112 protein-coding genes, 1 tRNA gene and 3 pseudogenes (2 of these 116 cut by a window edge) are annotated in these 111,148 nt (G+C 64.4%); 64 read left to right on the top strand and 52 right to left on the bottom strand.

The features are described from left to right. Positions 1–635, top strand: partial view of a nucleobase:cation symporter-2 family protein gene (locus QHG62_RS14715; RefSeq protein WP_281146386.1) — the 3' portion only. It extends 862 nt beyond the left edge of the window; only the last 635 of its 1,497 coding nucleotides appear in the window; the start codon falls outside the window, past its left edge; its stop codon occupies positions 633–635. Between the two features lie 7 nt (positions 636–642). Here QHG62_RS14715 and QHG62_RS14710 read toward each other — a convergent pair whose 3' ends face one another. Beyond that, the gene (locus QHG62_RS14710; protein WP_281146385.1) at positions 643–1,500 is read right to left on the bottom strand and encodes an aldo/keto reductase; all 858 of its coding nucleotides are present in this window, start codon (positions 1,498–1,500) and stop codon (positions 643–645) included. A 296-nt stretch (positions 1,501–1,796) separates the two neighbouring features. Between QHG62_RS14710 and QHG62_RS14705 the strand changes: the two genes are divergently transcribed. Then, entirely contained in the window at positions 1,797–2,282 is a 486-nt protein-coding gene (locus tag QHG62_RS14705) for a DUF305 domain-containing protein (protein WP_281146384.1), read from the top strand. 60 nt (positions 2,283–2,342) lie between these two features. Here the strand turns inward: QHG62_RS14705 and katG are convergent. Then, positions 2,343–4,537: pseudogene (gene katG, locus QHG62_RS14700) on the bottom strand (catalase/peroxidase HPI). Between the two features lie 429 nt (positions 4,538–4,966). Here katG and QHG62_RS14695 point away from each other — a divergent pair. The 4 genes from QHG62_RS14695 to QHG62_RS14680 all read left to right on the top strand — a co-directional run bounded on the left by QHG62_RS14695 (position 4,967) and on the right by QHG62_RS14680 (position 8,717). Continuing rightward, entirely contained in the window at positions 4,967–5,368 is a 402-nt protein-coding gene (locus QHG62_RS14695) for a GreA/GreB family elongation factor (protein ID WP_281146383.1), read from the top strand. Between the two features lie 184 nt (positions 5,369–5,552). Continuing rightward, entirely contained in the window at positions 5,553–6,482 is a 930-nt protein-coding gene (locus tag QHG62_RS14690; protein ID WP_281146382.1) for a universal stress protein, read from the top strand. Positions 6,483–6,563: 81 nt separating this feature from the next. Next, positions 6,564–8,180, top strand: a complete 1,617-nt coding sequence (locus QHG62_RS14685) for a diguanylate cyclase (RefSeq protein WP_281146381.1) — start codon at positions 6,564–6,566, stop codon at positions 8,178–8,180. Between the two features lie 171 nt (positions 8,181–8,351). Beyond that, positions 8,352–8,717, top strand: coding sequence for a hypothetical protein (locus QHG62_RS14680; RefSeq protein ID WP_281146380.1), 366 nt, complete (start codon positions 8,352–8,354; stop codon positions 8,715–8,717). Between the two features lie 70 nt (positions 8,718–8,787). On the opposite strand, the pseudogene QHG62_RS14675 reads toward QHG62_RS14680, so the two are convergent. From QHG62_RS14675 to QHG62_RS14665, 3 genes and pseudogenes are all read right to left on the bottom strand, one after another. Beyond that, a pseudogene (locus tag QHG62_RS14675) lies at positions 8,788–9,427 on the bottom strand (HD domain-containing protein). A 33-nt stretch (positions 9,428–9,460) separates the two neighbouring features. Continuing rightward, the gene (locus tag QHG62_RS14670; protein ID WP_281146379.1) at positions 9,461–10,186 is read right to left on the bottom strand and encodes a nitroreductase; all 726 of its coding nucleotides are present in this window, start codon (positions 10,184–10,186) and stop codon (positions 9,461–9,463) included. Between the two features lie 3 nt (positions 10,187–10,189). Next, a complete protein-coding gene (locus QHG62_RS14665) occupies positions 10,190–10,738 on the bottom strand; it encodes a DUF4863 family protein (RefSeq protein ID WP_281146378.1) in 549 nt (182 codons plus the stop codon). Positions 10,739–10,849: 111 nt separating this feature from the next. On the opposite strand from QHG62_RS14665, the gene QHG62_RS14660 reads away from it, so the two are divergent. The 3 genes from QHG62_RS14660 (at position 10,850) to QHG62_RS14650 (ending at position 12,878) form a co-directional block, all read left to right on the top strand. After that, on the top strand, positions 10,850–11,830 hold the full coding sequence (locus QHG62_RS14660) for a LysR substrate-binding domain-containing protein (protein WP_281146377.1): 981 nt from the start codon (positions 10,850–10,852) through the stop codon (positions 11,828–11,830). Positions 11,831–11,970: 140 nt separating this feature from the next. After that, positions 11,971–12,426 (top strand): cupin domain-containing protein, encoded by a 456-nt coding sequence (locus QHG62_RS14655; RefSeq protein WP_432445529.1) that lies wholly within the window; start codon positions 11,971–11,973, stop codon positions 12,424–12,426. After that, the gene (locus QHG62_RS14650; protein WP_281146376.1) at positions 12,423–12,878 is read left to right on the top strand and encodes a carboxymuconolactone decarboxylase family protein; all 456 of its coding nucleotides are present in this window, start codon (positions 12,423–12,425) and stop codon (positions 12,876–12,878) included. Before QHG62_RS14655 ends, QHG62_RS14650 begins: the two co-directional genes overlap by 4 nt. A 239-nt stretch (positions 12,879–13,117) precedes the next feature. On the opposite strand, the gene QHG62_RS14645 is transcribed toward QHG62_RS14650, so the two are convergent. Further along, on the bottom strand, positions 13,118–17,821 hold the full coding sequence (locus QHG62_RS14645) for an autotransporter outer membrane beta-barrel domain-containing protein (RefSeq protein WP_281146375.1): 4,704 nt from the start codon (positions 17,819–17,821) through the stop codon (positions 13,118–13,120). Positions 17,822–18,195: 374 nt separating this feature from the next. Continuing rightward, positions 18,196–18,948 carry a helix-turn-helix domain-containing protein gene (locus tag QHG62_RS14640; RefSeq protein WP_281146374.1) on the bottom strand — a complete coding sequence of 251 codons (753 nt, stop codon included), beginning with the start codon at positions 18,946–18,948 and terminating at the stop codon, positions 18,196–18,198. 361 nt (positions 18,949–19,309) lie between these two features. On the opposite strand from QHG62_RS14640, the gene QHG62_RS14635 reads away from it, so the two are divergent. Then, the gene (locus tag QHG62_RS14635) at positions 19,310–20,200 is read left to right on the top strand and encodes a LysR family transcriptional regulator (RefSeq protein WP_281146373.1); all 891 of its coding nucleotides are present in this window, start codon (positions 19,310–19,312) and stop codon (positions 20,198–20,200) included. An 832-nt stretch (positions 20,201–21,032) separates the two neighbouring features. On the opposite strand, the gene QHG62_RS14630 is transcribed toward QHG62_RS14635, so the two are convergent. The 6 genes from QHG62_RS14630 to QHG62_RS14605 all read right to left on the bottom strand — a co-directional run bounded on the left by QHG62_RS14630 (position 21,033) and on the right by QHG62_RS14605 (position 24,284). After that, entirely contained in the window at positions 21,033–21,299 is a 267-nt protein-coding gene (locus tag QHG62_RS14630; protein WP_281146372.1) for a hypothetical protein, read from the bottom strand. A 217-nt stretch (positions 21,300–21,516) separates the two neighbouring features. After that, positions 21,517–21,834, bottom strand: a complete 318-nt coding sequence (locus QHG62_RS14625) for a hypothetical protein (RefSeq protein WP_281146371.1) — start codon at positions 21,832–21,834, stop codon at positions 21,517–21,519. 129 nt (positions 21,835–21,963) lie between these two features. Continuing rightward, positions 21,964–22,395 carry a hypothetical protein gene (locus tag QHG62_RS14620; RefSeq protein WP_281146370.1) on the bottom strand — a complete coding sequence of 144 codons (432 nt, stop codon included), beginning with the start codon at positions 22,393–22,395 and terminating at the stop codon, positions 21,964–21,966. 221 nt (positions 22,396–22,616) lie between these two features. Next, positions 22,617–22,892, bottom strand: coding sequence for a hypothetical protein (locus QHG62_RS14615; RefSeq protein ID WP_281146369.1), 276 nt, complete (start codon positions 22,890–22,892; stop codon positions 22,617–22,619). A gap of 110 nt (positions 22,893–23,002) precedes the next feature. Next, positions 23,003–23,353, bottom strand: coding sequence for a VOC family protein (locus QHG62_RS14610; RefSeq protein WP_281146368.1), 351 nt, complete (start codon positions 23,351–23,353; stop codon positions 23,003–23,005). Beyond that, complete coding sequence (locus QHG62_RS14605) at positions 23,343–24,284, bottom strand: LysR substrate-binding domain-containing protein (RefSeq protein WP_432445615.1); 942 nt, start codon at positions 24,282–24,284, stop codon at positions 23,343–23,345. Before QHG62_RS14605 ends, QHG62_RS14610 begins: the two co-directional genes overlap by 11 nt. Positions 24,285–24,387: 103 nt before the next feature. Here QHG62_RS14605 and QHG62_RS14600 point away from each other — a divergent pair, with 103 nt between their 5' ends. Together QHG62_RS14600 and QHG62_RS14595 are read left to right on the top strand one after the other, a co-directional pair. Continuing rightward, the gene (locus tag QHG62_RS14600) at positions 24,388–25,554 is read left to right on the top strand and encodes a mandelate racemase/muconate lactonizing enzyme family protein (RefSeq protein ID WP_281146366.1); all 1,167 of its coding nucleotides are present in this window, start codon (positions 24,388–24,390) and stop codon (positions 25,552–25,554) included. A gap of 29 nt (positions 25,555–25,583) precedes the next feature. Beyond that, positions 25,584–26,561: a tripartite tricarboxylate transporter substrate-binding protein gene (locus tag QHG62_RS14595; RefSeq protein WP_281146365.1), complete on the top strand. Its 978-nt coding sequence runs from the start codon at positions 25,584–25,586 to the stop codon at positions 26,559–26,561. Positions 26,562–26,590: 29 nt separating this feature from the next. Here QHG62_RS14595 and QHG62_RS14590 read toward each other — a convergent pair whose 3' ends face one another. Then, complete coding sequence (locus QHG62_RS14590; RefSeq protein ID WP_281146364.1) at positions 26,591–28,096, bottom strand: FAD-dependent monooxygenase; 1,506 nt, start codon at positions 28,094–28,096, stop codon at positions 26,591–26,593. Positions 28,097–28,165: 69 nt separating this feature from the next. After that, positions 28,166–29,293, bottom strand: coding sequence for a sensor histidine kinase (locus tag QHG62_RS14585; RefSeq protein ID WP_281146363.1), 1,128 nt, complete (start codon positions 29,291–29,293; stop codon positions 28,166–28,168). Between the two features lie 221 nt (positions 29,294–29,514). Here QHG62_RS14585 and QHG62_RS14580 point away from each other — a divergent pair, with 221 nt between their 5' ends. From QHG62_RS14580 to QHG62_RS14560, 5 genes are all read left to right on the top strand, one after another. Beyond that, a complete protein-coding gene (locus QHG62_RS14580; RefSeq protein WP_281146362.1) occupies positions 29,515–30,849 on the top strand; it encodes a C4-dicarboxylate transporter DctA in 1,335 nt (444 codons plus the stop codon). Positions 30,850–30,854: 5 nt separating this feature from the next. Beyond that, positions 30,855–31,562 (top strand): GntR family transcriptional regulator, encoded by a 708-nt coding sequence (locus tag QHG62_RS14575; RefSeq protein ID WP_281146361.1) that lies wholly within the window; start codon positions 30,855–30,857, stop codon positions 31,560–31,562. A 62-nt stretch (positions 31,563–31,624) separates the two neighbouring features. After that, complete coding sequence (locus tag QHG62_RS14570; RefSeq protein WP_281146360.1) at positions 31,625–32,722, top strand: AI-2E family transporter; 1,098 nt, start codon at positions 31,625–31,627, stop codon at positions 32,720–32,722. A 125-nt stretch (positions 32,723–32,847) separates the two neighbouring features. Further along, a complete protein-coding gene (locus QHG62_RS14565; protein WP_281146359.1) occupies positions 32,848–33,285 on the top strand; it encodes a DUF2141 domain-containing protein in 438 nt (145 codons plus the stop codon). A 7-nt stretch (positions 33,286–33,292) separates the two neighbouring features. Continuing rightward, the gene (locus QHG62_RS14560; RefSeq protein WP_281146358.1) at positions 33,293–34,792 is read left to right on the top strand and encodes a carotenoid oxygenase family protein; all 1,500 of its coding nucleotides are present in this window, start codon (positions 33,293–33,295) and stop codon (positions 34,790–34,792) included. A gap of 31 nt (positions 34,793–34,823) precedes the next feature. Here QHG62_RS14560 and QHG62_RS14555 read toward each other — a convergent pair whose 3' ends face one another. Next, a complete protein-coding gene (locus QHG62_RS14555; RefSeq protein WP_281146357.1) occupies positions 34,824–35,726 on the bottom strand; it encodes a LysR family transcriptional regulator in 903 nt (300 codons plus the stop codon). A gap of 110 nt (positions 35,727–35,836) precedes the next feature. Between QHG62_RS14555 and gcl the strand changes: the two genes are divergently transcribed. The 3 genes from gcl to QHG62_RS14540 are packed head-to-tail and all read left to right on the top strand — an operon-like array spanning position 35,837 to position 39,375. After that, positions 35,837–37,630 (top strand): glyoxylate carboligase, encoded by a 1,794-nt coding sequence (gcl, locus tag QHG62_RS14550; RefSeq protein WP_281146356.1) that lies wholly within the window; start codon positions 35,837–35,839, stop codon positions 37,628–37,630. A 17-nt stretch (positions 37,631–37,647) separates the two neighbouring features. Continuing rightward, positions 37,648–38,433, top strand: a complete 786-nt coding sequence (hyi, locus tag QHG62_RS14545) for a hydroxypyruvate isomerase (protein WP_281146355.1) — start codon at positions 37,648–37,650, stop codon at positions 38,431–38,433. Between the two features lie 33 nt (positions 38,434–38,466). Beyond that, on the top strand, positions 38,467–39,375 hold the full coding sequence (locus QHG62_RS14540) for a 2-hydroxy-3-oxopropionate reductase (RefSeq protein WP_281146354.1): 909 nt from the start codon (positions 38,467–38,469) through the stop codon (positions 39,373–39,375). A 9-nt stretch (positions 39,376–39,384) separates the two neighbouring features. On the opposite strand, the gene QHG62_RS14535 is transcribed toward QHG62_RS14540, so the two are convergent. Next, positions 39,385–40,725: an NAD(P)/FAD-dependent oxidoreductase gene (locus tag QHG62_RS14535; RefSeq protein ID WP_281146353.1), complete on the bottom strand. Its 1,341-nt coding sequence runs from the start codon at positions 40,723–40,725 to the stop codon at positions 39,385–39,387. A gap of 243 nt (positions 40,726–40,968) precedes the next feature. Between QHG62_RS14535 and QHG62_RS14530 the strand changes: the two genes are divergently transcribed. From QHG62_RS14530 to QHG62_RS14490, 9 genes are all read left to right on the top strand, one after another. After that, positions 40,969–43,272, top strand: a complete 2,304-nt coding sequence (locus QHG62_RS14530; RefSeq protein WP_281146352.1) for an NADP-dependent malic enzyme — start codon at positions 40,969–40,971, stop codon at positions 43,270–43,272. 232 nt (positions 43,273–43,504) lie between these two features. Next, entirely contained in the window at positions 43,505–44,419 is a 915-nt protein-coding gene (locus QHG62_RS14525; protein ID WP_281146351.1) for a dihydrodipicolinate synthase family protein, read from the top strand. Between the two features lie 36 nt (positions 44,420–44,455). Next, complete coding sequence (locus QHG62_RS14520; protein ID WP_281146350.1) at positions 44,456–45,070, top strand: TRAP transporter small permease; 615 nt, start codon at positions 44,456–44,458, stop codon at positions 45,068–45,070. A 1-nt stretch (position 45,071) separates the two neighbouring features. Then, positions 45,072–46,337: a TRAP transporter large permease gene (locus QHG62_RS14515; RefSeq protein ID WP_281146349.1), complete on the top strand. Its 1,266-nt coding sequence runs from the start codon at positions 45,072–45,074 to the stop codon at positions 46,335–46,337. Between the two features lie 45 nt (positions 46,338–46,382). Beyond that, the gene (locus QHG62_RS14510) at positions 46,383–47,384 is read left to right on the top strand and encodes a TRAP transporter substrate-binding protein (RefSeq protein WP_281146348.1); all 1,002 of its coding nucleotides are present in this window, start codon (positions 46,383–46,385) and stop codon (positions 47,382–47,384) included. Positions 47,385–47,618: 234 nt separating this feature from the next. Next, positions 47,619–48,653, top strand: a complete 1,035-nt coding sequence (locus QHG62_RS14505) for an ABC transporter substrate-binding protein (RefSeq protein WP_281146347.1) — start codon at positions 47,619–47,621, stop codon at positions 48,651–48,653. After that, a complete protein-coding gene (locus tag QHG62_RS14500; RefSeq protein WP_281146346.1) occupies positions 48,653–49,510 on the top strand; it encodes an ABC transporter ATP-binding protein in 858 nt (285 codons plus the stop codon). Before QHG62_RS14505 ends, QHG62_RS14500 begins: the two co-directional genes overlap by 1 nt. 9 nt (positions 49,511–49,519) lie before the next feature. Continuing rightward, on the top strand, positions 49,520–50,290 hold the full coding sequence (locus QHG62_RS14495) for an ABC transporter permease (protein ID WP_258501850.1): 771 nt from the start codon (positions 49,520–49,522) through the stop codon (positions 50,288–50,290). A gap of 10 nt (positions 50,291–50,300) precedes the next feature. Next, positions 50,301–50,777: a nucleoside deaminase gene (locus tag QHG62_RS14490; RefSeq protein WP_281146345.1), complete on the top strand. Its 477-nt coding sequence runs from the start codon at positions 50,301–50,303 to the stop codon at positions 50,775–50,777. Between the two features lie 5 nt (positions 50,778–50,782). Here QHG62_RS14490 and QHG62_RS14485 read toward each other — a convergent pair whose 3' ends face one another. The 3 genes from QHG62_RS14485 to QHG62_RS14475 all read right to left on the bottom strand — a co-directional run bounded on the left by QHG62_RS14485 (position 50,783) and on the right by QHG62_RS14475 (position 52,923). After that, positions 50,783–51,007 (bottom strand): oxidoreductase-like domain-containing protein, encoded by a 225-nt coding sequence (locus QHG62_RS14485; protein ID WP_281146344.1) that lies wholly within the window; start codon positions 51,005–51,007, stop codon positions 50,783–50,785. A gap of 43 nt (positions 51,008–51,050) precedes the next feature. Continuing rightward, positions 51,051–51,947: a lipid A hydroxylase LpxO gene (lpxO, locus tag QHG62_RS14480; protein ID WP_157615143.1), complete on the bottom strand. Its 897-nt coding sequence runs from the start codon at positions 51,945–51,947 to the stop codon at positions 51,051–51,053. A gap of 103 nt (positions 51,948–52,050) precedes the next feature. Beyond that, the gene (locus QHG62_RS14475) at positions 52,051–52,923 is read right to left on the bottom strand and encodes an NAD(P)-dependent oxidoreductase (RefSeq protein ID WP_281146343.1); all 873 of its coding nucleotides are present in this window, start codon (positions 52,921–52,923) and stop codon (positions 52,051–52,053) included. A gap of 126 nt (positions 52,924–53,049) precedes the next feature. Here QHG62_RS14475 and QHG62_RS14470 point away from each other — a divergent pair, with 126 nt between their 5' ends. Next, positions 53,050–53,382 (top strand): winged helix-turn-helix transcriptional regulator, encoded by a 333-nt coding sequence (locus QHG62_RS14470; protein WP_281146342.1) that lies wholly within the window; start codon positions 53,050–53,052, stop codon positions 53,380–53,382. 31 nt (positions 53,383–53,413) lie between these two features. Here the strand turns inward: QHG62_RS14470 and QHG62_RS14465 are convergent, their stop codons facing one another. Continuing rightward, positions 53,414–53,812: an OsmC family protein gene (locus tag QHG62_RS14465; RefSeq protein WP_281146341.1), complete on the bottom strand. Its 399-nt coding sequence runs from the start codon at positions 53,810–53,812 to the stop codon at positions 53,414–53,416. A 70-nt stretch (positions 53,813–53,882) separates the two neighbouring features. Then, positions 53,883–54,350 carry a winged helix-turn-helix transcriptional regulator gene (locus tag QHG62_RS14460; RefSeq protein ID WP_055803119.1) on the bottom strand — a complete coding sequence of 156 codons (468 nt, stop codon included), beginning with the start codon at positions 54,348–54,350 and terminating at the stop codon, positions 53,883–53,885. Between the two features lie 128 nt (positions 54,351–54,478). On the opposite strand from QHG62_RS14460, the gene QHG62_RS14455 reads away from it, so the two are divergent. Beyond that, the gene (locus QHG62_RS14455; protein ID WP_281146340.1) at positions 54,479–55,780 is read left to right on the top strand and encodes a D-amino acid dehydrogenase; all 1,302 of its coding nucleotides are present in this window, start codon (positions 54,479–54,481) and stop codon (positions 55,778–55,780) included. A gap of 337 nt (positions 55,781–56,117) precedes the next feature. Here the strand turns inward: QHG62_RS14455 and QHG62_RS14450 are convergent, their stop codons facing one another. Next, positions 56,118–57,200, bottom strand: coding sequence for an aromatic ring-hydroxylating oxygenase subunit alpha (locus tag QHG62_RS14450; protein ID WP_281146339.1), 1,083 nt, complete (start codon positions 57,198–57,200; stop codon positions 56,118–56,120). A 403-nt stretch (positions 57,201–57,603) separates the two neighbouring features. On the opposite strand from QHG62_RS14450, the gene QHG62_RS14445 reads away from it, so the two are divergent. Genes QHG62_RS14445 through QHG62_RS14435 form a run of 3 tightly spaced genes read left to right on the top strand, consistent with a single transcriptional unit; the run spans position 57,604 to position 60,026 of the window. Next, positions 57,604–58,629 carry an ABC transporter substrate-binding protein gene (locus QHG62_RS14445; protein ID WP_281146338.1) on the top strand — a complete coding sequence of 342 codons (1,026 nt, stop codon included), beginning with the start codon at positions 57,604–57,606 and terminating at the stop codon, positions 58,627–58,629. 20 nt (positions 58,630–58,649) lie between these two features. After that, on the top strand, positions 58,650–59,171 hold the full coding sequence (locus tag QHG62_RS14440; RefSeq protein ID WP_281151650.1) for a nucleoside deaminase: 522 nt from the start codon (positions 58,650–58,652) through the stop codon (positions 59,169–59,171). A 24-nt stretch (positions 59,172–59,195) separates the two neighbouring features. Next, positions 59,196–60,026, top strand: coding sequence for an urease accessory protein UreD (locus QHG62_RS14435; RefSeq protein ID WP_281146337.1), 831 nt, complete (start codon positions 59,196–59,198; stop codon positions 60,024–60,026). 4 nt (positions 60,027–60,030) lie between these two features. On the opposite strand, the gene QHG62_RS14430 is transcribed toward QHG62_RS14435, so the two are convergent. From QHG62_RS14430 to QHG62_RS14395, 8 genes are all read right to left on the bottom strand, one after another. After that, on the bottom strand, positions 60,031–60,864 hold the full coding sequence (locus QHG62_RS14430) for an alpha/beta hydrolase (protein WP_281146336.1): 834 nt from the start codon (positions 60,862–60,864) through the stop codon (positions 60,031–60,033). Between the two features lie 36 nt (positions 60,865–60,900). Next, positions 60,901–61,248, bottom strand: a complete 348-nt coding sequence (locus tag QHG62_RS14425) for a DUF1161 domain-containing protein (RefSeq protein WP_281146335.1) — start codon at positions 61,246–61,248, stop codon at positions 60,901–60,903. A 153-nt stretch (positions 61,249–61,401) separates the two neighbouring features. After that, complete coding sequence (locus tag QHG62_RS14420; protein WP_281151648.1) at positions 61,402–61,821, bottom strand: sel1 repeat family protein; 420 nt, start codon at positions 61,819–61,821, stop codon at positions 61,402–61,404. Between the two features lie 118 nt (positions 61,822–61,939). Further along, complete coding sequence (locus tag QHG62_RS14415) at positions 61,940–63,205, bottom strand: glutamate carboxypeptidase (RefSeq protein ID WP_432445528.1); 1,266 nt, start codon at positions 63,203–63,205, stop codon at positions 61,940–61,942. Between the two features lie 127 nt (positions 63,206–63,332). Then, positions 63,333–63,539: a YbdD/YjiX family protein gene (locus QHG62_RS14410; RefSeq protein ID WP_281146334.1), complete on the bottom strand. Its 207-nt coding sequence runs from the start codon at positions 63,537–63,539 to the stop codon at positions 63,333–63,335. Between the two features lie 8 nt (positions 63,540–63,547). Continuing rightward, positions 63,548–65,614, bottom strand: a complete 2,067-nt coding sequence (locus tag QHG62_RS14405) for a carbon starvation CstA family protein (RefSeq protein WP_157615153.1) — start codon at positions 65,612–65,614, stop codon at positions 63,548–63,550. 122 nt (positions 65,615–65,736) lie between these two features. Continuing rightward, positions 65,737–66,261 carry a C40 family peptidase gene (locus tag QHG62_RS14400; protein WP_432445614.1) on the bottom strand — a complete coding sequence of 175 codons (525 nt, stop codon included), beginning with the start codon at positions 66,259–66,261 and terminating at the stop codon, positions 65,737–65,739. A 100-nt stretch (positions 66,262–66,361) separates the two neighbouring features. Beyond that, positions 66,362–66,730, bottom strand: a complete 369-nt coding sequence (locus QHG62_RS14395) for a DsrE family protein (protein ID WP_281146333.1) — start codon at positions 66,728–66,730, stop codon at positions 66,362–66,364. Positions 66,731–66,785: 55 nt separating this feature from the next. Between QHG62_RS14395 and QHG62_RS14390 the strand changes: the two genes are divergently transcribed. From QHG62_RS14390 to QHG62_RS27720, 7 genes are all read left to right on the top strand, one after another. Continuing rightward, a complete protein-coding gene (locus QHG62_RS14390) occupies positions 66,786–67,802 on the top strand; it encodes an AraC family transcriptional regulator (RefSeq protein WP_281146332.1) in 1,017 nt (338 codons plus the stop codon). A 45-nt stretch (positions 67,803–67,847) separates the two neighbouring features. After that, positions 67,848–68,867, top strand: a complete 1,020-nt coding sequence (locus QHG62_RS14385; RefSeq protein WP_281146331.1) for an AraC family transcriptional regulator — start codon at positions 67,848–67,850, stop codon at positions 68,865–68,867. A gap of 162 nt (positions 68,868–69,029) precedes the next feature. Beyond that, positions 69,030–69,770 carry a nitroreductase gene (locus QHG62_RS14380; protein WP_281146330.1) on the top strand — a complete coding sequence of 247 codons (741 nt, stop codon included), beginning with the start codon at positions 69,030–69,032 and terminating at the stop codon, positions 69,768–69,770. Continuing rightward, positions 69,767–71,422 carry an AMP-binding protein gene (locus QHG62_RS14375; protein WP_281146329.1) on the top strand — a complete coding sequence of 552 codons (1,656 nt, stop codon included), beginning with the start codon at positions 69,767–69,769 and terminating at the stop codon, positions 71,420–71,422. Before QHG62_RS14380 ends, QHG62_RS14375 begins: the two co-directional genes overlap by 4 nt. Beyond that, complete coding sequence (locus QHG62_RS14370; protein ID WP_281146328.1) at positions 71,415–71,792, top strand: MaoC family dehydratase; 378 nt, start codon at positions 71,415–71,417, stop codon at positions 71,790–71,792. The genes QHG62_RS14375 and QHG62_RS14370 overlap by 8 nt, the downstream gene beginning before the upstream one ends. A 358-nt stretch (positions 71,793–72,150) precedes the next feature. Then, the gene (locus tag QHG62_RS27725; RefSeq protein ID WP_348638664.1) at positions 72,151–72,765 is read left to right on the top strand and encodes a cache domain-containing protein; all 615 of its coding nucleotides are present in this window, start codon (positions 72,151–72,153) and stop codon (positions 72,763–72,765) included. Further along, on the top strand, positions 72,762–73,667 hold the full coding sequence (locus QHG62_RS27720) for a GGDEF domain-containing protein (RefSeq protein WP_348638663.1): 906 nt from the start codon (positions 72,762–72,764) through the stop codon (positions 73,665–73,667). Before QHG62_RS27725 ends, QHG62_RS27720 begins: the two co-directional genes overlap by 4 nt. A 24-nt stretch (positions 73,668–73,691) precedes the next feature. On the opposite strand, the gene map is transcribed toward QHG62_RS27720, so the two are convergent. Further along, entirely contained in the window at positions 73,692–74,438 is a 747-nt protein-coding gene (map, locus tag QHG62_RS14360; RefSeq protein ID WP_281146327.1) for a type I methionyl aminopeptidase, read from the bottom strand. A gap of 152 nt (positions 74,439–74,590) precedes the next feature. Here map and QHG62_RS14355 point away from each other — a divergent pair, with 152 nt between their 5' ends. From QHG62_RS14355 to QHG62_RS14345, 3 genes are read left to right on the top strand one after another with little or no spacing between them, the layout of a single operon-like run. Further along, positions 74,591–75,085, top strand: a complete 495-nt coding sequence (locus tag QHG62_RS14355; protein ID WP_281146326.1) for a helix-turn-helix domain-containing protein — start codon at positions 74,591–74,593, stop codon at positions 75,083–75,085. Then, a complete protein-coding gene (locus QHG62_RS14350) occupies positions 75,082–75,489 on the top strand; it encodes a VOC family protein (protein WP_281146325.1) in 408 nt (135 codons plus the stop codon). The genes QHG62_RS14355 and QHG62_RS14350 overlap by 4 nt, the downstream gene beginning before the upstream one ends. Positions 75,490–75,506: 17 nt before the next feature. Next, positions 75,507–75,881, top strand: a complete 375-nt coding sequence (locus QHG62_RS14345) for an iron chaperone (protein ID WP_281146324.1) — start codon at positions 75,507–75,509, stop codon at positions 75,879–75,881. Between the two features lie 23 nt (positions 75,882–75,904). On the opposite strand, the gene QHG62_RS14340 is transcribed toward QHG62_RS14345, so the two are convergent. Beyond that, the gene (locus QHG62_RS14340) at positions 75,905–76,327 is read right to left on the bottom strand and encodes a DUF1801 domain-containing protein (protein ID WP_281146323.1); all 423 of its coding nucleotides are present in this window, start codon (positions 76,325–76,327) and stop codon (positions 75,905–75,907) included. A 109-nt stretch (positions 76,328–76,436) separates the two neighbouring features. On the opposite strand from QHG62_RS14340, the gene QHG62_RS14335 reads away from it, so the two are divergent. The 4 genes from QHG62_RS14335 to QHG62_RS14320 all read left to right on the top strand — a co-directional run bounded on the left by QHG62_RS14335 (position 76,437) and on the right by QHG62_RS14320 (position 80,775). Continuing rightward, positions 76,437–76,997 (top strand): hypothetical protein, encoded by a 561-nt coding sequence (locus tag QHG62_RS14335; protein ID WP_281146322.1) that lies wholly within the window; start codon positions 76,437–76,439, stop codon positions 76,995–76,997. Then, a complete protein-coding gene (locus QHG62_RS14330) occupies positions 76,994–78,184 on the top strand; it encodes a PrsW family intramembrane metalloprotease (RefSeq protein ID WP_281146321.1) in 1,191 nt (396 codons plus the stop codon). Before QHG62_RS14335 ends, QHG62_RS14330 begins: the two co-directional genes overlap by 4 nt. Before the next feature lie 15 nt (positions 78,185–78,199). Then, positions 78,200–78,997, top strand: a complete 798-nt coding sequence (locus QHG62_RS14325) for an extensin-like domain-containing protein (protein WP_281146320.1) — start codon at positions 78,200–78,202, stop codon at positions 78,995–78,997. A 209-nt stretch (positions 78,998–79,206) separates the two neighbouring features. After that, positions 79,207–80,775, top strand: coding sequence for a serine hydrolase domain-containing protein (locus tag QHG62_RS14320; RefSeq protein WP_281146319.1), 1,569 nt, complete (start codon positions 79,207–79,209; stop codon positions 80,773–80,775). Positions 80,776–80,792: 17 nt separating this feature from the next. Here the strand turns inward: QHG62_RS14320 and QHG62_RS14315 are convergent, their stop codons facing one another. Further along, complete coding sequence (locus QHG62_RS14315; RefSeq protein ID WP_281146318.1) at positions 80,793–81,578, bottom strand: SDR family NAD(P)-dependent oxidoreductase; 786 nt, start codon at positions 81,576–81,578, stop codon at positions 80,793–80,795. Between the two features lie 87 nt (positions 81,579–81,665). Beyond that, positions 81,666–82,268 (bottom strand): DUF938 domain-containing protein, encoded by a 603-nt coding sequence (locus QHG62_RS14310; RefSeq protein ID WP_281146317.1) that lies wholly within the window; start codon positions 82,266–82,268, stop codon positions 81,666–81,668. A 142-nt stretch (positions 82,269–82,410) separates the two neighbouring features. Between QHG62_RS14310 and QHG62_RS14305 the strand changes: the two genes are divergently transcribed. The 4 genes and pseudogenes from QHG62_RS14305 to QHG62_RS14290 all read left to right on the top strand — a co-directional run. Continuing rightward, positions 82,411–82,809, top strand: coding sequence for a VOC family protein (locus QHG62_RS14305; RefSeq protein ID WP_281146316.1), 399 nt, complete (start codon positions 82,411–82,413; stop codon positions 82,807–82,809). A gap of 36 nt (positions 82,810–82,845) precedes the next feature. Then, positions 82,846–83,649 (top strand): helix-turn-helix transcriptional regulator, encoded by an 804-nt coding sequence (locus tag QHG62_RS14300; RefSeq protein WP_281146315.1) that lies wholly within the window; start codon positions 82,846–82,848, stop codon positions 83,647–83,649. A 127-nt stretch (positions 83,650–83,776) separates the two neighbouring features. Continuing rightward, entirely contained in the window at positions 83,777–84,172 is a 396-nt protein-coding gene (locus QHG62_RS14295; protein ID WP_281146314.1) for a hypothetical protein, read from the top strand. A gap of 21 nt (positions 84,173–84,193) precedes the next feature. Continuing rightward, positions 84,194–84,310: pseudogene (locus tag QHG62_RS14290) on the top strand (VOC family protein); the annotation flags it as partial. A gap of 15 nt (positions 84,311–84,325) precedes the next feature. On the opposite strand, the gene QHG62_RS14285 reads toward QHG62_RS14290, so the two are convergent. Together QHG62_RS14285 and QHG62_RS14280 are read right to left on the bottom strand one after the other, a co-directional pair. After that, positions 84,326–84,973 carry a response regulator gene (locus QHG62_RS14285; RefSeq protein WP_409050536.1) on the bottom strand — a complete coding sequence of 216 codons (648 nt, stop codon included), beginning with the start codon at positions 84,971–84,973 and terminating at the stop codon, positions 84,326–84,328. An 8-nt stretch (positions 84,974–84,981) separates the two neighbouring features. Continuing rightward, a complete protein-coding gene (locus tag QHG62_RS14280) occupies positions 84,982–86,346 on the bottom strand; it encodes a cache domain-containing protein (protein ID WP_281146313.1) in 1,365 nt (454 codons plus the stop codon). Positions 86,347–86,424: 78 nt separating this feature from the next. Here QHG62_RS14280 and QHG62_RS14275 point away from each other — a divergent pair, with 78 nt between their 5' ends. After that, positions 86,425–86,847 (top strand): hypothetical protein, encoded by a 423-nt coding sequence (locus tag QHG62_RS14275; protein ID WP_281146312.1) that lies wholly within the window; start codon positions 86,425–86,427, stop codon positions 86,845–86,847. Here the strand turns inward: QHG62_RS14275 and QHG62_RS14270 are convergent, their stop codons facing one another. The 8 genes from QHG62_RS14270 to urtA all read right to left on the bottom strand — a co-directional run bounded on the left by QHG62_RS14270 (position 86,848) and on the right by urtA (position 96,182). Continuing rightward, positions 86,848–87,786: a VTT domain-containing protein gene (locus QHG62_RS14270; protein WP_281146311.1), complete on the bottom strand. Its 939-nt coding sequence runs from the start codon at positions 87,784–87,786 to the stop codon at positions 86,848–86,850. Positions 87,787–87,826: 40 nt separating this feature from the next. Next, on the bottom strand, positions 87,827–88,837 hold the full coding sequence (locus QHG62_RS14265) for an aldo/keto reductase (protein WP_281146310.1): 1,011 nt from the start codon (positions 88,835–88,837) through the stop codon (positions 87,827–87,829). Between the two features lie 90 nt (positions 88,838–88,927). Next, entirely contained in the window at positions 88,928–90,187 is a 1,260-nt protein-coding gene (locus QHG62_RS14260; protein WP_281146309.1) for an MFS transporter, read from the bottom strand. Positions 90,188–90,322: 135 nt separating this feature from the next. Continuing rightward, positions 90,323–91,015, bottom strand: coding sequence for an urea ABC transporter ATP-binding subunit UrtE (gene urtE / locus QHG62_RS14255; RefSeq protein WP_281146308.1), 693 nt, complete (start codon positions 91,013–91,015; stop codon positions 90,323–90,325). A gap of 12 nt (positions 91,016–91,027) precedes the next feature. After that, a complete protein-coding gene (gene urtD / locus QHG62_RS14250) occupies positions 91,028–91,906 on the bottom strand; it encodes an urea ABC transporter ATP-binding protein UrtD (RefSeq protein WP_281146307.1) in 879 nt (292 codons plus the stop codon). Positions 91,907–91,961: 55 nt separating this feature from the next. Further along, positions 91,962–93,185, bottom strand: a complete 1,224-nt coding sequence (gene urtC / locus QHG62_RS14245; protein ID WP_281146306.1) for an urea ABC transporter permease subunit UrtC — start codon at positions 93,183–93,185, stop codon at positions 91,962–91,964. Then, positions 93,182–94,729, bottom strand: a complete 1,548-nt coding sequence (gene urtB / locus QHG62_RS14240; protein WP_281151640.1) for an urea ABC transporter permease subunit UrtB — start codon at positions 94,727–94,729, stop codon at positions 93,182–93,184. The genes urtC and urtB overlap by 4 nt, the downstream gene beginning before the upstream one ends. Positions 94,730–94,913: 184 nt before the next feature. Then, positions 94,914–96,182, bottom strand: a complete 1,269-nt coding sequence (urtA, locus tag QHG62_RS14235; protein WP_281146305.1) for an urea ABC transporter substrate-binding protein — start codon at positions 96,180–96,182, stop codon at positions 94,914–94,916. A gap of 52 nt (positions 96,183–96,234) precedes the next feature. Here urtA and QHG62_RS14230 point away from each other — a divergent pair, with 52 nt between their 5' ends. Together QHG62_RS14230 and QHG62_RS14225 are read left to right on the top strand one after the other, a co-directional pair. Further along, positions 96,235–96,987 carry a nucleotidyltransferase domain-containing protein gene (locus QHG62_RS14230; RefSeq protein ID WP_281146304.1) on the top strand — a complete coding sequence of 251 codons (753 nt, stop codon included), beginning with the start codon at positions 96,235–96,237 and terminating at the stop codon, positions 96,985–96,987. After that, entirely contained in the window at positions 96,971–97,399 is a 429-nt protein-coding gene (locus QHG62_RS14225; protein ID WP_281146303.1) for a hypothetical protein, read from the top strand. The genes QHG62_RS14230 and QHG62_RS14225 overlap by 17 nt, the downstream gene beginning before the upstream one ends. Here the strand turns inward: QHG62_RS14225 and QHG62_RS14220 are convergent. Together QHG62_RS14220 and ppk2 are read right to left on the bottom strand one after the other, a co-directional pair. Then, positions 97,396–98,463: an extracellular catalytic domain type 1 short-chain-length polyhydroxyalkanoate depolymerase gene (locus QHG62_RS14220; protein WP_281146302.1), complete on the bottom strand. Its 1,068-nt coding sequence runs from the start codon at positions 98,461–98,463 to the stop codon at positions 97,396–97,398. The genes QHG62_RS14225 and QHG62_RS14220 overlap by 4 nt on opposite strands. A 70-nt stretch (positions 98,464–98,533) precedes the next feature. Next, the gene (ppk2, locus tag QHG62_RS14215) at positions 98,534–99,451 is read right to left on the bottom strand and encodes a polyphosphate kinase 2 (protein ID WP_432445613.1); all 918 of its coding nucleotides are present in this window, start codon (positions 99,449–99,451) and stop codon (positions 98,534–98,536) included. A 156-nt stretch (positions 99,452–99,607) separates the two neighbouring features. Between ppk2 and QHG62_RS14210 the strand changes: the two genes are divergently transcribed. The 7 genes from QHG62_RS14210 (at position 99,608) to QHG62_RS14180 (ending at position 105,956) form a co-directional block, all read left to right on the top strand. Further along, positions 99,608–100,642: a transporter gene (locus tag QHG62_RS14210; RefSeq protein WP_281146300.1), complete on the top strand. Its 1,035-nt coding sequence runs from the start codon at positions 99,608–99,610 to the stop codon at positions 100,640–100,642. A 97-nt stretch (positions 100,643–100,739) separates the two neighbouring features. Then, positions 100,740–101,597, top strand: a complete 858-nt coding sequence (locus tag QHG62_RS14205) for a 3',5'-nucleoside bisphosphate phosphatase (protein ID WP_281146299.1) — start codon at positions 100,740–100,742, stop codon at positions 101,595–101,597. Then, positions 101,594–102,571 (top strand): DMT family transporter, encoded by a 978-nt coding sequence (locus tag QHG62_RS14200; RefSeq protein ID WP_281146298.1) that lies wholly within the window; start codon positions 101,594–101,596, stop codon positions 102,569–102,571. The genes QHG62_RS14205 and QHG62_RS14200 overlap by 4 nt, the downstream gene beginning before the upstream one ends. A gap of 12 nt (positions 102,572–102,583) precedes the next feature. Then, positions 102,584–103,219, top strand: a complete 636-nt coding sequence (locus tag QHG62_RS14195) for an L-threonylcarbamoyladenylate synthase (protein ID WP_281146297.1) — start codon at positions 102,584–102,586, stop codon at positions 103,217–103,219. 43 nt (positions 103,220–103,262) lie between these two features. Then, the gene (locus QHG62_RS14190) at positions 103,263–103,934 is read left to right on the top strand and encodes a site-2 protease family protein (protein ID WP_281146296.1); all 672 of its coding nucleotides are present in this window, start codon (positions 103,263–103,265) and stop codon (positions 103,932–103,934) included. A gap of 16 nt (positions 103,935–103,950) precedes the next feature. Beyond that, entirely contained in the window at positions 103,951–105,282 is a 1,332-nt protein-coding gene (locus tag QHG62_RS14185; protein WP_281146295.1) for a tryptophan--tRNA ligase, read from the top strand. A gap of 71 nt (positions 105,283–105,353) precedes the next feature. Next, a complete protein-coding gene (locus QHG62_RS14180; RefSeq protein ID WP_258501945.1) occupies positions 105,354–105,956 on the top strand; it encodes a response regulator transcription factor in 603 nt (200 codons plus the stop codon). Between the two features lie 272 nt (positions 105,957–106,228). Here QHG62_RS14180 and shkS read toward each other — a convergent pair whose 3' ends face one another. Beyond that, a complete protein-coding gene (gene shkS / locus QHG62_RS14175; RefSeq protein ID WP_432445612.1) occupies positions 106,229–107,647 on the bottom strand; it encodes a surface-behavior sensor histidine kinase ShkS in 1,419 nt (472 codons plus the stop codon). Between the two features lie 186 nt (positions 107,648–107,833). On the opposite strand from shkS, the gene QHG62_RS14170 reads away from it, so the two are divergent. Next, positions 107,834–108,118 carry a helix-turn-helix domain-containing protein gene (locus QHG62_RS14170; RefSeq protein ID WP_281146293.1) on the top strand — a complete coding sequence of 95 codons (285 nt, stop codon included), beginning with the start codon at positions 107,834–107,836 and terminating at the stop codon, positions 108,116–108,118. A 20-nt stretch (positions 108,119–108,138) separates the two neighbouring features. Here QHG62_RS14170 and QHG62_RS14165 read toward each other — a convergent pair whose 3' ends face one another. The 3 genes from QHG62_RS14165 to serS form a co-directional block, all read right to left on the bottom strand. Next, positions 108,139–108,672, bottom strand: coding sequence for a hypothetical protein (locus QHG62_RS14165; protein ID WP_281146292.1), 534 nt, complete (start codon positions 108,670–108,672; stop codon positions 108,139–108,141). A gap of 67 nt (positions 108,673–108,739) precedes the next feature. Further along, positions 108,740–108,829 (bottom strand) — tRNA-Ser (locus tag QHG62_RS14160). Between the two features lie 59 nt (positions 108,830–108,888). After that, entirely contained in the window at positions 108,889–110,220 is a 1,332-nt protein-coding gene (gene serS / locus QHG62_RS14155) for a serine--tRNA ligase (protein ID WP_281151458.1), read from the bottom strand. 57 nt (positions 110,221–110,277) lie between these two features. On the opposite strand from serS, the gene QHG62_RS14150 reads away from it, so the two are divergent. Further along, positions 110,278–110,679 (top strand): VOC family protein, encoded by a 402-nt coding sequence (locus tag QHG62_RS14150; protein WP_281151456.1) that lies wholly within the window; start codon positions 110,278–110,280, stop codon positions 110,677–110,679. Between the two features lie 15 nt (positions 110,680–110,694). Here the strand turns inward: QHG62_RS14150 and QHG62_RS14145 are convergent, their stop codons facing one another. Beyond that, positions 110,695–111,148: the final stretch of a threonine/serine dehydratase gene (locus tag QHG62_RS14145; RefSeq protein ID WP_281151454.1), read on the bottom strand. The gene runs 509 nt beyond the window's last position; the window shows 454 of its 963 coding nt (coding positions 510–963); its start codon lies beyond the right edge, outside the window — the gene reads right to left on this strand; the stop codon is at positions 110,695–110,697.

The raw sequence follows: 111,148 nt of genomic DNA, 5'->3' as shown, positions 1-111,148 counted from the left end.
TCGACCCGATCCTGATCCTCACGATGACGCTCATCATGATCGTGGTGATGATCGAGTCGACCGGCATGTTTCTCGCGCTTGGCGAAATGACCGACCGCAAGATCTCGCAGAAGGACCTTGCCAAGGGCCTGCGCACTGACGGCCTGGGCACGCTCATCGGCGGCATTTTCAACACCTTTCCGTACACCAGCTTTTCGCAGAACGTGGGGCTGGTGGCCGTCACGGGCATCAAGAGCCGCTATGTCTGCGTGGCGGGCGGCGTGATCCTGGTGGTGCTCGGGCTGCTGCAGAAGATGGCGGCGCTGATCGAGTCGCTGCCCACGGTGGTGCTTGGCGGCGCGGGGCTGGTGATGTTCGGCATGGTGGCCGCCACCGGCATCCGCATTCTTTCGGGCGTGGATTTCAAGGGCAACCGGCACAACGCGATGATCGTCGCCGTGTCGATCGGCATCGGGATGATTCCGCTCATTGCACCCAACTTCAAGCAGTGGATGCCGCATGCGATCCACTCGCTCGTCGAATCGGGCATTCTGCTGGCGTCGATGAGTGCTGTGCTGCTGAACCTGTTCCTCAATGGCGCCAGGCACGACGAGCAGGCGGTGATTGCCGCGGCCAAGCAGGCCGAAGCGCACTAGCCGTCGTTCAGATCATTGCGAGAGGCGCCTTGCGCCGGGGCGGCGGGTGGAGGCTGTCAAGCTCGGCGAGCGTTGCCGCGTCGAGTTCGAGGTTGGCGGCAGCAAGGTTCTCCTGCAGATGGGCGCTGCGCACCGCCTTCGGAATCGCAACCACGCCGGGCCTCGCGATCACGGCTGCAAGGGCGAGCTGCGCAGCGGTCACGCCAAGGCGCGCGGCCAGCGCTCCCAGCGCCTTGTCGGAAGCCAGCGCGCCCTGGTCGATCGGGCTGTAGGCCATCAGCGGCATGCCGCGTTCGCGCAGCCAGGGCAACAGGCTGAACTCAGGGCCGCGTTCACCCAGCGAAAGGTAGACCTGGTTGGCCGCGCAGCCAGGGCCTGGGCCCACGGCCTGCGCGAGTTCCTCCATATCCTCCGTGTCGAAATTGCTCACGCCCCAGTGGCCGATGCGCCCCTTGGCGACCAGCGCCTGCATCGCATCGGCCGTTTCGCGCAATGAATGGCTGCCGCGCCAGTGCAGCAGGTAGAGGTCGATCGTGTCGAGCCCCAGGCGCTTCAGGCTGCGTTCGCAGGCCTCCGGCGTGCCGCGGCGGCTTGCGTTGTGCGGGTAGACCTTGCTGACGATGAAGAGTTCGTCGCGCCGCACGTCGCCGGCGCGCAGCGCCTCTGCCAGGGCCTGGCCAAGCACCGTTTCGGCTCCGCCCTCCCCGTACATCTCGGCGGTGTCGATCAGCCGGTAGCCCATGGTGATGGCGTCGCGCACCGCGGCCACTTCCGCCGCGCGGCGGTTCGCCGCCTCGCCCATGCGCCAGGTGCCGAGGCCGAGCACCGGAATGTCGCGGGCATTGGAGAGAGGGAGTGTTCGCATGGCCAAATCGTAGCGGGTCGCATGCCCAAGGCAAGACTGTCGGTGTCGGGCCAATTCCTACACGGCTTCAGCATCCCGCTGACAGAAGCCGCGACGCCAACGGCGCAGTCTGGTTTCGGACGTGGTGAGTTCCTCTGGGTCCGGACAGTGCTTTTTGTGAAATTTGAGCAAGCACGATGTACCCGCAGCCAGACATGCCGGCGGACAAGCCAATGAGCCGCGCTCGTGGGCCAAAGCGCATGACATGAAAAGCACACCACGCCCTTCGCCCGTTCCGCCATCACAAGGAGAACCCAATGGGCCACCAAGACCCTGCCTCCCGGCACGGGGGCACGCACCACTACATGATGTTCGCGCTGAACATGCTGCTCAGCCTCGTCGTCATGTACTTCGTCATGTTTTCGATGATCGACGGGTGGGGCGACTTTCGCAACAACCTCAACATGTTCTACATGGCGCTCACCATGGTTGCGCCCATGGGCATCATCATGCTTGCGACGATGCGCGGGATGTACCGCAACAAGGCGATCAATGGCGTGCTGTATGCCGCGCTTGCCATCCTCTTCGTCGCCGCGCTTGCCGGCACCCGTGAGCAGGGCGTGATCGGGGACAAGCAGTTCGTCGCCTCCATGGTGCCCCACCACTCCGGCGCCATCCTCATGTGCCGCGAGGCCAGCCTGAAAGACGCCGAGCTGATCAAATTGTGCGGTCAGATCTCGAGCTCTCAGCGCAGCGAGATCGAGCAGATGAACGCGATCCGGAAAAGACTGGGAGCCACGTAGCCGGGCCGGGGCCACTTTGCACTGAACCGCGCGCGGCAATTGCAGCCGCGCGCGATCGGATCACTTGAGGTCGAAGCGATCGAGGTTCATCACCTTGGCCCATGCGGCCACGAAGTCTTTCACGAAGAGCTTCTGCGAGTCGCTCGCGCCATAGGCTTCGGCAAGCGCACGCAACTGCGAGTTGGAACCGAAGACGAGATCGACCACGGTCCCGGTCCACTTGAGCTCTCCTGTCTTCCGGTCGCGGCCTTCGAGCAAGCCCTTGGCCGTCGCAGACTTCTTCCACCCGGTGTTCATGTCGAGCAGGTTCACGAAGAAGTCGTTGCAGAGGGTCTCCGGACGCTGGGTGAAGACTCCGTTCCGCGACTGCCCGAAATTCGCGCCCAGCGCGCGAAGGCCGCCGACCAGAACCGTCATCTCGGGAGCGCTCAAGGTCAGCAACTGCGCCTTGTCGAGCAGCAGCACAGCGGCCGTTGCCTCGAGGCCCTTGCGCAGGTAGTTGCGGAACCCGTCGGCCTTCGGCTCCAGGGCTTCGAAAGAGGCGACGTCGGTCTGCTCTTGCGAAGCGTCCATGCGGCCCGGCGAGAAAGGCACCGCCACATCCTGGCCGGCCTTTTTGGCGGCAGCCTCGACCGCCGCGTTGCCCGCCAGCACGATCAGGTCGGCAAGTGAAATCTTCTTGCCGCCGGACTGTGCGCCGTTGAAATCCTTTTGAATGCCTTCGAGCGTTGCGAGCACCTTTGCCAATTGGGCGGGCTGGTTGGCCTCCCAGTCCTTTTGGGGAGCGAGGCGAATGCGCGCGCCGTTGGCGCCACCGCGCTTGTCGCTGCCGCGGAAGGTCGAGGCCGATGCCCAGGCGGTACCCACGAGTTCGCCAATGCCCAGGCCCGAGGCGAGCACCTTGGCCTTCAGCGCCGCAATGTCCTCGTCGTCGATCAGCGGATGGTTCACGGCGGGAATCGGGTCTTGCCAGATCAATTCTTCCTTCGGCACCAGCGGGCCGAGGTATCGCGGACGCGGCCCCATGTCGCGGTGGGTCAGCTTGAACCAGGCACGGGCGAACGCATCGGCGAACTCCTGCGGATTGGCCATGTAGCGGCGCGAGATCTTCTCGTAGGCCGGGTCCATGCGCATGGCCATGTCCGCGGTGGACATCATGGGGGCATGGCGCTTGCGGGGTCGTGCGCGTCAGGCACTGTGCCCGCACCGGCGTCGCCCTTCGGCTTCCACTGATGGGCACCGGCAGGGCTCTTGGTGAGTTCCCACTCGTAGCCGAACAGCGTCTCGAAGTAGCTGTTGTCCCATTTGGTGGGCGTGGGAGTCCAGGCGCCTTCCAGTCCGCTGGTGATCGCATGCACACCCACGCCGCTTTCGTAGGTGCTCTTCCAGCCGAGGCCCAGGTCTTCGATATCGGCACCTTCGGGTTCCACGCCCACGTGGCTTGCGACGCCTGCGCCGTGGGTCTTGCCGAAGGTGTGGCCGCCGGCGGTCAGCGCCACGGTTTCTTCGTCGTTCATGGCCATGCGCGCAAAGGTCTCGCGAATGTCGCGGGCCGAGCCGAGCGGATCGGGGTTGCCGTTGGGCCCTTCGGGGTTCACATAGATCAGGCCCATCTGCACGGCAGCGAGCGGGTTGGCGAGATCGCGATCGCCGCTGTAGCGCTCGTCTGCGAGCCACTTGCCTTCCGGCCCCCAGTAGATGTCTTCTTCCGGCTCCCAGATGTCGGCGCGGCCACCGGCAAAGCCGAATGTCTTGAAGCCCATGGATTCCAGCGCCACGTTGCCTGTCAAGACCAGCAGGTCGGCCCAGGAAAGCTTGCGGCCGTATTTCTGCTTGATGGGCCACAGCAGCCGCCGCGCCTTATCGAGATTGCCGTTGTCCGGCCAGCTGTTGAGCGGCGCAAAACGCTGCGCGCCAGTGCCTGCGCCGCCGCGGCCGTCGCCGATGCGGTAGGTGCCCGCGGCATGCCAGGCCATGCGGATGAACAAAGGGCCGTAGTGGCCGTAGTCGGCCGGCCACCAATCCTGCGAATCGGTCATCAGGGCGTGGAGGTCCTGGATCACCGCGTCGAGGTCGAGGCTCTTGAACTCTTCCGCGTAGTCGAACGCCTCGTCCATAGGACTGGACTTGGCAGTGTGCTGGTGCAGGAGCTTCAGGTCCAGCTGGTTGGGCCACCAGCCTGTATTTGCAGGAGCACCCGAAAAACTGTGTGTGCGCGCATGGCCCGGAAACGGGCATTTGTTTTCTTCGGACAAGGGGTTCTCCTTGGTTGTTGATCTGGCTTGGGCAGTCTAGGTTTGTATTTCTCTTCCACCAATTCAATTGATCGTATTTCATGAATAGCGTTCAGCTATGAACCATGCTTTCTTCTCATGAACGCCGTTGGGGTTCAATCTGGCAAGAACCCCGGGGGCATTGCTTGCCCGGCCATAGCAAGCCCAATAGACTGGGAACCATGCCGATCGCGTATTTCGTCTCGACCCATGCTCGCACTGCCGCGCCGCGCGCTGCAGCGGAGCTTGCGCGCGCGGGCTCGAAGGCGGGCCGCAGGAACCTGCCCGCACATCTCTAGGCCCGGCGGTCCGCTTTCTTCCTCTTCAGCGCAACCATTCACCGCCGGGCACAAGCCCCGCGCGTTCGCGGCCATCGTCCTTCGGACGAGTCCGCAAGAATGGAGTGCGTCAATGCATGCAACGATCCACGGCGAGCGCACGCTCACCGATCTCGACTTCGCCCGCCTGAGCAAGCTGCCGGAGCACCAACTGCCGCCCGCCCTTGCGGAGCTTCTTGACTGCGCCGAGGTGACCAGCTCGAGGGCCGTGCCCGGGAACGTCGTAACGATGAACTCGCGGCTCGAAACCGTCGATCTGCTGACCCGCCGGCGGCAGACGCTGACAGTCTGCTACCCCGCAGACGCGGAACCGGCAGTGGGCCTCATCTCCGTGCTGTCACCGGTCGGAAACAGCCTGCTCGGCCTGAAGGTGGGCGATACGGCCAGGTGGCTGGCTCCGAATGGAGAGGCGTGCGCGGCCGAAATCGCGGCAATTCTCTTCCAGCCAGAAGCGACCGGCGACTACGCCACGTAGGCGCCCTGCGCCCTGCGCCCTGCGCCCTGCGCCCTGCGCCCTGCGCCCTGCGCACTCGCGCCCAGCGAGCAGCGAGCAGCGAGCCAGCTTCTTCACTCATTCACCCGCGGCTCACCGCGCCCGATGCCTCGTTGCCCGGCATGGGCGGGAACGCGCCTGTCTTTTCAGAAAAGGTAGCCTTGCCATGACCCCCAAATCCATTCTTGCCATCACAGACCTGACCGCGCGCACCGCCTCGGCGCTCTCGCGCGCTGCCCGACTGGCTGCCGAGCACAACGCCGCGCTGAAGCTGGTCCACGCGGCGTGGTCCGGCGAAGGGCCGCGCGCCGAGGCGGCGTGCCATCTCGCGCACCAGGCCTTGCAGCTCGAACAGCGCCATGGCCTGCGCGTTCGCACGGCGAGCCGGCCGATGAACACGTTGCAGGATCTTGCCGACGAAGCGCAGGGCGCAGACCTCCTTGTCATGAGTGCCGTGAATGAAGAACGCAGCCTGCGGTCGTTTTTCTGCGGCAGCGCGGCGGAGCGCCTCATGCGAATAGCCGGGCGTCCTGTCCTTGTCGTGCGCCAGCCAGCCGACGCGCCCTACCAGCGCCTGCTGATTGCGGTCGACTTTTCGCAAGCCTCTCGCATGCTGGTAGAGCACGCATTCGCACTCCACCCATCCGCACAAGTCGAACTGTTTCACGCCATCAGCACCGTCAACGAAAGAAAGCTGCGCGGCGCGGACGTTCCGGAGCACGTTGTCGAGGCGTATCGGCATGAGTGCAGGCGGCACGCACAAGATCAGATGCTGGGCTTCGCCGACTCTACCGAGGCCCGCCGAAACCGCGTGTCATGGGCGCTCGGCCGCGGCGATGCGGGCCGCCAGGCTGTGGTCCAGCAGCAGCACAGCGGCGCAGAGCTGCTTGTCGTGGGCAAGCATCGAGCCTCTGCGCTTTCCGACTTCGTCTTTGGAAGCGTTGCAAAGCGCGTCCTGCGCATGGCCACCGGCGATGTCATGGTCGTGCCTCATGATGCCGCGCCGGCCACCAGGGCTGCCGATATCCGACAGCCCGGCAGCGTCGAACCCATGACGCGGCGCGTGCGCGCAGGTGCCCAGACGCCCGTGTCATGATCGGATTCGCGCGTGCGTATCAGCGGCGCGCATGTCGGCGTCTCGCCTGACGCTCGATGTTTTTGTAGAGTCAGGCCTTCGATGCAAAAAGCTTCCTCGCCCCTGCCGTCCCAAACCGACCCGGACACTTCCACTGGCGAGTGGCCGGCGAAAGACGCGAACTCTTTCTCCCGGAAAACGGACACGCAAAGCAGCCGCGTCATTTTCGGTACTACTTTGTTTGTAGTGTTCGTATGCGTGGCATTGCTCGCGATGAACGCATGGCTGGTCGTTCGCGCGCGCACGGCAGAAAACGAGCAGATCGCGCGGGCCAATACCAACCTGGCTCGCGCGGTCAGCCAGCAGATCGAAAGCACGGTCGCCCTTGCCGAACACATCATCTCGGGCATCGTCTTCGAACTCGAGCGCGGGGACATCACGCCCGAAACCCTGCAACGCCTTCAACCGGTTCTCGTGAACCACGCCGCCGAAGTCCAGGCCATCAAGGGACTCTTCATCTACGACGAACAAGGCCGCTGGCTGGTGCATTCCGAAGCATCCCCGGCCGGAACCAAAAACAACTCGGACCGCGAGTATTTCATTCACCATCGAAACAACCCGAGCGCACGAACGCTGATCAGCGGGCCCATCGTGAGCCGCTCTTCAGGCGAATGGGTGATCCCGGTATCCCGAAGGATCAACGACCCGGAGGGAAACTTTGCCGGTGTCGTGCTCGTCACGCTCAGCGTCAAGCACCTGCTGTCCATCCTGGACCGCTTCCAGATCGGGGAGCAAGGAGCGATTGCGCTGTTCAATGCGAATCAGCTCCTTGTTCGCAGGCCCTTCCGGGAAGCCGACATGAGCAGGCGCAATGCCGGCTCTGCGCTGCAGCAGCAATTCCAGGCCTCGCGCTCGGGCACCATCGAAGGAAGATCGACGATCGACGGCGTGACCCGGATCATCAGCTTCGAGCACCTGCTGGACTATCCGCTCTTCGTTACGGTGGCCGTCGGCAAGAGCGAGGCCTTGCAGGAATGGAAATCCGCATCGATCTACCAGACAAGCTGGGTGGTCCTCTTGTGCTTGATCGTTGCAGTGTCAGGACGCTACCTAATCCGATCGATGCGCAGACGACTGGTGGCAGAGCTGAATCTGCGAAGCGCCCGCGATGCCCTGACCGAGGCCAATGAACGCCTGGAGCATCTCGCCCAGGAAGACGGGCTCACGGGCTTGGCCAACCGCCGCTACTTCGATGCCCGCCTGGCCATCAACTTTCAACAGGCACTGGAAAGCCAGACGCCGTTGGCGGTCGTCATGGTCGACGTCGACGAGTTCAAGAAGTACAACGACCTGTACGGCCACCTGGGGGGCGACGATTGCTTGCAGCGGATCGCCCAGGCACTGCGCACAGCGGTGTTGCGCTCCACCGATCTTGTCGCGCGCTACGGGGGCGAGGAAATGGTTCTGCTATTGCCCGGAACAGATGCCGACGGCGCGCTCGAGGTTGCGCAGCGGGCAAGGCTGGCCGTGGTCGATCTGCAGATTCCTCACGCGGCGGCGGTGCTGGGCACGGTGTCCATCAGCCTCGGGGCAGCGGCCTGGGTCCCGCAGCCGGGAAGCACGCCCTTCGAGCTTTTGAAAGCCGCGGACGAAGCGCTTTACCGGGCCAAGCAAGGGGGGCGCAATACAGTCCGGGTACACGCAGCTGCCCTGGAATAGCCCTATGGCGCCCTGATGATCCCGCGCCGAAGCATCGCGCTGTCCTATTGCTGAGTCGCTCGCGTGCGAGTGGGCCTCGTCCGACGCACAAATGCGCAAGCCTCGCGCCCACGCTGAAGCCCCGAAGGTGAACGTCGAGCCGGTTACCGCTCGCAGGAGCAGGAGAACACCATGGGCAGCTACTTCGGGAAAATCAGTTTTGCAGACAAGCGGGGCGGGCCCGATCAGGCCCAAGAAGCCCGACCGAAAACCGCGCAAAGCCCCTGCCAGGAAACGGCGCTGAGCCATGTTCGGCGGATCGCCATCTATGTCGACGAACCGCACCCGGGGCACTTCTTCTGGGTGCTCGCGGAAGAATGCGACGACGCGAGCTACTGGAGAGAACTGGAGTCCGCCGAGTTGTCTCATGCAACATGGCTCGACGCGCTGCATGCGGGCGTGAGAGCGCTGGAAGGCTACGCCTTGGACGATCGCATCGGCCCTCGCGCGCCAGGGCCCGCAACAACGCCCGTCTGGCCAGAGTCGCCGCCCGCATGAGTCGCATCAAGCGTACGGCAAAGTTCCTCAAACCAATGAGGACGGCGAGACGCATCGCAGACCCGCAGGGTCACCCATGCCACTTCGACGCATGAATGACGGCGCACATGTCGACCCGGTGGAAGTGCGGATCCTTGCAAGCGATGAAGTCGTCGTTGAAGGTGCCCACGGTGCTGTCGGGGCGGTGCTTCATGCCTTGGTAGAAGGCCTCGATGATCCCGCTCTTGAAGTCGGATTCCCGCGGAAACGCGGCGAGCACGGCTTGGCGCTCCGCATCGGTGAACTGGTCGTAGCTGCGGCCGGCAACGTCCATGCCGGCGCCCGCTTGCACCAGCGCGATCTCCGGCCGCATGAACTGCGGAATGCCGGGCGTCGTGTGGAGTGCCACAGCATTCCAGGCCGTCTCTATGCTGCTTTCCGGAATGCCGTGGCTCCGCAAAAAATCTCGCGCTGCGTTCGCGCCATCGACCTCGAAGCGCAGCTGGCTGCCGCCGTAACGCGAGGTGAGCCCGATGTCGTGGAACATGGACGCCGCGTAGAGAAGCTCGGGGTCGAACTTCAACCCGGCGGCCCGCCAGCGCACCCCAGCAATAGACGCGAAGGGAGTGGTGATAGAGCAAATCGCTTTCGGTGTCGCGAATCAGCTGCGTCAGCTCGCGGGCGAGTTGGCTGTCCGGAATGCGGATTCCGGAGACTTCTTGAGGTGTCATGGTGATTTCTTTCAGTTGATGGAACGATGGGTGTCACCGCCCGGCGTGCTCTTCCGGAAAGCCGACGAGCCGCGCGAAGTCGCGGACGCGCTCGCGTGGCATGGCAACCTGGTTGACCGGCGCATGCGGGTTGCCATATCCCATCGACATGCCGAAGGCTGTCACTTCGCAAGGCTCCAACTGCAGCTGCGTTGCGATCACCTCATGAAAGGGTGCAAAGGAGACCTGCGGACAGGTGTCGATGCCCCGGGCCTTCGCCGCGATCATCACGTTCTGGGCGAACAGGCCAAGGTCGATCCAGCTGTGCGACTTCAGCCTGCGGTCGATGGTGAACAGGAGACCCACCGGCGCACCGAAGAACGACAGGTTCCGCTCGGACTGGCGCAAGCGCGCGGCGGCGTCGGTTCGATCGATGCCAAGGGATTCGTAGTAGCGCGCTCCAAAGTCCTGCAGCCTCGCGCGGAACACATCGGGCAGCGGATCGGGAAAGTGTGCCGGCGCCGGAACGCTACCGGCCCGTGAAGCCGCGAGCAGCGCATCGGCGAGAGCCTCCTTCACCGTGCCGGTGACGACGTACACGCGCCAGGGCTGGATGTTCGCGCCGCTCGGTGCTGCGGCAGCGTCCTGAAGGACGTCCTCCACCAGCTTGCGGTCGAGTGGCCGCGGCTTGAACGCGCGAACTGCGTGCCGCGAGCGCATGACGGCCGAGACGCACCGGGCAATGGCCGCCTGGCCCGAATCACGTAGCGAGTTGTCCATTGCCTACTCCTGCGGTGCAGAGTGATAGGAGATCCGCCCCGAAGGAAGGAAGAACAGCGCAATGACCGCCCCTCCCCTGGCTTCCGGGTAGTGTTTGCTGCCGGGTGCAGGCGCGGTCCAGCCGCCGTAGCACCACCCAGCAGGGCCGCAAAGGGCCGCACCGGGAGTGACAGGCACGACCATATTGAACTCGCCGTATGGATGCCCGTGGTATTGGCCGCGGAAGCGGCTGTCGGGGTGGCCCTGGTGGTTGCCGGTGCTGTCCATGTACACCGCGGTGATGCTGAAGTGCAAGGTGCGTTCGGACGGTTCGGCGATGCGGCTGCGGCGGTAGCTGGGGCCATCGACCTCCACGTTTGCCGCCCACTCTTCTTCCACGCCCGATTTCACAAGCCGGCAGAGGGCCTGATAGAGATCGCTTTCTGGTCCGTACTTCTCGTTCAGCCAGCGTTCCACCGCCGGGCCGGCGGTCATGTCCTTCACTTCTTCGAGAAAAGGAATGCAACGCTCGATGAGCGCTTCGCTTGCGCAGAGGGGTGTCGCGGTGGTCATCTTCGGTGCTCCAGCGGTTACTTGCGAGCAATCATGGGCGATGAGCGAACTGAAGGGAACTGCTGGTTTTGCAAGCTCATAATGCACGCCATTCATTGCGGAAGAACGAGCATGAGCATTGGCCGAATGGACTTGAACCTGCTGAAGGTGTTCGACGCCGTCTACGACGAGCGCAACCTGGTCCTTGCGGGCAAACGGCTCAACCTCACCCAATCTGCGGTGAGCCACGCCCTCGGCAGGCTGCGCGAACTGGTCGGCGACGAGCTGTTCATGCGAACGGGCAAGGGAATGGTTCCAACGGGCCGGGCCGCGGCCATGGCCCCGGCTCTGCGCGATGCCCTGCGCCGCATCGAGACAACCCTGGGTGTCGAACCTTTCGCTCCGGCGGAGTCGACCCGCCGCTTCGTCATTGCCGCAAACGACCATCTGACCTCGGTGATCATTGCACCGCTCTCGCGCGAGCTTCAGCAGATCGCCCCGCGCGTGGAGCTCGTGATCCGGCCTTCCACACGGCTCGACCTTGCAGAGCAGATCGACCTGGGGCGGATCGATCTTGCCATCGGCATCTTTGCGCAAGTGCCCGAACGGTTGAACTCGCGCACGCTCATGTCCCAAGGCGAGGCCATTCTGATGCGGCGCGGCCACCCTGCGTCGCGCCGCAAGCTCACGCTGCGCGACATGGCAAAGTACCCGCTGGTGACCGTCTCCGTCGGCGGCCAGGAGGAAGGAGCCGTGGGCGGATTCATCCTGGAGCGCGGCCTCGCGCGCCAGTCCGAAATGTTCGACCGGCAGGCGCTCGAAGAGGCATTGCGGGCTGAAGATGAGGCGCCACATGCACGCATCACCGTGCCGCATTCCCTGGCGATACCCGAACTCCTTCGTGACACCGACATGCTGTCCATCGTTCCCGCGTCGCTTGCCGTGGCGCTCGTGAAAGACCGCGACCTGCTGCGCCGGCAGCCGCCTTATCAAGCCGGCACGTCCACCATTCGCGCCGTCTGGCACCGCCGCGACGAGCACGACGCCGCGCATGTGTGGTTGCTCGACATGGTCGCAAAGACCGCCCATGCCGCCGAGGAATCGCTCGGCTAGCAACACGCGGGCGCCGAAGTGCACGACGTGCATTTCGTGGTTGAAAAGACATCAGTTCTCTTTGGGCCATGGGGCGCCCATCATTGGCTGGCAAAGCCATCGATATGGCGCACTTCACCGTTTCACCAAGGAGAACCCACATGAAAAACAAACCACGGCTCGCTGCGGGCCTGATTGCCGCAGCCATGGCCGGCCTCTTCGGCGCCGCCGCGGCGGCGCACGAAAAGACCGAGACAGTCACTCCGGCGCTCCAGCAGGAGATTCCAAATATTCCCGGCAAGTCGCTGACCGCCGTCGTCGTCGACTATGCGCCGGGGGCCGCCTCGCCGGCGCACATGCATGCGAAGTCCGCATTCATCTACGCCTATGTGGTCTCGGGCTCCATCGAGTCGCAGGTAAACGACGGGCCGAAGCAGCTACTGCACGCCGGCCAGAGTTTCTACGAGCCGCCCGGCGCGCGGCACACCGTGAGCCGCAATGCCAGCAAGACGAAGCCCGCCAAGCTGCTGGCGGTCTTTGTGACGGACACCGGCGACTCTCCGCTGACCACGCCCGCAGCCCAATCCGATTCCGGATCCATGGAGAAGAAGCAATGAGCCAACGTCTCGACTACAACCAGCTTGCCCCCGCCGGCGTCAAGGCGCTCGGAGCCGTCTATGGCTACGTCGCCCAGAGCGGCCTTTCACCCGTCCTTGTCGATCTTGTGTACCTGCGCGTCTCGCAGATCAATAACTGCGCGTATTGCCTCGACATGCACACGCGGGACCTTTTGAAGAAGAGCGTGCCCGTGGAGAAGCTTGCGCTGGTGCAGGCCTGGCGCGAAGCCGGCGACCTGTTCGACGCTCGTGAGCAGGCTAGCCTGGCCTGGGCGGAGTCGGTGACGCGCGTTGCCGACACAGGCGTGCCCGATTCGGACTTCCAAGCCGCAGGGGAGGTCTTCGACGAGCGTGAACTGGTGGACCTCACCATCGCGATCGGCGTGATGAACACCTACAACCGGCTGGCGATCAGCTTTCGAAACACTCCTCAGGCCGTGCGGCCTAAGTAGGCCCGGGCGCGTCTGCGCTCTGGATGGACCGCCGCGAGTACGGTTTTCTTCGCGCTTCTTGCAGCGCTCTGGTGCGTGCGGAGCTCAAGTATGAGGAGCATCGCGTGAATGACGGCATTGGGCCCAAAGCGGCGGTACAGATTTCGCGGAAGCAGCCCTTCGTTGGAACCTACTTCTCTGCTATGCGCCCCAAACCGCCTGGTGTCTTCGGCCACGCGAATGTCCTTGGCGCGACGGGCTCACCACTTCATGCGCAGCCCCAGTGAGCCTTGAACCGTGCGCTTCACCTTCGCGTCGCCGCCGGAAGCCCAGAGCTTGCCCACTTCGCCGTAGACGCTGGTCGTCTGGCTCAGCGCCAGCGTGAGGCCGCCGGCCAGTTCGCTGGAGGTGGCGCCGGTGCGGCCCGTGATGTCGGTTGCGCCGGCGGGTCCGATGAAGCGGGCCACGTCGGTACCGCTGCTCGCCTTGTAGAGGTTGAAGCGGCCGTACGGCTGCAGCGTGCCGAGGCCCGTGGCGATCTCGCCCTTCAGCCGCACGCCAACGCGCGCAATCCAGCCGTCGTCGCTGTCCTGCCGCACATTCGCGCCGGAGATCGCGACGTTGTCCAGGCTGAGGCGCTGGTGAATCAGCTGCACTTGCGGCTCGATCTTCCAGCCGCTCGCGCCCAGCGCAAAGGCCTGGCCCACTTCGATGGACGCCATCAGGCTGTCGCCCTTGCCCCCGCTGCGCAGCGTCGACAGGGGTTCGACGGTGTAGCGGTGCCGCCCGGCCTGCAGCACGGCATCGGCGTAGAAGCCCGAATCGGCGGTCCAGGTGCCGTAGGCGCCCAGGTACTGGCTGCGCAGGTCGTTGGCGCCGACGGCCAGGTCGGCGATGCCGCTCGCGAAGCCGTTGACGCGGATGCGGCCGTCGAGCTGGCCGACGTACACGCCGGCGCGCCAGTTCGATGTGGCGAACAGGTCGGTGCCGGCTTGGAAGCCCTTGACGTTGCCCTTGCTGTGCGGGTTGACGGTGCCTTGCTGGTGGATGTCGATGTCGGCGGCGATCACGCGGCCCCAGGCCCGGCGGTCGCTCCCGCTGGACGCGACCCCGGAGGCTTTGACGTCGTCGTCGCCGATGCGCTGGTGCAGGTTGCCGATCATCGCCAGGTCCATCTGGCGCAGCTGGCTGGGCAGCGCGGACAGCAGCGGGACTTCGGCGCGGTAGGTGGGAACGGGCAACAGTGCGGGTATTGGCGCTGTGGTGGGCGGCGCCAGCGGCGACGCCGGAGCGGTCGAACGCAGGTACCAGTTCTCGCCAGCGCCCTGGGCATCGGCCGCATAAAGGCGGTATTCGTAGGCGCCCGCGTCCACGTGTCCACCCAACAGGCTGAAGGCACTCTTGCTCGTTTGCGCGGTGGTCGTGCCACCGTTGATCCCGCTGATCACCTCGATGCCGTTGCCGGAAGTGAGCGCGCCAAGCCCGCTCAGGTTGGTGAACTGGATTGCGGTGCTGCCGCTGGCGTTTGCCGCAGGCCCATCGAGCACGAGCCGGTCGCTCACGCTGGTGCGGCCGACAATGCCCGTGCCCATTCTCAGGATGCCGGCGTTGCCGACATAGGCGCCGCGGACTGCAAGGGCGCTGCCCGCGGTCGCACCTGCCAGGTTGACCGTGCCGTTGTTGGCGAGCGCCGCCACGCTTTGATCGAACCCGTTGATATCCAGCGTTGCGCCCGGCGCGACCGTATAGGCCGAAGCCGCGCTGAAGGTGTTGGCCGCGCCCGCGCGCAGCGTGCCGGCGGCCACGGTAGTCGCCCCGGTATAGCTGTTGGCGCCTGTGAGCGTCAGCGTGTTGGGGCCCATCTGCGTGACCGCCCCGGTGCCCGAGATGACGTTGCCGAAGGTGAAGTTGTCCGAGCGATTGAACGCCAGCGTGCCGTTGTTGGTCACGTCTCCCACCACAGAGCCTGTCGTGCCGCCGTTGCCCAGCTGCAAGGTACCGGCGCTGATCGTGGTGCCGCCGGTGTAGCTGTTGGTCCCGGTCAGCACCAGCGTGCCCAGGTCCGACTTGTCGATACCGCCGGTACCGGCGAGTTCGGAAGCAATCGTGGCCACGTAGCCCGCGCTCGGTGCGGTGCCGTCACCCACGCGAAGAAGGTTGCTGCCCGCAGCCAGCGTGATCGGCTGGCCTTGCACCACATAGCCGGAAGCGGCGAACTGCATGCCCCCGGAAACGACGGCGCCTGCGCTGTTGTCGACCGTGACGGTGCCGGGCGCGCCCGCGAAGATTGCGAAGGTGCCGTCCGCGTAGGGTGCGTTGATGGTGCCGGTGAGCTCCGTCCAGTTGGCATTGCCCGCCGAGGCCTGCCAGATTCCGCTGCCGCCGTTGACGGTGCCGTTGTTGAGCGGCCCTGCCCCGCCATCCCAGAAGTTGAGCGTGAGGCCGGCCGTGTTGATCAGGTTCACCTGCCCGGCAACCGAGGTCTGCACAAAATTGACGCTGCCCGCCGGCATGGTGCCGAGCGCAAGGCCGTTGTCGGTCAGCGTGCCGCCGTAGCTGATCACCCGGTACAGGCCGGGTCCGTAGGCTCCGCCTGCAGAAACGGTGGCATTGAGCGTGCCGTCCAGCGTGAGGTTGCCGACCACCACCGTCAGGTCGTTGAGCGGACCGCCGGCGACGCCGGCCTGCCCGAACTCGTAGTTGAGCACCGATGCACTCGCGAGCGACAGGTCGCCGTTGATGGTCAGCGTGCCGGGGGAGTTGCCCGGCGCAAGGACGCCGTCATTGATTGCGACACTGCCGCCGACGGTGCCGGTGCCGCCGAGCGTGCCGCCACCGGTCACGCTCATCGTACTGCCCGCGTTGCCCAGGGTGCCGTTGACCCACAAGGTGCCGTTGCTGACAGTCGTGCCGCCGGAGAACGTGCTGCTGTTGCCGCTGAGCGTGGTGACACCGCTGCCGATCTGCGAGATCGTTCCGGCGCCGGAGATGGCACCGCCAAGTGCCAGCGCCCCTGAGCGGTTGAGCACAAGCGCGCTGTTGTTCGTGATGTCGCCCGCGATGGAACCGGTGCCCCCGCCATCGCCAACCTGCAAGGTGCCCGCCGCGATGGTGGTGGCGCCGGTGTAGGTGTTGTCGGCAGTCAGCGTCAGCGTGTCCGCGCCGAGCTTGGTGAGCGTGCCCGTGCCGGAAATGGCGCCGCCGAAAGTAACCGCGTCCGAGCGGTTGAAGACTAGGGCGCCGTTGTTGGTGACGTTGCCAAGGATCGAGCCAGTGGTGCCGCCGCTGCCGATGTGCAGCATGCCGGCTGTGATCGTCGTTCCTCCCGTGTAGGTGTTGTCGCCGGTGAGTGCCCAGGTTCCTGCCGTATTGACCGCAAGTGTGCCGACGCCCGAAATCACGCCGGAGACGGTGTTGGGCGCCCCGCTGAAGCTGCCTCCGAGCGTCGCCGTGTTGCCGGAGATCGCCACGGGCCCCGTGAGGTTCAGCGCCCCGCTGCCGTCGTTGCGAACCGTGCCGCTGTTGATGGTCCAACCGCGGTTGGTGCTGGCGCCCGTGCCGGTATAACTCAATGCGCCGCCGGCAGATATGCCGATGGAGACGGCGTTGTTGGTTGCGAGGCCGCTACCCAATGAATTGGCGATCCCCCTGTTTGCGAGCACAGGGGCGACGACGGTCACACCGGAAATACTGGCAACGCTCCGCCAGGTGTTGTTGCCCCCGAGCGTGATGGTGCGTCCGGTAGACCCAGAAAAGCTTACTGCTCGTGTGACGGAATCGCTGATCACGCCGAGCAATGCAAGGTCACCGCCCACCGCGTCGAAATTGGTAAGGCCGAGGATGTCACCCCCCAAGGAGATGTTGCCGGTCAAAGTCAAGGTGCCGCTGCCCGAATGGCGAAGCCGAGTCCCCAAGCTGGAAGCCGGGTTTTGAAATGTGAAGTTGCGATTGGAACTGCCACCCGTGCCGGTATACGCGAGAGTCGCGGTGCCACTCGTAGGCGCGACGAGAACGGTGCCGTTGCCGACGGTGGTCGGTGCACCCAGGGCACTGGCCACGCCCAGATCGGCGATGGACGTGAACGAAAGGGTGCCGCTGCCTGCTGGCAGGTACTGCGTCTGCCCGGTGTAGTCGTTGGCGTTGTTGCTCAAGGTCATCGACGCGGCGATTGCCGTGAGCCCGCCCGCACCGGTGTAGCGCGCAGCGCCCAAGCGCGAGCCGTTCACGGTGACATTGCCGCTGGCAAGCGTGACCACCCGGCTGGCCGGCAGCACGGTGCCGGTGTTGGCAACAAGCTGCGTGCCGCCCGCCATCACGATGCCGTTGCTTGCGGCGCCAAGCGCGGCATCCCCATTGACGCTGAGGATGCCGGCATTGACGGTGATGCCGCCGCTGAAGGTGTTGGCGCCGCTGAGTGTCAACGTGCCCGCACCTGCCTTGATCACACCTGCCGTGCCCGCGATGGCAGAGCTGATGGTCGCCGTCACATTCAAGCCGGTAGTGAGGGTCGGCGTTCCCGCAAGGGTGAGCGTCGAACCGGCAAGCGTGTAACCGGTGACGTTGAAGTTCAGGTTGCCCGCAGTGACCGGTACGCCAAGCGACACCGTGCCCGCAGTTCCGGCGAAGACAGCGCTGTCGACATTGCTGTTGTTCCAGGCGGATGCGGTGCCGCCAGTGCCTGTCGCGTTGGTGTTCCAGAACGCATTGGTCGTGTCCCATGTTCCGGCTCCGCCCAAGCCGGCTGCGGTTCCGGTGGTGTCCCAGTAGAGCGTGGCCGCCGAAGCCGGAACGCCCCACGCAAGCGTCAACGCGAGGGCAAGCGCCGTGCGCCGCAACGAGCTGCCACCGCGCCCGCACCCATCACCCTCCCGAGACGCGGCGCTGCAATGCGCGCACGCGGTCTCAGGAACAGCGACCCAGGACGAGAGCGCTGTATTCCAGACGCTGAAATACGACTTGTTCATGGTGGTGGTCTCCTCGATGCATTGTTTTAAGAAGAAGAACAAGCAGGCCTGCGTCGTCGATCAGGCGTGCGGGGCGGGGAACGACAACTTTCACGTCAGCGACTCCGCGTCGGGCTCGATCGAGCGGGTTGCTTGCCTGCGGGTGGTGGTGTGGCCAAGGCGTGTGCGGCAACAGATTTGCCGCGCCTTTGAAGGGAGGAGATACGCAGTCGACGAAGTGCATCGTGTGGGCGACCAATTCCAGCTGAATCGGATCGTCGTCGAGGACGGCGACGCGTGTGCCCGTTTCTATCCCCTTCATATGCTCCAATCAATAAGCAAGAAGTTCTCGCTCATTTGCAGGGGCGCGAACGAAGGTTCGCACTGGACAGACCTCACTCATCCGGTCCACCACCGTGCGGAACCGGAAGGCTTTTTTTCTCAGGGCGAATCGCCTCGGCGATGCCGCCGCGCTCGCAACCTGCCCGGCCAAAAAAACCGAGTGGTCTCTGGTCATCCAGGGACCATGGCTCGTCGCTCAGTTGGTAGCCCTGGCCCCAGATGGCCTGGAGCCTGAAGCGCAGCCCAAGCTTTGTGCGCAAGCCCGATACGCAGACGTCCAGCGCACGCGAGAGAGAGCCGTTCTCTTGCTTGCGTCCCCACGCGTTCGACAGAGCGCCGTTCTCTACCTTTCGTCCCCACACATTCGCAAAGAGCCATTCGCGCGTCAGAACCCGGTCGACATTGCGGAAGAAGGCAACTGCCAAGTCGAGCTCGCGGGGCCGCAGCCTGATGGGTGTGCCGGCAAACTCTGCCTTGTCCTGGTCCAGCAGCACACGGTAGCCCCGCCATTCGAGCACCCGCGCGGGGATGGGCTCTTTGCGGCGCACCAGGGCAGCCTCCAGCAAGCGGTAGGTGTCTTCGAACGATGACGGCGCGTGCGCCACGGTCGAAGACTCGTCCCCGTACAAGGCCGACATCATCCGGAACTGCCGCTTGGAGGCGCCGAGGACGAGCGGCACCTGCTGCCCCAGAATCTCGCGTACATGCGCGACGAGCGGCTGAAACACCGCAGGGTCGTGCGGACACGCGAGCAGCAGCAAGCGGAAGCTGCCGACCTCATTGGCGCGCGCCTGAAGTTCGTTCACGTGGGTGAAGACCACAGGCACATGGCCCAGCCTGCAGATGGCCCGCCTCGCGAGCTCTCGGGTTCGAAGTGAAGGATCTAGAACAGCAATTTGCAAAGGGGCTCTCGCGAGTCGATCGCTTCCCGCAGGGGAAGCGGGCGGGGCACGCAGTGCTGGCAACGGCGCAATTCGTGGCCAGCACGATGTTCGCGACGAGGTTCACCGGGGTTGTCTCTCCGTGTTGTTATGGCGCCGGTGTATGGAACGCCGGCGGGTTTTTCCGGCGCGATTGTTCTGATGAGCGCCAATTAAGTCCAATGCATACTGCACCCAAGATCAATGCAGTGGATGCAATTGGCCTCGAGGGGCCGCAAGGAGCCCCATGGACCTCAAGCGCTGGAGTCATATCGTTGCCGTGGCCGATCGGCGCAGCTTCATTCGGGCTGCCGAGCAGGTGCACCTGAGCCAGCCCGCCCTCACCCGCAGCATCCAGGCGGCGGAAGCCGAGCTGGGCCTGCAGCTGTTCGATCGCGGAACGAACGAAGTGGTGACTACACCGGCCGGTGAATTCGTCGTTGCACGCGCCCGGCAGCTCGTCTTCAACAGTCGCTGCCTGGAGCGCGACGTGGAGCTCTACCGCAGCCGCAGCCTGGGCGATATGGCTTTCGGCATCGGCCCTTTTCCGGCGGCGACCCTTCTGTCGCAGCTGCTGACGGAGATGCGATGCGAGTTTCCGGGCATCAACCTGCGCGTGGAGATCAGCAATTGGCAACTGCTGCTGAAGCGCCTGCTCGAAGAGGACATCGAGTTCTTCGTTGCCGACACCAGGAACCTGCCGCCCGACCCCAACCTGCACATCCGTGCCGTGCGCCGCGAACCGGGAGGTTTCTACGTGCGCTCAGGCCACCCCTTGGCGGCGCACAAGTCCGTCACGATGCCGCAGCTGTGGCCGCACGGCGTTCTTTCGGTGCGGCTGCCACCTGGTGTGCGCGCCGTGGTCTCTCAACTGCTTGGCCTTGCGTCGCCGGCCGAGCTTTCGCTTGCGCTCGAATGCGACGACGTCGGCTTGCTGAAAAAAGTGGCGCTCGCCTGCGACTCGGTGCTGGCCGCCCCGCATGCCGCGGTCAAGGAAGAGGTCGCGGCCGGCGAGCTTCATCCGCTGGAAGTCAGCGGCCTGCCAGTGCAGGCATCGGAAATGGGCGTTGTCACATTGCGGGGCCGAACACCTTCGCCGATGGCCGAGCTCATCATCAGCAGGCTGCCGGCGCGATGATGACGCCGCCAGCAGAGCTTGCGAGCTATAAATCGGCAAGGTTGGGCAAAGGTTGTTTTTCGACGCTGCTTGACCTCATCCATTAAAGAACGTCTCGGCGTTTGCGGAATTCTCCTACGCTCAAGGCCGCTCGACGAGCCATGATCGGGCCGTTAAGTTGCTCGAATCACCATGGCAAAACGTGAATCGCAGTTTGCTGAATCTCTGCAAATATGGAGGGAGTCGGAACGGCTCGCGCGCCAGGCGGAGGCCTGCGTGAACAGGAGACTCGTCGCCTACTTTCGCGGCGAGTCGTCGGCGCCCAGCCCGGACGAACAAGCATTGGCGAAACACGCCCGGGATGTGGCCAAGCGCCACTTCGTGAACGTACTCAGGAGGTCGGGTCCCTCGCAGAGGCGAGCCTTTCGTTGATCACCAGTGTTGGCTGGATGTTGCCTCAATCGGGCGCCGTCATTTGGCCTGCCACCCATGTCAGGCATTGCGCCCTCAGTTCCGCAATCCCCACCTCTCGCGACGTTGCAGGCTTGGCCAGCACTAGCTTGCAGCGATGGGTGCGGCCTCGGGAAATGTCTACGGTGCCGGAAAAGCTGCTGCCATCTTCCGCCGGCAGAACAAACAAGTCGAACGTCCACTCTCCGTGATGAAAACGCTCCGAAGGCGCCATAGCGTTGCTCCAGTACTTTCAAATCGGCTAATGCAGGGGAGATAGATCGTACTATTTGCGGCCATCGGCGCGATCAGCGCTCCATCAGCCCGCGCTTCGATTTCTCGCGTCCGTGAGCGCCACCACACTGTCTCGATCAACCCACATATCGGCAGAAATTCACGCACGTTAGAGTTTTCCACATATGTGTCTAGTTGCTCCCAAAAGCATCGGGTTGGCGTCCGTGTACACGTCGCCGGCTGGAGCAAGTTCCAACACTTTGGCGTTGATCGCCGCTCGTTGGACCAAGTAAGCATGAGCGAGATCCTTGTCGCCGGGTCCCGCTCCGAAGCGAGCTTCAAGCGTGGCCCGCGCAATGGTCACCGGTACCGATGTTTCGCCACCAATTCGCTTGACCCGCACGAACAGCGTGATGCCCCTGTCTTCCAGATTCACGAAGTCGCAAACGTCGACGCGCTCTTCTCGCCATTCGACTCGAATTCAACGCGGCAGTAAACCGGGCTGTCTCGACCGCCCGTGGCCTCTACAACCTTTTCTGAAGGCGGGATGGCGTGAGCTGGCGAGACCGACGCGCTTTTTTTGAAGGGCCACATATAGGGGTTCGAATCAGTTGAGCGATGGGAGACACGGGCCGGTTGTGGCCAGGTCCGGCCTAGCGACGACCGATCTTCTTTGATTGATTGGTTTCCTTTTTTCGCACGGTAAGCACCTTACCTTGGGAATCGATCATGAACTGAACACCATGAGGCTGGGCTTGCTGGTCGAGCTTCTCGGCTCGAGCATCTGCCTCGGCCATCGTCTCGAACAGCTGAATCGATGCTCCATCAAAGAGCCTACTGTCTGCCAACCATTCTCCGGATTCCAGCCGGTACTCCATGGAGCCCATGCCATAGAACCTAGCGATACCCCAACTCTTCCCCATGCCGAGTCTTCCTAGAGATGCCGTTTGTGCGCCCAGATTCTGGAACATGGGCGAGCGTCTGGTTTGGGCCGGATTCCGCCGCATGCGGACCGGCTGTGGCGGGCCCAAACCAATCTTCATTGTTGCCCCACCGTCGTTGGGGCCCCGCCGCCCGCTCTTAAAGTTGGGTCCAGGGCGTCAAAAAATGCCTGCCTCTCCTCTTTCGAAGGCTGCTTTCCACTGACGGTAGCCTGTGAGCTCAGCCTCAGAAACCGGCGCACTGCCTACAAGAATTTGTCCGGCTGCCGCCCCGGGCGACCGATTGGGAACATGCCCGAGCTTAATCGTCCAGCGCCCCGCCTTCGCAGCCTGGCGGGCTTCATCAAGTGACTTGAACTCCGCTTCACCGAGCGCGCAGCTCACGATCAACAAGTAGTCATCTTCCGTCGCGACGAAGGGCTTGCCCTGGATGCTGATTGCGGTGCCTTTCTTGAAATCGAAGCGGTCCACTTTGAGGATTTTATTGACTGCAAACTTGCCGTCGCTTCGATTGCTCGCTAGCACATCGCCCTCCTTGAAGGCGAATTGCTTGTATTCGGGCGGAAAGAAGCTGCCTGCGTAGGTGGCCATGTGAATGAAAAAAAGAAGGAAGGCAGCGAGACGGGACATAGGTGCCCATTGTTCATGAGAGGTCAGTTTGTGCGCACGCACTTCAAGGCGGGCGCTCAATCGACCATCAGAGGTTGTCGTATGCGCGCTGCGAAGGTCGGCTTCGGAGCGAACTGGACCAAGTCAGCGAACGTCGGGTTCTGGCCGTATTCAGCATTTCCATTGTGTGCGGGCCTCACCCGCTACGCAGCGAGTAGGCGCTGGAAGACAGGCAGCAGTTCCCGATAGCGCTCAAGGTAGTCGCCGTTGTCTCCATGTCGCGAGGCTCGGGCGGCGAGGAAGAGCTCATTGCGAACATCAACCAACGAAGACCGCCGGCGCTCACGGGCCGCGGCGAGCGCCGCTTCGCTCGACCCGAAGTGCTCATACCCGTTGAACGTCATTGCGAACGCGAACACCGCCTGTCGGTCCGTCGGGTCTGGGAGCGCCGAAAGCGCCAAAGGAGCGGTTGGGTTCATGTTCTCTAAGCGTGCGATGCCAATGGCTGCTTCTGGGCGAATTCTGCCTTGCGGCTGGGTGACTGCTTATGGCCGATTCCCGTCGTAGAAGCCATGCCTCCCGCCGATTCTCATACATGCGCGAGGATATTGACCAGCCTCCCGAATGGGTCGCGAACGAAGAAACGGCGGACTCCCCAAGGTTCGTCGACAGGTCCGTACTCGATCGAGAACCCGGCCGCTTTCATGCCCTCGAGTGCAGCATTCAGATCATCCACTTCAATCGACAGGTCCGGCACCGGCGTGCCGGAGCCACCTTCTGCGGCAAAGCTTACCTGCACGGTCATCTCGGCCGCAGAGCCAAAGGTCTGGATCCATCCATGGTCCATCAAGAGCTCGAGGCCAAGAACATCCTGGTAGAACGTCCGGGCCAGGCCCGGGTCGAGCACCGCGAAATTGGCGACTATCCGCTTAACTTGCAACTTGCTTCCTTTTGCTTTCGTGGAGGCCGCTCCCCCACTCTATTGCGGCACTCCAGAATTCATTCGCGGCCTTCCCCAAGAGTTCGCTGTCCCGGTAGAGCCTTATTTGCAGCGGAACGTCCCACTCGCCGCTCGCTGCGGCGACAAGGCGCCCTTGGCCAATGTCTTCCTCGACGAGGGTCTGCGGCAGCCAAGCGATGCCCCTGCCGTCCAGTGCCATCGTCCGGAGGACTGAGGCGAGATGTGCCGTGAAGATGGCCTGTGCCGCTTGCGACTCCAGGCGCCGGCTCACTACGGCACGCATGATGCGTCCCAGTCCGGATTCTTCGGTGTACAAGAGCACCGGCACGGCAGCTGCGCCCTTGCGTGAAAGCTGATGCAGCGGCTTGCCGGAGTTGTTGGGCGCCGACACGGCGATCAGCATGTCTTCGCCGATCGGGGCCGACTGGTAGGGGGCGGCATCGAGCGCGCCATGCGCATCAGGATGCGCGTGGCTCAGTACGAACTGCACCTTGCTCTGCAGCATCAGCGATTCGCAACGCTGGAGAACGTCGGACATGAGTTGCACCGGCCCGAGCGTAATGCTGGACTCGAGACTGCGGATCCATCGCGGCAGGAAGGTCATGGAAAGCGCATGCGTGCACGCAATGCGCAAGGTGACCGAACTGGCCTCCGCGATCTTCCTCGCGTCGCCCGGCACGCGGGCCACCCTCGCGATCAATTCCTGCGCCACGCCTGCAAACCACTCACCAACTTCGGTGAGCGTGGCGGGCTGTGTGCTGCGGTCGAACAAGTCGGCGCCGATCCACTCCTCCAGCGCGCGAATGCGGCGGCTGAATGCGGGTTGGGAGCTGTGGCGCTCGTCTGCCGCACGCGAGAAGTTGCCCGTTGCTGCCAACGCCAGGAAGTCGTCAAGCCAGATCAGGTTCATGTCCGGTTCGTCCAGCGCATAGAAGTTGAGAAATTGAACATTGGCCCAAAAAGACGGCACGGCCGACCATTCAGTCTCCCACTCACCCGTTCTGGAGACAACCGTGAAGATCGTCGAAATCCGCGAGAAGACCATCCCCATCAGCTCGCCCATTCGCAACGCCTACATCGACTTTAGCAAGATGACGTTGAGCCTGGTCGCAGTGATCACCGACGTGATCCGCGATGGCAAGCCGGTCGTCGGCTACGGCTTCAACTCCAACGGCCGCTACGGCCAGGGCAAGCTGATGCGCGAGCGGTTCATTCCGCGCATCATGGAAGCGAATCCGGCGTCCCTCGTCGACGACAGCGGCAACAACCTCGATCCGCACAAGATCTGGAACACCATGTTCACCAATGAGAAGCCGGGCGGCCATGGCGAGCGCTCGGTGGCCATCGGCACCATCGACATGGCGGTGTGGGACGCGGTGGCCAAGATCGAAGGCAAGCCGCTGTTTCAATTGCTGGCCGACCGCTACGGCAACGGCAAGCCCAACCGCAAGATCTTCGTCTACGCGGCGGGCGGCTACTACTACCCGGGGCAGGACCATGGAAAGCTGAAGGACGAGATGCGCAGCTACATCGACCGCGGCTACACGGTCGTGAAGAAGAAGATCGGCGGAGCCTCTCTCGACGAAGACCTGCGCCGCATCGACTCGATCATGGAAGTGCTGCAGGACGGCCAGAAGCTCTGCGTCGACGCCAACGGCCGCTTCGACCTGGAAACCGCGATTGCCTATGCCAAGGCCCTGTCGCAGTACGACCTGTTCTGGTACGAGGAGCCGGGCGACCCGCTGGACTTCGAACTGCAAGCGGCCCTCCGCAATTTCTACAAGAACCCGATGGCCACGGGGGAAGACCTTTTCTCGATGCAGGATGCGCGCAACCTGATCCGCTACGGCGGCATGCGCCCGGACCGCGACTGGCTGCAGTTCGACTGCGCGCTCAGCTACGGCCTTGTCGAGTACCTGCGCACGCTGGACATGTTGAAGGAACATGGCTGGTCGGCCAGCCGCTGCATCCCGCACGGCGGGCACCAGATGTCGCTGAACATCGCGGCCGGCCTCGGCCTTGGCGGCAACGAGTCCTACCCCGACCTGTTCCAGCCGTTCGGCGGGTTCCCCGATGGCGTGAAGGTCGAGAACAGCTTCGTGACCCTGCCCGACTTGCCGGGGATCGGCTTTGAGGGCAAGGCCGACCTGTACCGCGAGATGCAAGCGCTTTCAGCCTGAAGCAGGTAACCCACAAAGGAGACAACACCATGAAAAGCATCTGGCGCCATGCCGTGGGGATTGGCCTGCTGGCTTCGGCCACGTTGGCCTCTGCAGACTTTCCGGACAAGCCCGTCACGCTGGTTGTCCCGTTCGCGGCCGGCGGCCCGAGCGACAAGATCGCCCGCGACCTGGCCGAGGCCCTGCGCAAGCCGCTCGGCCAGACCGTGGTCGTCGACAACGCAGCCGGTGCGGGCGGCACCATCGGCTCGGCCAAGGTGGCGCGCGCCGCGCCGGACGGCTACACGCTGCTGGTGCACCACATCGGCATGGCTACCGCGCCCGCGCTGTATCGCAAGCTCCCTTACAAGGTGCCCGATGACTTCGAGATGCTGGGCCTGATCAACGAAGCCCCTTCGGTGGTGATCGGCAAGCCGAGCCTGGAAGCCAACAGCTTCGCGGACTTGCGCAAGTGGGTTGCGGCGAACGGCGGAAAGGTCAACCTGGCCCATGCAGGGCTGGGCTCTGCGTCGCATCTGTGCGGCTTGATGTTCCAGAGCGCGCTCAAGACCACCATGACCGCGGTGCCCTACAAAGGAACCGCGCCGGCCATGACAGACCTCATTGGCGGGCAGGTCGATCTCATGTGCGAGCAGGCCACCAACGCTGTTCCGCAAATCGAGGGCAAGAAGGTCAAGGTCTACGGCATCACGAGCCTCAAGCGCCTGCCGCTGCCATCGCTCAAGGACACTGCCACGCTGTCGGAATCCGGGCTCAAGGACTTCGACGTACAGGTCTGGCACGGCTTGTATGCGCCCAAGGGAACACCGCCCGCGGTGTTGGACAAGTTGAACGCAGCGCTTCGCGCCGCCTTGAAGGATCCGGAGCTCATCAAGCGCGAAGAGGCGCTGGGCCTCACCGTTGTGAATGACGACCGCCTGACCCCGGCCGGCCACAGGAAGTTCGTGGAAGCTGAGAAGATCCGCTGGTCGCAGGTCATCAAGGACGCCGGCGAGTACGCCGATTGAGCGCAAGCATGAAGATCGGGACTCCTGGTTCAATTCTTTGATGACGCGAGACCGCCGAACCAGATGTTCATTGCCTGCCAGAGCCCATCCGGCGTCCCGTCGCACACCCATGCCACATATCCATCGGGCCTGATCAGCACTGCCGATGGCGCGGTCACCAGGCCCAGCGCAGGCAGCTCCCACGGACCGGCACATTCGCCGTGAACCCGCTTGATGCGGTCGGACCAGGGCGTGAGGTCGAATCGGCCCGGCGCGCCGAGATCCAGAAACACGGGCCGCGCATCCCGCAGCAGCGCGAACACACGCGTGGAACCTTCGGGCGTGACCAGGTCAAGGTCAGGCATGCGGCGGCCGACCAGGGGATGCTCGCCGCCCAGGTCGTAGCGAATACCGAGTCCGGACATCTCGGCGGCGATTCGCTTGCGAGGCTCCTCCATGCCGAGCAGCTCCAATACGATCTCGCGCAAGGCATCCGTGCGCTCATCGGTGCGTTGCAATGCGACCTGTGCCATCGTCGTGCGCAACACACGCGCCGCAACCGGGTGCCGCTCGGCGTGATACGTGTCGAGCAGGCTTTCAGGCGATGTTCCTTTCACCACCTGGGCCAACTTCCAGCCCAGATTGACCGCGTCCTGCACGCCCGTGTTGAGGCCTTGTCCGCCGACAGGCGAATGCACATGCGCCGCATCGCCGGCCAGGAGCACCCGGCCCCTGCGATAGGCCTGGGCCTGGCGCGACATGTCGGTGAACCTGGAAATCCAGCTTGGGCTATGAACCCCGTAGTCCGTTCCGCATGCGTCGATGAGTGCTTCGCGGAGATCGCGCAGCGTGGGTTCGGTTGTGGCGCCGGAGGTCTTTTCGGTCACCATGACCCCTATCGGACCTTCCTTGGCAAAGACAATCTTGCCGTCGCGAATTTCATACGCCTCCCTGCCGAAGGCATAGACACCTCGCGCCGTGCGATGCACGCCCAGCGGCGGCTCCTCGGCCATTTCCGCCTCCGCGAGAATGCTGCTGGTCGTGGCGTCCCATCCTTGGAATTCGATGCCGGCGGTTTTGCGGACCAGGCTGCGGCCGCCGTCGCAGCCGACAAGATAGCTTGCCCGCAGCGCCTCGCCATCGGACAGCTCGATGGCGACGCCGCTGCCGTCTTGCGTGAAAGATGCCAATTCACGGCTGCGATAGATCGGCACCGACAACTCCTCGACCCAGCCGGCGAGGATGCGCTCGATATGCTTCTGCCGTAACGCCAGCCCGTAGTTGTGTCGGGTCGGAAAATCGCTGATGTCCAGGCGTGTCACCGCGAATCCGGTGACTTGGGCGACCTGCCCCTCGGCGAGAAACCGGTCCACGATTCCGCGCTGATCGAAAACCTCGAGGGTGCGCGAGCTCAGCCCGCCGGCGCGCGAACCGGCGAGCTCCTGGTTCGGGCGGCGTTCGACGATGGCCACATCCACGCCCGCCAACGCCAACTCGCCGCCCAGCACCAGCCCCGTCGGACCTGCGCCAACAATGACCACTGAATGTTCCTTCATCGGTTGATCAATCTCCTTCCCCTTGCCCACGCCAGGAAGGCCCAAGACTACCGGATGACGAATGCGGTGTTACGCAGCTCGTGGCGCTGCCGCCTCGACTCGCGGCAACTCCAGCTCGAAGGCCGTGCCCGCTGCCGAGCTCGCGCATCGGACCTGGCCGCCATGTGCAGCAACGATCTGCTGCACGATGAAGAGGCCAAGCCCGAGGTTTGTCCGGTTGCCGGAAGCATCGGCCGCAGAACCTCGCTCGAGTGCCTTGAACAACTTGGGAATTTCCGCGGAGGGAATCTCCTGGCCCGTATTCGCGACCTTGAGGAAGACGGCGCCAACGCCACCCGTCAATGTCACCGAAACAGGCCCGTCATCCCCGTAGGTGGCCGCGTTGTTGACCAGATTTCCCAATGCTTCGCGCACGGCTGAAGCGTCGAACAATCCGTCTGTGTCCGCCTCGGCCGAAAAATCGATATGCGCATCCGGAAGCGCAGCGCGCAACAGTTCGATTTCTGCCGCACATTGTTCGCCCAGATTGGTGAGCTCCCGGTGAATCTTCATGCCTCCACCCAGCGCCGACCTGTTGTACTGCAGCAGAGTGTCCAGCAGCGACGCCATTCGCCGGCCACTGCGTATCAGCACGCCCACCTCTGACAACGGCGATTCCTTGGTTTTTCTAGAAATGAGCTCCGCGGTGAGCAGGATCGCATTCAGGGGTCCGCGCAGGTCATGCCCCAGCACACCCAGGAACACGTTCCTGAGCTGATCGGTTTCCTCGGAGAAGAACTCGACGGATTCCGCCACGGCCTGGTCGATTGCTTCGTTGAACCTGATGACGTCGACCACCGAAACCGCAATGGGCTCCTTTTCTGCCCACAACCTGAGCACACCCGCTCTGAGCGCGCGGTACTCGGCGACCAGCTGGGTCATCTGAAGCCCGCTTCTGGCTCTTTGCCGCCCATGCGTTTGAGCAGCCGAATGCTCCAGGCCTGAGAGGGCGGCGCCTTGGCCCAGAGACTTGGCGTGTGCTTCGGTGGAAGACTGGCTGTTCTCCAGGTCGAGCACGATCGCTTCGAGGATCTTGGGGATGTGATCCCTGAGGGTCAGCTCCGATTCATGTGCAAGCGGCGCCAGCGTGCGCGCGTATCGGGCCGCCTCGGCAACGATCGTCTCGCTATGGATGTTGATGAACTCAGCCAGACGCATAGGTGCCTTCGAGAGCAGTGACAAGGAGATGACCGCACATCCGAAGTGTGCACGGTCCGGGTGACGGGCTGTTACGCATCTCGGCGCGTCATCGCTTTATCGCCCCCCCACACAAGTCTCCTGGCCCGGGAATACCCTGCTGCGCGTCCTGAAATTCTTGCCTACATTGCTTGCATACAAGATTTTGTAGATCTTGCATTCAACCAATGGAAGGTTCCTCCATGCCCCGCTTCGTCAAATCCCTCTTCGGCCAGGTCGTCATTGCGCTGGTGCTCGGCGTGCTGGCAGGCCTCTTCGTGCCGGAGTTCGCCGTCAAGCTCAAGCCGCTCGGCGACGGTTTCATCAAGCTGATCAAGATGATCATCCCCGTGTTGGTGTTCTGCGTGGTGGTGCACGGCATTGCGGGCGCGGGCGACCTGAAGCGGGTGGGCCGGGTGGGCGTCAAGGCCCTGATCTACTTCGAGGTGCTGACCACCATTGCGCTGGCCATGGGCCTGGTGCTGGCCTTTGTGTTCCAGCCTGGCGTGGGCATGAACGTGGACCCGGGCAAGCTCGACGCCACCGCCATGAGCGCCTATGCCTCGAACGCCGACAAGCTCACCAGCGGCGGCACGGTCGAGTTCCTGATGAAGCTGATTCCCACCACGGTGGTCAACGCCTTTGCCACCGGCGACGTGCTGCAGGTGCTGCTGTTCGCGGTGCTGTTCGGCTCCGCGCTGTCGCTCCTGGGCGAGCGAGGCAAGCCGGTGGGCGCGGTGGTGGACGCGCTTTCGCTGGTGCTTTTCAAGATCATGGGCATCATCATCAAGCTCGCGCCGCTGGGGGTGCTCGGCGCCATTGCCTTTACGGTGGGCAAATACGGCATCGGCTCGCTCAAGCAGCTCGGCATGCTGGTTGCCCTCTTCTACGGCGCGGTGCTGATCTTCGTGTTCGGAGTGCTGGGGCTGGTCATGCGCATGTCGGGCTTCAGCCTGTGGAAGCTGCTGCGCTACCTGCGCGAAGAACTCGCCATCGTGTTTGCCACCACCTCGTCGGACAGCGTGCTGCCGCAGATCATGGCCAAGCTGCGCCGCATGGGCATTCGCGATTCGACGGTCGGCCTTGTGATTCCCACGGGCTATTCGTTCAACTTGGACGCCTTTTCGATCTACATCACGCTCGCGGCGGTGTTCATTGCGCAGGCCACCAACACGCCGGTCTCGATGGCCGACCTGCTGACCATCCTGGCCATTGCGCTGGTCACCTCGAAGGGCGCGCACGGCGTGCCGGGCTCAGCCATCGTGGTGCTGGCCGCCACGCTGCACGCAATACCGGCCATTCCTGCCATTGGCCTGGTGCTGGTGCTCTCGGTCGACTGGTTCATGGGCATTGCCCGCGCGCTGGGCAACCTCATCGGCAACTGCGTGGCCACGGTGGCCGTCGCGGCCTGGGAAGGCGACATCGACCGCGAACGCGCCCACGCCGTGCTCAACGGCACCTATGCGCCCGACGACGAACCGCTGGCCGAACTCGAGCTGCCCACGGCACCCTTGGGCGCAGGTGCCGGCAGCCACTGACAACAATGGCTGCCGACACCGTCAATCCCACCTCCATTGCCGAGCGGGTGGTCGAAGCCATCCTGGCGCAAAAGCTCGCGCCGGGCGAGCGGCTGGGCGAGCAGGCCCTGGCCGAGAACTTCGCGGTCAGCCGCACCATGGTGCGCGAGGCGCTCATGCAACTGCAGGCACGCGGCTTCGTCGAGGTCCAGTCGCGCCGCGGCTGGTACGTGGTGGAGCCCTCGGCCGAAGAAGCGCGCGACGCTTTTTCGGCGCGGCGCATCGTCGAAGCGGGCATCCTTGCCGATAGCGAAGGCCGGCCGCTGCAAAAAGTCATACGCAAGCTGCGCGACCACATTGCCGACGAGCGGCGCGCCATCGAGGGTGCCGACGCCGCCACGCGCGCCTTTCTGCTGGCGGACTTTCATGTCTGCCTGGCCGAGCAGATGGGCCACCAGCTGCTGGTCGATGTGCTGCGCGACCTGACGGCCCGCACCACGCTCGCGGCCACGCTGTACCAGTCGAAGCATGAAGCCGGGCAGTCTTGCGCCGAACATGACGCGATCGTGGCCGCACTGGAGGCCGGCGACACGGCCACGGCGCGCAAGCTCATGATCGAACACATCGGCAATGTCGAGCGCTCCCTCGAGGTAGACACCGCCGCCGAGCCGGACGCGCCGGCCCGCCTGCGCGCCACGCTGTCGCCGGTGGCGCTGCCGCGCAACAGGCGCTAGCCGACAAGGCATTTCGACCGACACAAACGCACGTTCAGGCTCGGCTACAGTCCGAGTCACATATGAACTCACCCCAACTCCAGCGCGGCGTGTTCCTCGCCCTGCTCGCCGTAGTCACCGTCGCTTTTCTCTGGGTGCTGATGCCGTTCTTCGGCGCGGTGCTGTGGGGGGTGGCGCTGGCCATCCTGTTCACGCCGCTCTACAAGTGGCTGCTCAAGAAAATGCCGGGCAAGCGCAACGCCGCCGCCCTGTCGACCTTGACCATCTGCCTGTTCATCGTGATTCTTCCGCTGGCCATGGTGGGCGTGTCGCTGGTGCAAGAAATCGTGCAGGTCACGCAGAGCATCCGCTCGGGGCAGATCAACTTTGCGGCCTACTTCCAGCAGATTCTCAATGCCATGCCGCAATGGCTGATGAGCATTTTCGACCGCTTCAACCTGGGTGACATGGAAGCCTGGCAGGCCCGCATTTCCGCCGGCGCGGCGCAAGGCAGCCAGCTCATCGCGGGCCAGGCGCTCACCATCGGCCAGAACACCTTCGACTTTCTCATCAGCTTCTTCGTGATGCTGTACCTGCTCTACTTCCTGGTGCGCGACGGCTCGGAGCTGTCCAAGACGATGCGCGAAGCCGTACCGCTTGCCAAGCCGCATACGCACTACCTGCTGAACAAGTTCACCACCGTGATCCGCGCCACCGTCAAGGGCAACGTGGCGGTGGCCATTGCGCAGGGCGCTATCGGCGGGATCGCCTTCTGGCTGCTGAACGTGCAGGGCGCGCTGCTGTGGGCGGTGCTCATGGCGTTTCTGTCGCTGCTGCCCGCGGTGGGCGCGGCGCTCATCTGGGGGCCGGTGGCCATCTACTTTCTTGCCACGGGCCACTTCTGGCAGGGCGGCATCCTGATTTTCGTCGGCGTGTTCGTGATCGGGCTTGTCGACAACATCCTGCGGCCCGTGCTGGTGGGCAAGGACACGCAGATGCCCGACTACATCGTGCTGATGTCGACGATTGGCGGCATGGCGATCTTCGGCATCAACGGCTTCGTGGTCGGCCCCGTGATTGCCGCGCTGTTCATGGCAGCGTGGAGCCTGTTCGTGGAATCGGGCCAATGGGAAAACCCGGCCAGCACCGCCGACGCGAACGCTGACAAGAAGAGAAACTGAACGGCGCGGCCTGCACCCGCCTTCTGCATTTCGCGCCGTCATTGCGCGTTCCGTCGCATGCCGCTGGGCAGCGCACGGCGGCTGCGAGATCGTCGAGACCTCCAACTTTCGAGATGAGGTCTCCGATGAATTTTTCTTCTCTCCTGCACCGGCGCGGCACGCGTGCCCTGTGCGCCGCCGCACTCCTTGCGCCGCTGGGCGCCTTTGCCGCCGATCTGAGCCTGAGCGTGGCCGACGGGCCTGCGGCCGAAGCCACGCTCTACGTTGCGCTGTACGACAGTGCCTCGGCGTTCGCCGGCAGCAAGTCGCTGGCGGCGCAAACGGTGCCCCTGCGCGCCGGCACGGCCCAGCTCCGGTTCATTGGCCTGGCACCCGGCCGGTATGCGCTGCGCGTGTTTGCCGACGAAAACGGCAACGGCAAGCTCGACACCAACCCGGTGGGCATGCCGATCGAACGCTACGGCTTCTCGAACGACGCCAAGGGCAACCGCGGCGCGCCTGATTTCGAGGCCGCCGCGCTCAACGTCGAAGCCGACGTGCAGACCGTCATCCACCTGCGCTGAGGCTCACATGGAACGACGCGAACTCCTGCGCCTGCTGGCCACGGCCGGCGCCCTGCCGCTGCTGCCTGCCCTCGCCCGCGCTGCAGACGGGCCCGACGCCTGGCAGGCCGAATTCGAAGCCGCCGCCGCGCCGTGGAAATCAGGCTTTGCCACGCCGGCCGGCGACCTTCCGCTCACTCGCGCCACGGTGCGCGGGCGCTTTCCCGATGCCGTTACCGGCACGCTGTTTCGCAATGGCCCCGCGGGCCACGACCTGGGCGGCCAGCGCTATCACCACTGGTTCGATGGCGACGGCATGGTGCATCGCTTCGTGATCGACGGTGCCGACGTGCGGCACCAGGGCCGCTATGTAGCCACGCCCAAGCGCCTGGCCGAAACACGGGCCGGCCGCCGCCTGGCGGAAGGCTTCGGCACCATGCCGCCGGGCGCCGAACCGCCGACCTCGCCCGACAGCATCAACGTGGCCAACATCAACGTGCTGCCGATGCAAGGCGAAGTGCTGGCGCTGTGGGAAGGCGGCTCGGCCACGCGGCTCGATGCGCGCACGCTGGAAACGCTGGGCGTCAAGACCTGGCGGCCCGATTTCGCGGGCATGCCCTTCTCGGCGCACCCCAGGGTCGATCCGGACGGCACCGTCTGGAACTTCGGCGTGAGCGCCGCCCAGAGCATGCTGGCGCTCTACGAAATTGCGCCCGACGGTACGCTGCGCCGAGCCACCGCGATGCCCGTGGCCGACCTGCCGATGATTCATGACTTTGCGGTAACCGAACGGCACCTGGTCTTCCTGATGCCGCCGCTGGTGTACGACAGCAAGCGCAAGGATGCCGGCGCAAGCTTTCTGGATGCGCACGTCTGGCGGCCCGAGCTGGAAATGCGCGTGCTGGTGATCGACAAGAAAGACTGGAACCGCCGCCAGCTGCTCACGCTGCCGGCCGGCTTTCTTTTTCATGTGGGCAACGCCTGGGAAGAAGAGACGCCGGGCGGCACGCTGATTCACCTCGACTACGTGCGCTCGGAAAACGCCGGTTCGGTGTTCACGACCAACCGCGAGGTCATGCGCGCGCGCTGGGCAAAGCGGGCCGACCCGCAGCTTACGGTGGCCACGCTCAACCTTCGCACCGGCGTCGCATCGCAAAGCGCGCTTGGGCTCGACGCTGAGTTTCCACGCATCGATCCGCGGCGTGTCGGGCTGCGCCACCGCCAGGTCATTCATGCGACAAACGGCAGGCCCGACCAACCCGGCTTCGGCGCCGTGGCGCGCACCAATGTCGAGACCGGCCGCAGCCAGCGCTTCAGCTACGGAAAGCAGGCCCTTGTCGAAGAGCACATCTTCGTTCCCGATGGCGCCAAGCCAGGCTGGGTGCTTGGCACCGTGCTCGACTTCGGCCAGCAGAAAACGCTGCTCTCGTGCTTTGCGGCCGACAGGCTGGCCGCCGGGCCTGTGGCGCAGGCCACACTGCCCTACACGCTGCCATTGGGCCTGCACGGCGCATTTGTGCCGGCCTGATCGAGAGGATGGCGAAGGTCGTGGGGCGCGGTCAGCCGCCCCACCACCCTTCGGCAAACCGCCCCTGGAGAAAGGCCACGAAGCCCGACACCTTGCCCGGAACCAGCTTGGGCGAGGGAAAGACGGCGTGGATTTCCTGCTCGGGCAACGCATGGTCGCCGAGCACTTCGAGCACCTTGCCCGATGCCAGCGATTCGCTCGCCACGTAGCGCGGCATGAGCGCAATGCCGAGGCCGTCGCGCGCCGCGGCCAGCACGGCCGAAAGGTTGTTGGAACGAAAGCGCCCCGATACGGGCACCGTCACCGCGTCGCCCTTGGGCGTGTGCATGCGCCAGAACTCGTCGCCCACCACGCTGCTGTAGATGAGCGCCACATGCGCGCTCAGGTCTTGCGCGCGCTTGGGAGTGCCGTGCTTCTTCAGGTAGCCCGGCGCCGCCACCATGGCCCACGGGTTGGTGCCCAGGTAGCGCGCGCCCAGCGACGAATCGGCCAGCTTGCCCATGCGGATGGCCACGTCGATGCCTTGCGCAATCAGGTCCACATAGCGGTCCTCGAAGCTCAGGTCGAGTTGCACCTGCGGATGCCGACGCATGTACTCGAGTGCCAACGGCACCACCACTCGCCGTCCGAATGCCACGGAGGTGCCGACGCGCAGGAGACCCTGCGCCTGGTTCTGCCGCAGTTGCACGATGCTTTCGGCCTCCTCGGCCTCTCGCACGATGTTCTTGCACTTTTCGTAATAGAGCGCGCCCGGTTCGGTCAGGCTCACGCCGCGCGTGTTGCGGTTGAGCAGCCGCACCTTCAGCCGCGCCTCGGTGGCCGCGACCTGCTTGGTGACGGTGGGCTGGGTGGTGTGGAACTCGAGCGCCGCCTTCGAGAAGCTGCCGGTCTCGACCACACGCACGAACATTTCCATTGCCAACAATCTGTCCATGGCCGGATCGTATCCACTTATTCCAAAGCGGAATAGGCTTTATGGTCCGCAGCCGTCTTCTTCGAATGGCCCCTGCTTCCTAAAGTGGACGCCACTAAGGAGACAGTCCCATGGCAAAAATGAAAGCGGTCCAGGCCGCCGTGCTGGTGATGGAAAAAGAAGGCGTGACGCAGGCCTTCGGCGTGCCCGGCGCGGCCATCAACCCGATGTATTCGGCGCTGCGCCAGCGTGGCAGCATTTCGCACATCCTCGCGCGCCACGTGGAAGGCGCCTCGCACATGGCCGAGGGCTACACCCGTGCGGTGGCGGGCAACATCGGCGTGTGCATCGGCACCTCGGGGCCCGCGGGTACCGACATGATCACGGGCCTTTATTCGGCCTGGGCCGATTCGATTCCCATCCTCTGCATCACCGGCCAGGCGCCGCGCGCGCGGCTCTACAAGGAGGACTTCCAGGCGGTCGATATCGAGTCGATCTCCAAGCCGGTCACCAAGTGGTCCGTTACCGTGCGCGAGCCGGGCCAGGTGCCGCAGGTGTTCCAGCAGGCCTTTCACCTGATGCGCTCGGGCCGCCCCGGCCCCGTGCTGGTCGACCTGCCCTTCGACGTGCAGATGGCCGAGATCGAGTTCGACATCGACAGCTATGAGCCGCTCACCCCCTACAAGCCTGCTGCCACGCGCGCCCAGATCGAGAAGGCCATCGGCATGCTCCAGGCGGCCGAGCGCCCGCTCATCGTTGCCGGCGGCGGCGTCATCAACGCCGATGCTTCCGACCTGCTCGTGCGCTTTGCCGAAGCCACCGGCGTGCCGGTGATTCCCACGCTGATGGGCTGGGGCGCGATTCCCGACGACCATCCGCTGATGGCCGGCATGTGCGGCCTGCAGACCAGCCACCGCTACGGCAATGCGACCATGCTGGCGAGCGACTTCGTGCTGGGCATTGGCAACCGCTGGGCCAACCGCCACACCGGCTCGGTCGACGTCTACACCAAGGGCCGCACCTTCGTGCACGTGGACATCGAACCCACGCAGATCGGCCGCGTGTTCACGCCCGACTTCGGCATCGTGTCGGACGCCAAGGCCGCGCTCACGCTCTTCGTCGAGGTGGCCGAGGAGATGAAGGCCGCCGGCAAGCTCACCGATCGCCGCGCGTGGGCCAAGTCGTGCATCGAGCGCAAGAAGACCATGCTGCGCAAGACCAACTTCGACGACGTCCCGATGAAGCCGCAGCGCGTGTACCAGTGCATGAACAACAACTTCAGCAACGACACCTGCTACGTGAGCACCATCGGGCTCTCGCAGATTGCGGCCGCGCAGTTCCTGCATGTGTACAACCCGCGCCACTGGATCAACTGCGGCCAGGCCGGCCCGCTGGGCTGGACCATTCCCGCCGCGCTGGGCGTGCGGGCGGCCGACCCTTCGCGCAAGATCGTCGCGCTCTCTGGCGACTACGACTTCCAATTCATGATCGAAGAGCTGGCCGTGGGTGCGCAGTTCAAGCTGCCGTACATCCACATCGTGGTCAACAACTCGTACCTCGGGTTGATACGCCAGGCGCAGCGCGGCTTCGAGATGGACTACTGCGTGCAGCTCGCGTTCGACAACATCAACGCGGGGCCTGATGCGGGCATCGAGAGCAGCTACGGCGTGGACCACCTCAAAGTGGTCGAAGGCCTGGGTTGCAAGGCGATCCGCGTGAACAAGCAGGAAGAGATCGCACCGGCCATCCAGCGCGCCGAGGCGCTGATGGCGGAGTTCAGCGTGCCGGTCGTCATCGAAGTGATGCTCGAGCGCGTGACCAACATTGCAATGGGCACCGAGATCGACAACATCACCGAGTTCGAGCCCCTGGCCGAACACCCGGCCGATGCCCCCACCGCCGTTGCGGCCGAGATGCTGGACTGAGCACGGAGACACGCACCATGCCAAAGTTTGCAGCCAACCTCACGATGCTCTTCACCGAGCTTCCGTTCATGCAGCGCTTCGAGGCCGCCGCCAAGGCGGGCTTCGAGGCGGTGGAATACCTGTTCCCCTACCCCTTCGAAAAGAAGGAGCTCACCGCCGCGCTGCGCGCCAACGGTTTGCAGCAGGTGCTGCACAACCTGCCTGCCGGCGACTGGGACAAGGGCGAGCGCGGCATTGCCTGCCACCCCGACCGCACCGGCGAGTTCCGCGAAGGCATTGCCATGGCCATCGACTACGCCACCGCACTGGGCTGCCCGCAGCTCAACTGCCTGGTCGGCAAGGTGCCGGCCGGCGTGAGCACCGAGGCCGCGCACAAGACCGTGGTCGAGAACCTGCGCCTTGCCGCCGGCGAGCTCGAGGCGGCCGGCCTGCGGCTTTTGATCGAGCCGATCAACACCTTCGACATTCCGGGCTTCTTTCTCACGCGCACCGACCAGGCGCTGGCGCTGATCGACGAAGTGGGTTCTTCCAACCTGCGGGTGCAGTACGACATCTATCACGCGCAGCGCATGGAAGGCGAGCTTGGCAACACACTGTCGAAGAACCTCGCGCGCATCGGCCACATCCAGCTGGCCGACAACCCCGGGCGCGGCGAACCGGGCACGGGCGAAATCAACTACCCGTGGCTCTTCAGGCACATCGATTCGATCGGCTACGACGGCTGGATCGGCTGTGAATACAAGCCGCGCAGCGACACCGTCGACGGCCTCGGATGGCGGCAGGCCCTGACGCAGCAGAAGTGAACCCAGACAACAGCATCCAAGGAAACTGAAGACATGTCGCAATCTCAAAAAATCGGATTCATCGGCCTCGGCATCATGGGCGCGCCCATGGCGGGCCATCTGCTCGACGCGGGCTACCAGCTGTTCGTGAACACCCAGGGCAACACACCCGAGCCCTTCATCTCCAAGGCGACCATCTGCGCCTCGGCGGCCGAAGTGGCGCGCCAGGCGGACGTGATCTTCATCATGGTGCCCGACACGCCCGACGTGGAGAAAGTGCTTTTCGGCGAGCCGGGCACGCTGGGCGTGGCCGAAGGCCTGAAGGACTCGCGCGGCAAGATCGTGGTCGACTGCAGCTCCATCGATCCGATTGCCACCAAGGGCTTTGCCAAGCGCATCATCGCGCTGGGCTGCGGCTACATCGACGCGCCCGTCTCCGGCGGCGAAGTGGGCGCCAAGGCCGCGAGCCTCACCATCATGTGCGGCGGCGACGAAGGCACCTTCGGCCAGGTGCGGCCGCTGCTCGAGAAAATGGGCAAGAACGTCACGCTCGTGGGCAACGTAGGCGACGGCCAGGTCTGCAAGGTGGCCAACCAGATCATCGTGGCGCTCAATATCGCGGCGGTGGGCGAGGCCCTGCTGTTCGCGTCCAAGGCAGGCGCCGATCCGGCCAAGGTGCGCCAGGCGCTGATGGGCGGCTTTGCCAGCTCGCGCATTCTCGAAGTGCATGGCGAACGCATGATCAAGCGCACCTTTGCACCGGGCTTCCGCATCTCGCTGCACCAGAAGGACCTGAACCTGGCGCTGCAGAGCGCACGTGCCCTGGGCGTGGCATTGCCGCAGACCGCGGGCGCGGCGCAGCTGATGAATGCCTGTGCGGCGCTGGGACATGGCCAGCAGGACCACTCGGCACTGGTGCGTGCGCTCGAAGCGCTCGCCCAGCACACCGTCACGCCGGACTGAGCCTGCGGCTCAGGTCTTTGCAGCCTCGAGGGATTCCTTGAGGTTGCGCCGGCGCCATGCCCAGGTCTTCACGGCCTGCGGCAGGATGCCGATGCAAGAGGCGTAGTACGTCACCTTGAAGCCCCAGAAACGCGGGCCGATGGGAGTGTCGCGGAACAGGTCGCCCGCCAATATGGACAACAGCGCCTCCTGCATGCGCCAGATGTTGCGCGGCGCCATGAACAGCCGCCGAATGGCCGGCGACGTGATGCGATAGATGAACCACGAGAACATCTTCGGTCCGCGCTTCATCACCTTCTCGTAGTGGCGGAAGGCTTTTTCGGCCTCCTTCGCCTCGCCCCTGAGCCAGAGGTCGGCCGCCTTGGCTGCCTCGAAGCCGCTGTTCATTGCGAGGTACACGCCCGACGAGAACATCGGGTCGACGAAGGCATACGCATCGCCCACCATCATGAAGCGGTCGCCGCGGCAGAACTTGGAGTCGTAGGCGTAGTTGCCGGTGGCGGTGGCGCCTTCCATCAGCGTGGCGTTCTTCAGGCGCGCGGCCAGCTTGGGCGCAAGCGCGATGGTTTCCATCAGGAAGTCTTCGAGCGACTTGCCCTGGCGGCCCTTGAAGTACGCGGGCGAGGCCACCGCGCCGACGCTCACGGTGCCGTCCTTCAGCGGGATGTACCAGAACCAGCCGTGATCGAACCAGAACAGCGAGATGTTGCCCTCGAAGCGGCCCGGGCGGCGTTCCGCATTGGCAAAGTGTCCGTAGAGCGCCGCGCTCGCATGCTTGCGGTTGCGCTGCTTGGCGTCGAACTGGCTGGACAGCAGCGTGTCGCGGCCGCTGGCATCGATGACGAAGCGCGGGCGCCACTGGGTCTCGGTGCCGTCGTCGGCCTTGACCTTCACCAGCGGGCGGTTGTCGGCCGTGCCTTTGCCCGCGTCCATGTCGACACCTGTAACGCGCTGGCCTTCGAAGGTTCGCGCGCCAAGCTTGCCGGCGTGGCGGAACAGCAGTTCGTCGAACTCGGAGCGGCGCACGTGCACGGCATACGGAAAGCTCTTGTCCATCGCCTCGCCGAAGTCGAAGTGGCTCGAGTGGTCGTGCCACGGCGAGACAAACTCGGCGCCGTGCTTCTTGATGCCGATCGCCTCGACCTCGGTGCGCACGCCCAGCCGGTCGAACAGCGGCATGTTCATGGGGAGCAGCGATTCGCCGATGTGAAAGCGCGGGTGCTGCGCCTTCTCGATCAGCACCACGTCGTGCCCCTTGTCCGCAAGCAGCGCCGCCACGGTGGAGCCCGAAGGCCCGCCGCCGATGACCACGACGTCGGGGTCGGTGGTGGTGAAAGCTCCGGGTGTCATGCGCTGCCCCTCTTCGTTGTCTTTTGTGTGTCTTGATTGACGATGGCCGGCGGCCTTGGCTGCACGGCCTTGCATTGCCTTGTTTAACCTTGGTTGCCCTTGGCCAACACTTTCGGAGTTTAGCGAACCGGCGCTTCGGTTCCGCGCGGGCTATGGGTTCAGGCGTTTTCGGCATTTCCCCTTTGGGAACAAGCCATGCTTTTGCGGTAGCCTCATTCCCCGTCAGAAACAAGGAGACATTTCATGGCTGCACCCCTCTCCCCCGCAGAAGAAGCTCTTCGCGATGCAGCGCGCGAATACCATCGCTCGCCCGTCAAGGGCAAGATTTCCATCACGCCGACCAAGCCGCTCTTGAACCAGCGCGACCTGTCGCTGGCCTATTCGCCCGGCGTGGCCTATCCCTGCCTCGACATCGCGGCCGACCCATCGCTGGCGGCGGACTTCACCGCGCGCGGCAACCTGGTGGGCGTGGTCACCAACGGCACGGCGGTGCTGGGCCTGGGCAACATCGGCCCGCTGGCCGCCAAGCCGGTGATGGAAGGCAAGGGCTGCCTGTTCAAGAAATTTGCCGGCATCGACGTGTTCGACATCGAGCTGGCCGAAACCGACCCCGACAAGCTGGTCGACATCATCGCGGCGCTGGAGCCCACGCTGGGCGGCATCAACCTCGAGGACATCAAGGCGCCCGAGTGCTTCTATATCGAAAAGAAGCTGCGCGAGCGCATGAATATTCCGGTGTTTCACGACGACCAGCACGGCACGGCCATCATCTCGGCCGCGGCGCTGATCAACGGGCTCGAACTGGTCGGCAAGAAGATCGAAGACGTGAAGATCGCCGTCTCGGGCGCCGGCGCGGCCGCCATTGCCTGCCTGGACGTGATGGTGGGCCTGGGCGCCAAGCCCGCCAACATCTACGCCTGCGACTCCAAGGGCCTGATCTACATGGGCCGCGCGGGCGGCTTCGACGACTCCAAGGCCCGCTACGCGCAAAAAGACACCGGCGCCCGCACCCTGGCCGACGTGGTGAAGGACGCCGACGTGTTCCTCGGCTGCTCGGCCCCGGGCGTGATGAGCGCCGAGATGGTCAAGACCATGGGCACGCAGCCGATCATCCTGGCGCTGGCCAACCCGGAGCCCGAGATCCGGCCCGAACTTGCCAAGGCCGTGCGGCCCGACTGCATCATTGCCACCGGCCGTTCGGACTACCCGAACCAAGTCAACAACGTGCTGTGCTTTCCGTACATCTTCCGCGGAGCGCTCGACTGCGGCGCCAGCAAGATCACGGAAGAAATGAAGCTGGCCTGCGTGCGCGAGATTGCCGAACTCACCAAGGCCGACATCAGCGAAGAAGTGGCCACCGCCTATGCGGGACAAGAACTGTCGTTCGGGCCCGACTACATCATTCCCAAGCCCTTCGATTCGCGGCTCATCCTGCGCATTGCACCTGCCGTGGCCAAGGCGGCGCATGCATCGGGCGTGGCCGCGCGGCCCATCGAAGACATGGACGCCTACCGCCAGCACCTGACGCGCTTCGTCTACCAGACCGGCATGTTCATGCGCCCGGTGTTCAGCGCCGCCAAGATTGCCGCCGCCAAGCGCGTGGCCTATGCAGAGGGCGAAGACGAGCGCGTGCTGCGCGCCGCGCAACTGGCGGTAGACGAAGGCCTGGCGCAGCCCATCCTGGTGGGCCGCCCCGCGGTGATCGAGGCGCGCATCAAGAAGGCCGGGCTGCACATCCGCGTGGGCACCGACGTGGAAATTGTCGACCCCGAGGACGACCCGCGCTTTCGCATCTACTGGGAGAGCTTCCACAAGCTCATGGGCCGCCGCGGCGTAACGCCCGAGGCCGCCAAGACCATGGTGCGCCGCTCCAACACCATCATTGCCGCGCTGATGCTGCACCTGGGCGATGCCGACGCCATGATTTGCGGGCTGGTGGGTCGCTTCGACGTGCACCTGGAGCACATCCGCAACCTTATCGGCCTGAAGCGCGGCGCGCCGGGCTTTGCCACGCTCAACGCACTCACGCTCGAGAAGCGCACGGTGTTCATTACCGACACCAACGTGAACGAAGATCCGAGCGCCGAGCTGCTCGCCAGCATTGCAATGATGGCGGCCGAAGAGGTGCGCCGCTTCGGGCTGCCGCCGAAGGTGGCCTTTCTTTCGCACTCGAACTACGGCACCTCGAGCCGCGGCTCGGCGCGCAAGATGCGGCTGGCGCGCGACCTGTTCGCGCAGATGGCGCCCGACATCGAATGCGACGGCGAAATGCACGGCGACTCGGCGCTTTCCGAAGAAGTGCGCCGCATTGCGCTGCCCGAGACCACGCTCACCGGAGAGGCCAACCTGCTGGTGTGCCCCAACCTCGATTCGGCGCACATCCTCTACAACGTGCTGAAGATGACGGGTGCCAACGGCATCACGGTCGGCCCCATCCTGCTGGGCGCCTCGGGCTCGGCGCATGTGCTCACGCCTTCGTCCACCGTTCGGCGCGTGGTCAACATGACGGCACTGGCGGTAGCAAATGCCACTACGGCGCTGAAGTAAGGCGCCGCGCCGCTTTCTTCCGGTCCAACGCCTCGCTGCATGCCGCAGCGGGACGTTTTTCTTTGCGGGCCGGGCGGTGCATGCACCGTTTTCGCCCGCCCATCACTTTTTTCGCTGGCATGCAATCTGCTAATACCCTGAGCAGATATTTTAAATATCTTCTTAATATATTTACAGCAATGCTGGCCAGGCCGGCTCTTCGTCAACCCCACCGAACTTTCGGAATCACTCCATGACCAATCCCCGCTGGCAAGGCATCTTCCCCGCCATCACCACCAAGTTCCACGCCGACGAGCGCATCGACGCGGAGGGCACCGCGCGCCACATCGACTTCCAGATCCGCAACGGCATTCACGGCCTGGTCACCTGCGGCTCGCTGGGGGAGGCAAGCACGCTCACGCTGGAAGAAAAGCTGCAGGTGGCCCAGATCGCGCTGGAGGCGGCCGACGGGCGCATCCCGGTGTTGGCGAATGTGTCGGAAACCAGCACCCGCGAAGCGCTGCGCTATGTGGACGGGGCCAACAAGCTGGGGGTGGCGGGCTTCATGGTGATGCCCTCGGTGATCTACGTGGCCGATGCGCGCGAGGCAATGCTGAATGTGCGCACCATCGCCAATGCGGCGCAAAAGCCGATCATGGTCTACAACAACCCGGTGGCCTACCGGGTGGACCTGAAGCCCGAGCACATGGTGCAGCTGGCGGACTGCGAGTGGATTGCGGCCATCAAGGAGAGCACGGACAACATCCGCCGGGTCACGGACCTGCGCAACACGGTGGGCGATCGCTACCAGCTGTTCCTGGGGGTGGACGACCTCGCCTACGAAGGCCTGGCGCTGGGTTGCGATGGCCTGCTGGCGGGCGTGGGCTGCGCATTCCCGCGCGAGACGGTGGCGCTGTACGACCTGATGAAGGCGGGCAGGTTTGCCGAGGCGCTGAAGCTGTACCAGTGGATGACGCCGATGCTGCACCTGGATGTGTCGACCAAGCTGGTGCAGAACCTGAAGCTGATCGATGCGCTGGTGGGGGTGGGCAGCGAGCACATGCGCCGTCCGCGCCTGCCCCTGGTCGGCGAGGAGCGCGCGGCTGTGGAGGCGATCGTGAAGAAGGCGCTGGCCACACGGCCTGTGCAGTACCAGTCGGTCGCCTGACGCGTCGCGCAACCTTCACCGCAAGGCCACAACACCATGAAAGAACATGCCTTGGAACGCGGGGGCTTCTCCCGCCGGGTGCTCGACGCGTCGGACTTCGTCCTGCGCTGCGAGCGCCGCCTTCTCTCCGGCCTGATGGGCCTGCTCATCGTGCTGGTGCTGTTGAACGTGGTTACGCGCTACGGCGGCGTGCCGCTCTACTGGGTCGACGAGGCCTCTGTGTACTGCGTGGTGTGGCTCACCTTCATCGGCGCTTCCGCAATGACGCGGCTGCGGCTCGACTTTGCGGTGACGCTGCTCACCGACAAGCTCGGCGAAAAAGCAGTGCGCATTGCCAAGGCCGCGGCGTCGGGCGGTGTGCTGCTGCTGGGCCTGGCCCTGCTGGCCATGTGCTGGCTCTACATGGACCCGGTGGGCATCGTGCGCTATGGCTTCGATGCCAAGGAATACGCGGCCGAGTCCTTCAACTTTCTCTATACCGAGCGCACGCAAACACTGAACTGGCCGACCTGGGCCATCCAGCTGATCTTGCCGGTCTTCTCGGCCACCCTCAGCCTGCATGCGCTGTCCAACCTCGTCGAAGACCTTGGCCTGCAACCCCGCCGCACGCACGCCGAGTTCCATGTGACCAACGCCGACGCGGTGAACTGACATGCTGACCTCTGCATTTTTTCTGTTGATCATGCTGGTCGGCGTGCCGATTGGCGCCTGCCTGTGCCTGTCGGGCATCGTGTACATCCTGAACTCGGGCGACACCGTGCTGTTCCAGTCGTTTCCGGTGCAGATGTTCGGCGGTGTGGACAGCTATAGCCTCATTGCGATTCCGCTGTTCATCCTGATCGGCGAAGTCATGAACGGCGGCGGCATCACCAAGCGCCTTGTCGACCTGGCGTTGGCCTTCATCGGCTCGGTGAAAGGTGGGCTGGCCTACGTGAACATCCTCGCCAACATGCTGGTGTCGTCGATCATCGGCTCAGCCACCGCGCAGGTGGCCATCATGAGCCAGATCATGGTGCCCGAGATGGAGAAGCAGGGCTACGACAAGACCTTTGCGGCGGGCATCACGGTGTACGGCGGCATGCTGGGGCCGATCATTCCGCCTTCGGTGATGTTCGTGGTGTACAGCGTGCTCGCACAGGTGGCGGTGGGCGACATGCTCATCGCCGGCATCATTCCCGGCGTGATTCTCACGGCGCTGTTCTTCATCGTGATTGCGTGCATGGGCTTGATCTACAACTACCCGCGCACCGCCAAGCGAACCATCAGGCAGCGGCTGCACACCATGCTCACGGCCTGCCCCACGCTGCTGATTCCAATCGTGATCGTCGGCTCGATTCTTGGCGGTTTTGCCAACCCGACCGAAGCCGCGGCCGTGGGCGCGGTGGCTGCGGTGCTGGTGGGCCGCTACGTCACCAGGGAATTCCGCTTCGCGATGATTCCGCAGATCCTGCTGAAATCTGCGATCTATTCCGCGGTGGTCCTCTTCCTGGTGGCCGCCGCGGCGGTGTTCTCGTGGCTTCTGATCTACGGCAAGGTGCCGCAAGCCACGGCCGCGTGGATCCAGACCGTGGCCAAAGACCCGATTGCGTTCCTGTTGCTGGTGAACCTGATCCTGCTGGTGATCGGCACCGTGATCGACGGCATTCCGGGCTTGATCATGACCGTGCCTATCCTGCTGCCCATTGCCACCGAGATCTACGGCATCGACCCGCGCCACTTCGGCGTGGTGGTGGTGATCAACCTTGTGCTCGGGCTGATGACGCCGCCGGTGGGCCTGAGCTTCTTCGTGGCTTCTGCAGTCACGGGTGCCAAGCCCGGAAAGATGTTCATCGTCACCTTGCCGTTCTTCCTGATCTGCTGCGCGGCGCTGGTGCTGCTGTCGCTCTTTCCAAGCCTGTCGCTCGCCCTGCTCAAGTAGGCCGGGCAGGCGCCCCCTTTTTCTTCACCCAACCCGGAGCCTCGCATGTCTCTCTCCCGCCGCAAGTTCGTCATTCAGGCCGCAGCCGGTAGCGCTGCCGCGTCGTCCGCTCTTTTCAGCACCGTGTCGCGCGCAGCGGCCGCCAAGGAGTTTCGCCTCGGCATCATCACGCCGGCCGGCCACTCGTGGAACCGTGCCGCAGTGAGCTTCGGCGAAGCACTCAAGAAGGCGACCGATGGGCGCCTGAGCGCCACCGTGTTTCACTCGGGCCAGCTGGGCAACGAGTCGGCCATGATGCAGCAGCTGCAGTCCGGCGCATTGGACATGGGCTGGATCCAGGCCGCCGAGCTCGGCTCGCGCGTCTCCAGCGTGGCCGCCATCAACGCGCCCTACCTCGTGCGCTCCACCACCAACGTGGCCTCGCTGGTGCGCACACCTGCCGCGCTCAAGCTGCTCGACGTGCTGCCGCGCGAAACCGGCACCATCGGCCTGGGCTGGGGCATCACCGGCATGCGGGTGGTGTTTTCGACCAAGCCCATCTCCACGCCGACCGACCTCAAGGGCATGAAGCTGCGCATCAACCCGACGCCGGTGTACCGCGACTTCTACCAGCTGCTCGGTGCCGCGCCCACGCCGATTCCCACCCCCGCCGTTTTCGACGCGATGTCGAACGGCCAGGTCGACGGGCTGGAGGCGGACATCGAGTTTTCTTGGAACCAGCGCTTCGACCGGGTCGCGAAGACCATGCTGCCGATGAATGCGCTGTTCATGCCCTTTGCGCCGCTGGTCTCGGGCCGCATCTGGCAGACGCTCGACGCCAAGGACAAAGCGCTCATTACCGACCTGGTGAAGCAGTCGCTCGACGCGCAGATCAGGGACATCGTGACCACCGAACTCGGCCTGATCGACAAGTTCAAGGCGAGCGGCATCGCCATCAAGAGCGACGCCGGCTACAACCCCGCGCCGATCATTGCGGAGTTCGACAAGATCTGGCTGCCGAAGGCGCCGCAGATTGCGGAGTTGCGCAAGATCGGCGCAACGCTCTGAGCCTGCGCGCCGGGCCACCGCGGGGCCACCACCGCGGCGCCGCCCGGCCAGGCCGGCGCCCCAACCTGGTTCGGCAGCGGCGCTCCTTTCGACCAAATCCGCGAGAACTCACAAAGAAGGTGCATTGCCGCCGCCACATTGCACCGCGGCAGTTCACCGGAAGGGTTCGCACCAATCGCGTGCGGGCACCGTTTTTGCTTGAATGCAGAAGCATTCACCTCCAACGGATTTCGCATGAACAAGCGCCAACTGCTCCAGTCCTTCCTCGCCGCCTCGGCCCTCAGCTTCGGCCTTTCGTCGGCCCTTGCCCAGACCACGACGCCGATCAAGTTCCAGCTCGACTGGCGCTTCGAAGGTCCGGCCGCGCTGTTCCTGCACCCTGCCGCCAAGGGCTACTTCAAGGCCGCGGGCCTGGACGTGACCATCGACGCGGGCAATGGCTCGGGCGGTACCGTCACGCGCGTGGCCTCCGGCGCCTACGAAATGGGCTTTGCCGACCTTGCCGCGCTGATGGAATTCCACGCCAACAACCCCGACAGCCCCAACAAGCCGGTCGCGGTGATGATGGTCTACAACAACACGCCGGCATCGGTCATGACGCTCAAGAAGAGCGGCATCACCAAGCCGGCTGACCTGGCCGGCAAGAAGCTCGGCGCACCGGTGTTCGACGCGGGCCGCCGCGCCTTCCCGATCTTTGCCAAGGCCAACAACATCGGCGCCGTCAACTGGACCGCCATGGACCCGACGCTGCGCGAAACCATGCTGATCCGCGGCGACATCGACGCGATTACGGGCTTCACCTTTACCTCGCTGCTCAACCTGGAGGCGCGCGGCGCCAAGGCGGCCGACATCGTCGTGCTGCCCTACCCCGACTACGGCGTGAAGCTGTACGGCAACGTGATCATCGCGTCGCCCAAGCTCATCAAGGAGAACCCTGAAGCGGTGAAGAAATTCCTCTCGGCGTTTGCCAAGGGCGCGAAGGAAGTCATCGCCAACCCGGCTGTGGCCATCGAATCGGTAAAAGCGCGCGACGGCATCATCGACAGCAAGCTCGAAACCCGCCGCCTGCAGCTGGCCATCGACACCGTGATCAACAGCGCCGACGCGCGCAGCGAAGGCTTTGGCGCGGTGAACGCCGGCCGCATGTCGCTGATGGCTTCGCAAGTGTCGGACGCATTCAACACCAAGACGCGCGTGAGCCCAGACGCGGTGTGGACCGCGGCAATGCTGCCGCCCGCAGCCGAACTCAACGGCGTGCTGCGCAAGTGATGGCAGACGCATCGAGCGAGGCCGCAGCTCCCTTCGTCGACTTTCAGGACGTCTGGCTCGCCTACAACGAAGAGCTGCTGCGCGCCAACCACTTCGCGGTCGAGGCCATCGACCTGAAGGTGAAGCGCGGGGAATTCATCGCCATCGTCGGGCCGTCGGGCTGCGGCAAGTCGACGTTCATGAAGCTCACCACGGGGCTGAAGATGCCGTCGATGGGCAAGATCCGCATCGATGGGCAGCCCGTGACCGGGCCGCTCAAGATCTCGGGCATGGCGTTTCAAGCGCCTTCGCTGCTGCCGTGGCGCACCACGGTCGACAACGTGCTGCTGCCGCTCGAAATCGTCGAGCCCTACCGTTCGAGTTTCAAGGCCAAGCGCAAGGAATACGTCGAGCGCGCGCGCAAGCTGCTGCAGAAGGTGGGCCTTGCAGGCTATGAAGACAAGTTTCCGTGGCAGCTTTCGGGCGGCATGCAGCAGCGCGCAAGCATTTGCCGCGCGCTCATCCACGAGCCAAAGATGCTGCTGCTCGACGAGCCCTTCGGCGCGCTCGACGCCTTCACGCGCGAAGAGCTCTGGTGCATTCTTCGCGACCTCTGGACCGAGCAGCAGTTCAACGTCATCCTGGTGACGCACGACCTGCGCGAATCGGTGTTCCTGGCCGACACGGTTTATGTGATGAGCAAGAGCCCGGGCCGCTTCGTGGTCAAGCGCGAGATCGAGTTGCCGCGTCCGCGCGAGCTTGAGCTCACCTACACCAAGGAGTTCACCGACATCGTGCTGGAGCTGCGCGGGCACATCGGCGCCATTCGCAACACGGGCATCAGCGCGGCGCAAACAGCGGCCGCGGTGTCCCACTGAAGGCGCGCCATGAAGAACACCAAGCAAATCGAACGCTGGTCGCCCTGGCTGCTGCTCGTGGCGGTAATCCTGCTGTGGCAGGTGATCTGCGCCGGTTTCGGCGTGTCGGACTTCATTTTTCCGAGCCCGCTGCGCATCTGGAACCAGTTCTGGGAATTCAAGGAAATCATCGCGGGCCATGCATGGCGCACCTTCTGGGTCACGATGGCGGGCTTCGGCCTGGCCATTGTGGTGGGCGTGCTGCTGGGCTTCGTGATCGGCAGCTCGCGCATCGCGTATGCGGCGATCTATCCGCTCATGACGGCCTTCAACGCGCTGCCGAAGGCGGCCTTCGTGCCCATCCTGGTGGTGTGGTTCGGCATCGGCGTCGGCCCGGCCATTCTCACGGCCTTCCTGATCAGCTTCTTCCCGATCATGGTGAACATTGCCACCGGCCTTGCCACCCTGGAGCCCGAGCTGGAAGACGTGCTGCGCGTGCTCGGCGCCAAGCGCTGGGACGTGCTTGTGAAAATTGGCCTGCCGCGCTCCATGCCGTACTTCTTCGGCTCGCTCAAGGTCGCGATCACGCTGGCCTTTGTCGGCACCACAGTGAGCGAAATGACGGCCGCCAACGAAGGCATCGGCTACCTGCTGATTTCCGCCGGCTCGGCCATGCAGATGGGCCTGGCCTTCGCGGGCCTGATGGTGGTGGGCGCAATGGCCATGCTGATGTACGAACTCTTCAGCGTGATCGAGAAGCACACGACCGGCTGGGCGCATCGCGGATCGCAAAACCAGTGAGGCGCGGCTCATGACGCACGACCAGATCATTCGCGCCTTGCGCCGGGCCGATGAGGTGGCCCGCCGCGCCATGGCCATGGGACGGCACCCGTTCGGCGCCGTGCTTATTGCGCCCGACGGCGAAACCGTCCTGGCCGAGCAGGGCAACATCGACACGGTGAACCACGCCGAGGCCACGCTCGCGCGCCATGCCGCGCAAAACTGGCCGGCAGACTACCTGTGGCAATGCACGCTGGTGACAACCTTCGAGCCTTGCGCAATGTGTGCGGGCACCAGCTATTGGGCAAACATTGGCCGCGTTATCTACGGGGCGGAAGAAAGCGCATTGCTCGCGCTCACGGGCGACCACCCCGAAAACCCCACGCTGAGTCTGCCCTGCCGCGAAGTGTTCGCTCGCGGGCAGAAGAAGATCGAAGTGATCGGGCCGGTGCCTGGAGTGGCGGACGAGATGATCGCCACGCACCGCGGCTTCTGGGAAGCGCGTTAGTAGCGCTAGGCCAGCAGCAGCGACGCCTCGTCGCGCCAATACGCGATGGCTGCCAGCCAGCCTTCCCACACGCAGCCATTGCAGCCGCGCCCGCAGCAGGTCGTGGGTTCGGGCGGCGGCACACGCAGGGTGATTCGCTGCGCGGCGGCTTCGAGTTGAACCGCCACGATCAGCGCCTGGGCGCTGGCAAGGTCGACGGGAACAGGCAGGTCTTTGTCTGTGAACGGCATAGGCTGGCCGCGGCGGCCAAGAGCCGCACAGAAGGCTTGCGCCTTACCAGAAGATCCAGAGTGCCAGGCCGCCGAAGATCGACCACTTCACAAGGTAGTACGCCCGCTTGTCCCAGGCCTTGAGCCGCTTGCCGATGACGCGGATCTGGTAGATGTACTTGAACGCGCGGTTGATGCCGCCGGTCTTGTCGCCAACGTCGTTGGGCGAAGCGGCCGCGGCCAGCAGGTTCTTTGCAAACCAGCGGTTCACGGCGCTGGCCCAGCGGTACTTCAGCGGGCGCTCGATGTCGCAGAACAGGATCACGCGGTCCTTGTCGGTCGTGTTCTCGGCGTAGTGGATGTAGGTTTCGTCGAACACCACGGCCTCGCCGTCGCGCCAGTGGTAGCGCTGGCCGTCCACGTCGATGTAGCAGCCCTCGACGCCCGGCGTCCACAAGCCCAGGTGGTAGCGCAGCGATCCCGCGAACGGGTCGCGGTGCCGCACGAGGCGGCTGCCCGGCGGAAGCTCGGCAAACATGGCGGCCTTGATGGTGCCGATGCCTTTGAGCAGCTCGGTGGTGCGCGGGCACAGCACGGCGGCCGAGGGATGCGCATCGTCGTACCACTTGAGGTAGAAGCGCTTCCAGCCGCTCTTGAAGAAGGAGTTGAAGCCCACGTCGTTGAACTGGCTCGAGGCCTTGATGCTGCCGCCGTTGCGCATGGCCAGCGCCTCTTCGCGAATGACTTCCCAGTTCTCTTCGAGCACGCGCATCTCCGGAAACTGCGCGGGCGACAGGTACGGCGTGCTCGGCACCTTCGAGAAGATGTACATGAAGGCGTTCAACGGCGCCAGGAAGGTCGAGTGATCAGACAGCTGCCTGAAAAAACGATGCCGAACCTGGCCGCGGAAGTGAACGTAGAGTGCGCTGAGCGCGAAGATGGCGAGAATGACCCACTTCATTAAAGTGTCCTGTAGAGCGGGTCGTAGTGTAATTCTTCACACTTCTTCCGGCCTGAGCGGCCTTCTATGCCCTTTTTGGCCGTTTTTGGCCCCTCCAGGCCCGTCAGCTGCGCAGCAGCTTGATCAGCGCCGCCAGTTCCTCTCCGCCCAGCCCTGCCGCCTCGGCACGCCTGAACAACCCTGCCGCGAACGCCGGAAATTCGGTGTTGATACCGGCCTGCTGCGCGGTCTGCAGGATTCGCTGGGTCGCTTCCACCGAAATGCGCATGGGGCTTTGCGATATTGCGAAGTCGCCCGACTGGATGACACTGCCTTCGTGCTGCAGGAACCCGGCGAAGGTGGGCATGATGCCCGCCACGATGCGGCCGTATTCCGCCACGTCGAAGCCTTCATGCTCGGCCACGCGCGCGCCGTGCAAAAAGCCGAGCATGGTGCCGTAGATGGTCGACAGGGTGGCCAAGTCCATGGCCGCAGCGGCGCTGGCCTTTTCGCCCAGGTACACGATGCCGCCGCCCAGAACGCCGAGCAACGGCTCGGCCGCGCGAAATACCTGCTGTGCACCTGACATGAGAATGGGCGTATCGGGCTGCCCCATCTGGTCGGGCGCGGCCTGTATGGCGCCTTCGAGGTAGGTCGCGCCCTGGCGGTGCGCCCAGGCCTCGGCATCGCGCGCGTCCTGCGGACTGCCGGTGGTGAGCTGCACCAGCAGGCGGCCGTCCATTGCCGCGGCCACGCCCTCGGCGCCAAGGATCGCGTCGACCGCGCGGTAGTCGTACACGCACATCAGGGTCACCGGGCTTGCGCGCAAGGCTTCGGCGGCACCGCGCGCGAGCACGGCACCCCGGCTCACCAGCGCCGCGGCCTTGTCGGCCGTGCGGTTCCACACCGTGACCTTGTAGCCCTTGTCGAGGTAGAGCCGCGCGATGGTCACGCCCATCGATCCCAGGCCCAGTACGGTAATTTCCTTGTTGCTCATGCCAGTCGTCCGCAAGTTGTGAAGAGGCCTGCATCGTAGGAATCGCACTCTCCAACGGTCAAGTACCTACAATAAAGTGAGGTACTTACCAAAACGTATGTAATGAACCAACAAGGGCAAGAACGGATGAAAGCCAAAAAACCCTACAACTGCGGCATCGGCCCCGCGTTCGAGGTCATCGGCGGCAAGTGGAAGGCCGTGATCCTTTGGGAGCTTCATGCCCAGCCGCGCCGCTTCGGCGAGCTGAAGCGGCTCTTGCCGGACATCAGCGAGAAGATGCTGATCCAGCAGCTGCGCGAACTGGAAGCGGACGGCATCGTGCACCGCGAGGTGTTCCACGAAGTGCCGCCGCGGGTGGAGTATTCGGAGACGAAGCTCGGCGCTTCGCTCAACGCGGCGCTCGGGCCGCTGGCCGATTGGGGCGACCGCTACGCCAGGCGTGCGAGCGCGGCGCGCTGAACTTTGCCGGTGCCCCGAGTGGCCGTGCCGGTCAGGCCCAGCCGGTTTCGATTTCAGTCTTTACTTCGGTCATGAGCCGGTGCACCGGGCACTTGCCCGCGACCCGCAGCAACTCGTCGCGCTGCGCCTCGGTGAGCTCTCCGGTCACGCGCAGGCTCGACTTCAGGCGGTAGATGCCTTTGCGCTCCTCGCTGTCGTCGCGGTCGACAATCACCTCGATGTCTTCCACCGGCATGCCCTTGCGCCGCGCGTAGATCAGCACGGTGAGCGCCTTGCACGCGGCCAGCGAGGCGTCGTACAGGTCGTGCGGCTCCGGCCCCGCATCGCTGCCGCCACCGGCTGGGGAGGCATCGATGGGGATCTCGTGGCTGCGAATCTTGAGAATGTGACGCGTGCCCGTGATGCCGTCGCGCCGGACCGTGATGCTCATGCCGATGTCCTTGGTGGTGAATGTGGGAGTGGCTGTGAATGCCGGGCGCGATGGTAGCCCGTGGCCTTGCTCAGCGGTCGACCGCAAGCATCAGCGTTTCCTTGATTTCTTCCATCACCACGTAGCTGTGCGATTCGGCCGCCACGGGCAGCTTCTTGAGAATGTCGCCCAAGAGGTGCCGGTACTCGCTCATGCCGCTCAGGCGCGCCTTCACCAGGTAGTCGAAGCTGCCCGAAACCAGATGGCACTCGAGCACCTCGGGCATGTGGAGCAGCTCCTTGCGGACCTTGTCGAACACGTCGCCCGACTTGGCGGATAGCTTGATCTCGACGAACACCAGCAGCGTCTTGCCCAGCGCCTCGGGCGACACATGCGCGTGGTAGCCGCTGATGACGCCTTCGCGTTCCATGCGCTTCACGCGCTCGGCACAAGGCGATGCCGACAGGCCGATGCGCTCGGCCAGTTCGGTCATGGAAATGCGGCCCTGGCGCTGCAGCAGGTCGAGGATCTTGCGGTCGATGCGGTCGAGTTCGGGCATTTCACTCCACGCGAGGCATTGGACAAAAGTTTTCAGTGGATTTCACTGAAAACCGCTTGAAAACGATGAAATCCACCGCATTGTGCGCCTTAGATTTCGTGTATTCACCTTCATTCTGGTAAATATCCATGAAAGTCATCGTTCTTGGCGGCGGCGTGATCGGCACCACGACGGCCTACTACCTCGCGCGCTCGGGTGCCGACGTGACGCTGCTCGACCGTCAGGCCGGCCCGGCCGAGGAAACCAGCTTCGGCAACGCCGGGCAGGTGTCGCCGGGCTACTCGACGCCATGGGCCGCGCCGGGCATTCCGCTGAAGGCGATCAAGTGGATGTTCCAGAAGCACGCGCCGCTGTCGATCCGCCCGGACGGCACGCTGTTCCAGCTGCGCTGGATGGCCGCCATGCTGCGCAACTGCTCGCCCGAGCGCTACGCGGTGAACAAGGAACGCATGATGCGCGTGGCCGAATACAGCCGCGGCTGCCTGCAGCAACTGCGCGCCGAAACGGGCCTTCAATACGAACAGCGCACCGGCGGCACGCTGCAGCTGTTCCGCACGCAGGCGCAGCTCGACGCGGTGCAGCGCGACATCGCGGTGCTCGAGGAATGCGGCGTGCCGTATGAACTGCTCGACCGCGATGCGCTCGCTCGCGTGGAGCCGGCGCTGGCCGGCGCGCGCGACCGGCTCGCGGGCGGCCTGCGCCTGCCGAACGATGAAACCGGCGACTGCCACCTGTTCACGCGCGGCCTCGCCGACATCGCGCGCGGACTGGGCGTGGACTTCCGCTTCGGCCAGACCATCGACGGACTGGAGACCGACGGCGGCCGCATCACCGGTGTGCGCACCAAGGCCGGCAAGATTCTTACAGCCGACCGCTATGTGATGGCCTTCGGCAGCTATTCGCGTGCGGCCATCGCATCGCTGGGGCTGGACATCCCGGTGTATCCCGTCAAGGGCTATTCGCTCACCGTGCCGCTCCTCGACGAATCGCTGGCGCCGCAATCGACCGTGCTCGACGAAACCTACAAGGTGGCGGTCACGCGTTTCGACAACCGCATCCGGGTGGGCGGCATGGCCGAGCTCGGCGGCTTCGACCTGCGGCTGAATCCGCATCGCCGCGCCACGCTCGAGAAGGTGGTGAGCGACCTGTTCCCCGGCGGTGACCTGCCGCGCGCCACCTTCTGGACCGGCCTGCGCCCGATGACGCCCGACAGCACACCCATCGTCGGCGCCACGCGCTACCCGAACCTGTTCCTGAACACGGGTCACGGCACGCTGGGGTGGACGATGGCATGCGGCTCGGGCAAGCTGATCTCCGACCTTGTGACGGGTCAGCGGCCGGAGATTCGCACGGACGGGCTGGCGATGGACCGCTACACCCAAGGGACGTCGCACCATCGGCGTCCGAATCCTGCGACTGCTGCGGCCTGAGGCCTGAGGCCTGCGGTTTTGGGCCGCTGTTCGGGGCGCGTGCAGAGGCCACCGGGTACTCCCCTCCGCGAATGTCCCCCGGGGCTACGCCCCTCCTCTTTTATTTCGCTGCGGGGAGCACCCGATGCCCTGTGCACTGGGGCACGCTCGTGGTGTATCGCTGATCAACGACTGCTCCGTATAACGCTCCCGCTGGCGGGGTGCCTTGCGCAGCGAAATAAAGGAGGAGGCCGCAGGCCGGGGGACATTCGCGGAGGAGGCCGCAGGCCGGGGGACATTCGCGGAGAAAGGTACCCCGTCGGCGGGTGCGCCGCCCTGAACAACGGCGCCAAATAACTCACGCAGCCTTCGCAATCGGAATGGTCACAGCGTTCATCCCGCGGTAAACCTCCGCCTCGCCATGCTTCGCAAGCAACTGCATCAGGTGCTTGCGAATCAGCATCCCCGGCCGGTCGGACTCCATTGAATATTCGACACCTCGCCGCCGCGTATCGACCAGCGCATCGGGATCTGTCGATTCGAGGATGTCCTTGTCCTCGCGCGTGATCTCCTCGTCGAAATCGATCAGCATCTGCGCCGCGCAATCGGCCTCCGTGTCGTTGCGGAACAGCCATTGGCACAGCTGCATGCGGCCATCGTCGATAGGCGTGAAGCAGTTGATGATGATGTGGCGCACGCCGCTCGGGTATTCGATGTCGAGCCGGCGCGAGAACGGCAGGAAATAAGCGTTGCGCATGTGACGCGTGGTGATCGGGTCCGTCACACCGCTGATGGCGTGAAACTTGGCGGGGTTCACCGCCTCGATCACAGTTTCCGCATGGAAGCCGTTTTCGTTTTCCACCAGCTCGTACTTGCTCGGCTTCGGGCTTGCGGCCACGCCGAAGGTGGCGCGGTGCACAAAGCTGAAGTGCGAGTTGTCGAATGAGTTTTCCAGCGCGCGCATCGGGCTGGTTTGCCATTCTTCATAGAACTGGAAGATGGTGCGGTAGCCCGGGTCGGTGAACTCCGGAATCGCCGGAATATCCGCAAGCGGTTCTTCCAGTGCCACCCATGCATAGCCGTAGCGCGCAGTGCAGCGGTAGGCGGTCGTCTTGTACTCCGGCGAAATCTTTCGGTCGGGCTCGTACTGCGGAATGCGGATCACCTGGCCGCTGCGGTCGTAGGTCCAGCCGTGGTAACCGCATTGGATGGCCCCCTGCCCGCAGGCCTTGCCTTCGCCGTCGACGCACCAGCCCTTCGAAAGCTTGGCCGTGCGGTGGCAGCAGCGGTCGCGCAGCGCAGCGGGCTGGCCGTCGGCATCGATGAAAAGAACGATGTCTTCGCCCAGCAGCGTGAAGGGCTTGGGGCCATGGGCCAGGTCGGCAAGCGGCATGACGGCATGCCAGAACTTGCGGAAGACGGGTTGTTGGGTGACGAGCATGCGTGAACTCCTTCTGTTGTTGCGCGTGGGTACGAACGAACCTGAAAGAGCAATTTCCTGCCGCGGGGGCTGAACGCTTCTACTCTTTGCGCGTGGGTACGAACGAACCTGAAAGAGCAATTTCCTGCCGCGGGGGCTGAACGCTTCTACTCTGCGCCACTTGCCATGCAAATTGCGCGCCCACATTGTGGCCCGGGCCGACGCAGCCTCCAAGCACCCGACGGCAATGCCCGAGCAAAAGACCGTGGCATGCGGCTTGGCATGGCTCGTGCATGAACTTGCGCAAGAGTAGAAGCGTTCAGCAGCGCACGCACCACGGTTGTGCGCCCGCCCGGAAATTGCTCTTGAAGTGCCTCCTGCCTTGGGCGGGAGGGTTCAAGACCCGAGAATTCCGAGGCCCCACATGCAACGTCGATTCTTTCTTGCGGCCAGTGCCGCTACCCTTGCCGCCCCTGCCGTCTTTGCCCAAGGCGGCGGCAAGCTGACCCCGCTCAAGTTCACGCTCGATTTCCGCATCAACGGGCAGACCGCGCCGTTCTTCCTCGCGCACAGCAAGGGCTACTACAGGGACGAAGGCCTGGACGTGACCATCGACACCGGCGCCGGCTCGGTCGCCTCCATCACGCGCATTGCGAGCGGCGTCTACCAGATGGGCCTGGGCGACATCAGCTCGCTGGTCGAGTTCAATGCGCAGAACCCGGGCACCCCGATGGTGCAGGCCGTGTACCAGTACTACAACCGCGCACCCTTCGTGATCATCGGCCGCAAGGACCGCGGCGTGACCGGCGACTTCAAGAGCCTGGCGGGCAAGAAGGTGGCCGCGGCGGCCGTCGAATCGACCCGCCGCGCGTGGCCGATGGTGGCGCGCAAGCAAGGCATGCGCAGCGATGCATTCCAATGGCAGACCACCGACTTCAGCGCGCGCGACAACGTGATGGTGCGCGGCGACGTCGATGCAGCCACTTACTTCCATGATTCAGCCATCTCGCTCTTCGCACGCATGAAGGCCGAGGAACTGTCGGTGCTCAAGTATTCGGACGCAGGCGTCGACCTGTACGGCAACGCCATTCTGGCAAGCAGCAACCTCATTGCGCAGAACCCCAAGCTGGTTGCGGCTTTTCTGCGCGCCACCAACCGCGCCATCGTCGAGACCTTTGCCAACCCGGCGCCCAGCATTGCGGCCATGCGCCAGCGCGAACCCATCCTCGACGAAAAGATGGAGCTCGAGCGCTGGGGCGTGACGGCGCAATACGTGGGCGCGGCTGACACGCGGAGCCATGGCCTGGGCGACATAAAGAAACTCACGCTCGAGCAGCAGGTCGACGAAGTCGTCGATGTATTCGGCCTCAAGGTCAAGCCCGCGTCCGACGCCATCTTCAACACTTCGATGCTGCCATCGCGGAGCGAACGTACCCTCTCCAAGACATGAGCCAAGACATTACCCAAGGCATGAACATCAGCAACAGCCACACCGTACCCCCTGAAGAAGCCACGCTCGACGAGCGCGACGAACGTTATCTGCGCAAGGCCATCGTCTGGTCGCATGCGGCGCGCAGGCGCGGCAACCGGCCGTTCGGGTCGGTCATCGTCTCGGCCGCCGGCGAGGTGCTGGCCGAGGCCGGCAACAGCAACACCGAGACGGGAGACTGCACCGCGCATGCGGAGGTGAATGCGCTGCGCGCGCTGGCCGGAAAAGGCCTCACGCGCGAAGAGCTTGCGGGCGCCACCATCTATGCATCGGGCGAGCCCTGCGTGATGTGCGCGGGTGCCATCTTCTGGTCGAACATCGGCCGCGTGGTGTTCGGCATCGATGCCGAGCGGCTGCGCGTGTTCCGCGGCGAGCGGCAGGACCAGCGCGATGCGGAGCTGTCGTGCCGCGATGTGTTCCGCGCGTCGCCGCATCCGATCGAATGCATCGGCCCAGCGCTGCTCGACGAAGCGAGTGCCGCGCATGACGGAGCGTGGAAGTAAAGAACGCCCGACTAGACTCCAGGGATGCCCTGGCACGCCCATCTTCATCTCGACTACCGACGGGAATCCGCCCGCAGCGTCGCACGCTTTCGCCATGACGGGCCGCTGCGCATCCTGCAGAGCCTCTATCCAGAAGGCGATGCCATCTGCCACAACGTGCTGGTGCATCCGCCGGGCGGGCTGGTGGGTGGCGACACGCTGGACATCGACATCGAGGCGGCGGATGGAAGCCACGGGCTCATCACCACGCCCGGTGCTTCGCGCTTCTATCGATCCGAAGGCGAGCTGGCGCTGCAGCGCACGCGCATCCGGCTGGCCCAGGGTGCGCGGCTCGAGTGGCTGCCGCTGGAAGCCATCTGCTACAGCGGCTGCAAGGCTGAGAACCGCCTCACCATCGAGGCCGAACCCGGCGCCGAGATGATCGGCTGGGACGTGACCGCCCTGGGCTTGCCCAACGCAAACCAGCCTTTCGAACGCGGCACGTATCTGCAGCACATCGAGGTGCCTGGCATCTGGCTGGAGCGCGGGCGCATCGACGCGGCCGACCAGCGGTTGCTGCAAAGCCCACTGGGCTTCGGCGGGCACCGCTGCATTGCATCGCTGTTCTTCGTGTCGGGCACGCCGGCCGCGCGTGCGCGGCGCGATGCGATGCTGGCGCATGCACGCTCGGCCATTGATGCGCACGGCCTGCAAGAGAGCGCGGGCGCAACGAGCCCGCATGCCGAGATCGTCGTGCTGCGCGTGCTCGCGCCAGTGGTCGAGCCCGCGATGCAGTTGCTGCGCCAGGTGTGGCAGGCGTGGCGCGCGGAGCTGTGGCAATTGCCCCCAAGCTCGCCGCGTATCTGGGCCACCTAGGCCGTCAAGCGGCCTTCGGCTCTGGAAGGATGGACGTCAGCGCAAAGTCGACGAGGTGGAGCCAGGTCGCTTCGAGCCCCATGATGCTGTGATGGTCGGAGCCGGGAACGGTTTGCACCGCCACGGGTGTCGGCCAGGCGGCGATGAGCTTCTGCGAACGCTCGGGCAGCACCACGTCGTCATGCTCGGCCAGCAGCACCTGCGTCTTGGCGGCCACCTCCTTGCAGTGCGTCAGCGAATCGAAGCGATGACGCAGCAGCAGTGATAGCGGCACGAGCGGAAAGCGCCGCTTGGCCACTTCCAGCATCGAGTCGTAAGGCGTGACCAGTTGCAGGCTGGAGAACTCCTGCTGCGCCACCAGCTGAATGGCCACGCCCGTGCCCAGGCTTCGGCCGACCACGTGCAGGCGCGCCTGCGGAAAGGCCTTGCGCAAGTGCCGCGCAAACTGGATGGCATCCGCAACGGAAGCAATCTCGGACGGATGGCCCTGCGAATCGGCCACGCCGCGGTAGTTGACCGCGGCAAAGCCGAAGCCTTCGGGCAGCCAGTGCAATGCCTGTGCGGTGGCGCGCACGTCCTCCCCCCGCCCGGCGAAATAAATGAAGAGGTCTTGCAGCGCCTCTTCGCCGTGTGGGTGATAGACATACCCGCGCACCATGCCGCCCGGCACCGTGTGCGAGTAGGTGGAAAAGTCGTCCGACAGATGAACGACGGGAAGCTTTCGGGCGTTGAAGAGAATGTGCCCCTGGCGCGTTGCCAGAAGGGTCCAGTACGCCGCGATGCCGCCAATGGCAGCGGCCGACGTCGAGAGTGCGATGCGAAAGGCTTTGGATGACAAGGTTCTTTTCTCCGAAAGAGGCTCTGCGCCGGCGGCTTACCGCTTGCAGTCGCCGCCGACGGAAACCGTGCCGTCCTTGCACTCCGTCAAGATGCGTTCGTCGGCCGCGCGCGGAGGCGCGCCGTTCAAGGCGGCATCCGGTGCGGAGGGTGCGGGTGGTGCGCCTTCGCGCTGATACACGATTTTCTTGGTGCCAAGCTCGCAGCTCCCCACCATCTGGCCGCCCGCCTCGGCGTTGGCATCGACGGTGGTGACCGTGAACCGAGTGACGCCCGCGGCGGCAATCTTCGATTCGATCTGGGTACGCAAGGCCTCGCAATTTTCAGCGGCGGCGTTGGCGGTGCCCGCCGAAGCGAGCGCGATGGAGATCAACCAGGGTTTCATGATGAGTCTGTCTCGTACCGGGGGTACCGAGGGGTTTGCGAGCCAAGAGTCTAGCCCCGCATTTTCGGAAGAAGCATCCTCGCACACGCGCTGGTAACCGCAGGTCACGGCCGCCAGGATGCAGACTCATCCGTCCGCCAACTCATCGAAAGCCTATTCGCAAACGCTCCTGCCAGCCGGAGACTGGCGCAGCCTGTTCAGAAAAATGAGCTGCGTCTTCGCCGTATCGCTGCCTTGCGACGCAGCCCTGAGCATCCATCCGCGAGCCTCGCAGCGGTCTGCCTTGACTGCCGACCCATAGAGCGTGGGCCCAGCGAGCAGCACCATCCCCAGCATCTCCTGCGCCTCGGCGCTGCCCTGCCCGGCGGCTTGCCTGAGCTCATCGAGCATGGTGCGGTAGTCGCGGGCCGTCTGCGCTTCGAGCGCCAGTTGGAACCGTTGCTCCGCGTGCAGGACGACGCTCGGATCGGACGGCTGCGCCGCGGAGAGCGCAGCCACAAGGCACAGCCCGCTCGCCAGCACAATGCGCCAGCGCAGCGACCAGCTTGCGATTTGATTCAATTCGGATGCCATATCGATGTTCTCCACCAGTTGTTTGGTGGAGGGCATCGTGGCAGCAAGCACTTGCAAAAAGAAACGGGATTTCACACAGGCAGGCTCAGGCGGTGCCTGAGTCCGTGCCTTGCCAGGCTCAGTTGGCGCTCAGGTCCATCAGCATGCGCGACAGCAGATAGAGCCGCGGCACCACGCTTTCGACCTCTGCGTATTCGTCCGGCGTGTGGATGCCGCCGCCCACAATGCCAAAGCCGTCGAGCACCGGCACGCCCACTCCGGCCACCAGGCTGGCATCGGCCGCGCCGCCACTGCTTTCGATGGTGAGCTTCTTGCCGATCTCGGCGTAGATGCCTTCGGCCATGGCAACCAGTTTGTCCGATGCAGGCGAACGCGGCATCGGCGGCAGGCCGCGGATGAGCCGCACGCGCACTTCGGTCTCGGGAATCAGCTTGTTCTGCGAGATGCGGGCCAGGTCCTTTTCGACGCGGTCGAGCTCTTCGGGCGTGGCGGCGCGCACATCGCCCTTGGCGCTTGCGGTGGCGGGAATCACGTTGGTCGGCCCGTTGGCGGTGAGCACCGTGAAGTTGACCGTGGTCTTCTTCGCGGCATCGCCCGTCTTCGCCAGTTGCAGCACCTGGTGCGCCACTTCCATGGCCGCATTGCGGCCTGCCTCGGGCGCAACGCCCGCGTGCGAGGCGAGCCCCTTCACTTCGATGAGCGCCGTGGCCGAGCCCTTGCGCTCCACCACGAGTCCGTCGGCCGGGCGGCCCGGCTCCAGGTTCAGCGCCACGTCATGCTGCTTGGCAATGCGCTCGATGAGCGCGCTGGTGCCGACCGAGCCCACCTCTTCGTTCGTGTCGATGAGGAAGGTGATCTGCCCATAGTCCTTGAAGCCGATCTTCTGCAGGATCTTCAACGCCTGGAGCCCGGCGACCACACCGCCCTTGTTGTCCATGACGCCGGGGCCGTAGGCGCGCCCGTCCTTGATGTAGAACGGCTTGGCCGCGGCCGTGCCGTCCTTGAACACGGTGTCGATGTGGGCGAGGATCAGGATCTTCTTCTTGCCCTGCCCGGTGATCGTGGCGACCACGTTGGTGCCGGGATGCGGCTCCGCTGGAAAAGTCTCGATGCGCGCGTCGAGCTTGCGCAGTTCTGCAACCACCATTTCGCGCACCTTGTCGAGTCCCTCGGTGTTGGCCGAGCCGGAGTCGATGTTGACCATTTGCTCCAGCAACTTCAGCGCTTCTTCTTTCTGCTGCGTGGCCGCATCCAGTGCACCCTGGTGCGGCTTCTGCGCCATGGCGGCGCCAGCGAACAGCGCGCAAGCCAGTAGTGCGCCCTGGCAGGCGGCGCGCAATGGCGCGGGTTTGGTGAAGTGATTGCGCTTGTGAAGACGAGTCATGGAATCCGTTCTGTTGTTCGTTCGAAGTTGGACGAAGGAAAGCCCGCTGGCGCGGGCTTTCTCAGGCTATCACCCGCATTCCGCGCGGGTCAAGCGAACAAAACACGGACGGGCCGGATTTCGCGGCCTAGCAGCAGCGGCCCTTGCCTCCGCCGTAGCGCGCTTCGAGCCGCTCGCGGAAGAAGGCCTCGTAGCTCATCGGCGGCTGGCCGGGATGCGTGGCAGCCATGTGGCTCAGATAGGCGTCGTAGTCGGGCAGCCCGACCATGAGCCGCAGCGACTGCTTGAGCGAGCGGGCAAAGTAGCGCCCGGCTTCCGGCAATGCAAGGGCCATGGCTGTGCTCAGCGCGCAGCCGATGCGGCCATCGGTTCGAAAGGCGTTTCCTGCGCGGTCGGCCGGTTGGCCGCGCGCGCCGCAAGGCATGCCTTCACGCTGTACACCAGCACGCTCAGCACCACGAACATGAACAGCGCGCACAGCGCAGCGTCGAGCCGGTCGTTGAAGACGATGCGCGACATGGCCTCGGTCGTCTTTGCAGGTGCCACCAGCACGCCATTGGCCAGGCCTTCGGTGTACTTGGCCGCGTGCGAGAGAAAGCCGATCTTCGGGTCGGGCGAGAAGATCTTCTGCCAGCCGGCCGTGAGCGTGCAGGCCAGCAGCCATGCGGCCGGCGCAATGGCCACCCACGCATAGCGCTCGCGCTTCATGCGGAACAGCACCACCACGCCGAGCAGCAGCGCCACTGCGGCCAGCATCTGGTTGGAGATGCCGAACAGCGGCCACAGCGTGTTGATGCCGCCCAGCGGATCGACCACGCCCTGGTAGAGAAAGTAGCCCCAAGCAGCCACGCACAGCGCCGTGGCAAACAGGTTGGCCGGCAGCGAATCGGTGCGCTTGAGCGCGGGCACGAAGCTGCCCAGCAGGTCTTGCAGCATGAAGCGGCCCGCGCGGGTGCCGGCGTCCACGGCGGTGAGGATGAACAGCGCCTCGAACAGAATTGCGAAGTGGTACCAGAAGGCCATCATGGCCTGCCCGCCGATCACCTGGTGAAGGATGTGGGCCATGCCCACGGCCAGTGTCGGCGCGCCGCCCGCACGGCCGAGGATGGTGGTTTCGCCCACGTCCTTGGCGGTCTGCACCAGCATCTCGGGCGTAACCACGAAGCCCCAGCTCGAAATGGTTTGCGCTGCCTGCTGCGCGGTGCTGCCCACCAGCGCGGCCGGGCTGTTCATTGCAAAGTAGATGCCCGGCTCGATGCACGAAGCCGCCACCAGCGCCATCACCGCCACGAAGGATTCGGCCAGCATGCCGCCGTAGCCGATGAAGCGCGCATGGCGCTCGTTGTCGAGCATCTTGGGCGTGGTGCCCGAAGAGATCAGCGCGTGGAAGCCCGACACCGCGCCGCAGGCGATGGTGATGAACAGGAACGGGAACAGGCTGCCTGACCACACCGGGCCGTTGCCTTGCGCAAACTGCGTGACGGCTGGCATCTGCAGCGTGGGCATGACAAACACGATGCCGATGGCCAGCGCGATGATCGTGCCGATCTTCAGGAAGGTAGACAGGTAGTCGCGCGGCGCCAGCAGCAGCCACACCGGCAAGCTCGCGGCAATGAAGCCGTAGCCCACGAGCATCCACGTGAGCGCCTTGCCGTCGAAGGTGAAGAGCGGCGCCCACTCGGGGTTCTGGCTCACGGCCTGGCCGCCGAAGATGGCGAGCATCAGCAGCACGAAGCCGATCAGCGACACCTCGCCGATGCGGCCCGGCCGAATGAAACGCAGGTACACGCCCATGAACAGCGCCACCGGAATGGTGGCCGCCACCGTGAAGGTGCCCCATGGTGATTCGGCCAGCGCCTTCACCACGATCAGCGCCAGCACCGCGAGGATGATGATCATGATCATGAAGGTGCCGAAGAGCGCGATCATTCCGGGCACCACGCCCATCTCCTGCTTGACCAGGTCGCCGAGCGAGCGGCCGTCGCGCCGCGTGGAGATGAAGAGAATGATGAAGTCCTGCACCGCGCCCGCGAACACCACGCCCGCCAGCACCCACAAGAGGCCCGGCAGGTAGCCCATCTGCGCCGCGAGCACCGGGCCCACCAGCGGGCCGGCGCCGGCAATGGCCGCAAAGTGGTGGCCGAACAGCACGTTCTTGTCGGTGGGCACGTAGTCGAGCCCGTCGTTGTGGCGGTGCGCCGGTGTCTTGCGGTTGCCGTCCAGCACCAGCACCTTCTCGGCGATGAACAGGCTGTAGTAGCGGTAGGCGATCAGGTAGGTGCAGATCGCGGCGGTCACCACCCAGAGGGCGTTGACGCTTTCGCCGCGCGTGAGGGCAACGGTGCCCAGCGCAAAAGCGCCGAGCACGGCCACGGCAAGCCACACCAGGTGGCGGCGGATGCTGTGCATGGGAATGTCTCCTGGAATTGAACCCGGGAGTGTTCCGCGTCAGCCCCGAGCCCGCATCCGTCGCACCGCGCGGGCCGCGTGCGTGGCTTTGCGTAATGGAAAACCCGGAGAAAACCCCGGGTTCAGAGCCGGCGAACCTGCAGCGGCTGGCGCGACCAGTACACCCCGTCGAGCCTGTCGAGCCGCACCTCGCCGCCGGTGGACGGCGCGTGCACGAACTGCCCCGCGCCAACGTAGATGCCCGCATGCGACGGCGTGGATGCGCCGAAGAGCACCAGGTCGCCCGATCGGATATCGGACGCCGGCACAGGCTGGCCGAACCCCGCCAGTCGAGCAACCGTGCGCGGCATCGCCTGGCCAGCGCTGTTCTTGTACACGTAGCCGATCAGCCCGCTGCAGTCGAACCCACCCTCGGGGGTGTTGCCGCCATAGCGGTACGGGGTGCCGACCAGGCCGAGCGCGTGGATTGCCACGCCGTTCGATTGCTCGGCCGTCAGGGGCGAGGTGCTGTAGGTGCCTGTCGAAGGGGGCATGCGCGGACTTGCGCAGCCCAGCGCCAGGAGGCAGGCGCCAATGGGAAGCAGACGAAGCAGCCGTAGCGGCAGCGGCATACGGGAACGTGGCGTGGGTGCGAGTGCGTCTTGCAAGTCTTGCATGTGGAATGGCGGGTCTTGTGGACGTGGCCAGACTCTAACGCGCCCAGCCCGCGAACCGCGGACACCGGCGGCCTCCCCGGCGCCGCTTTACCTAGAAGCTCAACGTCGCCGCGCCTCGCTTGATCAACTCGTGCATCACGCTGGAACCGGCGATGACCACGCCTTCGAGCAGGCTCTCCTGCGTGTAGCCGCGGCTCTTCACGCAGGGCGTGCAGGCCCAGAGCGTGCCGCCGCGCGAAAGAAAGTCGCGCAGCATGTCCGCCAGCGGGTCCAATGGCTTGACGTGCGTCATGTCGGATGCGCCGCGCCGCACGAGATCGACACCCGCGCTGGTGAGGAAAATGGAAACCTTCAGGCCCGACGTCATGCCGCCCAATGCAATGACCAGTCCGACGGAGGACAATTCATGGTCGATGCCATGCGTGATTACAACAACCAGATCGCGTGTCTCGGTGTTCATAGTGGTCTCCATTGAATGAGTGGAGGCAGCGTACGCTTCGTGCCGGAGGCAGACCATGACCAAAATGCCGGAAGTCTTGACCCAAACATCGCCGGGTCGTTCGGGGGACATGCTGTCGGACCTGCTCGAGAGCATGCACGTGACCGGCATGGTGCTGTTTCGCGCCGAGTTTCGCGAGCCCTGGTGCGTGACGAGCGTCGATTCAGGGCAGATGGCCGCGATGCTCGCACTCGGTTCGAGCCGCGTGATTCCCTTTCACATCATCGGCACCGGCAGCTGCCGGATCGAGCTGCCCGAGCGCGAACCCATGCGGCTGAACAGCGGCGACGCCGTGCTGCTGCCGTATGGGGGCGTTCACCGCCTGAGCGGCGGCGACGCCACGGCGCCGGTGCACATCGGGCAGTTGCTGCCGCAGCTTCCGTGGGCGGGCATGCCGCTGGTGGAGCATGGCGGAGCCGGCGGTGCCACCAGCATCATCTGCGGATTCATACGCTGCGATGAACTGCTGTTTCACCCCGTGCTGCGGCACCTGCCCGATATGCTGCACATTGCCCCCGACACCACGCCCGCGGACCACTGGCTGGCCACCACCATCCGCCATACCGTGACTGAAGCCAGCAAGCCGCAGCCCGGATGGCGCAGCATGCTGCCCCGCCTCACCGAGCTGATGTTCGTGGAAATCTTGCGCAAGCACATGCAGGGCCTTTCGGCCGACGAGGTGGGCTGGTTCGCGGCGTACAACGACGCCGTGGTTGGCTCGGCCCTGAAGCTGCTGCACGCGGCGCCGCTGGAGGACTGGAGCCTGGAAAGCCTCGCGCGCGGCGTGGGCGTGTCGCGCACCGTGCTGAGCGAACGGTTCAATCACTTTCTCGATCAGCCGCCGATGCAATACCTGGCGCACTGGCGCCTGCAGCTGGCCGCCAAGCATTTGAAGAGCAGCGAACTGCCGATCAAGATCATTGCCGACCAGGCAAGGTATGAGTCCGAGGCGGCCTTCAGCCGGGCGTTCAAGCGGCGCTTCGGCGTGCCGCCGGGGGACTGGCGGCGAAGGCAGGCGCAGGGGTTGCGTTGATCGGGCGGTGAACGGCGCCATGGCATCTATTTGCAAAGAGTCCGCATGAAGTCAGCAGGATTGAAGGGCACCGTCTCCATCGAACTCGTGCACGAGGCACTCCACGCCGCAGCGCTCAGGAACATGGACATCACCAGTGTTCTCGAAAGGGCGAAGCTGGATCGCGATCTGCTGAATGCGCCCCGGGCGCGCATTTCAGCCGCGGCCTATTCGCGCATGTGGGTGGCCTTGGCCGACCTGATGGACGACGAATTCTTCGGCCTGGACAGCCACGGGCTGCGGCGCGGGAGCTATGCGCTCATGACCCGCGCGGCAGTCGACTCCGACAACCTCGAGCACGCGCTGCGCCGCATCCTCAGGTTTCTTCATGCGACCTTGGACGACTTTCGCGGGGAGCTGGTCCGCTCGGCGGACGAGGCCCGCATAGTCCTGCAAGACGGCGGCGTGCTGCGGCGGCTCTTTGGCTATGGCACCTGGTTCATCCTCGTTCACGGCTTGGCATGCTGGCTCGTGCACAGGCGGATTCCCTTGCGCGAGATGCAGTTTCGATGCCCGCCGCCCGGCGACGACAGCCACTACCGCACACGGTTCTGCGAGAACCTCAAATTCAACGGTGAGACCACCCACATCACATTCGCAAGCGAACTGCTGGATTTGAAGATTGCAGAATCTCCGGAAACAGTCGACAACTTCTTGCGGGCGGCGCCCGCCAACCTGCTGGTCAAGTACCGCAACGACGCGAGCACCAGTGCCCAGGTCCGCAACCGCTTGCGCAGTCAACTTCCCGATGCGTGGCCAGAACTGGAGAGGCTCGCGCAGGAACTCTGCGTTAGCGGCACCACGCTCCAGCGGCGCCTGCAACAGGAGGGTGTCAGCTACCAGCGCGTGAAGGACGAGCTTCGGCGAGACATTGCCATCGATCTCCTCTCGAGCGCGTCGCTGACGGTGGCTGAAGTTGCGGCCCGAACCGGGTTCCAGGAGACAAGCGCCTTCCATCGCGCATTCAAGAAGTGGACCGGCGTCAGCCCCGGGGCGTACCGGTCTTCTCCGCCAGAACGGGAATAGGCGCCAAGCTCCCGGCGCTCCCCCAAACGGCGTTCTCATGCCCAAAGGCCCCGATCAGATCGGGGCGTCGGGGCATGGGCTTGTGTCTTTCGCAGAACTAACCTCCGCTCGCAGCCGCACCTTGCGTGCGCCGAGAGCTTGCTGGATGCGAGGAAACCGCGAATGAACCGAATGATGGGGCCGCCGCTCAGTGCACAAGCGCTGCAGGTGGCCGTCGATTGGGCAATTGCCACCCGGCGCAGTGTGAGAGCGTATTTGCCGAAGCCCGTCCCAATGGAAGATATAGAGGCAATTCTCTCGACCGCACGCTACAGCGCCTCGGGCATGAACATGCAACCTTGGCATGTGCATGTGCTCACCGGGCCCGCAAAGGCCGGCCTCTGTGCTGCAGTCACTGCGCTCGACAACGACCCGGGCAGATCGGGCGAACTGCTGGAGCCCTACGACTACTACCCGCGTGAATGGTTCTCACCCTACTTGGAGCGGCGCCGCAAGGTCGGCTGGGATCTCTACGGCCTGCTTGGCATTGCCAAGGGCGACAAGCAGCGCATGCACCTGCAGCATGGGCGCAACTACCAGTTCTTCGATGCGCCCGTGGGCCTGTTCTTCACGGTCGACCGCTCGCTCCAGGAAGGGAGCTTGCTGGACTACGGCATGTTCCTGCAGAGCGTGATGATCGCCGCGCGGAGCCGGGGCCTTCACACCTGCCCCCAAGCCGCCTTCTTGAAGTTTCACCGGCAGATCGCCGAGTTTCTGGAAATTACCCCTGGCCAGATGCTCGTCTGCGGCATGAGCCTGGGCTATGCCGACGAGGCGTCGGTCGAGAACTCGCTCGTCACCGAGCGGGAGCCGGTATCGGCCTTCACGACGTTCCACAACAATGCAAAGGAGACAAAGGCATGAGCGCGGAATCTTATGGAAGAGGCCTCGACCGCTGCGAGGCAAATCACGTGCCGCTCACTCCGCTCGGCTTTCTCGATCGCGCCGCGCTGGCACACCCCGACCGAGCAGCCGTGGTGCATGGCGAGCTGTCGCGAACGTGGGCGCAGACGCGCGAGCGCTGTTATCGCCTTGCGTCGGCCCTGGTGAATCGGGGCATCGAGCCTGGAGACACCGTATCGGTGCTGGCCCCCAACACACCCGCCATGCTCGAAGCGCATTTCGGTGTACCGCTGGCAGGCGCGGTTCTCAACGCCATCAACCACCGCCTCGATCCCGAAGGCATTGCGTTCATCCTGCATCACGGCGAGTGCAAGCTGCTGATGGTCGACCGGGAGTTTGCCGCAACGGTGGCCGCTGCGCTGAAGCTGCTCGACAGTCCGCCTGCGGTCATAGACATCGACGACCATCTCGCGCTGCCCGCTGAACCCATCGGCGAGACCGACTACGAATCTCTGCTGGCGAGCGGCGATCCAGGTTTTTCCGGCCGGTGGCCCAGTGACGAATGGCAGCCCATTGCGCTGAACTACACCTCGGGCACAACGGGGGACCCGAAGGGCGTGGTCGCCAGCCACCGCGGCACCTATCTCATGAGCCTGCTGCAGATCACGAACTGGGCCATGCCCCGGGCGCCGAGATACCTGTGGACGCTGCCCATGTTCCACGCAAACGGATGGTGCTTCACCTGGGCCGTAACAGCTGCGGCGGGCACCCACGTCTGCTTGCGAAGAGTGTCCGCCGAAGCAGTGCTGCAGGCTGTCGACAAGCACCAGATCGATCATCTGTGTGCAGCGCCGGTGGTCATGGCCATGCTGGCCGACGCGGCGAAAAACACCGAACTGTCCCGCCCCGTACGCGTACTGACAGCGGGATCTCCGCCTCCGCTTGCCGTGCTGAACGCCGTGCTGGCCATGGGCTTCGACGTGGAGCATGTGTTTGGCATCACGGAGGTCTGCGGCACGCCGGTGAGCTGCGTGTGGCAAGACGGCTGGAATGATCTTCCCCAGGCCGAGCAAGGCAGGCTCCGGGTACGCCAGGGCGTGCGAGCCGCCATGTTCGAAAGCCTCATGGTCGGCGACGCGGACACGCTGGCGCCCGTTCCGCAAGACGGAAAGACCGCCGGCGAGCTCATGCTGCGCGGCAACACGGTCATGATGGGCTACTTCAAGAACGAGGCCGCAACACGCAAGGCGGTTGCCAATGGCTGGTTTCGTACCGGCGACGTGGCGGTGCTTCACGGCAACGGATATGCGCAGATCACCGATCGTTCGAAAGACGTGATCATTTCCGGCGGCGAGAACATTTCATCCGTCGAAGTCGAGGACGTGGTTCACGGGCACCCGGCTGTCCTGCATGCCGCCGTGGTCGCCCAGCCCGACGAGAAATGGGGAGAGGTGCCGTGCGTGTTCATCGAGCTCAGGGCAGGTGTTGCGGCACCGTCTGAGCAAGAGATCATTGCCTTCTGCCGGGCGCGGCTGGCTCACTTCAAGTGTCCGCATCGCGTGGTATTCAGCAGCTTGCCGAAGACTGCGACCGGAAAGATCCAGAAGTTCCGCCTGCGACAGCAAGCCGGAAGCCAGGAAGCCATCACCGATCTGGCGAACCCGCATGACTGAGTTTGAACCCGCGCCCGGCGCGCCCATAGAGCCCGGCTACCGTTTCTCGCGAACGCACGCGTTCGACGAAGAGCAAGTCAGGAAATTTGCGGAGGCGGCCGGGGACGACAACCCCCTGCACCACGATGCCGAGTTTGCAAGAGGCACGCGGTTTGGCGGCCTGATCGCAAGCGGCACCCACACCACGTCCCTGTTGATGGGATTGACCGCCAGCCATTTCGCCAAGAAAGGCAACGTGCTGGGAATCAACTTTCGGTCGACCTGCTGCGCCCCGTACTCGCGAGCGAGACGGTCCTCATCGAGTGGAACGTGCTATCGATTGCGGACCGACCGAGAGGCGGCAGCATCATCGAGATGCAGGGGTGGGTAAAAGGCGCCGATGATCGGACCAGTGTTCTTGCGCACGGCACGGTGCTGCTCATTGAGCGCCACTGAGACATTCGCGCGGGCCTTTTGGCATAAACCGAGGTTTTATCGTCATTGCCGCGCCAACCCGCAGCTTCTAGGCTCGCCGCTTCAATGCCACGGGCAGGAGGCCTTGGTGAAGACGGTCGCGGCGTCGAACGTGACGCACCTGAAATTCGTTAGAAAGTAAAAGTTGCAGAGCGCTTGGTCCTCAATGCTCCGTGAGCAATCCAAGAAAGGCCCCTTTCTATCGGTATCAATCCTTGCGCAGATGTGTCAGAGTACGACAAAAGCTCTTCTGGTCTACCCCGATAGCACTCCTGATGTTCCATCGACCGTCAATCGCCTTCCGTACGACGGCTTTCGTGGTCGTCGTCTGCGCCATTCTTCTTGCGATCGACGGGTGGAACAGCTGGCAATCGCGCTCGGACCAGCTCGAGCAGATGGGCGTGGCCACATCGAACCTCGCGCGCGCCATGGCGCAGCAGGCAGATGATGCAATCAAGAAAGCCGATACGGTATTGGTCGGCATGGTGGAACGTGTCGAGCACGAGGGCACCGAGCAGGCCGATGTGGCGCGGCTACGCAAGGTGCTTGCAACGCGTGTCGCCGAACTGCCGCAACTCGACGGCCTGCATATCTACGACAAGGATGGCAACTGGGTCGCAAACTCCCGCCCCACTCAGCCGGAAAACCTCAACAACGCGAACAGGGAGTATTTCGTCTTCCACCGCACGCACGAGGAGCGAGGGCCGCACATCGGTCTTCCGGTGAAGAGCCGAACCACCGGCAGGTTGCTGCTGCCGATCTCGCGGCGCATCAACCATGCGGATGGCAGCTTTGCAGGCGTGGCGCTCGCGACGATCCATCTCGACTTTTTCTCGAAGTTCTACGCAAGGCAGGGGCCGTTGCGCTGGTGCACGAGAACGGAACCATGATGACCCGCCGGCCCTACAGCGACGATGCCCCGGGTCGCAACATGCTGGGCACCGAACTCTTCCGCACCTATACGGCAGAAGGCCCTATGGGCATGGCTTACTTCAAGTCGGCGCAAGACGGCGTGACGCGATTGAACAGCTTCCAGCGGCTCGACAACTATCCGCTCTTCGTTGCAGCAGCCCTGTCGAAGGACGAGATCCTTGCCAACTGGTGGCGCGAAACGCTTTGGCATTCGGGCGGCATCGCCGTCCTGACCTTGATCGTCGGGTTCATCGGGTGGCGGCTGGTAAGGCAGCTCCAGCTGCAAACGCGAACCGAGGCCGAGCTTCGGCAGGCACGCGATGCGTTGGAAACACTGAACAAGACACTCAACACCCTGGCCATGGAAGACGGCCTGACCGGCCTCGCGAACCGCAGGCAGTTCGACATGATGCTGGACAACGAGTTCAGCCGGGCGGCGCGCACCGCCAGCACCCTGGCCTTGATCATGATGGATGTGGACTGCTTCAAGCAGTACAACGACATCTATGGCCACGCCGCAGGCGACGAGTGCCTGCAGACCATCGGCCGCACCATCGCGAACCTTGCATCCCAGCGGCCGGGCGACCTTGCGGCCCGATACGGCGGAGAGGAAATGGCCGTGCTGCTGCCCAACACCGATGTGAAAGGGGCCGTGGTGCTGGCAGAGCGCATTCGCAGCGCCGTGCGGGACCTGAAGATCGAGCACTCCGGGGTTGCCGATGGGTTCGTGACGCTGAGCGCCGGCGTGGACGCGCTCATTCCGGCAACGGGGCAGGTGCAGTCGAAGGAGTTGATCCGCGCCGCGGACAGGGCACTGTATGCGGCCAAGGCGGGCGGCCGCAACCGCGTGTGCTCGACTGCACAGCCCGCGCCCGCATGAGCAGGGCCGTTGCCGCCGCTGCGGTCAGTGCTGCGTAACGACGATTGGAGCGCCCTTGGTGATGATCATCGTGTGCTCGTACTGCGCAGACAGGTTTCCGCTTGCGCCTGCGAGCGTCCAGCCGTCGGCAGCTTCGGTAACGATGCGGCTCTTGGTCGACAGGAAAGGTTCGATGGTGATGACCATGCCTTCCTTCAAAACGCGCTTGTCCGAGGGATCGAAGTAGCCGGGGATGTGTTCCGGCTCTTCGTGCAGCGCACGCCCGACCCCGTGGCTTCCCAGGTTTTCGATGATCTTGAAACCGTATGCCTTTGCAGTGCGCTCGATGGCGGCTCCAATCGCATTGATCGGTTGTCCGGCACGGGCGGTCTTCATCGCCTCGGCGAGCGCCGTGCGCGTGGCGTGACAGAGGCGGGTTTTCTGCGGAGTGGTCGGGGGTACGACGGTAGTTCCACCGGTATCGGCAAAGTACCCGCCAAGCTCCGCCGACACATCGATGTTCAGCACGTCCCCGGCCCGGATGACGCGCTCCCCGGGAATGCCGTGCGCCGCCTGTTCATTGATGCTGATGCACGTCGCTCCGGGAAAGTTGTATGTCAACCTTGGCGCAGACTGCGCGCCATGCTCTTGCAACAGCCTTTCGCCAAGCAAGTCGAGCTCGCGCGTGGTCATGCCGGGCTCTGCGGCGTCGAGCATTTGCTGCAGCACGAACGAGACTATTTTTCCGATCCGTTTCAATGCTACGACGTCGTCTTGCGTTTCGATGGTCATGTGGCGTATTTGTGAAAGATACAGGTGGGAAGGCTTCCTGGCTGCGCGCGCAGCCCTTTGCGGGCATTATCCGGCAGCGGAAAATCCATCGACACGAACAAGACAAACCAGGCATCGCCCTTGACCGTTAACTTGCATCTTCAGGAGGCCGCATGAGCGAAGCCCCTCCCCCGCAGGACCCTGCCCTGCTGCGACGGCTGCTGCGCGCAAAAGACCGGATGGACGCCGCTTCGCACGAAGAGTGGCCCGTGGTGCGGCTTGCGGAGGTAAGCGGTGTGTCCGAGGCCCACTTCGCAAGGTCGTTCAAGCAGGCGTTCGGTATTCCGCCTCACCGGTATCTGCTCACGCGGCGCATCGAGCGTGCAATGGCGTTGCTTCGCGAAACCGACCTGCCCATTACCGACATCGCCTTCGACACCGGCTGGGCGAGCCTGGGCACCTTCGGGCGCACCTTTCGCGACATTACCGGCAACAGCCCGAGCGCCGTGCGCTCGCAAGGCCGGCAGGCACCGCGAGAACAAGGCGCTGTGCCTGTGTGCATCGCGAACGCCGCGCGCCGGCCCGGCCTCACGACCGCAGTTTCGGAGAAGCGGCGCCAGGCGGCAAACGGTACAAACACGCCCGAACAACAACAGGAGAGTTCATGAAACAGGGCATTGATGTCGTCGGTTTGTATGTGCGCGATCAGGACGAAGCGCTGGCGTTCTATGTAGACAAGCTCGGCTTCCGCGTTCACACGGACGTGGGCAATGGCGGCTATCGGTGGCTCACGGTGCAGCACCCGGAGCAGCCGTCGTTCCAGCTTGGCCTTTTTCTGCCCGGCCCGCCGGTGCACGACGAGGCCACCGCCCAGGCGCTGCGCGCCCTGGTGGCCAAAGGTGCGATGCCGCCGCTCGTGCTCACCGTGGACGACTGCCGCGCGGCCTACGCCCGGATGCATGCCTTGGGGGTGGAGTTCACGCAGGAGCCGGTGGATCGCTACGGCACCGTGGACGCCGGCTTTCGCGACCCTTCCGGGAATGGATGGAAGATGATCCAGGGCCGCGGCTGAAGGCCGAAGCAAGAAAAATGACAAGCAAGCACCCGAGCACGATCGACGAATACATCGAGGCAGCCCCGCCCGAGGGCCGGCCGCATCTGCGCCGGGTGTATGCCATTCTCAAAAGCGTTGCGCCCCATGCAGAAGAAACGATCAAGTGGGGAACGCCGTTCTTCGTGGAGCCGCGGTTCCTGTTCGCTTTTTCGGCGCACAAGGCGCATGTCAACTTTGCACCTACTGAGGCAACGCTGAAGGCGTTTGGCAAAGAGCTCGCAAAGCACAAGACAACCAGGAACTACCTTCAGCTCCCCTACGACAAGCCCGTGCCTGAAGAGCTCGTCCGCAAGATTGCGGAGCACTGCGTGAAAGCGGTGCGTGAGCGCGAAGACGACGCCTTCTGGTAGCCCGTTCGCGCAGCAAGCCTTGCTCAGGTCTTCGCCTTCTTCGCAGCTTTGGACTTCTTGCCCGAGCTATTGAGCGCAACCGCCTCCTTGACCAGCGCCTTGAACGCAGCCTCGTCGAGCGCTTCTCCTTCGAGAATGTCGATGGCACGGCGCACATTGCCGTCCAGGCTCGAGTTGAAGAGGCGGGCCGGGTCTTTCAGCGACGCTCCCTTGGCGAAGGTGAGCTTTACCTTGCCCTTGTAGGTTTCGCCGGTGCAGATGATGCCGTCGTGCGACCACACCGGTGTACCCATCCACTTCAGCTCCTCGACCACCTCCGGGTCTGCCTGCTGGATGAGCTTGCGCATTCTTGCCAGCGTGTCGCCGCGCCAGTCGCCCATCTCGGCAATTTTTCTCGAGATGAGTTCCGGCGCCGGCAGGTCCTGGCTCACTTCCGTATTTTTCATATTCGCTTTCTTGAGGTTCAGCGGGTACTTCAATTGCAACGGCTGTGGAGGATAGTCGCGCTTCGGGGCAATGCAAGGGTTGCCGCCGGTCGTGTGGCACGATCAAAACATGCCCGAACCGTCACGCCGCATTCCTTACCGCACCTGGCCAGGCGCGCTTGCCGTACTGCTCGCCATTGCCGGCTATGTGGGTGGCCTGAAATTGTGGGACAGCCGCACACCCGGAAGCCGGCCGCTGCCCGCGGGTGAAACCGTCTCGGTCGGGCACGCCCGGTTCGTACCCGCCGAAGGATGGGAAATGGACGTGTCCCGCTCCAGGGCCGGCAGGTCTTTGATGCTGTTCAAGGGCGGCCACAAGTTCCTGGTGACCACGGGACAATGGGCAGGTGGGCCCGACGGGCCCCTGGTGCGGCAACAGCGCTTCATGGAGCGGGGCCAAGGCCTGCAGATCGACGGCGATGTGTCGGGCTTTGTCACCCCATGGGGCCTGCAGGGCAAGACCTTCGCCTACTATGGTTCGAAGCTGGCGGGCCGGTTCTGGCAGGTGGTCGACCTGCAGCGCCGGTCGCTCGTACAGATCGACGTCTACGGCGCAAGCGAAGGCCTGAACGATGCCATGGCCGATGCGAGGGGCATGCTCGAGTCGATGGACCTGGAAGCCCCGCAATGAGCCTCGAACTCACCCCGCAACAGGACCGCGGCGAATGGCCGGTGGGCACCGATTCGTTCTTCCAGCCGCGCCGCGCGGCGTTCTGGCTGCTGGCCGCGCTCATCGCCAATGGGCTGTTCTATACCTTCAACATGTTCTCGGTCGGGTTCCGTGTCGTTCCCGTTACGGCGCTGCTTGGCCTGCTGGTGTGGGGCATCTATACGCTGGTCTTTCTTGTGGTGTTTCGCACGCTCGACTTGCTCGAGCAGCATCCGCCCGAAGCCTTTGTGCTGGCGTTTGCGTGGGGCGGCCTGGGGGCGGTGTACTTTGCCGCGCCTGCGAACATTGCCATACAGAGCCTGTGCGCCAAGCTGGTGTCGCCTGACTTCGTGGCAGTCTGGGGGCCGGCCATTGCGGGCCCGATTACCGAGGAGTTCCTGAAGCTTGCCGGTGTGGTCTTGCTGATTCTCGTGGCGCGCAACCAGTTCCAGACCTACCTCTCGGTGCTCATCGTCGGTGCCATGGCGGGGCTGGGCTTTCAGGTGGTCGAAAACCTCACCTACACCCTCAACGCCTCGCTGCACTTTCCGCTCGAGAACCAGGTGTACCCGGTGCTGCTCAACCTGCTGACGCGCGGGCTGCTGAGCGGGCTTTGGAGCCATGCGGCCTACACCACCATCGCATCTTTTGGGGTGGCGTGGTTTCTGCTGCACCCCGAGCGGCCCATGGCGGCAAGAATCGGCTGCGCGCTTTTTTGCTTTGCGCTGGCGTGGGCCATGCATTTCATCTGGAACTCGCCGTGGCTTGAAGATCTTTTTGGCGGCGGCTATGGCGAGATGGCGGTGCTGCTTGTAGTCAAGGGCATTCCCGCGATGATTGCGGCCGGGATCTTCTGGCGCGTTGCCGCTCGCGAGAACGGCACCTATCTTCATGCGCTTGCGGCCTACTTTGTGCCCGAGCGGGAACTGATCCGCGACGACGAGTGGATTCGCCTGGGCGCGCCTCTGCTGCGCTACAAGGTTCGCATGGAAATCGGCTGGACCTTCGGCCTGCGGGCAAGGCGCCTGAAGACCCAGCTGCAGCGCGAACAGCTGCGGCTCATTCGCAAGGCAATGACCTATGGACGCGGGGCGCAGACGCTGCGGCACGAGGTAGCGATAAGGCGGCTGCGCGCGATGCTCGATCCGCTCATGGAAGCTCCACGCTGAAGCAGGCAATGGACCATGGCCTTGGATCCTTCAGACAATCCAGAAGAAAAGCTGGAACCGTCGGGCCGCAAGCGCTGGCTCGGCGCGGCGTTTGTGTGCGCTGCGCTCGCTGCGCCTCTGCTGGCCGCGTGGGGTGTTGCTACCGGCAGGCTGGTGATTCCGGAGCGCTTCAATCCGTGGGCTCCGCTCGATGTGGCGGCGGCGCCCGACTGGCTGACCGGCTTCAAGCTTTCGCGCGCACGCAATGAACCTGCGCGCTGTCTTGCTGCGCTGGCGCAAACCGGCATGCAGTACGACCTGCTGCCCGACCGCGTCACCGCACCGGGCTGCGGCTTCACAAACTCGGTGAGGCTGCGCTCGGCCGGCGTGCGCCTTGGCACGGCGCCTTCGCTGAGCTGCCCCATGGCGCTTTCCTTCTTCATGTGGGAGAGGTACGCGCTGCAGCCGGCCGCTATTCAGCACTTCGATCAGCCCGTGGTGGCCATCGAACACCTGGGCAGCTACGCCTGCCGCAACGTGAACCGCGGCGAAGGTGCCGTGCCGGGTGCTTCGCGCAGTCGGCACGCGACGGCCGATGCGCTCGATGTTGCCGGCCTGACGCTGGCGAGCGGCAGGCGCATCACGGTACTGCAAGCCTGGCCTCGCAGCGGCGCGGCCGATGCTGCGAGCACGAACGATTCGGCCGCCCTGCTGTTGCTCGATGCGCACCGCGGCGCATGCCGGTTCTTCAATGGCGTGCTGGGCCCCGACTACAACGCCGCGCATAGCGACCACTTTCACCTGGAGACCGGTGGGTACGGCGTGTGCCGCTAGCGACGGATTCGCTTGAAACTCGCGCCGCGGGGCACAAGGGCTGATGCGCCTTGTGGCAGGGGTGAGAACCTTGGAACTACGACGCGTGCGCCCGTCTTGAAAAGAGCTAGGCGGCCGCATCGGATTCGCACACAATGCCGCCCGTGTTGATTTGCGCAAGGCAAACACCCATCGCAGCTCCCCACCACGAAGCTCTTCAAGGACCGCCAATGTATTGTTCGATCCGCCGTTTCCTTGCCGCGACCGCCACGGCACTGAGCCTGGCAGCCCTGTTGGCCTCCTGTGGTGGTGGTGGCGGCGGTGGGGGCGGAGGCGGCGGAGTCATCGGTGTTCCGGTGACACCCCCGCCTACGACGGCCCAGCTGCCGGAGCGCGAGGCGCTCATTGCCCGGGCACGGGCGCTCGAACTGAACACATCCTATGTGCCGCCACCCGGCAATGTGCTGGAGCATCACACCTCCGGCTATGCCAAGACGATGTGTTCCGCCGTGTTCATCACGGGCGTCGACCCCGATGTTGCCGCTGAGAGCCTCGGCTATTTCGTGGGGCCCTACGAGCAGCGCAAGAACGTCGGCAAGCCCGTGGTGGATCGCGCGAAGCGGGAGGTACGCATTTCGATTCCCAACGGTCCGACGCTCGTGGCGCGCCACTTTGGGTCACAGGGCTGTGTCACGCTGCCTGCGGGCAGGGACGATGTTTTCTTCACGCCCGTCGAGGTCAAGAGCGCCCTGCCCGACCCGACGACCCAATCCTGGCCAATGGGCGACGTGTTGCCCGGCGACCCGCCGCCTGCGGAAGTCAACATGGCGAAGGTGAACGAGGCGGTCGAGGCGGCTTTTGGCGTGCCAGAGGCTTACACGGCGGCGTTCGTGGTCACGCACAAAGGGCGCATCATCGCCGAGCGCTACATGAATGGCATCGGACCAAGCACGCCGCTCGAATCGTGGTCGATGGGCAAGAGCGTCGTCGCCACGATGATGGGCGTGCTCATCAAGCAGGGTGAGTACAAGCTCGATCAGCCGGCGCCGATCCCCGAGTGGCAAGGTGGCGGGGATGGCCGTCAGCAGATCAAGATTTCCGACATCCTGCAGATGTCGAGCGGACTGCGCATCAAGGCGCCGGACGATCCGGACTTTGATCCCAACGGTACGTACCCCGATCACACCTACTACTACACGGGTCGCATCAACGCCTTCAACTATGCTGCCACCCGCCCGCAGCAATGGCCGCGCGGTGCGGTGGGACGCTACCGCAACACCGACCCCGTGCTTGCCAACTACCTGGTGCGCCTTGCGGTGGAGAAGCGCGGCGAAGAGTACCTGTCGTTTCCGCAGCGCGCGCTATTCGACAAGATCGGCATCCGCTCGATGGTGATCGAGACCGACCCCTACGGCAATTTTCTCACGCAGGGCTACGATTTCATGTCGGCACGCGACTGGGCTCGCCTGGGCAATCTGTACCTGCAAGACGGCGTGTGGAACGGCGAGCGCATTCTTCCCGAGGGGTTCGTCAATTTCGTGAGCAGCGTTGCACCGGCCTGGGCCGCGGACAAGCGCCCGATCTACGGCGGCTTCTTCTGGATCAACGGGATGAACTCACTGGCCGCGCCAACGTCGGCCTATTACATGCTTGGCGCGGGAGGCCAATATGTGCTGGTGATTCCGTCGCACGATCTCATCGTGGTGCGGATCGGGCACTCCAAGGGCTCGCCGTTTTCTACCCCGACGCTGAACAAGGCACTTGCACTGCTGACCGCTGCGGTGCCACGCGTGCGCTGACACCCGCCAACGGGTATTCAGGACGCGGTCGGCCCCTTGCGCAAGGTCGGCAAGCCCACGCCCGCAGCATCGAAGCCGCCGTCCACCGCAAGCACCTGGCCGTTGATGAAGCTCGCTTCATCGCTGCACAGAAAGCCCACCGTATTGGCCATTTCTTCGGTTGTGCCATAGCGGCCGAGCGGAATGGTGTCGTAGTAGTCGGAGCGGATGGCCACCGTGTGCACGAGCTTGGCCATTTCGGTCTCGACCGGCCCCGGCGCGATCACGTTGACGCGCACCCCGGCGTTGCCCAGCTCGACTGCATGCTGCTTGGTCAGGTGAATGAGTGCCGCCTTGCTGGTGCCATACGCAACGCGCAGCGTGCTCGCGCGCAGGCCCGAAATGGAGGCGATGTTCACCACCGCACCTCGCCCACGTTCCACCATCAGCGCGCCGAACGCCTGCGTGCACAAGAAAGCGCCGTCCAGGTTGGTACCGAGCACCGTGCGCCACTCTTCGAACGAAGTCTGGAGCACGGGCTTGAACACCGCCACGCCGGCGTTGTTGACCAGCGCATCGACATGCCCGAAGCGCTCGACCACGGACTTGGCGGCGCTGGCGACCTGCGACGGATTCGAGACGTCGCAGTGCACGCCGAGCACCCTCTCGGGCTCGGCAAGATCGGCTATCGCTTTTTCGAGCGTGGGCGCATCGATGTCAAGCAAGGCGACCTTGTAGCCATGCGCGAGGAACCAGCGGCCGATGCCGCGGGCGCCGCCCGTGATGACAGCGATGCGCGAGGGAGTCGTGGAGATATCGGTCATGAAACGTTCTACCGAAAAGGGAAGTGATATCAAACGGAATTGTGCGCCTGCCGCCAACGGCGCAGCATGGCCGTTCCATGCAATGAACTAGCGGCCGAATACCAGAAGCAAATTGTTCGCGGGCAATGCATGCCGCTCGTGCAACGCAAGGCCCGCTGCGCCGGCTTCCGCTGTCACGTCTCTCAGGTGGCGAATGCCCCAGGTGGAATTTCGCGAACGCAAGTCTTCGTCGAACGCCAGGTTGCCCGGCGCCGGTGTCACGCCTTCTTCGAAGTAAGGCCCATACGTGATCAACAACCCGCCGGCAAGCAGGTGCCGCGCGGCCCCTTGCATCAGTGCGGCGCATGCGGCCCAAGGCGCGATGTGCAGCATGTTGGCGCAGTAGATCGCGTCGAACGCATGGCCCTGCAACGGCCATTGGGATGCAGTCACGTCGAGCAGGAGCGGTGGCCGCAGATTCGACAGCGCCGCTTGTTCGACGCGGGTTGCGAGCGGAGTAAGCATGCGGGCATCCGCATCAGTGGGTTGCCAGGTCCATTGGGGCATTGCTGCTGCAAACCAGGCGGCGTGCTGGCCCGTACCCGATGCGATCTCCAGGGCGGTGCCGCGTTCGCCGAGGATGCGGATCAATGCATCGAGGATGGGCTGCTTGTTGCGGTCTGCGGCGGGGCTGTGAGGGAGGTCTGGCATTCGAGGTGGTCCTGGACGGACAGAGGGAACAATATGATCGGATTGGCACCAAAAGTGAGCGATTCTGCGCTTCGGGCGCTTTCAATGCATGCCTAAACTCGCTCGACCATTCAATTCTTCGCAAGCCGGAAAGGACAAACGAATGTTCAATCACGTCATGGTTGGCAGCAACGACATCGAACGCTCCAAACGCTTCTACGATGCGGTTCTTGCCGTAATCGGCGCACAGGGCGGACCCGTGCGCAATGTTGCAGCAACGGGTCATGTCCGGCTGTTCTACCGGCACGATGGAAGCACGCTGGGGATCAGCGAGCCTATCGACAACCAACCTGCCACGTGCGCAAACGGAGGAACCATCGCATTCAAATGCGCGACTCCCGAGTTGGTGAAAGCGTTTCATGACGTGGCGGTGGCACATGGCGGCGTGTCCATCGAAGATCCGCCCGGACTGCGCGATGACGCCTTGGGAAGGTATTACCTTGCCTATGTACGCGACCCCGACGGCAACAAGCTTTGTGCCATTCATCGAGTGCGCGCCTAGCCTTCATCGATATTGGCAGTGACGAAGCGAAGCTTGGTGAGGTCGCTGATCTCGCGACCGGAAATCGGGACCACGGCAAATGTCGTTCAGCACAGCACGCTCCGAATCAGCCAGCTCGCGCTCGACAGCCCCGCGCTCATACTCCTGCGGCACGGCAAGAAAACGCTCCAGTCCGGCCAGCGCCGCTGGAGCCTGGAGGGCGGCGATGCCGTCGTGCTGGCCGGCGGGCAGAGCTTCGACGTGTTCAACCAGTTGTCTGCACATGGTCTTTTTGAAGCACGTTGGCTCCTTTGGGACAAGGCGCTCATCGAGGGCTTCGCGCAAGATCGACGCGAAGCGAGGCCCCTGCGCCAGGCGGCTGTACTCAGGGATCTTGGGCCGGAGTTCCAAGATTCCGTCGAGCGAGCCGTTGCAGCAATCTCCAACGCGCCCCAGGTTCCCGCCGAAATTGCAAGGCACAGGATGGCTGAGATATTGGTGTGGCTGTCATTGCACAACGTTGCGCTCGCGGCGCCGCAGAGCGTAACGATGGCGGCAAGACTGCGGAGCCTGTTTGCCGGATCGCTTTCTGAGCCGTGGACGATGTCGTCAGTGGCTGCTCGGCTTGCCATGAGCGAAGCAACTCTCAGGCGAAGACTGAGCGCCGAAGGGGTGACTTTCGGAGCGGTATTGACGGATGCGCGCATGTCGTTTGCCATGACTCTGCTCCAGTCGACGGACCACGCGGTCACGCGCATTGCCTCTAACGTCGGTTACGAATCGGCTTCGCGCTTTTCGGTAAGGTTTCGCGCTCGGTTCGGATTTGCCCCAACTGCGGTTCGTGGCCATTGCAGAACTTGAATTGCATGGCGCCGTGGCGACCAAAATGAATCTTGCCATTTGATCTTCGCCTTTCGAGATAGCTGTGCACGGGCTTCGCAGCCGGTTTGCGAGCTTTCCATGGTACCCACGCCATGTACGATTGCGCGTGCACGACCACCGCTTGAAACACAACGACTCGCTCGACATGCGTACCGCCCTTTACTACTCGCTGATGCTCTTGCTCGGATTTGCCTGGTACAAGTACGGGCAAAACCTGCTTCGTAAGAAGCGTTGGAATGAGAACGGCGAGCGCACCGAAGGACTCACAGGGCCGGTGGGATTGCTCTTGGCCGCTGCCGCCGGCTGCTACTTTCTGTTTGCGTTCTTGCGCGCGCTGGTTCGGGGCGAGGTGCCGTGCCTCGGCAAGGCTTGCGGGATGCAGGTCTACACACTGGCGGCAAATACCGGCGATTACTGGGCCAACATGTTCTTCCTTGCCTGGATGGTGCTTGGGCTGAGCTATGCGGTTTATGTAACGCTCAAGATCTGGTTCCGGGAGTAGCTGCCCAAGGGGGCGACGATGCTGAAAGCCGCCGGCTTCTCTATCGAGTACGGCCCAACCGACGAACCCTGGGGAGTCCGCCGGTTCTTCGTTCGCGACCCGATCGGAAAGCTGGTCAACATCCTCGCGCATGTATGACCAGAGCCCCGCGGCTCACCCGCCGCCGAACTCCCGTGCATGTTCCACCGCATACTTGATCAACTCGGCCTGACCCTCGATTCCCAGCCGCCGCTTGATGCTCTGCCGGTGCGCCTCCACTGTGCGCACGCTAAGCCCGAGGTCGCGCGCAATCTGCTTGCTCGATTCGCCCCTGCCCAACGCGGTGAGTATTTCACTCTCGCGCGGGGTGAGCAGCGGCTTGGGCGCCTGGTTGCGAAACAGCTTTTTGGAAACGGCCGGGCTCAGGAAGGTGCCGCCGGCTGATACGGCTTCTATGGCGGCAACGATCTCGGCAGCGGGCGCATCCTTCAGCACGTAGCCACGCGCGCCCACTTGCAAGGCCTTCTGCACGTACTCGGGGTTGTCGTACATGCTGAGCATTACCACGTGCGGCGCCGGCTGGCGTTGCAGCACCAGCGCGGCCAGGTCGATGCCGTTCATGTCTTTCATGCCGACGTCCATCAACAGCAGGTCGGGGCGCAGCTCTTGCACGAGCGCGAGCGCTTCGGCGGCACTGCCCGCCTCGCCGACGATCTCCAGGTTGGGCATGGAGCCGAGCCGCGCGCGCAGGCCGTCGCGCACAAGAGGATGGTCGTCGACCAGAAAGAGGCGGATGGTGGAGGCAGCGTCTGTCATCGTCATCTCGATGGCTATTCAGGCCTTGCGCTCTGGGTCGGCACTTCGGCCACGATGGTCGTTCCGCCTTCACTGGAATGCACACTGAGGCGCCCGCCGATGGACTCCATGCGTTCGCGCATGTTGCGCAGGCCGATGCCGCGGCGCGGGTCGAGTTGCGTGGCGTCCACGTCGAAACCCGCGCCATCGTCGCCAATCTCGAGCCGCACGCCTTCTTCGTCCGAAAAGCCGAGCGCAATATGCACGCGGTGCGCCGTTGCATGCTTGCGCACATTGGTGAGCGCTTCTTGCGTGACGCGGAAGAGCGCGGTCTTTGTTTCCTGCGAGAGTTCGAAGGCCTCGCCTTCGATCATGATGGACGCATCGATGGTGCCCTCTTCCGCAAACTCGTCTCCCAGGCGCTGAAGTGCCGCGGGCAGGCCAAGGGTGTCGAGCAACGCCGGGCGCAGGCGGTGCGAAATGCGGCGCACTTCAAGCAGCGAATCGTTGAGCCTTTGCAGCGCCTTGGTCAGCGCCGGCGGCGCAGCCTGGCTGCCGCGGTCGAGGGCGTCTACGGCGGATTCGATGAGCAGCTTGGCGGACACGAGCGTCTGGCTGGTGCCGTCATGCAGCTCGCGCGCAAGATGGCCGCGCTCTTCTTCTTGCGACTGCACTACGCGCCGGGCAAGCAGCCGCAGCTTGGCCTCGGCCACGCGGTGTTCGCTGAGGTTGAGCAGCAGCCCGGTGGCGCTCACCACGCCCAGGCACAGCGCTGCAATGCCGGCAATCCAGAGCAGCGTGGTGGTGACGTTGGCGCTCATCTGCCGGTCGAGCGCCTGCATGGTGGTTTCGATGTCGTCGAGGTAAAGGCCGGTGCCTACCATCCAGTTCCAGCGAGGCAGCGCGGTAACGTAGCCGAGCTTGGGCGCCATCTGCTCGCTGGAGGGCTTGCGCCACTCGTATTCGACATAGCCGCCGCCCGCCTGCGCCCCCGCAATCAGGTCTTGTATGGTGAAGCGGCCGCGGGAGTCGCGCATTTCCCAGAGGTTCTTGCCCACGAGGTCGGGCTGCCGCGAATGCATGAGGGAGCGCCCCTGCATGTCGTAGACGAAGAAGTAGCCGTCGTCGCCGTAGTCGAGTGCGGCCAGGCGGCGCAGGGCCTCGTTGCGGGTTTCTTCGTCGTCCAGGCCGGCGTCGTACAGCGGGCGCACGATGCTCACGGCCAGGTCGACATAGCTGCGCAGTTCGCTGCGCCGCTGGTCCATGTAGCTTTTTTCGATGAGCGCCCGCTCGCGCCGCGCAAGATCGTGCTCCTGGTGGCGCACCGCCAGCGCAACCAGCACTAGCGCGATGAGCAGGGGTGCAACAGCCAGCGCGACGATCTTGGTACGGAGGTTCATCGGTGGGCAAGACTACCACCGGGCGTGGCCCGAACCTTAAGATTGCGGGGGCACGGCAACGCACACGGGAGATCATTCATGCAGATTGGCAGAGCTGCCGTACTGGCCATTCTTCTATCGGGTGGCCTCGGCCCGGCCCATGCCGACGCGCCGTTTACCGCGGTTTTCAGCGGGACGGGGCGTGCATGCTCGGGCGGGCTCTTCGTCCGCACCAAGACCATCGAATGGAATTCGAGCTTCAGCATCTGCAAGCCCACCCGGTACAGCGTGCTGGACAAAGACCTTGCCGCGGACCATCGCCGGATCGCCTTTCGCCTTGCCGCGCGCAGCAGGCGGTGCCACTACGAGGTGATCGAAGCGCAGCAGTACAGCACGTACGGCTGGAGCGTCCAGGGCTACCAGTCGCTCGAGGCCTACGAGAAGCGCGCCCTGCCCGGCTGGCGCAATTCGCCGCTGGACGAACGAATGGTGCTGTCGTGCCCGATGGTCCGGCTCGACTGATCAGTGCAGGCTGGTCGGCCGGCCCGAGGCCACCCACGCGTCGAGTCCGCCCGTCAGCGGCAGGGCACGCCGCGCACCCCGCGCCAGAAGCACGCGCGCGGCCAAGGCTGCCGACACCTCGTTGGGGCAGTTGCAATAAAGAACGACGTCGCGCCCGCCGACAAGCGGCAGCTCTCCATGCCGCTGCTGCAGGGCCTTGAGCGTGTACGGCAGCGCACCGGGAATGCGTCGCGGGTCGACCTGCAGGCCGGCCTCACCACGCACATCGATGACCAGCGGCGGTACCTCGCCGGCCAGCAGGTCGTGCAGTTCGTCAACGGTAATGCGCGGCATGCCGGTGAGCCGCGTGAACGCACGGCGGCGCCAGTAGCGCACCGCCAGCATCACGGCCAGCACCACCACCAGCGCGAGCGTTGCAATACCGCCGGCCTGGGCGAGCATGGCCAGCACTTCCTGGATCTGATCGCGAAAAGCCCAGCCCAGTCCCAGGAAAACACCGGTCCAGATGAGCGCGGCACCAATGTCGAACCCGATGAAGCGCCACACCGACATGCCCAGCGCGCCCGCCATGGGCGGTGCCACCACCGAGACGCCAGGCACAAACTTGGCGGCCACGAGCGAGAGGCCGCCCCACCGGCCGATGAGCGATTCGCCGCGCCGCACGCAAGAGTCGGGCGACAGCGAGATCCGGCACAGAAGGCGCATGAAGCGGTAGCCGAAGCGCCGCCCGGCGTAGAACCAGGCGCCGTCTCCGAGCAGGTTGGCCGCCACCGCAGCCAGCACAACCCCTGCCACCGAGACGTTGCCTGCCGCCAGCAACGCGCCCGACACCACAAGCACCGCGGCTGCGGGCACCGGCAAGCCGAGGCGCGCGGCAAAGCTCGCCGCGAAGACGATCGCGATCGCGTTCTGCACCAGCAGCGACATCAGCTGTGCCATGGCAACAGCGCAAGGTTCTTCGGGTTCACTCCGTGGCGGCCTAGCGGGGTGCGTCGCCCTTGCGGTATTCGGCCGTGAGCTCGTCCAGCTTCTGCTTCAGTGCCGGGTCGAGCTTGTATTCCGCCGCTGCGAGAGTGGCGTCCAGCTGTTCGGGCCGGCTGGCGCCGAGCAGCGGCGCGGTAATGAGCGGGTTGGCCATGACCCACGCCACCGCCAGCGTGGCCAGCGGCGCGCCGGCCTCGTCGGCGAGCTTGTGCAGCTGCGTCACGGTGTTGAAGCTGCGCTCGTTCCAGTAGCGGTCCTGGTACATGCCGCCAGCTGTACCGAGCGTGAAGCGGGTGTTTTCCTCTGGCTTGGCGCCGGGCTTGTATTTGCCGGTGAGCAGGCCGCCGGCCAACGGGTTGTACGGAATCACGCCCAGGCCTTCTTCGCCTGCCAGCGGCAGCAGCTCGCGTTCGATTTCGCGGAACAGCAGGCTGTAGCGCGGCTGCACCGACACATAGCGCGTGAGCTTGTGCAGCTCGGCCTTGCCGAGCGCGCGGGCCAGCCGGTAGGCCAGGAAGTTGGACACGCCGATGTAGCGCGCGCGGCCCGACTTGACGATGACGTCCAGCGCCTCCAGGCTTTCTTCGAGCGGCGTCTCGCGGTCGTCGCTGTGCAGCTGGTACAGGTCGACGTGGTCGGTCTGCAGCCGCTTGAGCGAGGCGTCGATGGCATCGAGCAGGTGCTTGCGCGATGCGCCCTGGTCCCAGCTGTTGGGGCCGACCTTGCCCACGGCCTTGGTGGCCACGACAAAGCGGCGGCGACCTGTAGCGCCCTGCTTTTGCAGCCAGCGGCCGATGATTTCTTCGGTGCGGCCCGTGGTTTCGACGGTACCGCCCAGCGGGTACACATCCGCTGTATCCAGAAAGTTGATGCCGCCTTCCGCGGCCTTGTCCAGAATGCTGTGCGACACGGCCTCGTCGGTCTGCAGGCCGAAGGTCATGGTGCCGAGCGCAAGGCGCGACACGGTCAGGCCCGTGCGGCCGAGCCGGGTGGTGGGAATGCTCATGGTGGTCTCGATCCGAAGAGATGAGAGAGGTATGGAAGGGCGGCGGTCATCATAGACACGGCCGCGCAATCCTGCATGCGCGGGATTTTCTCAGGTGGCTTCCAGGCGCCCGTCCGGCCGCGTGCCGGCACGTGCGCTCATCACCGCCCAGCCAAAGATGCCGATGCCTGCCAGCGCCAGCAGCGCGCCCACCCATCCGGTCGAAGTCCAGCCCAGGCCTGCCGCAATGGCCACGCCGCCGAGCCAGGCGCCGAGCGCGTTGGCCATGTTGAAGGCCGAGTGGTTGAGCGCGGCGGCGAGCGTTTGCGCATCGCCGGCAACGTCCATCAGGCGAATCTGCAGCGCCGGGCCGATGGCAACGGTGGTGCCGATGAGAAACACGTTGAAGGCCGCCGTGTACACGTTGTGCGCCGCAAAGGTGAACATGGCGAGCACCAGTGCCGCATACACCAGCAGGCCGCCGATGGTGCGCATGAGCGACTTGTCGGCCAGCCTCGAACCGACCAGGTTGCCCGTGACCATGCCCAGGCCGAACAGCGCAAGCACGAACGGCACCCCGCCCAGCGGCAGCCCCGCCACCTCGATGAGCGTGGGCTTGATGTAGCTGAACACCGAGAACATGCCGCCGAAGCCGATGGCGCCGATGCCGAGCGTGAACCACACCTGCTTGCGCTTGAGCGCGCCAAGCTCGCGCCAGGGGCTGGCGCCTGCGGGCGCCGCCAGATCGGGAATGTCGCGGCGCAGCAGCGCCACGGCAATGAGCGCGATGATGCCGACGAACACGAAGGCCGCGCGCCAGCCGAACAGCTGCCCGAGCCAGGCGGCAATCGGCACCCCGACGAGCGTGGCCCCGGTGAGCCCCAGCATCACAAGGCCCACGGCCCGCGCGCGGCGGCCGGGTGGCGCCAGCGTGGCCGCTACCAGCGCGGCAACGCCAAAGTAGGTGCCGTGCGGCAGGCCGGTCGCAAAGCGCAGCAGGTTGAGCGACATGTAGCCCGGGGCCATGGCGCTGGCGAAATTGCCGGCGGCAAAAATGGCCATGAGCGCAATCAGCAGTGCGCGGCGCCGCCAACCCGCGGCAAGCACCGCGAGCACGGGCGCGCCGATGACCACGCCGAGCGCGTAGGCGCTGATGACGTGGCCCGCCTGCGGAATGCTGACAGCAATGTCGCGCGCCACCTCGGGCAGCAGGCCCATGATGACGAACTCACCCGTGCCAATGGCAAAGCCGCCGACGCCGAGCGCGAGCACGGCCCGCAAGAAGTTGACGGGCCGAGTCGGCGCAGACAAAGCGGAAGAGGAAATGTCGGTGTCCGCGCCGGTATCGTGCACGGGTGGGGAGGCGTTCAAGGCCAGGCTCCTGGGAGGGTGCCCGGCGGTGACGGGCAGAGCCCGATTTTAGGGTAAACCCTGAATCGCTGCCGATACGCAAAGGCCGAAGGGCTGATACCGGGATGGGCTTTTTCCGGCTTCTGCCCCTTGCGGTCAGATGGCGACCAGCTGCCGCACACCCTGTGCTTCCATGTCCTTGCCGAGGCCGCGCGCAATCACCTCGCCGCGCTCCATCACGAGGTAGTCGTCGGCCAGCTCCTGGGCAAAGTCGTAATACTGCTCGCACAGCACGATGGCCATGTCGCCGCGGTCGGCCAGCATGCGGATGACGCGGCCAATGTCCTTGATGATGCTGGGCTGGATGCCTTCGGTAGGCTCGTCCAGGATCAGGAGCTTGGGCTTGGGCGCGAGGGCGCGGGCAATGGCCAGCTGCTGCTGCTGCCCACCGGAGAGATCGCCACCTCTTCTGTTGATCATCTGCTTGAGCACGGGGAACAGCTCGAAGAGTTCCGCGGGAATGGGCGTGCTGCCGCTCTTGTAGGCCAGGCCCATGCGCAGGTTTTCTTCCACGGTGAGTCGCGCGAAGATTTCGCGGCCTTGGGGGACGAAGCCGATGCCGGCTCTTGCCCGTTCATACGGCGTGGCCTTGTGGATCGGCTTGCCCTCGAGCTCGATGCTGCCGCTCTTGATGGGCACCAGGCCCATCAGCGACTTGAGCAGCGTGGTCTTGCCCACGCCGTTGCGGCCCAGCAGCACGGTGACCTTGCCGAGCGTTGCTTGGAAGCTCACATCGCGCAGGATGTGGGAGCCGCCGTAGTACTGGTGGATGTTCTTGACTGTCAGCATGAAATCGATTCCTCAGCGGCCGAGATAAACCTCGATCACGCGTTCATCGGACTGCACTTCGTCCAACGTGCCTTGAGCGAGCACCGATCCATCGCACAGCACCGTCACTATCTCGGAAATGGTGCGGATGAAGCTCATGTCGTGCTCCACCACCATCAGCGAATGCTTGCCCTTGAGCGTGAGGAAGAGCTCGGCGGTGCGCGCGGTTTCTTCGTCGGTCATGCCGGCCACGGGTTCGTCGAGCAGCAGCAGCTTCGGGTCCTGCATCAGCAGCATGCCGATCTCGAGCCACTGCTTCTGGCCGTGGCTCAGGTTGCCTGCAAGGCGCGAAACGCTGTCGGCCAGGTGAATGGTGTGCAGCACCTCGGCCAAGCGGTCGCTCTGCGCCGAGTCGAGCTTGAACAGCATCGACGCGCGCACGCCCTTGTTGGTCTTGAGTGCGAGCTCGAGGTTTTCGAACACGGTGAGGTGCTCGAACACCGTCGGCTTCTGGAACTTGCGGCCGATGCCCAACTGGGCAATGTCGGCCTCGCGGTGGCGCAGCAGGTCGATGGTGCTGCCGAAGAACACGGTGCCCGAGTCGGGCCGCGTCTTGCCGGTGATGATGTCCATCATCGTCGTCTTGCCCGCGCCGTTGGGCCCGATGATGCAGCGCAGCTCGCCCGGCGCAATGTCGAGCGAGAGCTTGTTGATGGCCTTGAAGCCGTCGAAGCTCACGCTCACGTCTTCGAGGTACAAGATGCGGCCGTGCGTGATGTCTACTTCGCCCGGCGTTGCAATGCGGCCGAAGTCGGCGGAACGGCCGCCCGACTCGGTACTGCCGCTCACGTAGTGCATGCCTGCCGCGCGGGCGGCACGCTCGGCGCCTGCTTCCATCAGGTCGGGCGTCATTCAGAAACCTCCGCGCTTCGCGCTGCGGTATTCGCCTTGGGAGCGGCCCGGCGGCTCATGCGCGCGCTCCCTTCACCTCGGCGGCGAGCGGCGCGTGCAGCGCCTCGGGCTCGACGCCTTGCGCGGCGGCCATGGCGCGCTGCGCTTCTTCGCGGGCGGCGCTGGGCGCAACCTTCTCGCGCGACAACCACTTCTTCACCAGACCCACGATGCCGTTCGGCAGAAACAGCGTGACAGCAATGAACAAGGCGCCCAGGAAGTACAGCCAGTATTCGGGGTACGCCACCGTGAGCCAGCTCTTCGCGCCGTTGACGATAAAGGCACCGATGATCGGCCCGATGAGCGTCGCGCGTCCGCCCACCGCCGCCCAGATCGCGATCTCGATGGAGTTGGCCGCGCTCATTTCACCGGGGTTGATGATGCCGACCTGCGGCACGTACAGCGCACCGGCCACGCCGCACATGATGGCGGAGATGACCCAGATGGTGAGCTTGTACGGCAGCGGGTTGTAGCCCGAGAACATCACGCGCGTTTCGGCATCGCGAATGGCCTGCAGCACGCGGCCGAACTTGCTGCCGATGAGCCATTTGGCAAACAGGAAGAAGCCCAGCAGCGTGATGCCCGTGAGCGCGAAGAGCGTCATGCGCATTTCCTGCGTGGCAATTGGAATACCCAGGATGCGCTTGAAGTCGGTAAAGCCGTTGTTGCCGCCAAAGCCGGTTTCATTGCGGAAGAACAGCAGCATGGCAGCGAAGGTCATGGCCTGCGTGATGATCGAAAAATAGACGCCCTTGATGCGCGAGCGGAAGGCAAAGAAGCCGAACACGAAGGCGATGAGGCCCGGCACCGCGACGATGAGGACGAGCGTGGCAATGAAGCTGTCGCTGAAGGTCCAGTGCCAGGGCAATGTCTTCCAGTCCAGAAACACCATGAAGTCCGGCAGGTCGCTCTTGTAGTTGCCGTCGCGCCCGATCTGCCGCATGAGGTACATGCCCATCATGTAGCCGCCGAGCGCAAAGAAGAGGCCGTGGCCCAGCGAGAGAATGCCGGTGTAGCCCCAGATCAGGTCCATGGCCAGCGCGCAGATGGCGTAGCACATGATCTTGCCGACCAGCGCCACCGCGTAGTCGCTCATGTGCAGCGGACTGTCCGCGGGCACCCACATGTTGAGCACGGGCGCCACAGCGCATACGACGATCAGCGCGACAAAGAAGGCTGTCCAGCCCTTGCCGCTCAGCAGCGGGCCCTTGGTTGGAAGTGCGACCTTGGTGTTGCTCATGCCTCTGCGCTCCGGCCCTTCATGGCGAAGATGCCCTGAGGTCTCTTTTGAATAAAGATGATGATGAAAACGAGCACCGCGATCTTCGCGAGCACCGCGCCCGCCCAGCCCTCGATGAACTTGTTGAGAACGCCGAGCCCCAGCGCCGCATACACGGTGCCGGCGAGCTGGCCGACGCCGCCCATCACGACCACCATGAAGCTGTCGACGATGTAGCTCTGGCCGAGGTCGGGCCCCACGTTGCCGATCTGGCTCAGCGCGCAACCCGCAAGGCCGGCAATGCCGGAGCCGAGCGCAAAGGCATAGGTGTCGATGCGCGCCGTGTTCACGCCCATGCACGAAGCAATGGGCCTGTTCTGCGTCACGCCGCGCACGAAAAGCCCGAGACGCGTACGGCCGATGAGCCAGCCCATGGCCAAGAGCACCAGCGCCGCGAAGATGATGATGCAGATGCGGTTCCACGGCAGAGTGACGTTGCTCAGCATGGTGAAGCCGCCGCTCATCCAGCCGGGGTTTTCCACGCCCACGTTCTGTGCGCCGAACAGCGACCGCACAAGCTGCTGCAGCATCAGGCTGATGCCCCATGTAGCGAGCAGCGTTTCGAGCGGACGGCCGTAAAGAAAGCGGATGACGCCGCGCTCGAGCACTGCGCCCACGAGCGCCGACGCAAGAAACGAGACCGGAATGGCTGCAACCAGGTACCAGCCGAAAGCCGCCTCGGGCATGTAGCGCTGGAAGATGCCCTGCATCACGTAGGTGGCGTAGGCGCCGATCATCATCAGCTCGCCATGCGCCATGTTGATGACGCCCATCAGCCCGTAGGTAATGGCCAGGCCCAGTGCGGCAAGCAGCAGCACAGAGCCCAGGCTGATGCCGCTGAACACCGCGTTGATGCGGTCGCCCCACACCAGCGAGCCGTCGATGCTTGCAATGGAAGCGACGATGGCGGCCTTGACGTCCGCTTCGGTCTCGTCGGCGAGCCGCTGATTGAGCAGCAGCTTGGTGTCGGGGCTGCTGTTGGCGCCGAGTTCCTTGGCGGCGGCGAGGCGCTTGGCCTTGTCGGCGCTGCTGAGCATGCTGGCGGCGCGCACCAGCTGCAGCTGCGCCTTGATGCCGGGGTTGGTCTCGGCGGCCAGAGCCTTCTCGACCATCGGAATGCGCGATTCGTCGGGCTCCTTGAAGAGCGCCTGCGCGGCTTCGGCGCGCACCGCGTCGTCCTTGCTGGTGAGCTTGAGCGCGGCCTGCGCGGCATCGAGCGCGCCGCGCATCAGGTTGTTGTTGACCACGTCTTCCGCCGTGTCGGGCACCTTCAGTTCGGCGCCGGTCACGGGGTCGTAGCCTTTGTCATCCTTCATCACGAAGACCTTGTCTTCGGTGTACTTGACCGCGTCTTCCGACATGGCCTGGATGAAGGCGGCAGTTTTTTCATCGGCCGTGAGCACGGCCTTGTTGAGCGCGGTGATACGCGATTCGGATTCGCCGGAGGCAATGGCCTTGGCTTCGTCGGCGGTCAGCGCGTGGACGGCCGTTGCCATGAGCAGCATGGCGGCGAGTGCGCAGTGAAGGGTTCGTCGAAGCATCGTGAAAGTGGAAGTTGGGATTGGCTCCCTCCCCGTCCGGGGGAGGGTTGGGGTGGGGGCACGCGGCGCCAACTCAGGCGCAGTGACCGAATCGACCGCCGCTTGCCCCCACCCCTGCCCTCCCAGCGGGGGGAGGGAGAAACGCGCTTTACAGCGACTTGCCAGCCGGCTGGTCCGGCTTCTTGTCGTTGCCTTCGATGTATGGGCTCCACGGCTTGGCCTTGACCGGGCCCGGCGTCTTCCACACCACGCTGAACTGGCCGTCGGCCTTGATCTCGCCGATGAACACGCTCTTGTGCAGGTGATGGTTCTTCTCGTCCATCTTCGAGACGATGCCCGAAGGCGCCGTGAAGGTCTGGCCGGCCATCGCCGCAATCACCTTGTCTGTGTCGGTGCTCTTGGCCTTTTCGACCGCCTGCTTCCACATGTGGATGCCGATCCAGGTGGCTTCCATCGGGTCGTTGGTGAGCGGCTTGTCCTTGTGGCCGGCGATGTTCTTGGCCTTGGCGTAGTCGCTCCACTGCTTGATGAACGCCGTGTTGGTCGGGTTCTTGATCGACATGAAGTAGTTCCATGCGGCCAGGTGGCCGACCAGCGGCTTGGTGTCCACGCCGCGCAGTTCTTCTTCGCCCACCGAGAAGGCAACCACCGGCACGTCCTTGGCCTTCAGGCCGGCGTTGCCCAGTTCCTTGTAGAAGGGCACGTTGGAGTCGCCGTTGATGGTCGACACCACGGCGGTCTTGCCGCCGGCCGAGAACTTCTTGATGTCGGCGACGATGGTCTGGTAGTCGCTGTGGCCGAAAGGCGTGTACTTCTCGTCGATGTCGGTGTCCTTCACGCCCTTGCTCTTCAGGTAGGCGCGCAGGATCTTGTTGGTGGTGCGGGGGTACACGTAGTCGGTGCCCAGCAGCACCCAGCGCTTGGCGCCGCCGCCTTCCTTGCTCATGAGGTAGTCGACAGCCGGAATGGCTTGCTGGTTGGGCGCGGCGCCCGTGTAGAACACGTTCTTGCTGAGTTCTTCACCTTCGTACTGCACCGGGTAGAACAGCAGGCCGTTCATTTCCTCGACCACCGGCAGCACCGACTTGCGCGACACCGAGGTCCAGCAGCCGAAGATCACCGAAACCTTGTCCTGTCCGAGCAGCTGCTTGCTCTTTTCGGCGAACAGCGGCCAGTTGGAAGCCGGGTCGACCACCACGGGCTCGAGTTGCCTGCCCAGCACGCCGCCCTTCTTGTTGATGTCGTCGATGGCCATCAGCACCGTGTCTTTCAACACGGTTTCAGAAATGGCCATCGTGCCCGACAGCGAGTGCAGCACGCCGACCTTGATGGTGTCGGCGGCGAATGCGGGCGCAGCGGAAATGCTGGCCAGCGCGACAGCGGCGGTAAGCGCCTTGAGGGTGAAACGACGTTGCATGTGGACTCCTGCTCCGGGGTGGTTGAAACCTTGTCGCCGGGCTCGCCGGACGATGGAGGGGAGTCTGCGGATTCGGCCGCGCGCGAGAAATACGCCGGGTGGCGTACACGGAGGTACTCAGGGCGGGACTGTCGAGCTGCGCCCCAAAAAACCCATTTTGGGCTTTAAAATACCCAAAATGGGCATATCCTCATCGCAAGCAAAACAGACCGCAAGGCCCGCCAGCCTGGCGGACGCCCTGTTCACGACCACCCAGCAGCGCGTGCTCGGCTATCTCTTCGGCCAGCCGGACCGGAGTTTCTTTTCCACCGAGCTGATCAAGCTCACCGGCGCAGGCTCCGGCGCCGTGCAACGCGAACTCAAGCAGTTGGCAGACAGCGGCCTGCTCATCACATCGCGCGTCGGCAACCAGAAGCACTATCAAGCCAATGCCGCGGCGCCGATCTTTGACGAATTGAGCAGCATCGTTCGCAAGACTTTCGGACTCGCAGGTCCACTGCGCGAAGCGCTGGAACCGCTGGCCGAAAAGATCGAAGCCGCGTTCGTGTTCGGCTCGGTCGCCAAGAAGAGCGACACGGCCGCGAGCGACATCGACCTGCTGCTGATCAGTGAAGAACTTGCGTATTCGGATCTGTTTCTCGCTCTCGATGCAGTATCGGCACGTCTGGGCCGTACAGTGAACCCGACCATGTTCACAAGAAAAGAACTGATGCGAAAGCACAAAGACGGCGAATCGTTCGTGAAGCGCGTCATGGAGCAGCCCAAGCTCTGGATCATCGGCAACGCGCATGCCCTCCCCGCTTGAAAACCTGTGCGGCCCGACCAAGCCGCTCGCCGCAGAACCGCCGGATGCTCGCGAATTCGCGGGCCTGATGCGTTCCGGACTCGCGCGCTTGGCGGACGCCCAGGTGATGCAACTTTCCGTCGAGGGCCGATTCGATCTTGCCTACAACGCAGCGCACGCCATGTGCCTCGCGGCGCTACGTTGGCATGGCTACCGCTCAGGCAACCGCTTCATTGTCTTTCAGGTGCTGCCTCATACGTTGGAACTGGGCCCGGAGGTGTGGCGGGTACTGGCCAAGTGCCATGAAATCCGCAATCTGGGAGAGTACGAAGGCGACATGAATGTAGACGAGCGCATCGTTCGCGATCTGATCGCTGCATGCCGACGCGTCGCCTCGAAGCTTTCTGAACTGCCACCGCCCAAGCCGGACTAGACCTTCGCAGCCGAAATGAAACTCGGCGCCTCCAGCTTGAACTGCGCCGCCGCAAAGGCCCAGATCATGCGCGTGGCATCCGGCCCGGCCGGGTCGCTGAAAAGCAGACTGGCGGCCCCCCCACTCCAGGCATGGCCCAAACCTGCAATCTCGCACAGCGTGACCAGCGTGCGGCCCTTGCGCCGGAACTGGGTCACGCGCATCGGATGCCGCTTGCCGCGCTGGAGCGTGCGCGAGAGGCCCGGTTTTGCACCCACCGCGGTGGCCCATACGGCCGCGCTGTTGACGGCGTTGCTCGGCGCGACCACGGCGTCGGCATCCCCATGCAGCACCAGCATCGGCGGCAACGTCGCGAAGACTGCGGCGGCGCCCATCGCCTTGCCGACCGCGGTGGAAGGCATCGGCGGTGTGTGCTGCCCGCGCATGGCCCCCAGGGCGGTGGCCGACGACTTCGCGGCGCCCGGCGCCACGCCTGAATGCATGACCACGGCGCGAAAGCGCAGCGGGTAGCGCGTGGCCAGCAGCGCCGCCATGCTGGCCCCGGCCGAGAGACCGGCCAGCGCGATGCGCTCGCGATCCACCGGATACAGCACGCAGGCCTGGTCGATGGCCGCCATCAGCGTGGCGGCTTCGGCGTCGGCCTTGCCCGAGCGCCGCTCATACCAGTTCCAGCAACCTTGCGGATGGGCCAGCCTGTCCTGCTCGAGATAGAGCACCAGAAAGCGTTGCCGCACTGCGAGCGTGTTCATGCGCGTGCTGGCAGCAAAGTCGCGGCCGGTTTGCCCGCAGCCGTGCAGCATGACCATGAGCGGCAACCTCTCGCCGGGCTTCAGCTTCAGGTCGGCCGGGCGAAAAAGGTGATAGCCCCGCGCGCCGCCCGGGCCCAGCGCCATGCCGCTGAGCCAGTCACCGCGGCCCGGCGGCGGCTTGAGCCGCTTGGCGGTGGCACGCTGCACCTGTCCCGTGACACGCTTGCTGTTGCTCAGGGTGAGCTTGGTCAGCGCCTTCAGGTTGCGCTCGTAGGCGCGGGCAAAGAGAGAAGCGGCGGTGGAACGACGAACCATGGGCGCAGTGTGAGGGCAAAGCGCCGGCCGTCCAAACGGGCGGTGAAGGCCAGGAGCCCCGCCCCGTGCCTCAGTAGATCTCCGGCACCATCATGCTCGCCGGCACCGGCTGGCGCAGGTAATCGGCATGGCGCTCCCGCGCAGGCAATTGGACGGTCGGATGCGCCACTTCCTGGTAGGGCAACTGGCCCAGCAGGTGGCTGATGCAATTGAGCCGAGCTTTCTTCTTGTCGACCGCCTGCACCACCCACCATGGCGCCTCGGGAATGTGGGTGCGCTCCAGCATGATCTCTTTCGCCCTGGTGTATTCCTCCCAGCGGCGGCGGCTTTCAAGGTCCATGGGGCTCAGCTTCCATTGCTTGAGCGGATCGTGAATGCGCCCGAGAAAGCGCATGTGCTGCTCGTCGTCGGTAATGGAGAACCAGTATTTGATGAGCTTGATGCCCGAGCGCACCAGCATCTTTTCGAACTCCGGCACGGTGCGGAAGAACTCTTCGTACTCGTCGTCGGTGCAAAAGCCCATCACGCGCTCGACCCCGGCGCGGTTGTACCAGCTGCGGTCGAACAGCACCATTTCACCAGCCGCCGGCAGGTGCGCGGCATAGCGCTGAAAGTACCACTGGGTGCGTTCGCGGTCGTTGGGTGCCGGCAGCGCAGCGACGCGCGCCACGCGCGGATTCAGGCGCTGGGTAATGCGCTTGATCACGCCGCCCTTGCCCGCCGCATCGCGGCCCTCGAAAAGAATGACCACCTTCTGCTTGCTGTGCTGCACCCAGTCCTGCAGCTTCACCAGTTCGCCCTGCAGGCGGAACAGCTCCTTGAAGTAGGCCTGCCGCGCGGCCTTGTCGGTGGCGCGCGCGGCGGGGTCGAGGTCGCCGATGTCGCGGTCTTCGATCTCCAGCTCGAGCTCCTCGTCATAGCTGTCGATCAAATCGCGGGCGATGCGTTGCATCAGGTCTTCGTGGTCTGGAAGTGCGCTCGTCGGCATCATGGCTAGCAAAGAGAGATGTGTAGGTGGATCGAGGCATGCTGCACGCAGGGTATGACCGTTGCGTGACGGTTCGGCGTCGGCGGACACGAGGTTGTCATATAGGTCGAACACCATCTGGCAAACCCCCTTTGGCTTTCCTGATCCACACGCACCTTGCCGGCACTCCATGACCTGGCCGCCAACTCGTACGGCGGCGACGAAGCCGGGCTGATCTGCGGCTACCTTTTCGACGCAGCTGCGCCGGAGCCTGTGCGGGCGATCGATTCGGCGCAAGCTGCGGCGTGGCTGGACGACGGCGCGCCTCCCTCGTCGGACTCGGCGTTCTTGTGGCTGCACTTCAACCTGAGCCACGCCCAGGCCGAGCGGTGGCTGCTGCGCCACGCACGGCTCTCCGACACCTTTTACGAAGCACTGCACGAGGGCTTGCCCTCCACGCGCATCGAGCGCGCTGACGATTCGCTGATTGCCGTCATCAACGACGTGCACTTCGAGTTCAGCTTCGAGCCCTCGGACATCTCCACGCTCTGGATCAGCGTGGGGCCGCGCCTGGTGGTTACCGCGCGCGCCAAGCCGCTGCGCTCGGTCGATGCGCTGCGAACGGCGGTCAAGGCCGGAGACGCACCGCGCTCGAGCACCGAACTGCTCGAGCACCTGCTGCGCGCGCAGGCCGACGTGCTCGTAAAGATTGTGCGCGGCGTCACGTCGCGCATCGATCGCATCGAAGACGAGTTGCTCGCTGGCCGGCTCGACCACAAGCGCGCGCGGCTCGGCGTGCTGCGCCGGCTGCTGGTGCGGCTGCAGCGGCTGCTGGCCCCCGAGCCCGCCGCCCTCTTCCGCCTGCTGCAAGGGCCGCCGGCCTGGATGGCCGAGCCCGATGCGCAAGAACTGCGCGGCTCCACCGAAGAGTTTTCGGTGGTGCTGCGCGACATGCAGGCGCTGCAGGAGCGCATCAAGCTGCTGCAAGAAGAAATTGCCGCCAATGTGAACGAAGACAACAACCGCAGCCTGTTCGTGCTGACGGTGGTCACGGTCCTCGCGTTGCCGATCAACATACTTGCCGGCTTGTTCGGAATGAACGTGGGCGGCATTCCGCTGGCCGAGCACAAGCACGGGTTCTGGATCGTCGTGGCCATTGTTGCGAGCTTTACCGCCGTAGCGGCGTGGGCGGCATTTCGCAAGAAGCGCTAGGCCGCATCGGCAAATGCAGTAATGCTATTTATTTAATAGCAATCACAATAGCATCCATGCGCCCGCATCGGTGTTCCAGACCCAATAGAATGATCGCGTGTCCTCTATTCTCAATGCCGATCTGCACTGCCATTCCGTGGTCTCCGACGGCACGCTGACGCCCGAAGAACTGGCGGCGCGCGCCGCTGCCAACGGGGTCGAGCTCTGGGCGCTCACCGACCACGACGAAGTCGGCGGACAGCACCGCGCTGCTGCCGCAGCGCGTGCCAACGGCCTGCGCTATCTCACCGGCACCGAGATTTCGGTCACCTTTGCCAACGAAACGGTGCACATCGTCGGCCTGGGCTTCGATCCCGACGATGCCGCCATGACGCAGGGCCTCTACGACACCCGCGGCGGCCGCGGCAAGCGCGCACAAGAAATGGCCGAGGGGCTGGCCAGGGTCGGCATTCATGGGGCTTATGAAGGCGCGCTCAAGTTCGTCGGCAACCCCGAACTGATCTCGCGCACGCACTTTGCGCGCTTCCTGGTCGAGCAAGGGCATTGCCGCGACACGCCTGAGGTGTTCCGCAAGTACCTGACCGAGGGCAAGCCCGGCTACGTGCCGCACCGCTGGGCCTCGCTGAAAGACGCGGTGCACTGGATCACGGCTGCCAAGGGCATGGCCGTCATCGCGCACCCGGGGCGTTACAAGTTCACCGCCAACGAGGAATACGCGCTGTTCCTCGAGTTCAAGGCGCATGGCGGGCAGGCGATCGAGGTCGTCACCGGCAGCCACACGACAGCCGAATACGTCGAATACGCCGACAAGGCGCTCGAGTTCGATTTCGCCGCCTCGCGCGGCAGCGATTTCCACAGCCCCGACGAAAGCCATTGCGATCTCGGCAAGCTGCCACCGTTGCCCGGCGCGCTCACGCCGGTGTGGGAACTGCTCAGCCATCGCATCCAGCAGTGAGCCAGAGCCCCGGGCCCGGCACCGACAGCGCGGCAACGGCCGCACTGGCGAACGCCCGCGCCGCCGCACAGCAGACGCGCGACGTCGAATCCGAACGCATCCTTGCGGGCATCGGGCTGGTGCTGGTGGCAGTGGCCTGCTTTGCCACGCTCGACACCGCCACCAAGACCTCGACCGCCGCCGTGCCGATTCTCATGGGCGTGTGGTTCCGCTATGCCTTCCAGGCCGTGGCCACCACGGCGGTGCTGCTGCCCAAGCACGGCACGGCGCTGCTGCGCACGCAGCATCCGCGCTACCAGCTGCTGCGCGGCGCACTGCTGCTGGCGTCGAGCACGCTGGCCTTCCTGAGCTTGCGCTATATGCCGCTGGCAGAGTTCACTTCCATCGTGCTGATCGCGCCGCTGGTCATTACGCTCCTGGCGGCAACCACGCTCAAGGAGCATGTTTCCGCGCTGCGTTGGGTGCTGGTGGCGGGCGGCTTTGCCGGCACGCTGGTCATCTTGCGGCCGGGCGGCGATGCATTCAGCTGGGCCGTGCTGCTGCCCATCGGGCTGGTGCTGACCAATGCATGGTTCCAGGTGCTGACGAGCAAGCTGGCGCGAACGGAAAACCCGCTCACCATGCATTTCTATACCGGCTGGGTGGGCACCTTGATCGCCTCGCTGGCGCTGCCGTTCGTGTGGACGGCCTTGCCATCGTGGCACTGGTGGGCGTTGCTGTGCCTCATGGGTTTCATGGGCACGGTGGGACACTTCATTCTTATCCTTGCCTACCAGCGCGCGCCGGCTTCCACGCTGACGCCCTATCTTTATGCCCAGATCGCCTTTGCCATGCTGGGCGGCTGGCTTGTTTTTTCGCACGTGCCCGACCGGGTTTCGCTCATCGGCATTTCGATGATTGCGGTTTGCGGGGCGGCCGGCGCCTGGCTCACCGTGCGGGAACGCCGCGTGCCTATCGAGCCTGCGGAATCGTAATCAGGAGTCTTCATGGCCCAGTACTTCGAAGTTCACCCCGACAACCCCCAACAGCGCCTGCTGAAGCAAGCCGCAACGCTGCTGCAGCGCGGCGAGATCGTGGCCGTGCCTACCGACTCGAGCTACGCGCTGGCCTGCCATCTCGACGACAAGGACGCGGTCGACCAACTGCGCCGCATCCGCCAAGTCGACGAGAAGCACCATCTCACGCTGATCTGCCGCGACCTGAGCGAACTGGCCAACTATGCGCGCGTCGACAACAAGCAGTACCGCCTGTTGAAAGCCGCCACGCCGGGCCCGTACACCTTCTTACTCGAAGCCACCAAGGAAGTGCCGCGGCGCGTGAGCCATCCGCAGCGCAAGACCATCGGCCTGCGCGTGCCCGACCACAAGGTGCTTTTGGAGCTGTTGATGCTGCACGGCGCACCGCTGCTGGCCACCACGCTGATCGCTCCCGGCGAAACCGAAGCGCTGAACGACGCGCAAACCATTCGCGAGCGTTTTGAAAAACAGATTGGCGCTGTCATCGACGCGGGCGCCTGTCCTTCGCAGCCCACCACGGTGGTCGACCTCACGCCCATGGGCACGGGCGACGATCCGGTCGTGGTGCGGCAGGGCCGCGGCGCGCTGGCGGTGCTTGGACTCTGACAAGCGGCACCGAAGCTCCTACTCTGTCTGACACAATCGCCCAGTGGATATAACACGTCAGATTCAAACCGTATTGATCCTGGCACTGCCAGTGCTGTTCGCTATCACAGTGCCTGCAGTGATCAGGGGCCGCGTCGCGGCCCATTTTGGTGATCACACGGCGGCCGCCATGGGTCGGCTTACGCTCAACCCAATCAAGCACATCGACCCGATTGGCACACTGCTGATCCCTATCGTTCTCTACTTCGCTACCTCTGGGGCCCTGCTGTTCGGCTACGCCAAACCGATTCCGTTCGACCCGGACAATCTACGCAATCCAAAGCGCGATCTGATATGGGTATCGCTTTCAGCGCCCACGGCCAACTTCGTAATGGCGTTGGCATGGGCGGTATTTTTCGTAGTGCTGCGTGCCACGGACATATCCGAGCCTTTTTTCGTACAAATGGCTCAGGGCGGCGTGCTGGTCAACCTTGTAATGTGGGCCTTCAATCTTTTTCCACTCCCTCCGCTCGACGGTGGCCGTATCCTTGCCGGTCTGCTGCCAGACGGTCCGGTGCAGACGTTTTTTGCGCGCATAGAGCCGTACGGGTTCTTCATCGTGATGGCGTTGGTCTTGACAGGCATCCTTCGAACCTTTTGGCTCAATCCATTGATGACAGCGGGGTCCGAGATCATCAAGATATTCCTCATTCCGCTCTCCGCATCACTGCTCTAAGTTCCAAGTCCGTCCCATGGCTTCGTCATCCCCAGCTCCCCTGCGCGTCCTGACCGGCATCACGCCGTCGGGCACGCCGCACCTCGGCAACTACGTCGGCTCGATCCGCCATTCGGTGCGGCAAAGCGTGGCGCCGGGCGTGGAGAGCTTTTTCTTCCTGGCCGACTACCACGCGCTCATCAAGGTGCAGGAGCCGGCACTCATCCAGCGCTCCACGCTCGAAATTGCCGCCAGCTGGCTGGCTTGCGGGCTCGACCCCGAGCGCGTCACCTTCTACCGCCAGTCGGACATTGCCGAAATTACCGAGCTGACCTGGTTCCTCACCTGCGTGACCGGCAAGGGTGTGCTCAATCGCGCCCATGCCTACAAGGCCCAGCTCGACAAGAACGTGGCCAAGGGTGAAGACCCGGACTCCGACGTGACGGCCGGTCTTTTCATGTACCCGGTGCTGATGGGCGCCGACATCCTGATGTTCAACGCGCACAAGGTGCCCGTGGGGCGCGACCAGGTGCAGCACATTGAAATGGCGCGCGACATGGCGCAGCGCTTCAACCACCAGTACGGCGAGCACTTCACGCTGCCCGACGCCGAGATCGACGATGCCGTCGCCACCCTGCCCGGCCTGGACGGCCGCAAGATGAGCAAGAGCTACGGCAACACCATTCCGCTGTTTGCGCCCCGCGCCCAGCTGCAAAAGCAGATTGCCAGCATCGTCACCGACTCGCGCGCGCCCGGCGAGCCCAAGGACACCGAAGGCTCCGCGCTGTTCCAGATCTACCAGGCGTTTGCCAGCGCCGAAGAAACCGGGGCGCTCCGCAAGGCATACGCCGAAGGCATCGGTTGGGGCGATGCCAAGCAGATGCTGTTCGAGCGCATCGACCGCGAAGTTGCGCCACTGCGCGCCCGCTACGACGAACTGATGAACAACCCGGCCGAGATCGAGCGCATTCTGCTCATCGGCGCCGAAAAGGCCCGCAAGCTCTCGCGCCCCTTCATGACCGAACTGCGCCATGCGGTGGGGCTGCGCAACCTTGCGGCGGGCCGCGACAAGGGCGGAGCCCGCAAGGCGGCCAAGGTCGCCAAGCCGAGTTTCAAGCAGTACCGCGAGCGCGACGGGCTGTTCTATTTCAAACTGCTCGATGCGAACGGCGCGGCCCTGCTGCAAAGCCGTGGTTTCGCGTCGCCGCAGGAGGCCGGGCGCGCGATTGCCGCCTTGCAGCAACAGCGCGGCGCGGCCTTGGCTGCGCTCGCCGACCAGCTCGAGCCGGTCGGCACTGAAGAATTGAGCGCCGCGAGTGCGGCGCTGGAAGCACTGGCGGAGGCAACAACCGCAACCAGCGGGAGTTGATCCGGCAATGTCCACCGGCCCACCCGCCGGGGACAGACGATAGAAGACGGGCGATCACAAAGGAAGAAAACATGAGCATTTATGTCATCGACGACCATCCCTTGATGCGCGACGCCATCGTGATGGTGCTGCGGCGCCTGCGGCCGGCCGAAAATATCGTCGAGCTCGAGCGGCTGGACAAGCTCGCGAGCTCGGTTCAGCAGCGCGGCGCGCCGACCCTTTTCTGCCTCGACCTGAAGCTGCCTGACACCAACGGCGTTTCGGGTGTGGTCGCAGTCAAGCAGGTCTATCCCAACGTGCCAATTGCCGTCTACTCGGCAGCGCCGGCAGCGGACATGGAAGACGCGTGCATTGAAGCGGGCGCAGACACCTACATCGAAAAGTCGGCCAGCTCGGCCGAACTGGCTGCCGTGCTGCGCGGCCTCCTGATGGCAGGTTCGGAAGAAGCCGACGAGCCCGCGCTGGCCAACAACAGCAAGTTGTCGAAGCGGCAAACGCAGCTGATTGCCATGCTCGACAAGGGCATGAGCAACCGCGACATCGCCACCGACCTGGAGATCAGCGAACACACGGTGAAGGTGCACCTGTGGCGCCTGTTCCGCCGCCTGGGCGTGAAGAGCCGCACGCAGGCGCTGCACTATGCGCGGACCAATGGGCTGATTTCGAGTAACTGAGCCTCGCCCCCAGTCTGCGCGCACTTCGTGTCGCTTCGCCAACCCCCTACCGGGGGCAACACCTGAGGCCCGGTAAAGCCGGTTCCTCGGTGGCACTTAGCTCCCCCCCAGTCTGCGCGCACTTCGTGTCGCTACGCCAACCCCCTACCGGGGGCAACACCAGAGGCCCGGCAAAGCCGGTTCCTCGGTGTTTCTGGAAGGGGACTAGGGCGAATTTGTTTACTGCTGAAAACCGCGCTGGGCGCGGTTTTTTTATGGCTGCAGCCGGGCGGTCAGCCGCCGCCGGAGGCGCTGACGCGGGCTTGGGCCACGGCTTCGTCGGCGTCGTGCAGTGCAACGCGGAACACGCTGCCGCTGCCCAGGCGGGAGCGCACGCTGATGGGATGGCCAAGCACGTGGGAGAGCCGGGCGACGATGGCCAGGCCCAGGCCGAAGCCGTCGGATGTGCCGGCATGGTCGGCCACCTTGTAGAACTCCAGGAAAACGTCGCGCAGGTGTTCGGGGGCAATGCCGATGCCGGTGTCCCACACCTCGATGCGCATGCCTTCGCGCGTCTGCCGCGAGGCGAGCAGCACGCCGCCATCGGTGGTGTACTTAATGGCGTTCGCAAGCAGGTTGCCGATCATGCGGCGCACGCGGATCGGGTCGGTAAGAAAGCTGCCTTCCGTCACATGCACCCGAAAATCGAGCCCGCGGCTTTCGGCAACCGGACGGTATTGCAGTTCGAGGTCGTGCAGCAGCTCGGACACGTCCACGCGCTCGATGTGCAGCCGCACCTGGCCTGAATCGATACGAGCCAAATCGAACATCGAATCGAAAAGCGCATTCACCGCATGCGTGGCCCGAACGATCTTGGGCGCAAGCTCCAGCACCAGTTCGGGCTCATTGCGCAGCCAATCGGCGTAGAGCGACAGCGCCAGCACCGGCTGCCGCATGTCGTGCGCCGCGCTCGCAAGAAAACGGTTCTTCATGGCCACGGCAGCCACCGCGGCCTGCCGCTGCTGCGTGAGCGACTTGATCAGGATATGGTTGTGGAACAGCAGCTCCAGGCTGTTGCGCGCCGTCTCGTGAATATGGCGGCCCGCGCGCAGCAGCAAGAACCAATGCAGGATCGGCAGGATCGGCATCAGGTAGCCGTACTGGAAATGCGGCTCCACGATGTTGATGCTCACCAGACGGATCAGCACCGCCCCGAGCATGGTGATGAACAGCGTGTTGACGTAGCGCTTGAGCAGCGGCGGGTGAAGCGCCAGCCCGTTGAGCGGAAACGTGCCCACGCCGGCCACGATGAGCCAACTCATGAATTGGTTCACCTGCGGCGTGCGTTCGAAGAACAGCAGGATCGACGCGCCCCACACGATGGCGCTGGTGCTCCACACGAAACCGTAGCGCTCGGTGAACTGCAGCTGCGCCGCTGCGCTCCGGCCGGCGTAGCGCACCGCATAGACCCTGGCGCCCCACGCGCGGAAAGCCGTGGCAACAAGGCCGAAGGCAAGCCACGTGAGCAGCTCCCGGTGAGGTATGTAGCTCCAGTTCAGGCCCACCATCAACGGCATGAGCGCCGCCGAGACGATGTAGGAGCCGCGTGCGGACCGCATCAGGCTGCGGATCAACTCGCCACGAACCCACGATTCGGCCTCGTCGGCCGAAGCCGGAACCGGTGTCACGCTCGTGATCGACGCATTGGCCATGTAGCGCTCCGCCCCTTTTTCATTCGACTCAGGAAAATCTCTCGGCATGTCGGGCATGAAGAGGTGGCGATCTTAACGGCCGGATGCAGCTGTTTTGGGGAAGAACGGGATGGGGAGCGCCATAGTGCGTAATGAGGCGCGAGGCGACGAAAACGAAAGTGTCCGATTTTGAACAGACTTCTCCGCATGGGGAAACCAATTGCCAAACTGCCAACCAAGGAAGAGGTTCAGGTTGGCTTTGGCGATGCGGTTCGCGCGTTGCGCAGTGACGCCGAACTGACGCAAGAACAGCTTGCCGCATCCAGCGAAATGCACGTGACCTATATCGGCCAGATTGAACGAGGGCTGAAGAATGTCTCGCTGTTCAACCTCTATCGAATTGCCTCTGCGCTGGAGATTTCGCCGGCAAGATTGTTGGAAGAGGCAGCCAGGCACCCATCCGGTTCAGTCAAGCATTCGGCCGGAAGGTAGACATCGGCGTCATCGGGACGTCAGCACCTGGCCCTGAATTGCTGATCCCTGGCATCCTTTCGCCGTTCGGCGATCCAGGACTGGGATGCACCACTTTGCGGCTGTCGCGCGAGTCGGTCGTAGTACTCGATCTGCTGGTTCCAGTGCGCGCAGCGCGAAGAATCGCCAGTAGTCACTCCGGCCGTCGCCGCGCCGCGTTGCTCCATTGCCTGACGCTGCACCGCGTAGCCTTGCCGGGTTTGCTGGTCGGCAATCTGGACCTGCTGCTCCCACGACAGCCCGCCGGGAACAGTCTCTATGCGCTCCACTAACGCACCGCTCTCCCTGCAGTGGGTCGGCGACCAGAAACGTCCGCCGCTGTTGCTCACGCAGAGAAACACCTGCGCTGAACCAGCCGAGTCGAGGTTACGCACCGGCGGCGACACGTCCACCACCCTGCCCTTTTCGCACGGCTCGCCGCTGTACTGGTTGCCGCAGCGGTAGACCTGCTGGGCGTGAGCTTGGGCTGCGAAGCCAAGGGCCACGAGCACCAATGAGAAGAATGCGATGCGCATGCCGGATGTTAGCCGCGCGCCCCGAAAGGGAACAGGCAAAAAAATAGCCCCTTTGCGGGGCCATTCCTGGAGGAGAGGGAGGGATTCGAACCCTCGGTACTATCGCTAGTACGCCTGATTTCGAGTCAGGTACATTCGACCACTCTGCCACCTCTCCGGTGCTGTCGAGCCTGCGATTCTAGCAGACAAAAACGGGGCTTTTGAAGCCCCGGCGCGTCAGGCGCGCAACACTTCCAGCCCGCCCAGGTAGGGCCGCAGCGCCGCGGGCACGTTGATCGAGCCGTCTTCGTTCTGGTGGTTTTCCAGCACCGCGACCAGCGTGCGGCCCACGGCCAAGCCGGAGCCGTTGAGCGTGTGGACGAGCTCGTTCTTGCCCTGTGCGTTCTTGAAACGGGCCTGCAGGCGGCGGGCCTGGAAGGCTTCGCAGTTCGAAACCGAGCTGATTTCGCGGTAGGTGTTCTGCGCCGGCAGCCACACCTCGAGGTCGTAGGTCTTGGTCGAGCCAAAACCCATGTCGCCGGTGCACAGCAGCACCACGCGGTACGGGAGCTCCAGCGCCTGAAGCACGGCTTCGGCATGGCCGGTCATCTGTTCGAGCGCGTCGTAGCTCTTTTCGGGGTGCACGATCTGCACCATCTCGACCTTGTCGAACTGGTGCTGGCGGATCATGCCGCGGGTGTCGCGGCCGGCGCTGCCGGCTTCGGAGCGGAAGCACGGTGTGTGAGCCGTCAGCTTGATCGGCAATTGCGACTCGGCCACCACCTCGTCGCGCACAAAGTTGGTCAGCGGCACTTCGCTGGTGGGAATGAGATAGAGCGCCGAATGGTCGGGCGCGGGCTCGCCGTCCTGGCCGCCCTTCTTGGCGGCGAACAGGTCACCCTCGAACTTGGGCAACTGGCCGGTGCCGCTGAGCGTGGCGGCGTTGACGATGTAGGGCACGTAGCACTCGGCATAGCCGTGCTTTTCGGTCTGGGTGTCGAGCATGAACTGCGCGAGCGCGCGGTGCAGCCGGGCAATCGGCCCTTTCATGACGGAAAAGCGCGAGCCCGAGAGCTTGGCGCCCATTTCAAAGTCGAGCCCCAGCGGTGCGCCCAGGTCCACATGGTCTTTCGGCGTGAAGGCCAGCGGCGTGGCGTTGGCGCCGGCTCCGCCCTGGGGGCTCCAGCGGCGCATTTCGACATTGCCGGTTTCGTCCTCGCCGACCGGCACGCTGGCGTGCGGCAGGTTGGGCACTGCCAGCAGCAAGGCGTGCAGTTCGGGCTGGATTTCATCCAGGCGCTTGGATTGCGATTCCTGCTCTGCCTTGAGCGCGTTGACTTCGGCCATCAGCGTATCGACCGATTCGCCCTTGGCCTTGAGCGGGCCGATCTGCTTGTTCAGCGTGTTGCGGCGGGCCTGGATTTCCTCGGTGCGGGTTTGCAGCGTCTTGCGTTCGGCCTCGAGCGCGGTGAACGCCGATACGTCGAGGTAGGGCTGGTTCTTCTTGCGTTTTTCGAGGCCGGCCACAGCGGAGGCCAAATCTTTGCGGAGCAGGGTGATGTCGAGCATGCAAGGATTTTAGGCGGGCGTAGTATCTCGGCCTCGACAACCAAAGGGGAAACAACAATGCAAGCCTATCTGACATTCAACGGCAACGCCGCCGAAGCACTGGCCTTCTACGCCAAGGCGCTGGGCGGCAAGGTCATTTTCAGCATGACCTTCGGCGAAAGCCCCATGGGTGCTGAAACGCCCGATGCCTACAAAAGCAAGATCATGCACGCCACGCTGGAGGCCCGCGGCCACCAGCTGATGGCTTCCGACATGCCGCCGGGCATGGCGTTCGAAGGCTACAAGGGGTTTTCTCTCTCGGTGCAGGGCAACAACGTGGACGAGGGAAAGAAACTCTTCGACGCGCTGGCCGAGGGCGGCGAGGTCACGATGCCCTACGGCCCGCAGTTCTGGGCCGTCGGCTTCGGCATGCTCACGGACAAGTTCGGGGTGTCGTGGATGGTGAACTGCGAGAAATAATCCGAAGCTGCGCTGTCAGCCGACCGTGGCTGGATCGACATTGGCGCCGCAAACGATCAGGCACACCTTCTCGCCCTCGCGCGGCACGTAGGCGCCGGTTTGCAGCGCTGCCAGCGGCAGTGCGGCGGCGGGTTCCACTGCCAGCTTCAATTCCTTCCACAGCCATTGCTGGGCGGCGCGGATGGATTCGTCGGACAGCAGCAGCGCGTCCTGCACGTATTGCTGGGTAATTTCCCACGAGATGGCGCCAATGCGCCGCGCGCCGAGCGAATCGGCGGCAATTCCGCCCACGTCGACATCGACCGGCTCGCCGGCCTGACGGGCGCGGAACAGCGTCGGCGCCTTTTCGGGCTCCAGCGCCACCACTCGGGCGCGCTGTTCGAACCAGCCGGCCAGGCCGCCGATCAGGCCGCCGCCGCCCACGCTCACCAACACTGAATCGGGCAGGCCGCCCTGCGCTTCGATCTCG

This window comes from Variovorax paradoxus (assembly GCF_029919115.1).
GTDB lineage: Bacteria > Pseudomonadota > Gammaproteobacteria > Burkholderiales > Burkholderiaceae_C > Variovorax > Variovorax paradoxus_O.
This window is presented reverse-complemented; position numbering and strand designations above follow the sequence as displayed.

Bases quoted from the DNA above. Each gene is read 5' to 3' on its own strand.
- QHG62_RS14710 (WP_281146385.1), bottom strand. From the start codon at position 1,500: ATGCGAACACTCCCTCTCTCCAATGCCCGCGACATTCCGGTGCTCGGC.
- QHG62_RS14705 (WP_281146384.1), top strand. From the start codon at position 1,797: ATGGGCCACCAAGACCCTGCCTCCCGGCACGGGGGCACGCACCACTAC.
- QHG62_RS14695 (WP_281146383.1), top strand. From the start codon at position 4,967: ATGCATGCAACGATCCACGGCGAGCGCACGCTCACCGATCTCGACTTC.
- QHG62_RS14690 (WP_281146382.1), top strand. From the start codon at position 5,553: ATGACCCCCAAATCCATTCTTGCCATCACAGACCTGACCGCGCGCACC.
- QHG62_RS14685 (WP_281146381.1), top strand. From the start codon at position 6,564: ATGCAAAAAGCTTCCTCGCCCCTGCCGTCCCAAACCGACCCGGACACT.
- QHG62_RS14680 (WP_281146380.1), top strand. From the start codon at position 8,352: ATGGGCAGCTACTTCGGGAAAATCAGTTTTGCAGACAAGCGGGGCGGG.
- QHG62_RS14670 (WP_281146379.1), bottom strand. From the start codon at position 10,186: ATGGACAACTCGCTACGTGATTCGGGCCAGGCGGCCATTGCCCGGTGC.
- QHG62_RS14665 (WP_281146378.1), bottom strand. From the start codon at position 10,738: ATGACCACCGCGACACCCCTCTGCGCAAGCGAAGCGCTCATCGAGCGT.
- QHG62_RS14660 (WP_281146377.1), top strand. From the start codon at position 10,850: ATGAGCATTGGCCGAATGGACTTGAACCTGCTGAAGGTGTTCGACGCC.
- QHG62_RS14655 (WP_432445529.1), top strand. From the start codon at position 11,971: ATGAAAAACAAACCACGGCTCGCTGCGGGCCTGATTGCCGCAGCCATG.
- QHG62_RS14650 (WP_281146376.1), top strand. From the start codon at position 12,423: ATGAGCCAACGTCTCGACTACAACCAGCTTGCCCCCGCCGGCGTCAAG.
- QHG62_RS14645 (WP_281146375.1), bottom strand. From the start codon at position 17,821: ATGAACAAGTCGTATTTCAGCGTCTGGAATACAGCGCTCTCGTCCTGG.
- QHG62_RS14635 (WP_281146373.1), top strand. From the start codon at position 19,310: ATGGACCTCAAGCGCTGGAGTCATATCGTTGCCGTGGCCGATCGGCGC.
- QHG62_RS14625 (WP_281146371.1), bottom strand. From the start codon at position 21,834: ATGTTCCAGAATCTGGGCGCACAAACGGCATCTCTAGGAAGACTCGGC.
- QHG62_RS14620 (WP_281146370.1), bottom strand. From the start codon at position 22,395: ATGGCCACCTACGCAGGCAGCTTCTTTCCGCCCGAATACAAGCAATTC.
- QHG62_RS14615 (WP_281146369.1), bottom strand. From the start codon at position 22,892: ATGAACCCAACCGCTCCTTTGGCGCTTTCGGCGCTCCCAGACCCGACG.
- QHG62_RS14605 (WP_432445615.1), bottom strand. From the start codon at position 24,284: ATGAACCTGATCTGGCTTGACGACTTCCTGGCGTTGGCAGCAACGGGC.
- QHG62_RS14595 (WP_281146365.1), top strand. From the start codon at position 25,584: ATGAAAAGCATCTGGCGCCATGCCGTGGGGATTGGCCTGCTGGCTTCG.
- QHG62_RS14590 (WP_281146364.1), bottom strand. From the start codon at position 28,096: ATGAAGGAACATTCAGTGGTCATTGTTGGCGCAGGTCCGACGGGGCTG.
- QHG62_RS14585 (WP_281146363.1), bottom strand. From the start codon at position 29,293: ATGCGTCTGGCTGAGTTCATCAACATCCATAGCGAGACGATCGTTGCC.
- QHG62_RS14580 (WP_281146362.1), top strand. From the start codon at position 29,515: ATGCCCCGCTTCGTCAAATCCCTCTTCGGCCAGGTCGTCATTGCGCTG.
- QHG62_RS14575 (WP_281146361.1), top strand. From the start codon at position 30,855: ATGGCTGCCGACACCGTCAATCCCACCTCCATTGCCGAGCGGGTGGTC.
- QHG62_RS14570 (WP_281146360.1), top strand. From the start codon at position 31,625: ATGAACTCACCCCAACTCCAGCGCGGCGTGTTCCTCGCCCTGCTCGCC.
- QHG62_RS14565 (WP_281146359.1), top strand. From the start codon at position 32,848: ATGAATTTTTCTTCTCTCCTGCACCGGCGCGGCACGCGTGCCCTGTGC.
- QHG62_RS14560 (WP_281146358.1), top strand. From the start codon at position 33,293: ATGGAACGACGCGAACTCCTGCGCCTGCTGGCCACGGCCGGCGCCCTG.
- QHG62_RS14555 (WP_281146357.1), bottom strand. From the start codon at position 35,726: ATGGACAGATTGTTGGCAATGGAAATGTTCGTGCGTGTGGTCGAGACC.
- gcl (WP_281146356.1), top strand. From the start codon at position 35,837: ATGGCAAAAATGAAAGCGGTCCAGGCCGCCGTGCTGGTGATGGAAAAA.
- hyi (WP_281146355.1), top strand. From the start codon at position 37,648: ATGCCAAAGTTTGCAGCCAACCTCACGATGCTCTTCACCGAGCTTCCG.
- QHG62_RS14540 (WP_281146354.1), top strand. From the start codon at position 38,467: ATGTCGCAATCTCAAAAAATCGGATTCATCGGCCTCGGCATCATGGGC.
- QHG62_RS14535 (WP_281146353.1), bottom strand. From the start codon at position 40,725: ATGACACCCGGAGCTTTCACCACCACCGACCCCGACGTCGTGGTCATC.
- QHG62_RS14530 (WP_281146352.1), top strand. From the start codon at position 40,969: ATGGCTGCACCCCTCTCCCCCGCAGAAGAAGCTCTTCGCGATGCAGCG.
- QHG62_RS14525 (WP_281146351.1), top strand. From the start codon at position 43,505: ATGACCAATCCCCGCTGGCAAGGCATCTTCCCCGCCATCACCACCAAG.
- QHG62_RS14520 (WP_281146350.1), top strand. From the start codon at position 44,456: ATGAAAGAACATGCCTTGGAACGCGGGGGCTTCTCCCGCCGGGTGCTC.
- QHG62_RS14515 (WP_281146349.1), top strand. From the start codon at position 45,072: ATGCTGACCTCTGCATTTTTTCTGTTGATCATGCTGGTCGGCGTGCCG.
- QHG62_RS14510 (WP_281146348.1), top strand. From the start codon at position 46,383: ATGTCTCTCTCCCGCCGCAAGTTCGTCATTCAGGCCGCAGCCGGTAGC.
- QHG62_RS14505 (WP_281146347.1), top strand. From the start codon at position 47,619: ATGAACAAGCGCCAACTGCTCCAGTCCTTCCTCGCCGCCTCGGCCCTC.
- QHG62_RS14500 (WP_281146346.1), top strand. From the start codon at position 48,653: ATGGCAGACGCATCGAGCGAGGCCGCAGCTCCCTTCGTCGACTTTCAG.
- QHG62_RS14495 (WP_258501850.1), top strand. From the start codon at position 49,520: ATGAAGAACACCAAGCAAATCGAACGCTGGTCGCCCTGGCTGCTGCTC.
- QHG62_RS14490 (WP_281146345.1), top strand. From the start codon at position 50,301: ATGACGCACGACCAGATCATTCGCGCCTTGCGCCGGGCCGATGAGGTG.
- QHG62_RS14485 (WP_281146344.1), bottom strand. From the start codon at position 51,007: ATGCCGTTCACAGACAAAGACCTGCCTGTTCCCGTCGACCTTGCCAGC.
- lpxO (WP_157615143.1), bottom strand. From the start codon at position 51,947: ATGAAGTGGGTCATTCTCGCCATCTTCGCGCTCAGCGCACTCTACGTT.
- QHG62_RS14475 (WP_281146343.1), bottom strand. From the start codon at position 52,923: ATGAGCAACAAGGAAATTACCGTACTGGGCCTGGGATCGATGGGCGTG.
- QHG62_RS14470 (WP_281146342.1), top strand. From the start codon at position 53,050: ATGAAAGCCAAAAAACCCTACAACTGCGGCATCGGCCCCGCGTTCGAG.
- QHG62_RS14465 (WP_281146341.1), bottom strand. From the start codon at position 53,812: ATGAGCATCACGGTCCGGCGCGACGGCATCACGGGCACGCGTCACATT.
- QHG62_RS14460 (WP_055803119.1), bottom strand. From the start codon at position 54,350: ATGCCCGAACTCGACCGCATCGACCGCAAGATCCTCGACCTGCTGCAG.
- QHG62_RS14455 (WP_281146340.1), top strand. From the start codon at position 54,479: ATGAAAGTCATCGTTCTTGGCGGCGGCGTGATCGGCACCACGACGGCC.
- QHG62_RS14450 (WP_281146339.1), bottom strand. From the start codon at position 57,200: ATGCTCGTCACCCAACAACCCGTCTTCCGCAAGTTCTGGCATGCCGTC.
- QHG62_RS14445 (WP_281146338.1), top strand. From the start codon at position 57,604: ATGCAACGTCGATTCTTTCTTGCGGCCAGTGCCGCTACCCTTGCCGCC.
- QHG62_RS14440 (WP_281151650.1), top strand. From the start codon at position 58,650: ATGAACATCAGCAACAGCCACACCGTACCCCCTGAAGAAGCCACGCTC.
- QHG62_RS14435 (WP_281146337.1), top strand. From the start codon at position 59,196: ATGCCCTGGCACGCCCATCTTCATCTCGACTACCGACGGGAATCCGCC.
- QHG62_RS14425 (WP_281146335.1), bottom strand. From the start codon at position 61,248: ATGAAACCCTGGTTGATCTCCATCGCGCTCGCTTCGGCGGGCACCGCC.
- QHG62_RS14420 (WP_281151648.1), bottom strand. From the start codon at position 61,821: ATGGCATCCGAATTGAATCAAATCGCAAGCTGGTCGCTGCGCTGGCGC.
- QHG62_RS14415 (WP_432445528.1), bottom strand. From the start codon at position 63,205: ATGACTCGTCTTCACAAGCGCAATCACTTCACCAAACCCGCGCCATTG.
- QHG62_RS14410 (WP_281146334.1), bottom strand. From the start codon at position 63,539: ATGGCCCTTGCATTGCCGGAAGCCGGGCGCTACTTTGCCCGCTCGCTC.
- QHG62_RS14405 (WP_157615153.1), bottom strand. From the start codon at position 65,614: ATGCACAGCATCCGCCGCCACCTGGTGTGGCTTGCCGTGGCCGTGCTC.
- QHG62_RS14395 (WP_281146333.1), bottom strand. From the start codon at position 66,730: ATGAACACCGAGACACGCGATCTGGTTGTTGTAATCACGCATGGCATC.
- QHG62_RS14390 (WP_281146332.1), top strand. From the start codon at position 66,786: ATGACCAAAATGCCGGAAGTCTTGACCCAAACATCGCCGGGTCGTTCG.
- QHG62_RS14385 (WP_281146331.1), top strand. From the start codon at position 67,848: ATGAAGTCAGCAGGATTGAAGGGCACCGTCTCCATCGAACTCGTGCAC.
- QHG62_RS14380 (WP_281146330.1), top strand. From the start codon at position 69,030: ATGAACCGAATGATGGGGCCGCCGCTCAGTGCACAAGCGCTGCAGGTG.
- QHG62_RS14375 (WP_281146329.1), top strand. From the start codon at position 69,767: ATGAGCGCGGAATCTTATGGAAGAGGCCTCGACCGCTGCGAGGCAAAT.
- QHG62_RS14370 (WP_281146328.1), top strand. From the start codon at position 71,415: ATGACTGAGTTTGAACCCGCGCCCGGCGCGCCCATAGAGCCCGGCTAC.
- QHG62_RS27725 (WP_348638664.1), top strand. From the start codon at position 72,151: ATGTTCCATCGACCGTCAATCGCCTTCCGTACGACGGCTTTCGTGGTC.
- QHG62_RS27720 (WP_348638663.1), top strand. From the start codon at position 72,762: ATGATGACCCGCCGGCCCTACAGCGACGATGCCCCGGGTCGCAACATG.
- map (WP_281146327.1), bottom strand. From the start codon at position 74,438: ATGACCATCGAAACGCAAGACGACGTCGTAGCATTGAAACGGATCGGA.
- QHG62_RS14355 (WP_281146326.1), top strand. From the start codon at position 74,591: ATGAGCGAAGCCCCTCCCCCGCAGGACCCTGCCCTGCTGCGACGGCTG.
- QHG62_RS14350 (WP_281146325.1), top strand. From the start codon at position 75,082: ATGAAACAGGGCATTGATGTCGTCGGTTTGTATGTGCGCGATCAGGAC.
- QHG62_RS14345 (WP_281146324.1), top strand. From the start codon at position 75,507: ATGACAAGCAAGCACCCGAGCACGATCGACGAATACATCGAGGCAGCC.
- QHG62_RS14340 (WP_281146323.1), bottom strand. From the start codon at position 76,327: ATGAAAAATACGGAAGTGAGCCAGGACCTGCCGGCGCCGGAACTCATC.
- QHG62_RS14335 (WP_281146322.1), top strand. From the start codon at position 76,437: ATGCCCGAACCGTCACGCCGCATTCCTTACCGCACCTGGCCAGGCGCG.
- QHG62_RS14330 (WP_281146321.1), top strand. From the start codon at position 76,994: ATGAGCCTCGAACTCACCCCGCAACAGGACCGCGGCGAATGGCCGGTG.
- QHG62_RS14325 (WP_281146320.1), top strand. From the start codon at position 78,200: ATGGCCTTGGATCCTTCAGACAATCCAGAAGAAAAGCTGGAACCGTCG.
- QHG62_RS14320 (WP_281146319.1), top strand. From the start codon at position 79,207: ATGTATTGTTCGATCCGCCGTTTCCTTGCCGCGACCGCCACGGCACTG.
- QHG62_RS14315 (WP_281146318.1), bottom strand. From the start codon at position 81,578: ATGACCGATATCTCCACGACTCCCTCGCGCATCGCTGTCATCACGGGC.
- QHG62_RS14310 (WP_281146317.1), bottom strand. From the start codon at position 82,268: ATGCCAGACCTCCCTCACAGCCCCGCCGCAGACCGCAACAAGCAGCCC.
- QHG62_RS14305 (WP_281146316.1), top strand. From the start codon at position 82,411: ATGTTCAATCACGTCATGGTTGGCAGCAACGACATCGAACGCTCCAAA.
- QHG62_RS14285 (WP_409050536.1), bottom strand. From the start codon at position 84,973: ATGACGATGACAGACGCTGCCTCCACCATCCGCCTCTTTCTGGTCGAC.
- QHG62_RS14280 (WP_281146313.1), bottom strand. From the start codon at position 86,346: ATGAACCTCCGTACCAAGATCGTCGCGCTGGCTGTTGCACCCCTGCTC.
- QHG62_RS14275 (WP_281146312.1), top strand. From the start codon at position 86,425: ATGCAGATTGGCAGAGCTGCCGTACTGGCCATTCTTCTATCGGGTGGC.
- QHG62_RS14270 (WP_281146311.1), bottom strand. From the start codon at position 87,786: ATGGCACAGCTGATGTCGCTGCTGGTGCAGAACGCGATCGCGATCGTC.
- QHG62_RS14265 (WP_281146310.1), bottom strand. From the start codon at position 88,837: ATGAGCATTCCCACCACCCGGCTCGGCCGCACGGGCCTGACCGTGTCG.
- urtE (WP_281146308.1), bottom strand. From the start codon at position 91,015: ATGCTGACAGTCAAGAACATCCACCAGTACTACGGCGGCTCCCACATC.
- urtD (WP_281146307.1), bottom strand. From the start codon at position 91,906: ATGACGCCCGACCTGATGGAAGCAGGCGCCGAGCGTGCCGCCCGCGCG.
- urtC (WP_281146306.1), bottom strand. From the start codon at position 93,185: ATGAGCAACACCAAGGTCGCACTTCCAACCAAGGGCCCGCTGCTGAGC.
- urtB (WP_281151640.1), bottom strand. From the start codon at position 94,729: ATGCTGCTCATGGCAACGGCCGTCCACGCGCTGACCGCCGACGAAGCC.
- urtA (WP_281146305.1), bottom strand. From the start codon at position 96,182: ATGCAACGTCGTTTCACCCTCAAGGCGCTTACCGCCGCTGTCGCGCTG.
- QHG62_RS14230 (WP_281146304.1), top strand. From the start codon at position 96,235: ATGGAGGGGAGTCTGCGGATTCGGCCGCGCGCGAGAAATACGCCGGGT.
- QHG62_RS14225 (WP_281146303.1), top strand. From the start codon at position 96,971: ATGCCCTCCCCGCTTGAAAACCTGTGCGGCCCGACCAAGCCGCTCGCC.
- QHG62_RS14220 (WP_281146302.1), bottom strand. From the start codon at position 98,463: ATGGTTCGTCGTTCCACCGCCGCTTCTCTCTTTGCCCGCGCCTACGAG.
- ppk2 (WP_432445613.1), bottom strand. From the start codon at position 99,451: ATGCCGACGAGCGCACTTCCAGACCACGAAGACCTGATGCAACGCATC.
- QHG62_RS14195 (WP_281146297.1), top strand. From the start codon at position 102,584: ATGGCCCAGTACTTCGAAGTTCACCCCGACAACCCCCAACAGCGCCTG.
- QHG62_RS14185 (WP_281146295.1), top strand. From the start codon at position 103,951: ATGGCTTCGTCATCCCCAGCTCCCCTGCGCGTCCTGACCGGCATCACG.
- QHG62_RS14180 (WP_258501945.1), top strand. From the start codon at position 105,354: ATGAGCATTTATGTCATCGACGACCATCCCTTGATGCGCGACGCCATC.
- shkS (WP_432445612.1), bottom strand. From the start codon at position 107,647: ATGGCCAATGCGTCGATCACGAGCGTGACACCGGTTCCGGCTTCGGCC.
- QHG62_RS14170 (WP_281146293.1), top strand. From the start codon at position 107,834: ATGGGGAAACCAATTGCCAAACTGCCAACCAAGGAAGAGGTTCAGGTT.
- QHG62_RS14165 (WP_281146292.1), bottom strand. From the start codon at position 108,672: ATGCGCATCGCATTCTTCTCATTGGTGCTCGTGGCCCTTGGCTTCGCA.
- serS (WP_281151458.1), bottom strand. From the start codon at position 110,220: ATGCTCGACATCACCCTGCTCCGCAAAGATTTGGCCTCCGCTGTGGCC.
- QHG62_RS14150 (WP_281151456.1), top strand. From the start codon at position 110,278: ATGCAAGCCTATCTGACATTCAACGGCAACGCCGCCGAAGCACTGGCC.